The following is a 115,343-nucleotide window of genomic DNA, read 5'->3' as shown; positions in this document are numbered from 1 at the left end:
AACAGGCTGTAGTGACCAGCCATGAGCTGCCGGATGAAACCGGCGCGGAGCAACAGCCGGTGACTCACCGCGTCAGCGTCCGCGGGATCCTGCCGCAAAGTAGGGACAAACATCTGTGACCAGCGCATAGCGGCCCAGCCTACCGGCCACGCCCACCCCGGTCGCGCGAGTTATCCGTCCTTCGGGCCGACGTCGCGATCCAGCCGCTCGACCGCGCCACGCCGCGCGACGCTCAACGAATCCGGCCGCGCCATCCGCCACTCGACCCCGAGCCGGTTCAAGGCGACCTGGCACAGCCGCATGATGTCCGGCGACTTGTTGCTGAAGAAATACCTCGGGTACTCGTAGTCGCGGCCGCCCTTGTGGACACGGTTGACCACCCGGCAGCCGTCCGAATGGAACAGCCCTCGCAGAAAGCGGCCCGGATGCGCGGCCACGATCTCCTCCTGCCACGGCTCGAGGACGATCTGGCGGTCGTGCTTCTTGCCCGGGCCGGCCTGCGGAAGCAGACACGGCCAATGCTTGGCGTAAGACTGGATGCCGGTGCTCCCCACGGAGCGGACCCGCTGCACCTTGCGAGCGAGCGTCGCCAGCATCGCCGCCTCTGCCTCGGCCATGATGCCGGGGTACTTGTCGTCGCACGCGATCCGTAAGACCGGTGTCTTCGCGGTGATCGTCAGATGCCCGTCGCCGGGATAGAGGCCGAGCAGATAGGCGTAGGACTCGGGATCGGGCGGCGGCTGTGGCGGGCGTTGGCACCGTGGACAGGGGGTCGGCGCATCTGGCCCAAGATCGAATCGACCGTTGCCTACGCACCAGTACCAGACGGTGTGGCGGGGGAGCCCCATGATCCGAGCCACTGAGGCGATGCCGAGTCCGGTTGCGTAGAGCGCGCGGGCGTGATGTCGGCGCGCTATGGGGTGCCGATTGGCCATGCCCCGCATTGTCGTACGCACGTACGACAATGCGTCTGACCTGCGAATGGTGCCCCCGGTGGGATTCGAACCCACACTGTCGGAGGTTTGAGCTCCGCTTCTCTGCCAGTTGGAATACGGGGACGTTGGCCCGTCTAGAGTACCCACTAGGCTTATGGAGGTCGCACCCGGATATCGGGTGTTGGAGGATTTCGCTGTTGGGGGTTGGGTTCGTGACCGAGGGCGCGGCGCGCAAGCGGGTGCTGATCGCGGAGGACGAGGCGCTCATCCGGCTCGACCTCGCCGAGATGCTGGGCGAGGAGGGCTACGAGGTCGTCGGCGAGGCCGGGGACGGGGAGACCGCGGTACGCCTGGCCGAGGAGCTGAAGCCCGATCTGTGCATCTTCGACATCAAGATGCCGATCATGGACGGGTTGGCGGCGGCGGAGAAGGTCGCCGGCGCGCGGCTGGCCCCGGTGATCATTCTGACGGCGTTCAGTCAGCGGGATCTGGTCGAGCGGGCGCGGGCGGCTGGTGCGATGGCGTACCTGGTGAAGCCGTTCCAGAAGTCGGACCTGGTGCCGGCGATCGAGATCGCGTTGTCGCGGCATGCCGAGGTGGCGGCGCTGGAGGCCGAGGTGGCCGGGCTGACCGATCGGCTGGAGACCCGGAAGGCCGTCGAGCGGGCGAAGGGCGCGCTCATGACGCAGTACGGGATGACCGAGCCGCAGTCGTTCAAGTGGATTCAGCGGACGGCGATGGATCATCGGATGACGATGCGTGAAGTCGCTGAGCGGATCATTGAGGAGGCGGCGGCCGAAGCCGCCGAGTAGCCCTCGCAATATCTCACCCGCAGGTCTCTGACCTGCGGGTTTTTGCTGCCATCTATTAGGTCGATCATGTTTCGGTCATGTGATCGCATCGCGTTGGCCACCGTTGGGTCACGGGTTGGTCGCCAATGTCGGCGTGTGAGTGTCCCAAGCCTTGACATGGCCTCTCGCGAACACCTACGTTCGCGCCACCGGTGTCGCGCGTCACAGCCATGACCACGGAATTGGCTGTTGTGTGTGAGGCATCCGGCGTCTGCGGGTCGCCCGCGAGACGGACATGGGTTGAGGAGTCGAGAGGAATAGGATGAACAGGCGCATCAAGGCACTCACCGTGCTTGCCGCCGCAGCCGCCACCGCGGTCGCGGCGACGGCGTGCGACAGCTCCGGCGGTGAAAGCGGCTCGGGCACCACCGAGGTCGTCGTCGGCGTGGACCTTCCCTTCCAGGGTTCGTCGAAGGACGCCTCCGACTCGACCTGGAACGCGATGTCGCTCTACTTGGAGCAGGTCGGCAACAAGGCCGGCAAGTACAAGGTGACGCTCAAGAAGTACGACGACTCGACCGCGGCGGCCGGCAAGTGGGACGCGGCGCAGTGCACCAAGAACGCGAACGACCACGTGGCCAACACCTCCGAGGTCGCCGTCATGGGCACGTACAACTCCGGTTGTGCGCAGCTGCAGATCCCGGTGCTGAACCAGGACCCGAGCGGCCCGATGCTGATGGTCTCGCACGCGAACACCAACCCCGGTCTCACCAAGACCTGGGACACCGGTGAGCCGGGCAAGTGGTACCCGACCAACAAGCGCAACTACGCGCGTGTGGTCACCACCGACGACTACCAGGGCAAGGCCGCCGCGCAGATGGCGATCAAGGACCTGGGCGTGAAGAACTGCCTCGTCCTCGACGACACCGAGACCTACGGCAAGGGCGTCGCGAAGCAGTTCGCCGACGAGGCCACCAAGCAGGGCATCAAGATCAGCACTGCCGCGTGGGACGCGAAGGCGACCAACTACAACGCTCTGTTCAACAAGGCCAAGACCGACGGCGTCGACTGCGTCTTCACCGGTGGCGTGTTCGACAACAACGGCGGCCAGCTGGTCAAGGACAAGGTCCGCATCCTGGGCGACAACAAGACCGTCAAGCTGATCGGCCCGGACGGCATGGTCGGCTACCCGGAGTTCGACAAGATGCCCGAGGCTGAGGGCGCGTACCAGACCTTCCCGGGTCTGGGCCTGTCGGACCTGGCGAAGTCCTCGGTCACCGGCAAGTTCCTGGCCGACTACAAGACCAAGTACGGCGCCGACCCGGCCAGCCCCTACGCGCTCTACGGCGTGCAGGCGCTGCAGGTGATCCTCGCGGCGATCGAGAAGTCCGACGGCACCCGTAAGGGCGTCACCGAGCAGGTGCTGAGCGGCACTGGGGTTTCGGTCCCGGCCTCGACGGCGATCCTGGGCAAGGACATCAAGATCGACCCGGCCACCGGCGACGTCAACGCGATCGACATGACGATCCAGACCATCACCGGCGGCAAGGAGACCACCGTCAAGGCCTGGCCGGTCGCCTGACCAGGTAGGTGACGGCACCTGACGGATGAGCTGGGGAGGGAGCCGCTGCGGCCCGGCGTCGCACGGCTCCCTCCGCGCATCCAGGGGCACGTCCACGACGGACACACCGATCGCCCTTCCAAGGAGCACCATGGCACAGTCCACGACAGCTGCCGGGACCTTGCCCCGTACGCGGCTGAACCTCTCGGCGTACGGCGAGCGAATCGCCGGCTACACGATCCTCGCCGCCGTCGCGGCGTGGCTCGCGATCAACTTCATTGACAATCCGCAGCAGTTCATGACCGCTTCGGTCATCGGCATCAGCAACGGCGCGCTGTACGCGCTGATCGCGCTGGGCTACTCGCTCGTGTACGGCATCATCGAGCTGATCAACTTCGCCCACGGCGACTTGTTCATGTTGGGCACCTTGTTCAGCGCCATGATCGTCGGTGCGGCGTTCTCGCTGTTCAACGAGCCCGTCGCGATGGGGCCGCTCGGCTGGGCGATCTTCGCGGCGACGCTGCTGCTGGCGGCGGCCTTCTGCGCCTCGATCAATGTGACGATCGAGTTCCTCGCATACCGGCGGCTCCGGCACGCTCCGAAGCTCGCGCCGCTGATCACGGCGGTCGGCATGAGCTTCATCCTGCAGTTCATCGGTCTGAAGTGGAACGGCTCGGGCCAGAAGTCGAAGCCGAGCGTGTTGCCGCAGGGCTACATCGACCTCGGCGGCGTCCGGATCTACACCAGCTTCTTCGTGGTGCTGGCGGTCGTCGTCCCGGTCCTCATCCTGATGACCTGGATCGTGACCAAGACTCGGGCGGGCAAGGCCATGCGCGCGACCGCGCAGGACCCCGACGCCGCGCGGCTCATGGGCGTCAACGTCAACCGGATCATTTCCTTCACCTTCGCCATGGGCGGCGCACTGGCGGGCGTCGCCGGGCTCATGTACGAGCAGGTGGTCACCACGACCCGGTACGACCTGGGTCTGCAGCTCGGCCTGATCGCGTTCACGGCCGCGGTGCTCGGCGGCATCGGCAGCCTTCCCGGCGCGGTGCTCGGCGGTGTGCTGATCGGCCTGATCCAGGGTCTGAACGAGGGTGTCAAATACGGTGCCGGGCAGCGGTGGACGCAGAGCGTCGTCTTCTCGATCCTCATCCTGATGCTGGTCTTCCGGCCGGCCGGTCTGCTGGGCAAGGCCACGAGGGAGAAGGTGTGACATGAGCCAGCCGACTATCGCGGTTCCCACACCGAAGCGACCGCAGAGCATCGACCGGACCCGGCTCGGGTGGCCGCTCGGGTTCACCATCGCGGCCGTCGTCGTGGTCGTCTTCTACGGCTTCATCCTGCCGTTCCTGGTGCCCGGCGTACGGGAATGGGTCCAGGACTGGCTGCCGATCAGTGAGATCAACGTCGCGCTCATCTGGGCGATGAGCGCCCTGGGCTTGAACATCGTGGTCGGCTACGCCGGCCTGCTCGACCTGGGCTACGTGGCGTTCTGGGCGCTGGGCGGCTACACCACCGCCTGGTTGATGTCAGACTTCGGGTTCGGCGGCAAGGTCAACTTCAACATCTTCGGCAACGCCGGACCGGCCAGCACCACCGGCATCCATCTGAACGTCGTCCTGGTGTTCTTAGCCGCGGCGGCGGTCTGCGCCTTGTTCGGCGTGATCATCGGCGCGCCGACGCTGCGATTGCGCAGTGACTATCTCGCGCTGGTGACGCTCGGGTTCGGTGAGATCATCCCGCAGATCTTCCGTAACGGTGACGAGGACGGCCTCGGGTTCAACCTGAGCAACGCCACCTTGGGCATCGGCCCGGTCGACTCGATGACGTTCGTCCGGATCAACAAGGGCGAGGTCGCGGTCGGGTCGATGAACGTCTTCGACCACGTCGGCCGGTTCATCCTGTTCGCGCTGCTGACCGCTCTGATCATCTTCGTCTCGCTACGTCTGCGGCAGGGCCGGCTCGGCCGCGCCTGGCTGGCGATCCGCGAGGACGAGCTGGCGGCCAGCGCGATGGGTGTGCCGCTGATGCGGGCGAAGCTGGCCGCGTACGCCGTCGGCGCGATCGCCGGTGGCATCGGCGGTGTCGCGTACGCGTTGCACCTGGGCCGGATGCTGCCCGATCCGTTCACCTTCGCGGTCTCGATCACGCTGCTGGCGATGGTCGTGCTGGGCGGCATGGGCAACGTCTGGGGCGTGCTGCTCGGCGCGCTCGTCATCTCCTGGTTCAACTCGACGGGCCTGCCGCAGATCGGCGACTCGTTCAACTCCACCTTCGGCACGAACGTCGACTTCCCGTCGTTCAACTTCCTGATCTTCGGCGGCGTGCTCGTGTTGATGATGTTGTTCCGCCGCGAGGGCTTCCTGCCCGAGTCGCGTACGCGTCTGGTGCTGCATGAGGGCGAGACCGGCGACACCCAGGCGGAGGAGCCGGAGCAGGAGCTGGTCGACGAGACCACGGTCAAGTCGGGAGACGTGAAGTGAGCGAGAACCCGACGGCGACCACGCCGGCCCTGCAGGCCGACGACATCTCGGTGATCTTCGGCGGTCTGGTGGCCGTCAACAAGGTCAGCTTCACCGTGCCCGAGCAGAGCATCGTGAGCCTCATCGGCCCGAACGGGGCCGGGAAGACCACCTTCTTCAACGTGCTGACCGGACTGTATCCGGCCGAGCGCGGCGGGCAGGTGGCCCTGGGCGGCCGCGATGTCACCGGCCTCGCGCCGCACAAGATCGCGTCGCTCGGCCTGGCCCGGACGTTCCAGAACATCCGGCTGTTCAACCTGATGACGGCGGAGGAGAACGTCAAGGTCGCGATGCACTCGCATCTGCGGTCGGGCGTCTTCGGCACCGTCATCCGGGCGCCCTGGCAGCGCCGGGAGGAGCGGGAGGCGCACGAGTTCGCGCTGGATCTGCTCAAGTTCGTGGGCATCGGGAAGTCGGCGTACGAGTACGCCCGCAACCTGTCCTATGGAGACCAGCGGCGGCTGGAAGTGGCTCGGGCGTTGGCGCTCAAGCCGCGGGTGCTGCTGCTCGACGAGCCGACGGCGGGCATGAACCCCCGTGAGTCGGCCGAGTTCGTGGACTTCGTCCACCGCGTACGCGACGAGCGGAAGGTGTCGGTGCTGCTCATCGAGCACGACATGAGCGTCGTCATGCGGGTCTCCGAACGGATCACCGTGCTCGACCGGGGCGAGAAGATCGCCGAGGGCACCGCCGAGGAGGTCCGCACGAACCCGCGGGTCGTCGAGGCGTACCTGGGCAGCGCGGCGAACGACAACCACGTGACCATCGACGACGGTGAGGAGGCCGGGTCGTGACGATGCTGGACGTGAGCGGCATCTCCGTCTACTACGGCAACATCGCCGCCGTGAAGGACCTGTCGCTCCAGGTGGAGCAGGGCGAGATCGTGACCCTGATCGGCTCCAACGGCGCGGGGAAGTCCACCACGCTGCGGACGATCTCCGGGCTGCTGAAGCCGCGGTCGGGGCACATCGTGTTCGAAGGTCGCAAGATCGAGGGAATTCCGGCGCACGACATCGTGCGGCTGGGCCTCGCGCAGTCGCCCGAGGGACGGCGGATCTTCCCCCGGATGAGCGTCGCGGAGAACCTCGACCTGGGCGCGTACCTCCGCAACGACAAGGAGGGCATCGCCGAGGACCAGGAGCGGATGCTCGAACTGTTCCCGCGGCTGCGGGAGCGGATCGCGCAGAAGGCCGGCACCCTGTCCGGCGGCGAGCAGCAGATGCTCGCCGTCGCCCGGGCGCTGATGGCCCGGCCGAAGCTTCTGCTGCTCGACGAGCCGTCGATGGGCTTGGCGCCGGTGCTGGTGGACGTCATCTTCGCGACCATCAAGCGGATCCGCGAGGCGGGCACCACGGTGCTGGTGGTCGAGCAGAACGCGCGGGCCGCGTTGAGCGTCGCCGATCGGGCGTACGTCCTGGAGTCCGGGACGATCAAGCTCGCCGGTGAGGCTCGGGCGCTGCGCAACGACCCGGAGATCGCCAAGGCATACCTGGGCGGCTAGCCGCCCAGGTCCAGCGGCTCAGCTGGGCGGCTAGCCGCCCAGGTCCAGCGGCTCAGGTGGGCGGCTGGCCACCCAAGCGAACCAGATCAGGGATTTCCATACGATCTTGTCCCAAGATCACATGGAAATCCCTGATCTGCGTCTCTGAGGCGTACAGATGCCGTAACCTACCTTCGTGCGAATTGTCCAGATTGTGACCACTGCGTTGCTGGTCGCCGCCGGAGCCACAGCCTGCAGCGGAGACGACAACGGCGGCGGCGAGGCGGCCAAGCCGTTGCCGAGCGTGACCGCCGACGCGTCGCTGGCGGCGAAGGTGCCCGCGGCGATCAAGTCCGACGGGAAGATCATCGTCGGCACGGAGGCGACCTACGCCCCGGCCGAGTTCCTCGACGCCGACGGCAAGACGGTCATCGGCTTCGACATCGACCTGTTCAAGGCGGTCGCGGCGCGACTGGGCCTGACGGCCGAGTTCCAGCAGAGCACCTTCGGCGCGATCATTCCCGGTGTCGGCACGGGCAAGTACGAGGCCGGCGTCTCGGCGTTCACCATCAACAAGGAACGCCTGCAGCAGGCCAACATGACCAGCTACTTCAGCGCCGGTACACAGTGGGCGGTGAAGAAGGGCAACCCGCAGGGCGTCTCGATCGACGAGCCGTGCGGCAAGCGGATCGCCGTGCAGAAGGACACCGTGCAGGTCGACGACATCACGGTCCGGTCGACCGCCTGCACGTCGGCCGGGAAGGCCGCGGTCACCATCAACCCGTACCCGGGTCAGGACGCGGTGGCCAACTCCGTGGCGTCCGGCAAGGACGACGCGATGCTGGCCGACTCCCCGGTCACGGCGTACGCCGTCAAGCAGTCCAACGGCCAGCTGGAGACGCTGGGCGACATCTACGACTCCGCGCCGTACGGATACGTGACCGCCAAGGCGCAGACCGACTTCGCCGAGGCGCTGCGCGCGGCCGTCCAGTCGCTGATCGACGACGGTAGCTACCTGCAGATCCTTCAGGTGTGGGGCGTCGAGAGCGGCGCGATCAAAACCTCTGAGGTCAATCCCTCGTGACCAGCCAGCCGGAACCGCTGAAGGCGGTGCCGGTCCGGCATCCGGGCCGGTGGGTGGCGGTCGCGGTGATCGTCGTGCTCGCCGCCATGCTCGCCCACCTGCTCCTGACGAACGACGCGTTCCACTGGTCGTTCATGTTCCGCAACATGTTCACCCCGGCCGTGCTGCGCGGCGTGCAGGGCACCCTGCTGATGACGGTGCTCGCCATGATCTTCGGCATTCTGCTGGGCATCCTCGTGGCGGTCGCCCGGCTGTCACCCAATCCCGTGCTGCGCGGCGTGGCCTGGGTGTACACCTGGGTCTTCCGCGCGGTGCCGCGACTGGTGCTGCTGGCGCTGCTCGGCAACTTGAACATCCTGTGGCCGGAACTCTCGTTCGGCGTCCCGTTCGACACCTACATCGGCAAGATCTTCGGCATCACCGACCTGCATCTGCGGGTGTTCGAGGGGCAGACGCGCGATCTGCTGAGCGGGTTCGTGGCGGGGCTCATCGGCCTCGCGCTGTCGGAGGCGGCGTACATGGCCGAGATCGTGCGGGCCGGCATGCAGTCGATCGACCCCGGTCAGGAGGAGGCCGCGACCGCGCTCGGCATGCGGCGCTCGCAGACGTTACGCCGCATCGTGCTCCCGCAGGCGATGCGCGTCATCATCCCGCCGACCGGCAACGAGACCATCGCCATGCTCAAGGACACCTCGCTGCTGATCTACGTCCCGGTCACCGCGGAACTGTTCTTCCAGCTCTCCGCGGTCGGCAGCCGCACCTTCCTGCCGTTCCCGATGTATGTCGCGGCGAGCCTCTGGTACCTGGCCATGGTCAGCGTCCTGCTCGTCGGCCAGCACTTCCTGGAGCGGTACTTCGCCCGCGGCCACCGCACCGAGCAGGCCCGGATCCGGCTGGCCGGGATCGCCGGAGAACAGGGCGGCACGCTGTGACCCTGCCCGACGCCCCGCCGCCGCACGTCATGGTCCAGGCCGAGCAGGTCCACAAGTACTTCGGGCGGCTCGAAGTGCTGCGGGGCATCGACCTCACCGTGCCCGCCGGGCAGGTGTGCGTCCTGCTCGGGCCGTCGGGCTCCGGCAAGTCCACGTTCCTGCGGTGCATCAACCACCTGGAGAAACTCACCAGCGGCCGGATCTGGGTCGGCGGCGAGCTGATCGGCTACCGCCAGCGCGGCGACAAGCTCTACGAACTGCACGACAAGCAGATCGCCGAGCAGCGCCGCGACATCGGCATGGTGTTCCAGCGGTTCAACCTGTTCCCGCACATGACGGCGCTGCAGAACGTCATGGAGGCGCCGCAGCGGGTCAAGGGCGAGGCCAAGGACGAGGTCCGCGAGCGCGCCAAGGCGCTCATGGACCGCGTCGGGCTGGCCGACAAGCACGACAGCTACCCGGCTCAGCTGTCCGGCGGCCAGCAGCAACGCGTCGCGATCGCCCGCGCGCTCGCGATGCGGCCCAAGCTCATGCTCTTCGACGAGCCGACCAGCGCGCTCGACCCGGAACTGGTCGGCGAGGTGCTGGACGTCATGCAGGGCCTGGCTCGCGAGGGGATGACGATGATCGTGGTCACGCACGAGATCGGGTTCGCCCGCGAGGTCGGCCACCAGGTCGTCTTCATGGACGCCGGGGTCGTGGTCGAAGCCGGCCGCCCGCGGGACGTGCTCGAGAACCCCCAGCACGAACGCACCCGCGCCTTCCTCGCCAAAGTCCTCTAACGCGCCGCGCAGGGCAACGCCGCGAGGCCCGCGAGGAACTCCAAGCGCTCCGCCGGGCTCAAGGCCCGCCACGGGGCGGCGGCTCCGCGATTCGTGTCCTCCTCGACACTGATACGCACAGCGGAGTGCCCTGGCAGGGTGACGATGCCGGCGGCGGTCAGCCCGGCGGCCTGCCAGGCGGCGGCGTGCGCGTCGGCCCGGTGGTAGCGCAGCGTGCCGAGCCGATTGACCAAGGTCGCGCCGTTGTGCGTATCGAACGGCTCGAAGGGCGGAGCCATCGCGGCCAGCGCGTGACCGTCCTCGGTCTGGGCCCAAGTGGCCGGGTCCTGGGCGACGGCGAGCGCCCGTCCGGCGAGGTCGGCCAGCCGGGCGACCGGGAATCCCGCCCACAGCTCGGCGGTGACCTTCGCGTGCAGCTCGTAGACGGCCTGGACGAAGGCGCGACCACGGTCGGTGGCCTGGAACGTGCCGTCTTCGGCGATCGTGAGCATCCCGCGTTCGGCCTGGCCGGCGAGGATGTCGCGAGCGTGGGCGAGATCGCCGTAGCGGCGGACCGCGGCGAACTGACCGGCGGTGACCACGCCGTCCGGCCGGCCGAGGCGCGTCCGCAGGTCCACGAGGTAGCCGGTGGCGGGCGGGCCGCCGTACGCCTCGCTCAGCTCCCGGCCGCCCATCGACCGTCCGGCCAGCATCGTCTCGGCGAAGACCCGGTCGATCGCGGGCGCGACCAACGCCGCGAATGCCTCAGGTGCGAGTTCGTCCACCGCAGGAGCGTAGCGGTGCGTGGGATTGTCGGACCGCTGCAATAGGCTTCCGGGGTGACTGACGCTCGACTGTTGCTGCTGGACGGACATTCGCTCGCATACCGGGCCTTTTTCGCGCTGCCCGCCGAGAACTTCTCGACGACCACCGGGCAGACGACCAACGCCGTCTACGGCTTCACCTCGATGCTCATCAACGTGATCAAGGACGAGCGGCCGACGCACATCGCCGTGGCGTTCGACGTCTCCCGGCAGTCCTTCCGCACCGAGCAGTACGCGGAGTACAAGGCGGGCCGGTCGGAGACACCGGAGCAGTTCAAAGGCCAGGTCAGCCTGGTGCACGAGGTGCTCGACGCGCTCAAGATCAGCCACGTGCAGCTGGAGGGCTACGAGGCCGACGACGTCATCGCGACCATGGCCCGCCAGGGTCGCGAGGCCGGCATGCAGGTGCTCATCTGCACCGGCGACCGGGACGCGTTCCAGCTGATCACCGACGACGTCACAGTGCTCTATCCGCGCAAGGGCGTCTCCGACCTCGCCCGGATGGACCCCACCGCGGTGCGCGAGCGTTACGGCGTCGGCCCGGACCGCTACCGCGACCTGGCCGCGCTGGTCGGCGAGTCCAGCGACAACCTGCCCGGCGTGCCCGGGGTCGGGCCGAAGACCGCCGCCAAGTGGATCGACCTCTACGGCGGCATCGACGGCGTCGTGGAGCACGCCGACCAGATCAAGGGCAAGGCCGGCGACAGCCTGCGCGAGCACCTGGCCGGGGTGATGCGCAACCACCAGCTCAACCAGCTCCTCGACGACCTCACCCTGCCGCTCGCGGTCGACCAGACCGGCTGGACCGGCTGGGACCGGGAGGCGGTCCACCGGGTCTTCGACGCGCTGGAGTTCCGCGTCCTGCGGGAGCGGCTCTACCAATACCTCGAGATCACCGACGAGCCGGAGGCGCAGGCCGGCTTCGACGTCACCGGCGAGGTCATGCGGGCCTCGGGCGCGCTCACCGACTGGCTGATCGCGCAGGCGGGCAAGCCGACCGGCGTCGCCGTCAGCGGCGTGTTCGGCCGGGGCACCGGCAACCTGACCGGCATCGCGCTGGCCACCGACGAGTCCGCGGCCTGGTTCGACCCGTCGGAGGTCGACGCGGCCGACGACGAGTCGTTCGCCCGCTGGCTCGGCGACCCCGACCAGCCCAAGGTGCTGCACGACGAGAAGCCCGCGCTGCTCGCGTTCGCCGCCCGGGGCTGGCAGTTGGCCGGGGTCACCCGTGACACCGCGCTGGCGGCGTATCTGGCCCGGCCCGATCAGCGCAGCTACGACCTGGCCGACCTGTCGGTCCGCTATCTGCACCGGGAGCTGCGGGCCGAGGCGCCCGACGACGGCGGCCAGCTCGCCCTCGACTTCGGCGACACGTCGGCCGCCGACAGCGCCGCCGAGGCGTTGATGCTGCGGGCGCGGGCAACCCTCGATCTGGTCGACGCCCTGGGTGCCGAGCTCGACAAGGGCGACCCCGAGGCGCACGGCTCCCGGCTGCTCGCCGAGGTGGAGCTGCCCCTGGTCAAGGTGCTCGCCCGGATGGAGCAGACCGGCATCGCGGCCGACACCGACTACCTCAGCGAGCTGGAGGCGTTCTTCGCCGGCGAGGTCAAGTCGTCCGCTCAGTCCGCATACGGGGTGATCGGGCGCGAGTTCAACCTCGGCTCGCCCAAGCAGCTGCAGGAGATCCTGTTCACCGAGCTCAACCTGCCGAAGACCAAGAAGATCAAGACGGGCTACACCACCGACGCCGACTCGCTGCAATGGCTGTACGCCGAGACCGGTCACCCGGTGCTCGAACACCTGCTGCGGCACCGCGACGTCGCCAAGCTGAAGTCGACTGTGGACGGCCTGCTCAAGTCGGTCAGCGAGGACGGCCGCATCCACACGACGTTCTACCAGACCGTCGCGGCCACCGGCCGGCTGTCGAGCACCGACCCCAACCTGCAGAACGTGCCGATCCGCACCGAGGAAGGCCGGCGCATTCGCCGTGCCTTCATCGTCGGGCCGGACTACGAGTCGCTGATGACCGCCGACTACTCGCAGATCGAGATGCGGATCATGGCCGACCTGTCCGGCGACGAAGGCCTCATCCAGGCCTTCACCTCCGGCGAGGACCTGCACACCTGGGTCGCCTCGCAGGTCTTCGAGACCGACCAGATCACGGCCGACCACCGCCGCAAGATCAAGGCGATGTCCTACGGGCTGGCCTACGGGCTGTCCGCCTTCGGGCTGGCGCAGCAGCTCGGGATCTCCACCCAAGAGGCCAGCGGCCTGATGGAGGACTACTTCGCCCGGTTCGGCGGCGTACGCGACTATCTGCGGCGCGTCGTCGAGCAGGCGCGCCGGGACGGCTACACCGAGACGATCCTCGGCCGGCGGCGGTACCTGCCCGACCTGACCAGCGACAACCGGCAGCGCCGGGAGATGGCCGAGCGGATGGCGCTCAACGCCCCGATCCAGGGATCAGCAGCCGACATCATCAAGATCGCCATGCTGCGCGTCGACGCCGCCCTCCGGGACGAGCAGCTCGCCTCCCGCCTGCTGCTCCAGGTGCACGACGAACTCGTCCTCGAGATCGCGCCAGGGGAGCGGGAGCAGGTGGAAGCGTTGCTGCGCCGCGAGATGGGCGGAGCGCACCAGTTGTCGGTGCCGCTGGAGGTGTCGGTCGGCGTCGGCCGCGACTGGAACGCCGCCGACCACTGACCCCCGCCGCGCTCGCGCCGCCGCGCTCGCGCCGCCGCGCTCGCGCCGCCGCGCTCGCGCCGCCGCGCTCGCGCCCGGCTGGCGGCCTTCCGCGCGATCATGAACTATCGGTCGGAGATCAAGTACCAGTGATCAGCGCCCCCGGGCGACATTCTGCTGACCACCGGAACATGATCTGCAAACCGTCCGCCGATCGCTGACCACGGCACGTGATCGTGGGCTGCTTCAGCTCGGCAGCGTCGCGGTGAAGATCGCCGTACCGGGGATGATGTCGCCGCGATGTGGGCTCCAGCCACCCCAGACCTGCTCGTTGCCGACCGTCCATTCCGGCTCGACCAGGTCGGTCAGGTGGAATCCGGCCCCGGTGATCAGGCGTACCCAGTCGCCGAGGGTCCGGTGGTGCTCGACGTAGACCGCCCGGCCCTGCGCGTCCTCCTCGACGTAGGGGCGGCGGTCGAAGTACGAGCTGACCGCGTACAGGCCCTCTTCGCCGGGCTCGTCGAGGAAGCACCACCGGATCGGATGGGAGACCGAGAAGACGAAGCGGCCGCCGGGGCGCAGCACCCGGGCCACCTCGGCGAGCACCGCGCCGGCGTCGGCGACGAAAGGCATCGCCCCGTACGCCGAACACACGAGGCCGAAGGAGTCCCCGGCGAACGGCAGGTGCGTGGCGTCGGCCTGCACCACCGGCAGGCGTACGCCGGATTGTGCGTCCAGCTCCCGGGCGTGCGCCAGCTGGCGGCCGGACAGTTCGAGCCCGATCGCCGAAGCGCCCTGGGTCAGCAGCCAGCGACCGCACTGTCCCGCGCCGCAGCCGATCTCCAGCACCCGTACGCCGTCCACGTCGCCGAGCAGCCCGGCCCACGCCTCGTCCAGCCCTTCCGGGCCCCAGATGAAGCGGGCGTCGCCGAGGAACTCCCCATGCTCGGCCTGGTACGCGTCGGCGGCCCCGTCCCACCAATGGCGGCTCGCCCGTGTGGTCTCGTCAGCGGAGGTCGCTCGGCGGTTGGGGCGGGCGCCCTCGTCGGGGTAAGCAGCGGTCACCTGATCATTGTCGAGGGCACGTGGAACGGCCTGCGCCCAGGTCCTGCCCGGTTCACCGGACGGCGGTCGCGCCCACTGTCGGCGGGGCTGTGGACAGCGGTCGCCGGTCGGGGAGACCGACGCACGGACGCGTATTCCGCTCTCGGCGTACCACTGAAAGAAGAACGGCCGGGACCGACGGGTCCGGGCGCGGCCCCGGCACCGGACTCCACAGAGGACGCACGGCGTCATGACGCCCGACGTGGCCCGTCGGGGCGAATGGTGACCTGGGCCACATGATCGACTCCGGCTCGGCCGATCAGTGTGATCAGACACACGTTCGGCTGGTAAGCGTGCCCCACCCGGGGCTTGCGAGCGGAAGTCTTCTTCTCAAAGCTGATGGGGTTGCGACGTGTGCTAGTGGGCACGGTAAGCTGTTCAATGCACTTACGCCGCCGCGTGCCTCGGTAGGGAGAAGGTTCGCAGCCGTCGATGCGACCTCGGGAGAGGGAGTGTCCCCGGCGGGCGTCGAGGGGTGCACCTGTCTTACCTGACACCATCCGACCGGAGCAACAGTCCACATGACGAGCAGCATCGAGGCCACCTCGAGCGTCACCAAGGTCACTCACGACGATCTCGGTTCTGAGGAAGCATTCCTCGCCGCCATCGACGAGACCATCAAGTACTTCAACGACGGCGACATTGTCGAAGGCACCGTCGTCAAGGTCGATCGGGACGAGGTCCTGCTCGACATCGGCTACAAGACCGAGGGCGTCATCCCCTCGCGCGAGTTGTCGATCAAGCACGACGTGGACCCCTCCGAGGTCGTCACGGTTGGTGACCACATCGAGGCCCTTGTTCTCCAGAAGGAGGACAAGGAGGGTCGTCTGATCCTCTCGAAGAAGCGCGCGCAGTACGAGCGGGCGTGGGGCACCATCGAGAAGATCAAGGACGAGGACGGCGTCGTCCGCGGCTCCGTCATCGAGGTCGTCAAGGGTGGTCTCATCCTGGACATCGGCCTGCGGGGCTTCCTGCCCGCGTCTCTCGTCGAGATGCGCCGGGTGCGCGACCTGCAGCCGTATGTCGGCCGCGAGCTCGAGGCGAAGATCATCGAGCTGGACAAGAACCGCAACAACGTGGTCCTGTCCCGCCGCGCCTACCTCGAGCAGACGCAGTCCGAGGTCCGGACCGAGTTCCTCAACAAGCTCGGCAAGGGTCAGGTCCGCAAGGGTGTCGTGTCCTCGATCGTGAACTTCGGCGCGTTCGTCGACCTCGGTGGGGTCGACGGCCTGGTGCACGTCTCCGAGCTGTCCTGGAAGCACATCGACCACCCGTCCGAGGTCGTCGAGGTCGGCCAGGAGGTCGAGGTCGAGGTGCTCGACGTCGACCTGGACCGCGAGCGGGTCTCGCTGTCGCTCAAGGCGACGCAGGAGGACCCGTGGCGGCAGTTCGCCCGGACCCACGCGATCAACAACATCGTGCCGGGCAAGGTCACCAAGCTGGTTCCGTTCGGCGCGTTCGTCCGCGTCGAGGACGGCATCGAGGGTCTGGTCCACATCTCCGAGCTGGCCGAGCGCCACGTCGAGATCCCGGAGCAGGTCGTCCAGGTCGGCAGCGAGGTCATGGTCAAGGTCATCGACATCGACCTGGAGCGCCGCCGCATCTCGCTGTCGCTGAAGCAGGCCAACGAGGGCTTCGTCGAGGGCGAGGAGCACTTCGACCCGACGCTCTACGGCATGTCGGCGTCCTACGACGCCGAGGGCAACTACATCTACCCCGAGGGCTTCGACCCGGACACCGGCGAGTGGCTCGAGGGTTACGACAAGCAGCGCGAGACGTGGGAGACGCAGTACGCGGAGGCCCGTCAGCGCTGGGAGGCCCACACCAAGCAGGTCCAGACCTCGCGGGCGGCCGACGCGGCCGCCTCCACCGAGGCTCCGTCCGGCAACGTCTCGACGTCGACCCCGGCGAAGGCCACCGAGGAGCCCACGGGCACCCTGGCCACCGACGAGGCGCTCGCGGCGCTGAAGGAGAAGCTGGCCGGCGGCAAGTGAGTCGCTAGTTCCACCAGAAAGCCCCGCTCGGCGTCGCCGGGCGGGGCTTTCTGCAGGGAATGGGAAGGGCTCAGGGGGCGAAGATCGCCGCTATCGCGACGGCGCCCGCCGCCGTGGCGTACCCGCTGATCATGAGCAGGGCCACGCTGAGCGCGAGCGTGACGCCGAGCGCGCGGGGTGCGGCGATCCGGCCGGTGCGGCGGAGATGGCGTGGTTTAGCGGCCCGGACGGTGCGGGGACGGCGAGTGCCGCTGCGGTGCCGTCCTGTCATGGAACCGCACCTTATGTCGGGTAAGTGCGGTAAGCCGGTCGCCACGCCGCGTCGTACGCTGTGCGCATGCTTTTCGTAGGGCTGACCGGCGGGATCGGGTCGGGGAAGAGTTCGGTCGCGGCTCGACTGCGTGAACTGGGCGCGGTCGTCATCGACTCCGACCGGCTCGCCCGCGAGGTCGTCGAACCCGGCACCGACGGGCACGCCGAGGTCGTGGCCCGGTTCGGGACAGGCGTCCTCGCCCCGGACGGGTCGATCGACCGCGCGGCGCTGGCCGCCAAGATCTTCGGCGACGCCGACGCGCGCAAGGCGCTCGAAGGCATCATCCACCCGCGAGTCCGGGCGCGCACCGCCGAACTCGCGATGGCGGCGTCGCCGGACGCGGTCGTGGTCAACGACGTCCCGCTGCTCGTCGAGGCCGGCCTGGCCGACACGTACCAGCTGGTCATCGTGGTCCTGGCGAGCGAGGAGATCCGCGTCGCCCGGCTGGTGGCCGCGCGCGGCATGACCGAGGCCGAGGCGCACGCCCGGATCGCCGCGCAGGCCACCGACGAGCAGCGCCGAGCCGTCGCCGACGTACTGATCGTCAACGAGGGCACGCTCGACGACCTCCGCGCACAGGTGGATCAGGCGTGGCCTGATCTCGCCGCGGTGGCCGCATCGAACACGTGACGGCAGAGCGGGCAGGCGCTCGGGTTCAGACGTGTGACGGCAGGGTGGGTGGACGCTCGGTCAAACGCGTGAGGGCAGGGCGGGCAGGCGCTCGGGTTCAGACGCGTGACGGCAGGGCGGGCAGGCGCTTGCTGAAGTCGATGTCGAGCTGCGCGAATCCCAGCCGCGTCCGGATCTCCAGCCGCCGGACCACGCCGGTCGGGTCGACCCAGTAGCGCATCAGCGCCGTCCCCGGCGGGCTCGCGGCGTCCGCCGCCGTGTGGATTTCGAAGACCGCGACCGGTCGCCCGTTCAGCTCGTCGAGGCGTAGCCGGTAGGCGCTCTTGGCCAGCGTCTTCGGGTCGTCGCGCCCCGGCAGGCCGACCGACAGCGCCTCGTGCAGCAGCACGTCGAGCTCGGTCGCGGGCACCCGCACGCCCAGGTCGTTCCAGGACCGCCGCTCCCACTTGCCGCGCGGCGCGGGCAGCGGCGGCTGCTTGTCGGTGCTCGCTCTCATCGACACACTCGTACGCCCGGCGTGCACGAGCACGTTCCGGTCCGCGTCGTCGAGATCGTGGGCGAGGGCGTACGCGACGCCGCCGCGCCAGTCGAGCCAGCCGTCGACGAAGATCATCCGGGCCGGTGGGAGTGGCAGGTTGACGGTGAAGTGCCCGCCCCGGGCGGCTTCGGTGCGCGTACGCATGACGGACAGCGCCTTGGCCTCAGCCGCGGTCACCTTGCGGGGGTTGATGACGTCCCCGCCGAAGGCGGCGATCGCGGTCAGCTCCGGCCGCCGCGTCCGGTCGAAGTCGACGCGCGCCCGGACGTCGTCGGCCAGCAGCGCCTCCATCCGGCGTACGCGGGCTGTTCCGTCGACCCAGTAGCTCACCGGACCGCCATGGGCCACCAGCGAACGGGGATCCGGCGTCGGGCTGCCGCTCGGCGTGGGAGTACCGGACGCCGCCTTCGCCGGGGACTTCACCGCGGCCGGGTTCAGCCCCGGCTTCTTCGTCGCGCCGACCCCGCCGATTCCGATGCTGGAACTGACGCTGGGACTGGCGCTCGGACTGGCGTTGACGGTCGGGCTCGGCGCGATCGGCTGGGTCGGGACGATGGCCGGGCCGAGGAGCACATCGACCCGCGTACCGTCGACGGAGTCGCCGCGGAGCCACTGCGTCTGCAGGTCGCGCAGCAGTTCCGGGTTGTCCGCCTTGGGCGCGGCGAGCTGCAGCAGCACTGCGACGAGTCCGTCCAGCGGATCGGGCTTCTCGGGGACCGGCAGACCCAGCGGGCGTACGCGCCAGTTCCCGGCGGGCGGTTCGGCAGGCGGCTCGGCGGTGGCCGACGGCTTGTCCTCGGCCCGGATCGCGATGATCCCCGGCATCGCCTGGATCAGCAGTCCCGGCATGCCTTTCCGCTCCGCCGTACGCACATACAGCAGCGACCGCCGCCAGTCGATCCAGCCCGCGAACCGGACGTCCTTCGGCCGGCCGTCGGAATCCTTCCCGGCCACGACACCGGAGAGCGTCGCTCGCTGATCCTCGTAATTGTGCAGCCGGACGGCGGCGAGCCTGCCCGCCTCGACCGCGGTCAACGGCCGGGCCTTCGGGGCGTCCGCTTCCTTGTCCGGGCCGGCGCAGGACGTCATGCCCTGGCTGAGCCCGGCGACCGCGCCCAGGGCGAGGCATCCGACGAGGAGAACGGTGGCGATCTTGCGGCGGCGATTCGGGCGGGCAGACTCCACGGCATGCTGAACGCGAGAGGGGCGCGCGGGTAACGGCCGTCACCCGCGACGCCTCTTTTGTCCCGTCTAGCGGGCTGCCTCGCATCGCCTGCGTTCGCAGCAGATCACGGTTACGCATGCTTCCCCGGCCGCATTTGCATGCGTAACCGTGATCTGTCGGTAACGGCGGCGCGTGCCCGCGGCCGGGGGACGGGTGTTGTGTGCCGCGGAGCAGCGGATGCGGCGCGGCCCGGGGGCGGGTGCGGTGCGACGGGGGAGCGGCGCGGCGAGGGCAAGCGGGGCGCGGGGGAGCGGGCGATGCGGGAAGAGAACGCGGGAGTGCCGCGTTGGCATTATTTTGCGGGGATCGCCGCAAACGTAAGGACGCCCGCGGCGGCCGGTCAGCGCGCTGGGCGCGCGACCGCAGAGGTGCGCTCACCGGGCCCGCGACGCCCTCGCCGTTTGGGTCGGCGGTGGCGTCGCCGCGGGAGCAGCGACCCAGCGCCGGGGGGATCGGCCGGTGTGGAGGTCCGATCACAACCCCGGTCGGCCGCCGCGAGCGGCCTACGGCTATTGACGGTACTCGGATGGTGCACGTCACACAATCGCAATATCGAGCCGGATGGGCGCTTCGGACGAGGTCGATCAAGGGTCGTTGTCATACGCAGGCGTTAGGTTGGAAGGCATGGGTTTGGAGATTCCCCGCATCGACGGCAGGTTCGCCGTCGTCAGTGATTACGTCCCCTCGGGCGACCAGCCGACGGCGATCGCCGATCTGGAGCGACGGGTCAGGGCGGGGGAGAAGCACGTCGTCCTGATGGGTGCGACCGGCACCGGCAAAAGCGCGACGACCGCGTGGCTGATCGAGAAGCTGCAGCGGCCGACGCTGGTGCTCGCCCCCAACAAAACGTTGTGCGCCCAGCTCGCCAAGGAGTTCCGCGAGCTGATGCCCAACAACGCCGTCGAATACTTCGTGAGCTACTACGACTACTACCAGCCCGAGGCATACATCCCGCAGACGGACACCTACATCGAGAAGGACTCCTCGATCAACGAGGAGGTCGAGCGGCTGCGCCACTCGGCGACGATGTCGCTCCTGACCCGGCGCGACGTCGTGGTGGTGGCCACCGTCAGCGCCATCTACGGCCTCGGCACGCCGCAGGAGTACCTCGACCGTACGGTGAAGATCGTCAAGGGCGAGGAGCTGGACCGCGACCAGCTGCTGCGCCGGCTCGTCGACATTCAATACGCGCGCAACGACATCGCCTTCAACCGCGGCACTTTCCGCGTACGCGGCGACACGCTGGAGATCATCCCGGCCTATGAGGAGCTGGCGATCCGCATCGAGATGTTCGGTGACGAGGTCGAGCGACTGTCCTATCTGCACCCGTTGACCGGCGACGTCGTCCGGGAGGTCGACCAGCTGCTGGTCTTCCCGGCGACGCACTACACCGCCGGTCCGGAGCGGATGGAGCGCGCGCTGACGGGGATCGAGAAGGAGCTGGAGGAACGGCTGGCCGAGCTGGAACGGCAGGGCAAGCTCCTGGAGGCCCAGCGGTTGCGGATGCGGACGAGCTACGACATCGAGATGATGCGTCAGGTCGGGTTCTGCTCCGGCATCGAGAACTACTCCCGGCACATCGACGACCGTGAGGCGGGCAGCCCGCCGCACTGTCTGCTCGACTACTTCCCCGACGACTTCCTCACCGTCATCGACGAGTCGCACGTGACCGTGCCGCAGATCGGCGGCATGTACGAGGGCGACGCCTCCCGGAAGCGGATCCTGGTCGAGCACGGCTTCCGGCTGCCGTCCGCGATGGACAACCGCCCGCTGCGGTTCGACGAGTTCCTGGAGCGGGTGGGGCAGCAGGTCTTCCTGTCCGCGACGCCCGGACCGTGGGAGCTGCGGCAGAGCGGCGGCGAGTTCGTCGAGCAGGTCATCCGCCCGACCGGTCTGGTCGACCCGCAGGTGGTCGTCAAGAAGACCAAGGGCCAGATCGACGACCTCATGCACGAGATCAACCTGCGGACGGCGAAGGACGAGCGCGTCCTGGTCACGACGCTGACCAAGAAGATGGCCGAGGACCTCACCGACTATCTGCTTGAGCACGGGATCCGGGTGCGCTACCTGCACTCCGAGGTGGACACCCTGCGCCGGGTCGAGCTGCTCAAGGAGCTGCGCAAGGGCGACTACGACGTCCTCGTCGGCATCAACCTGCTCCGCGAGGGTCTCGACCTGCCCGAGGTGTCGCTGGTCGCGATCCTCGACGCCGACAAGGAGGGCTTCCTGCGCTCCGGCACCTCGCTGATCCAGACCATCGGCCGCGCCGCGCGAAACGTCTCCGGTGAAGTCCACATGTACGCGGACAAGATCACCCCGTCGATGGCGAACGCGATCGAAGAGACGAATCGACGCCGGGCGAAGCAGATCGCGTACAACGAGGCCCATGGCGTCGACCCGCAGCCGTTGCGGAAGAAGATCCACGACATCCTCGACGACATCTACCGTGAAGCCGAGGACACCGACAGCGCCCTCGCCGGGCACGGGCCGGGCGGTGCGGTCATCAGCACGTCGGCGATGGGCAGCGGCCGGGCACAGAGCCGGGGCAAGACGCCGACGCCGACGGCGTCCAGCCGTAGCAAGGGCCGGATCGAGGCGAAGACGCAGGGCATGGCGCGCGAAGAGCTGGCCCGGCTCATCTCCGACCTCAACGAGCAGATGCTCGCGGCCGCCGGCGAGCTGCAGTTCGAGCTGGCCGCCCGGATCCGCGACGAGATGCAGGAACTCAAGAAGGAGTTGCGGACCATGGAGGTCGCGCTCTGAGCTGCGCCTCGTTTGGCCGTCGGGCCTGGGTGGGAACTGGCACGGCGTGTTCGACGGATTCGAGCTGCGACAGGTGGACGTCGGCGGCGGCGTGACGCTGCGAGTGCGGACCGGTGGTTCCGGTCCGCCGGTCCTGCTGCTGCACGGCCACCCGCGTACGCAGGCGACGTGGCACAAGGTGGCACCGCTGCTGGCGATCGGCTTCACCGTCGTCTGCCTGGATCTGCGGGGCTACGGGGAGTCGAGCAAGCCACCGGCGGGGGAGGATCACGCCGGCTACAGCAAACGTGCGATGGCCCGGGATTGCGTCGAGGCGATGGCGCAGCTCGGCCATCGGAACTTCGCCGTCGTCGGGCACGACCGGGGCGCGTACGTGGCGCACCGGCTCGCCGCCGATCACCCGGAACTGGTGAGCCACCTCGTGGTCATGGACGCCGTGCCGATCGGCGCGGCACTCGCCCGCAGCGACGCGCGGTTCGCCGCCAAGTGGTGGCACTGGTTCTTCCTCGGCCAGACCGCCAAACCCGCCGAACGCGTGATCAACGCCGACCCCGACGCCTGGTACCAGGTCGACGCGGCGACGATGGGCGAGGAGGCGTACGCCGATCTGCGGCGGGCGCTGCACGATCCGGCGACGGTGCACGCGATGTGCGAGGACTATCGGGCCGGCCTGACCGTGGATCGGGCGGCCGATGACGCGGATCGGCGCGCGGGGCGCCGGATCACCTGCCCGACGCTGGTCGTGTGGGCGACGGGAGACGATCTCGGCGAACTCTACGGCGATCCGGTCGAGGTCTGGCGCGAGTGGGCCGACGCCGTCCGCGGAGTGGCCCTCGATTCGGGGCACCACCTCGCCGAAGAGGTGCCTGATCAGCTCGCCGCGGTGCTCCGGGAGTTCCTCGGCGGGCCGGCCGGCCCGATGCCGTCCGGCCCGATGCCGTCCGACGCTGTGCCGTCGGAGCAGGCGGAATCCGAGACGGGCCGGCGCGAAGATCCGGTCACGAGCGGATGACCCACTGGGCGATGCGTTCCAGCAACTCGGGCGGGGCGGCGTTCTCGGCGTGGCCGAAGCCGTGCTCGATCCAGAGTTCCTTGGGTTCGGCGGCGGCGTCGAAGAGCTGGTGGGCGTGCTCCAACGGAAAGTACGCGTCCTGGTCGCCGTGCACGACCAGGAGCGGCGTCGGGGTGATCTTCCCGGCCACCTCGAAGGGCGCGGGCGGCACCGGATTCCAGCCTTCCTTGGCGATCCGCGTACGCAGCACGACGCGGCTGACGAGCCGTCCGGTCGGCTTCTCGATCACCCAGTGCACCCGGCGCATCGGCACTGTGCCGCGGTAGTACCACCGCGCCGGTCCGCTGACGGCGACGACGGCGTCGACTCCGCGGACGAGGGCGGCGTGCCGGATCGCGACGGACGCGCCCATGGAGAACCCGATGGTGGCGATCCGCTCGTATCCGAGGTCCCGCGCCCACGCCACGGCGGCTTCGAGATCATCGATCTCCCGATCGCCGACGGTCGACCGGCCCCCGGATCGGCCGTGTCCCCGGAAATCGAAGGACACCACACCCCCGTGCCGGGCGAAGACCGCCCCCGCCCGGCGTACCGCCGGCCTTTGCCAAGCCCCCGTGAAACCGTGAGCGAGCACGAAGGCCAGGTCGCGCGGACCTGGGTCGTGGTGGGCGTCGATCCGGACGCCGTCGGTGGTGACCAGCTTCACGGCAGGTACGCGTAGTGCTCGACCACCGGTGGCGCGGCGAAGTGCGGGCCGATCAGCGCACGCCAGGCCGGGAAGCGCTCGGAGCCGCGGAAGCCGACCTCGTGCGCCTCCACGGTGTCCCACTCGACAAGCAGCACGAAACGGGACGGCGATTCAACGCCACGCGTCATCCGGGCGTCGCGGAAACCGGGCGTCTGCGCCAAAAGCGCCCGCCCCTCCGTGTACGCGGCCTCGAAAGCGTCCTCCGCACCGGGCGTGATCTCGAATTGTGCGATCTCCAACACCATGACGGCATCCTGCCACGGCGTGCCGCGGACCCCTGTTGGGCCTCAAGGGACCTCGTGAGCAACAATGGAGGCCGACTGGGAGGGGAGTATCCCCCGCGGCGGCTTCGTCAGCACGGTTCGCACATCGGAACCCGGGGCCGCCGGTCACGAGCGTCAGCGCGTGGCGGGAGAGACCTCCGGGGCATCACGCTGCCGACCGGAGGATCACTGCATGAACGTGTCCACGCTCGAATGGACCATCACCCTGGTAGCCCTGGTGGCTCTTCTGCTCGTCGATCTGATCATCGTGGGCCGGAGACCGCACGAGCCGTCGTTCAAGGAATCGACGCTCTGGGTCACCTTCTACGTCGGCCTGGCCGTCCTCTTCGGGATCTGGGTCTACATCTCGCACGGCGCACAGTACGGCGGCGAATTCTTCGCCGGCTGGCTGACGGAGTACAGCCTCTCCGTCGACAACCTCTTCGTCTTCGTGATCATCATGGCCCGCTTCGCGGTGCCCCGGATGTACCAGCAGAAGGTGCTGCTGGTCGGCATCGTGATAGCGCTGGTCATGCGTGGTGCGTTCATCGCCGCCGGCGCGGCCGTGGTGAGCCGGTTCTCCTGGGTCTTCTACCTCTTCGGGGCCTTCCTGATCTACACCGCCTGGGGCCTGGTCAAGCACGGTGAAGACGACGAGGGCGACTACAAGGAGAACGTCATGATCCGGACCGCGCGCCGGATCCTGCCGATGAGCCCGCAGCCCGACGGCGCCAAGCTCACCACCCGGATCAACGGCAAGCTCCTGTTCACGCCGATGCTCATCGTGATGATCGCGATCGGCACGACCGACCTGATCTTCGCGTTGGACTCCATCCCGGCGATCTTCGGCCTGACCAAGGAGCCGTACCTGGTCTTCACCGCGAACGTGTTCGCGCTGATGGGTCTGCGGCAGCTGTACTTCCTCCTCGGGGGCCTGCTGGACCGCCTGGTCTACCTGTCGATCGGGCTCGCGGTCGTCCTCGCCTTCATCGGCGTGAAGCTGTTCCTGGAGGCGCTCGCCTCGAACAACGTGCCGTTCATCAACGGCGGAGAGCCGGTGAGCTGGGCGCCGCACGTGCCGATCTACGTCTCGCTGTCCGTGATCATCGGGACACTGGTCATCGCGACGATAGCCAGCCTCATCAAATCCAACCGGGACGCACGGGCGGAAGCCGCGCTGGCCGCGGCCGCTCAGTCGTCCGCGACCAAGCCCTCAGCCGACCAGCCCTCGGCGGAGCAGCCACATCGCGTACGCGGGCAGGGCTGACGCCGCGCGCGGTACGCGGCCTGGGCTGACGCCGCGCGCGGTATGCGGCCTGGGCTGACACCGCGCGGTACGCGGCCCCGGCTGAGGCTCTCGTGATCTCCGGACGCTCAGGCACCTGATCTTGACCTCGTAGGGTGCGTGAGCCTCCGGAGATCGCTTCGGAGCCAGGCGATCAGGGCGTCAATATCAGGGCGTCAGGCGATCAGGGCGCCAGGGAGTCGATCAGGGTCCTCTGGACACGACACGCCGGTCGATCATGGCCGATAGTTCATGATCGCGCGGAAAGCGCGGCGCGCGGAAGCGAGGATCGCGCGGAAGCGAGGATCGCGCGGAAGCACAGCGCGCGGAAAGGCGCGGAAAGGCGCGGAAGCGAGGCGGCGGGCCGAGCGTCAGAGCGGTACGCGATGAGCACGGACCAAGGTCCCGGCCCGGTCGCCCTGGATCTCTTCGATCACGACTTCTCGTCGTTCGGAGCAGGCGTGCAGCATGATCCGGGTGTCACCGCGCGGGGCGGAGGCGACGAATCCGACGTGGTGCACTCGCTGTCCTGTACGCGCGAAGAAGTAGAGGTCGCCGGGCCGTTCACTGCCGAACGGGATCGGCGTCGTGGCGGCCGCCTGGTTGTACGCGTCCCGCGGAAGTGTCACTCCGTGGCGTCGCCAGGAGAGGTGGACGAGGCCGGAGCAGTCGATGCCGAACGGGGTCAGCCCGCCCCACACGTACGGCGTCTCCCGGAGCATCGTCGCGGTCTTCAACACCTCACGAGAAGTCGCAGCCACAGTGGTGGGCGCGGGTGCCAGGTCGAGGCTGCGCGCCCACAACGGTTCCGGGTGGCCGGGCACGTCGACGGCGCACCAGCCGTCGGCGGAGGTGCGTCGCGATCCGGTGTGCGGCGAACGGCGGAGGCGCGTACCGAGGACGACGGAGGGCAGCACGAGGTCGCCGTTGGGCGCGTCTCGCAGCGTCGTCGCGATCACGGCCACCACGAGGTCCGAAGAAGCCGAGGCCGGGTCGGGGTCCGAGGAAGCCGGGTCGGGGCCGGAGGCCGGGGCCAGCTGGCAGGAGGGCAGCCACCCCGGATATCCCCGGGGATCGAGGTCGGTCGCGGGCTGCCCGGTCAGCACCACGCGGGACCAGCCATCCACAGTGGAGTCCACGATCACCGGCTCGCCCAGCAGCGACTGGCTGACCACGGCGGCCCGCATGCGCTCGGCCGGGGTCAGCGAGGCGACCCATTTGCGCACGTCGGTGACGGGGGCCAGGGCCGGGGCGTCCAGCGGCCGGTCGGTCGTCGGCGCGCTGAAGAGAGTCGCCGTCGCGACGCCGATCCGGGCTGAATGCAGTCCTGGCGGCTCGCCCGAGAGGCTCCCCGGCTTCACAGGGCGACGCCCAGACCGGGCGCGTCGGGCAGGACGACCGCCGAACCCTCGTACCGGATACCGCCGGTGACGGGGGAGGATGCCAGCCACCACGCTGCGTCCAGATCGCTGACCGCGGTGGTCGGGTAGGCCGCGACCAGCGAGGCGGCCGCGCCGATGCCGATCGGGCCTTCCATCATCGAGCCGACGACCGTGCCCAGGCCGTGCGCGCGGGCCAGTTCGAGCAGCGTCCGGGCGTTGGTCAGGCCGCCGCACTTGGCCAGTTTGACGTTCACGAGATCGGCGGCGCGCCTCCGGATCACCTCGACCAGGTCACGCACGCCGAAGACCGACTCGTCGGCCATGATCGGGGTGTCGACCCGGTCGCTCACCCAGGCCAGCCCGTCGAGGTCCCAGCGCGGCACCGGCTGCTCGACGAACTCGATGCCCAGCCCGGCGTCCTCCAGCCCATGGATGATCTTCACCGCGTCCCGCGCGGTCCACCCCTGGTTGGCGTCCAGGCGGATCGTCACGTCCGGTCCGGCGGCCTCGCGTACCGCCTGGATCCGGGCCAGGTCGCCGGCGGCGTCCGTGCCGACCTTCAGCTTCAGGGTGGTGAAACCCTCCTTGACCCGCGCGGTGGCGGCTTCGCGCAGGCCGTCGGCCTCCCCGGCCGACAGGGTCACATCAGTCTGTACGCGGAGAGCAGCGCCGCCCAGCGTGCGTACGAGGGGAAGTCCGGCGCGGCGGGCGACCAGGTCGTGCAGTGCGCAGTCGACGGCGGTCTTGGCGGCCTCGTTCCCCACGACGGCGCGCTCGATCGCGCGGCTGAGCCCGACGACCTCGGCCGGATCGGCGCCCGTCACCAGCGGCCCGAGGATCTGTTCGACGCAGGCCTGCGAACCGTCGATGCTGTCGCCGGTGACCTGCCAGACCTGCGGCGCCTCGCCGAAGCCCGACCGGCCGTCCTCGTCGACGAGTTCGACGATCAGGCTCGCGACGTGCGTCGTACGCCGCAGGGCGGTGACGAACGGGGTGTGCAGGGGGGCGGTGAGGCGGTGCGTGCGCACTTCGACGATCGGCACCAGGCCACCTTATGTGAAGGCTTTTCGGTCCCGCCAGGCCGCCGCCGCGATCCGGGCCACCAAGGCGGCTCCTTCGGCCTCGCCGAGCAGCGTCGTCGTGCAGACGACGAGGGTGAACGGCGGCTCGCCGACCGGCAGGACGACCGCGGCCCCGTGGCGTACGCCGGTCACCCAGCCGTTCTTGACGGCGACCGGGGTGCCCGGCGGCAGCCCGGCGGGCAGATCCTCCCGGTACTCCTGGGCCTGCAGGATTCGCAGCATCGCCGCGCAGCTGTCGGCCGAGGCGGCGGTGCCGTTCGCGATCGCGGAGAACAAGGCGGCCAGGTCGGCCGCGGTGACCAGGTTGGTCACGCCCTCGGCCCGGGCGGCCGCGTCCTCGATGCCCCGGCCGGTGACCGAGTGCCGTGCCCCCACCGATCGCCACACCTCGTTCACGGGGTCGACACCGACGCGGGAGATCACCAGGTTGGTGGCCAGATTGCTGGACCGCACGATCATCCGCTCGGCCAGCCAGCCGAGCGCGACCCGCTGCCCGAGCCGGTCGGTGACCTCGTCGTCGTTGTCGTCGGTGGCGTCGATCGAGAAGTCGCCCGCGCCCGGCCAGACCGACGGGAACTCGTTACGGATCTCGATCTCCTCGTCGAGGCTCAGCACGCCCGCCTCCGCCTGGCGGTACAGCGCCACCAGGACGGCGGCCTTCATCGTGCTGGCCGCGTAGTGCGTGGCATCCGCGTCGCGGGCGTACGCGGCCGGCCCGCCGGCTGCGCCGGCCTGCACTGATCCGGCCCAGACGGAGATCGTGCCGGTGCCGTCGGCGACCAGGGCGTCCAGTTCCGGGGTGAGGGCGTCGAGTTCGGGCGTCATGGTCGGCACGCTATCGCGCCCACGCGGAAACAGGCGCACCCGGCCCGGACGTCCGGCGTCGGTGGGTTGGTCCGCCGTGGACGGGTCACGTATGGTGCGGGAGGTTCGCATCGGAATACGGGGAGGTAGTACCGATATGCGCCGCAGCTGGATGATCGTCTCCCTCGTCGCGCTCTTCGCCGGCGTCGGCCTGGTGGGCCTGGCCGCCTGGGGCTTCGCCGACGTGTCGCGGCAGAGCACCGGTTACGAGACCGCGCCGTCACCGGAGGTGGCCGTACCGGACGACCTCGCCTCGGCTTCGGCGTCGCCGAGCCCGTCGGCGTCCGCTTCGCCCACTCGGTCGCCGACTCGCAAGCCCAGTCCCAAGGCGTCGCCGAGCCGCAAAAAGGTCACCGTGGTGGCGCCGCCGCCCGCGCCGAAGCCGTCCCCGTTGCCGACCGGCGTGAAGTGCCCGTACCACGAGGGGACCGACGCGGCGAAGAGCGCGGTCGGCGCAGCGCTCGAAACCGCTGCGGCCAAACCCTTCTGGTCGACCTCCGCGGTCACCCTGCCGCCGAAGCTCATCAAGGCGGTGGCCTGGCAGGAGAGCGGATGGCAGTCGACGATCATCGCCTGCGACGGCGGCATCGGCACCATGCAGGTCATGCCGAACACCGCCACCTGGATGAACCAGCGCTTCGGGACCAGCTACGACGTGCACACGCTGGGCGGCAACACGATGATCGGGTCGGCGTACCTGCAATGGCTCGTGAAGTACTTCGGCGACGTCTACTTCGACGGGGCGTACTCGCTGAGCGCCGACGACTGCGTCAGCGGTGACCCCGACGTGCCGAACTACAAGACGCCGTGCCTGCTCAATGCCGTCATCGCGGCGTACAACTACGGCTACGGCGCGGTGGACACCGACACGGGGATCGTCATCCCGAACCCGCAGTACGTGAGCAACGTCCGCGCGTTGATGGTGAATTGCACCTGCTTCGGTTACTGATACCGTTCCGAGAGTTCGCGTCGGGACACGGGGAGGAATCCGATATGCGAAAGAGTTGGGTGTTGGCCGCGGTCACCGCGGTGCTCGCCGGAGCGACCGTTGCCGGGCTCGGGGCGTACGCCTTCTCCGGCGACTCGCCACAGTCCGAGGTCACCGTCGCCTCGGCGACCACATCGGCCGGTGAGCCCGACGGAGCCGCGGCGGCCGCCGCCGGCGTACCGAGCGGCGCCGCTCCGACGTCGCCCGCGCCGAACCTGGTCGCCCCGTCGTCGGCCGGTGCGAACCAGCTCCGCAAGCCGCCGACGTTGTCGGGCGCGCCGACCCGCGAGCCTCATCCGGAGCTCAGCCCGCCCCCCGTACGCCGTCCGCATCCGATGTACAGCAGCAACTTCTGCCCGTTCCACCAGGGCGTCGACGCCCCCAAGGCCGACGTACGCGTGGCGCTGGAGACGGCGGCGGCCACGAAGTTCTGGACGACGTCGCAGGTGGACCTGCCCCCGATGCTGATGAAGGCGACCGCCTGGCAGGAGAGCGGCTGGCAGTCGACGATCATCGCCTGCGACGGCGGCATCGGCACGATGCAGATCATGCCGGACACCGAGGAGTGGATGAACCAGCGCTTCGGCACCGACTACAGCGCCCGCACCCTGACCGGCAACACGATGATCGCGTCGGCGTACTTCCAGTGGCTCATCAAGTGGTTCGGCGACAACTACTTCGACGGCAGTTACGTGCTGAACACCGCGGACTGCGCGAAGGATCCGAACGTGCCCGACTACAAGGAGCCCTGTCTGCTGAACGCGGTCATCGCGTCCTACAACTGGGGCTACGGCGGGGTGGGGACCGCGACCGGCATCGTGATCCCGAACCCCCAGTACGTCAGCAACGTCCGGGCGCTGATGGTCAGCTGCCCCTGCTCGGTCTACTGATCCTCGGCCGATCCGGTCTGGAAGGGCCCAGCCCGGAAACGGGGCGGCGCGGCATGCGCCGCCCCGCTCGACACTCTCGCCGGAGACAGCGAACGGGGCGGTCCGAACCAGACCGCCCCGTTGTGCGTATCGCTTAGCTCTGGTGCTTGCGTCGCGCGGTCTCGCGCGCCCGCTGGGTCTGGTCCAGCGTGACCTTGCGGATGCGCACGGCGACCGGCGTGACCTCGACGCACTCGTCCTCGCGGCAGAACTCGAGCGCCTGCTCGAGCGAGAGCTTGCGCGGCGGGATGAGCTTCTCGGTCTCGTCCGCCGTGGAGGAGCGCATGTTGGTGAGCTTCTTCTCCTTGGTGATGTTGACGTCCATGTCGTCGGAGCGCGAGTTCTCGCCGACGATCATGCCCTCGTACACCTCGGTGCCCGGCTCGACGAACAGCGTGCCGCGCTCCTGGAGGTTGGTCATCGCGAACGCCGTCACCGGACCGGACCGGTCGGCCACCAGCGACCCGTTGTTGCGGGTACGCAGCTCGCCGAACCACGGCTCGTACTTCTCGAAGACGTGGTGCAGGATGCCGGTGCCCCGGGTGTCGGTGAGGAACTCGGTCCGGAAGCCGATCAGGCCGCGCGCCGGGACCAGCCACTCCATCCGGATCCAGCCGGTGCCGTGGTTGACCATCTGCTCCATGCGGCCCTTGCGGGTGGCCAGCAGCTGGGTGATCGCGCCGAGGTGCTCCTCGGGGGCGTCGATGGTCAGCCGCTCGACCGGCTCGCAGACCTTGCCGTCGATCTCCCGGGTGACGACCTGCGGCTTGCCGACGGTCAGCTCGTAGGACTCGCGCCGCATCTGCTCGACGAGGATGGCCAGGGCCAGCTCACCACGGCCCTGCACCTCCCACGCGTCGGGCCGGTCGGTCGGCAGTACGCGCAGCGACACGTTGCCGACCAGCTCCTTGTCGAGCCGGTCCTTGACCATGCGGGCGGTGACCTTGGCCCCCTTGACCCGGCCGACGAGCGGCGAGGTGTTGGTGCCGATGGTCATCGAGATGGCCGGCTCGTCCACGGTGATCAGCGGCAGCGGGATCGGGTTCTCGGCGTCGGCCAGCGTCTCGCCGATCATGATCTCCGGGATGCCGGCGACCGCGATGATGTCGCCCGGACCGGCCTGCTCGGCCGGCTTGCGCTCCAGGCCCTCCGTCATCAGCAGCTCGGAGATGCGGACGCGCTCGGTCGTGCCGTCGGTCTTGCACCACGCGACGGACTGCCCCTTGCGGATGACGCCCTCCCGTACGCGGCACAGCGCGAGCCGGCCCAGGAACGGCGAGGCGTCGAGGTTGGTGACGTGCGCCTGGAGCGGCGCGTCCTCGGTGTACGTCGGCGCCGGGATGGTGTCGAGCAGCGTCTGGAACAACGGCTGCAGCGTGTCCGAGTCGGTCGGGACCTTGCCGTCCTCCGGCTGGCTCAGCGAGGCGATGCCGTCGCGGGCGCAGGCGTACACGATCGGGAAGTCGATCTGCGACTCGTCCGCGTCGAGGTCGAGGAACAGCTCATAGGTGTCGTCCACGACCTCCTTGATCCGGGCGTCGGGACGGTCGACCTTGTTGATCACGAGGATGATCGGCAGCTTGGCCTTGAGCGCCTTGCGCAGCACGAACCGGGTCTGCGGCAGCGGCCCCTCCGACGCGTCGACGAGCAGCACGACGCCGTCGACCATGGTCAGGCCGCGCTCGACCTCACCGCCGAAGTCGGCGTGGCCGGGGGTGTCGATGATGTTGATCGTGACGGATTCGCCGTCCGCGCCCTGGTAGTGGACCGCGGTGTTCTTCGCGAGAATGGTGATGCCCTTCTCGCGTTCGAGGTCCATCGAGTCCATCACCCGGTCGGCCATCTCGCCGCGGGTGTGGATCGCCCCGCCCTGCTTGAGCATGGCGTCGACGAGCGTGGTCTTGCCGTGGTCGACGTGCGCGACGATCGCGACGTTACGGAGATCCGGGCGGGTCAGCATACCGACCATTGTTCCGGGTGGACCACCATGATCTGGCATCGGGGGCGGGGTTAGCGGCGAACATCACGCCGTTCTCGCACTTTATGGGCATTACCCGGTTATCGTCGATTTATGACAGGTCTGCGAAGGTTTGTCGCGATTGCTCTCTTTGTCGTACTCCTGCCATCGCCCGCCATGGCGGCGACGGCAGGCCCCGGCCGCGCGGTGGTCCATTCCAAGGTCGGGCTCAACGTCCGCTCCGGGCCGCATCTCCGGGACCGCGTGCTGTCCCGGCTCGCGCACCATCAGGCCGTCTCGATCGCCTGCCGCGTACGCGGACAGCAGATCGTCGGCTCGGTCCGCACGACCACGACGTGGGTACGCCTGACGAACGGCGGGTACGCCTCCGACGCCTTCCTCGCGTGGGCCACTCGGCGGGCGTCGACACCGACGTGTTCGGCGCTTTCGGGTGCCTTCGTAAACCTCTCTTTCCCGCTGAACGTGCGGTCGGGGCCGGCCACCTCGCACGCCATCGTCGGTTCGGTCGGCCCGGGTGCTGCCGTACGCCCGATCTGCCGGGTCTGGTCACAGAGCATCAGCGGCAATCCGGTGTGGTACCAGCTCGGCGTACGCCGGTTCGTGACGGCGGCCTTCGTCCGCTGGCCCAACGGCGAACCGCGGCTGCCGTGGTGCGGTGCGGCACCGCCGTCGGCACCGTCGTCGAACAAGGCGTTCCTGGCTTCCGTCATCGGACCGGCGCAGGCGAGCGCCCGCACGTGGAAGGTGCCCGCCTCGGTGACCATCGCGCAGGCGATCCTCGAATCCGGGTGGGGCCGCAGCCCGCTGGCGGTCACCGAACACAACCTGTTCGGCATGAAATGCTTCGGCGACCCCGGCCCGATCGCGATCGGCTGCTCGACCTACGCCACCCGCGAATGCTCCGCTTCCCGGTGTTACTCCACTCGGGACGCCTTCCGTTCCTATCGGCGCGTGAGCGACGCGTTCGCCGACCACGGGCGGGCGCTGGCCCGGCTGTCGCACTACAAGACAGCCATGAAGTACGCGGCCTCACCCGACCGGTTCGCCCTGGAACTCCAGCGCGCCGGTTACGCGACCTCTCCGGCGTACGCCGCGCACCTTGTCCGCGTCATGCGGGACAACAACCTCTACCGCTACGACGTCGCCCTCCGCGCCTGACCGGTCGGCGTTAAGCTGCCGCGGTGTCGTTCGTCGCCAGCCTTTTCGTCCTGCCGGTCGATCAGCTTCCCGCGTTGGCGGATCGCGCCGAGCGGGCCTACGACTTCTTGATCGCGACGGCGGACGAGGTCGACACCGACAGCTTCCCGTGGTCCGGCTACGGCCTGGTATTGACCGTGACATACCTGGATGAGCAGGGCGTCGACCTGATGGCCACCCCCCATCGGGAGGTGGCGTACCGCCTCTCCGACGGCTGGGGTTTCACTCTGCTACTGACCAGCGAGCACCAGAAACATCTCCCGGCCCTCGACCCCGCGCGTTACCCCGCCGACGAGCTGCGGGAGTACTTCGCCGGGATGGGCACGGAGATGGACCCGGCAGCCGCCGGCGAGCTGGCCCGCGATGCGTTCTCGTTGCTGCAGACGCCGCTCGCCGCTCTGGCCGACGATCAGGTGTTGATCGTTCACGTGGGGTGACCTTGACTGGTTTCTGCTGCCAGGGCGACGTTTGCCGTTCAAGGTCAACCGCCTGAAAGTGATCTAGGCGCGAAATGGTTGGCCAGGCGACCGCTTTCGCCTAGATCGGCTTGTTGCGCGCGGGCGGCACGGGGTCAGCGGACGTAGGACGGGTTGGCGAGCGCCCACGTCGGCACGGTGTCGCTTTCGACCGACTCCCACAGCTCGGTCGCCTTGACGGTGTCGGACTTGACCACGCTCTGGCCGTCGATGGTCGGCGTGCTGCCGGTCGGGTTTGTGACGAAGGTGACGTCCGAGCTGCCGATCGTGCGCAGCGCCCAGGCCAGGTTCAGCGGCGACAACGTGTCGTCGACGGTGACCGCGCTCGCGGTGGCGTTGAGGAACGCCGTCAGCTTGCCGAGGTCGGTGACCGTTCCGGTGCTGGTCGCCTTGTCCATGACCGCCTTGATGATCTGGTGCTGGTGGGCGATCCGGGCGAAGTCCCCGTCGGGGAACTGCTTCCGCTGGCGCGCGTAGTCGAGTGCGGTCGCGCCGTCCATGTGGGTGGTGGTGCCCGCGGCGTTCTTCGTGAACTTCCGGTACGGCGCGTGGATCGAGGTGAACGTCTTGTCGACCTTGATGTCGATGCCGCCGACGGCGTCGATGATCTCCTTGAAGCCCGCGAAGTCGATCATCATCACGTGGTCGAGCTGCAGACCGGTGAACTTCTCGACGGTCTGCACCATCAGATCCGCGCCGCCCCAGGCGTACGCACTGTTGATCTTGGCGAATTCGCCGCCTTCGCCGTCAGTGGACTCGGGGACGTAGACCCAGGTGTCGCGGGGGATCGAGACGAGTTGGACGTTCTTGTGGTCCGCGCTGATGTGCGCCACCATGATCGTGTCCGTACGCGAGCCGCTGGTCTGGTCGGGGTCGCGCGAGTCGCTGCCGAGCAGCAGGATGTTCATCGCGCCCTCGGCGATGCCTTCGGGGGTGGACTGCTTGGCGTCGCTCAGTGCGGCGACGGAGATGCGGTCCACCTTCTTGTCGACGTTGCGGAGGTAGAGCCAGCCGCCGGCGCCGGCCGCACCCGCCAGCACCACGACGGCGAGGCCGCCGGCGATGACGAATCGCCGTACCCGCCGCCGGGTCCGTGATCTGGACGTATAGACCGATCCATCTGCCATGGGGCGCAACGCTAGCCGGGTTGCCTCGGGGCGACCATGAATGTTTGCTGAGACCAACGCCACTGTCCGGACTTATCGTGCAGTGACGGCAACGTCGGATTTGCGTTGAATAGGGCATGAAGTTCGTCGGCCTCGCCGGTCTCGGCCTGCTCCTCGGAACGTTCGCCCTGGCCAGCCCGGCTACCGCCGCCCGCGCCCCAGAAGTAGTCGGGGTGAAACCGGAAGCCGTCGAAATGAAAGCGGAGGCGATCGTGCGGGCCCCCGGCGGCCTCAACGTACGCTCCGGCGCCGCGACCGACCGGCCGATCCTCGGCACCGTGGACAACGGTTCCAAGGTCCGAGTCGTCTGCCAGGTCTGGGGCCAGCAGGTGAAGGGGAGCCGGCGGACGGCGGCGTTGTGGGATCGGCTGGACTGGGGCCACGGCCACGTCGCCGACGGTTTCCTGGAGTGGCCGACCGGCCGCCCGGCCCTGCCCTGGTGCGGTGACCCGCCGGTGGACGCGACGTCGTCCGCCGTCGACATCACCTCAGGCCGCCTCAACGTCCGGTCCGGACCGGGCACCAAGCACTCCACTGTCGGCTCGCTCGGCGACGCGGCCGGGGTGCGGGTCGAGTGCCGCCGTTGGGGCAGCACAGTCGACGGCAACGCGGTATGGGACCAGATCGGCCCCGGCCGCTTCGTCGCCGACAAGTACGTCCGCTGGTCCCCGGCGAAGCCGCGGTATCCCTGGTGCGGGCAGGCCCCGGCGACGGTCCCGGCGGCGACGAAGGACGCCTTCTTCGCCCGGGTCGCCGGACCGGCCCAGGCGAGCGCCCGGAAGTGGAAGGTGCCCGCCTCGGTCACCATCGCCCAGGCCGTCCTGGAATCCGGCTGGGGCCGCAGCACGCTCACCCGCGTCGACCACAGCTACTTCGGGATGAAGTGCTTCGGCGGACCCGGCCCCATCGCGGTGGGCTGCTCGACCTACGTCACGCAAGAATGCGCGAACGGCAAGTGCGGCTCAACCCGGGCATCGTTCCGGGCGTACCGGGCGATGGGCGACTCCTTCGACGACCACGGACGGCAGCTGGCCACGCTGGCGCGCTACGAGACCGCGATGAAGTACGCCGCCGACCCGGAGCGGTTCGCCCGCGAGATCCACAAAGCCGGGTACGCAACCTCACCCACGTACGCGAACAACCTCATCGACCTGATCCGCCGCTACGACCTGACCAAGTACGACCGCCTCTCCTGACGTAGGCTGTCCGCCACACACTGGGAGGCGCGATGCTTCGCGAATGGTGGACGGCGGCCGTCGCCTGGCTGGCGGAAGGCGGCCGGCGATGGTGGGTGACGACAGTGGCCGGTGTGGTCGTCGTCCTCGTCGCTTGGTGGATCTCGCCGTCCGGCGCGCCCGAGTCGCCCCGCGCCCGCCAGTATGCCGAGTTCACCGTCTGCCTGCTTACCGACGACAAGGGAATCGACGGACCTGATGCCGCACCCGTGTGGGCGTCCATATCGAAGGCCGCCCAAGAGCGTCACGTAATGGCGCAGTACGTCCGTGTGGTAGGAGAGCCGACCGCGGAAAACGCGTCGACGTTTCTCGGTGGGCTCGCGAGCGGTCAATGCGATCTCCTCTTCGCCGTCGGGCCGGCGCAGGTGGCTGCCGTCGATCAGGGCGCGTCCCGCTTCCCCGACGTTCGGTTCATTACCGTGAACTCCGGACGCCCCACGACCAATGTGTCGCGTGTGGACGGTGGTGATTGGGGTGCGATCGTGCAGATCGTGACATCAGCCGCGCCGACCGCGCAGCCGACGGCCGGATGGTAACCGCTCGCTAGCAGGGCGTTTTCGGCAGAGTATTGCGCAGCCTGTGATCTTGCTGGAAACTCCTCCTCACTTTGCTTCGCAACGGGGAGGGCCGCATGACAGGGCTCGGCGAGGGTCACTTTGCCGTACCGTCTTCCATGTCCGCCGGTCGGCGTACCGGTGGTCGCTTCCGCCGACGGACCTGCCTGTTGGTGGCAGTCGTCTTTCTCGCCTCGGTCGGCGTTCCAGCGGATGTCATTCCTGCTGGCGGCTCGTTCCCCCTGGACGGCCTGTGGTCCTGGCTCCGGCAGGCGCGTGCCGCCGCGGCTCAGGCCATTCCGGGCCTGCCCCAGCTCACCAGCGGGAGTGTGGCCGCGCCGGCGCTATCGACGGCGTGGCGCGATCCCAAGCACCCTGCCGGGCACAAGAGCGTCCCGGCCAAGGGCGTGATCGGCACCGTCGACCCTGCGCCCGAGCGTGAGACTGGTCGGACACGGGCCATCCAGCGCAATAGCTTCGACCCGAAGACGAGCAAGCGGATCGCGGGCGACGCCACCGCCACGTCCGACATCTACCAGAACGCGGACGGTTCCTATGTTCGGATCGTCGCGCAGGATCCGGTGAACTACCGCAAGAACGGCGTCTGGACCCCGATCGACCGATCGCTCACCAACGGCCCTGGCGGTCGGTATGTCCAGAAGGCGAACTCGACCGACATCAGTTTCGCGCCGACCTCGACGGACCCGGCTCTGGCGCGTCTCACCCTCGACCGTGACACTGCGGTGGCGTACGGGTTGGACGGCGCAGCCGACGTCACGCCGCTCGCCGAGTCCGGCGGCATTACCTACCGGGACGTGCTGCCCGGCGTCGACATGAAGCTCGAGGTACTGGCCAACGGCGTCAAGGAGTCCCTCATCCTGGACTCCGCCGCGGTAGGCAACAAGTTCGTCTTCCCGTTGGAGCTCAAGGGGCTTACCGCCGAGCTCGACGCCGACGGCGAGGTCATCCTCCGTGATGCGAAAGGCGTCGAACGCGCCCGGATCCCTCAAGGCTTCATGGTCGATTCCAAGTTCGACGATCAGAGCGGCGACTTCACCCGATCCGACGGCGTCGCGTACGAGCTGTTGAACGTCGATGGCGGCAAGCAGGTGCTGAAGGTCACGCTCGACCGGGCGTGGCTCGACGACCCGAACCGCCGGTGGCCGGTGACGGTGGACCCGCAGCTGACCGGGACCTTCGGCTCCACTGGTGACACCTACGTCTCATACACGGACAACAATGACCACTCGGCGGAGAACAACCTCGCCGTCGGCACGTACGACTCGGGCACGCACCGCTACCGGGCGCTGATCCATTTCGACGGATTCGGGACCACATACAAGGGCAACACGATCTCGAAGAGCTGGTTCAAGGGTTACATGACGTGGGCCGCGAGTTGCACCCCTACGTCCTTCAAGGTCATGAACACGACGACCGCCTGGGCGGCGGCGAGTATCGACTGGCCCGGTCCCTCGACGAACCTGCTGGGCTCCAAGACCCCGGACTCGTCACAGATGACCATTCCCTGCAATAACAAGGCGGGTGACCGGTCCAAGGGCGAATGGATCTACGCGGAAATTCCGATTGCAACGGTGCAGGGCTGGGCCAACGGTGGCACGAACTTCGGCCTGGAACTGATGGCCGGCTCCGAGACGACCACCAGCAACTTCAAACGGTTTACATCGCGGAACTACGGCAACGGATCGCTGCAGCCGAAGCTGTACATCTACTACGCGGGCAATGTTGTCCCGCAGGTGGACGCCATGTACCCGCCGCACGGGTACCAGTCCCAGACCCTCACGCCGACGCTGATCGCGAAGGCCCATGACCCTGACCAGACGGCCGGACCGTTCACCTACCAGTTCGTGGTCAAGGAGAAGATCAAGGACGGCGAGGGCGCCGACGCCTCGATCCAGGTCTACGACTCCGGCAAGGTCGCCGCGAGCAAGTTGACGCTCCCCAAGGCCGTGCTCACCTGGGGCAAGAACTACACCTGGTCCGTCGTGGTCAACGACTCGATCGCCTCCAGCAAGCCCATCGAGTACGCCCTCGGTACGCCCGTTCCACAGCAGGCGGTCACCTCATCGCTGGCGACGAACGATGGCAAGGGGTTCAACCCGAGCATCGGGAACTACACCACTGACGTCACGGATGTGACGATCCCGACGGTGGGGCCACCGCTCGCGATCCAACGGATCTACAACAGCCTCGACACGCGTACGACGTCGGCGTTCGGGACTGGGTGGTCGTCGGTGCTGGACATGAAGCTGACCGAGTCTTTCAAGACCGGCGCGAGTGCACAGGTGGCCACCATCACCTATCCCGGTGGTCAGACCGTCTCCTTCGGCCTGAATAGCAAGTTCTCGCCACCGTCCGGACGGTATTCGTCGCTGGTGCGCATCTGTTACATCGGCCCGACTAACATCGTTGTGGACTGCGCGCCCAGCATTGTCACTGGCGTGCGCTACAAACTGGTCGACAAGGACGGCACGGAGTACGTCTTCAACAGCATTTTATCGGGCACGAACGGCCTTGATGCCGTGTGGGGTCTCTACAGCATCACCGATGTACACGGCCGTAGCCTGATACTTACCCGCTCCTCGGGCCAGGTTGTCAAGATGACCTCGTCCTCCGGCCGCGCGCTGACGATCGGATGGTCGGGGGGACACGTGTCCAGCGTCTCGACTGATCCGGCCGTGACGGGCGATTCCTCCTCGATCTCCACTTGGAACTACGGCTACACTGGCGACAATCTGACCTCGGTGTGCCCGCCCACCAGCGCCACGAGCTGCACGAGCTACAGCTACGAGACGTACAACCATTCGCCGTACCGCAACGCCGTCGTGAATCTCGGAGCCAGCACCTATCTGCGGCCCGGCACAACCGGTGTCGACGCGAACGACACCACCACGGTGAACGACCAGATCGGCAACGCCGACGGACGATACGTCAATGTGACATTGGGTCAGACTGGACCGTTGGCCGGGTCGGCGGCGAAGGGTGCTTCCTTCAACGGGACCTCTTCGTATGTCGAGCTGCCCGCCCCGCCCGAAATGGAGGCGTCGCAGCGAACAGTGAGCGTCTGGTTCAAGACGAGCGGGTCTGGAACCCTGCTGGGGCAGTCCACAGACGACTTCCTCTCATGGTCTTCGGTCGGTACCTGGGCGAACTACACCCCAGTCTTGTACGTCGACAATGGTGGCTATCTGCGCGGTCAGTACCCGACAGTCCCAACCGTTGGCGCGGCGACGCAGGCACTGGGGACGCTGTTCGGCGCCGAGTCCGGCAAATGTCTCAACGTACCGAACAACAACACCGCCAACGGCACTCAGCTGGTCATCTACACCTGCGGCGGCGGCGCGAACGAGAAGTGGAGCTACACCGCTGCCAGCCAGCTCACCGTCACGATCGGCAGCGTGACCAAGTGTCTCGACGTCACGGGCGCGAACACCGCGAACGGTACGACGGTCCAGCTGTGGGACTGCGGTACGGGTAACAATCAGAAGTGGATCTTCACGCCGGACGGCAACGTCATCAGCCTGCATTCGGGCCGGTGCTTGGACGTCGTGCAGCACGGCACTGACAACTTAAGCAAGCTCAACATCTGGGACTGTTATCCGGACCTCGACGGCCACCGGAATCAGGTCTGGACGACGTCGGCCCACGCCCCGATTCTCGCCAGCGACGGTTCCGGTGCGGCCATCCGGGTCAACAACGGTGCTTGGCACCACGCGGCCTTGACGTCGCGCTGGGCGGACAGCAGCGAGACGCTTCTCCAGGAGCTCTACCTGGACGGCGTCAAGGTCGGCGAGACGGCCGGTATGCCGGCCTCTCGGCAGTCCGAACTCCAGCTCGGGACGGGCTTCCGTGGTGCGACCTGGCCCAACTACAACGGTACGGCTGATACGACCGCCGGATATCCCAACACGGGTACGCCGAACTACTTCAACGGCCAGCTCGCGGAGTTCGCGATGTTCAACAGGCCGCTGTCCGCCGACGAGGTCGGAGTGCTCCAATCGGCCGCGGCGGCAGTAACGCACCCGATGACGGGCATCAAGCGCCCGTCGGGCCGGACCAGCGCGGCCATTGCGTACAGCCAGCAGACCGGTCTCGTGACGTCTGTGACCGACGAAAACGGTGGCGTCTGGCAGATCGACCCGGCGAAGGTGACCGGCTCGTACCTTGTGCACCGCGCCGCGGTTCTCGGCGCCAAGCCGTCCGATTATTGGCGTTTCGCTGAGGGCGCGGGCGTCACCGACGCGGTCAACGAGGTGACCGGTGGCGTCGCGACCTACAACGAAGTCGACCTGGGCATCGCGGCCGGGCCCCTGGAAGGGAACACCTCGATCTTCAGGCGCACGTTGACGGGAGCCATCGTCAGATATACGACGACGTCAGCCTCTTACAACGGCACTTCCTCCTTCGTGAAGTTGCCGGCGACGGAGATTCCAACGAATGAGCCGATGTCGATCAGCATGTGGTTCAAGACCGTCAACGGCGATGCAGGTGGCGGAACGCTCTTCAGTTACCAGACCATGATGGTGGGCGACACGCCGACCGGGAACTGGGTGCCCGCACTCTACGTCGGCCGCGACGGTTATCTCTACGGGAAGGCCTGGGGACTGAACGGCCAACTCAAGTCGGCCGCGCTCGTCAATGACGGCGCGTGGCACCACGTGACGCTTGCCGCCGGTGCGACCAGCCAGACCTTGTTCGTCGACGATGCCACGCCGATCACGCTCTCCGGTACGCTCACCACGACGACGGCCGCATACGCGTTCATCGGTGCGGGTGCCGCGCACAACTGGCCGCAGGGCAAGACCGACCCGGGTGGCTATTTCCTCGGCAACATCGCCGAGGTGTCCATGTACAAGTCAGTCCTGACTCAGGCGCAGGTCGCCGCGCAGTACGACGCCCGGAACGCCGAGTTCGGGAACCTTGCGCGCACCTACACGATCACCGACCCGGGCGGTGGCCGGGGCACAACCGAGGCGTACGAGGTCGGGACGGGCCGCAAAATCGCGGAGACCAATGGACTCGGCAAGCGCACGTCCTACGGCTACGACGCCGAGGGCTACATGTCGCTCATCGCCGATCCTGTGGGCAACGTGACGCTTCGCGGCCACGACGTCCGTGGCAACGTTATCCAGGAGACAACCTGTCAGGATTATGAGAACGAGGTCTGCTCGACAACGTATTCGCAGTATTGGCCCGACAAGGTCACCCGGGTTCTCCAGCCGGACAGTGCGGGCAAGTACGACCTGCGCAACGACAAGATCATGTGGCAGCGCGGGCCGGGGTCAACCAGTGACACCGATAACCAGTTCCTGACGACGTTCCAGTACGACGCAACCACCGGGGATCGGCTGTCGACGACGGACCCGCTGGGCCGCGTCGCCGGCACGACCTACACGACGTCGACAACTCCGGCGGAGGGCGGTGGCTATACCCCGGCTGGGCTCGCCCTCGTCACCACGACCGCCGAAGGCGCGTCCAAGACGGCCAAGTACTACGCGAACGGCGACGTCGCGGAGCTTGTGGAGTCGACCGGCAAGTCTACGAAGTACGTGTATGACAACGTCGGTAACGTCATCACCAAGGTCGAGAACAGCGGTGGCGCCACACTGACGACGACATCGACTTACGACAAGGGCATGCGGCTGGTCACCCAGACCGACCCGGCCGTCCGCAACCGCGTCACCAACGCGCTCCATACCGCCAAGACGACCTACGAGTACGACGTGGACGGGCTGGTCCTGTCGACCAGGGTCGAGGACACCACTGGTGGGGACGCCCCTCGCTGGGTACGCACGGATTACGACCAGTACGGCCTGGCCACCAGGGTCTACGACAGCCGGAACGTCGTCAACGAGATCCTCTACGACAAGCTCGGCCACCCGATCACCAAGCAGCGGCTGCCGGACGGCGTCAAGCACCGCTACGTCTACGACGCCGCCGGCCAGCTCACCGAGTCGATCGTCGAGGGATACGTCGGCGATCCCAACGACCCCGCCTACCCGAAGCCCGCCGCGGACCTCACCATCGAGAAGCGCGTCTACTACGACAACGGCTTGTTGCTGTCGGTGACCGACGCCAACTTGGCCAAGACGGTGTACACATACACCGACAATGGTCTGACCGAGACGATCAAGCGGGTCGGTGCAGGCGGCGAGGAAAACCTGATCGAAGAGGACTACTACGACGCTTCGGGCTTCCTGGTCAAGCAGTTCACCAACAACCACGCGACACGGTCCGATTATGTTGTGGACGCGGTCGGCCGGGCGTACGAGTCGACGCTCGACGTCGACGGCCTCAACCGAGTCACGAAGAACGTTCTGTCTGATGACGACCAGATCATCTCCTCTTCGGCGTACGACGGCACAACCCTCCTCGCGCACTCCGACAGCCTGTACAACGCCGCCGGTCAGCTCATCGCGATCAACCGGTACAACGGTGACCCGGCCACCACGCCGGTGGCCCGCTGGCAGCTGAACCAGACCAGCGGCACCATCGCGGCCGACACGGCCGGCAACAGCAAGGGCGTCGCGTCGAACGTCACCTGGTCGACGAGCAAGCCGTCGACCCGATCGGATCTGACCGGGTCGGCCATCTTCAACGGCGACAGCAGCAAAGTCGCGGTCGCCGGCTCGGTCTTCGATCCGTCGCGCTCGTTCACCGTGTCTGCCTGGGCCAACATCAGTTCGTTGAGCGCGTATGACGAATGGGTCGTGATGCGTATGTCGCCCGACGGCACGGCTGCCTTCAAGCTCGGCTTCAGTGCCTCGGCTCAGAAGTGGTACGCGACCTTGCGTGACGGGAAGACGGGCACGGCGCCTTCGGTCTGGTCGAGCAGCACCGTGACCGCCGGCCAGTGGACACACCTGGCGGTGGCCTACGATGCCGACGCGAAGACCCTGAAGCTCTATGTGAACGGAAGTCCGAACAATACGACTTCCGCGGTCAATGCCACGAACACCGCTCAGGGAACTGTGCTCGTCGGATCGGCCGGCACCGCTGGGACCGGTTTCCCGGGGTCGCTCGCGGATGTCCAGATCCACCAGGCAGTCCTCTCCGACGCCCAGATCGTCAAGGTGTTCGACGGATCCGCGGTGACTGCCAAGGTCGCGCGGTACTCCTACACCGTCGACAACCGTGGCCTGATCACCTCGGAGACTGATCCGCTGGGCCGGACGACGCTGAAGGAGTACGACGAGGCCGGTCGGCTCGCGCAGGTCACGAGCCCCAGCGTGGCCGTCGAGGAGAACGGGTCGTCCCTCGGCACGGCGAACCGGATCGCCTTCACCGGCTACAACACCTTCGGCGAGGCGACGGAGAGCAAGGACCCCAAGGGGCGCGTGATCGTCTACGGGTACGACGCCGAAGGCCGTCAGACGTCGGCCACCTATCCCTCTTACACGCCGCCTGAATCGTCGACGCCGGTCACTCCGGTCAGCACGACCGAGTACGATGACGACGGCCGTATAACGAAGACTGTCGACGCCACGGGCATCGCGACGCAATACTTCTACGACCAGCTGGATCGGGTGTGGAAGATCCGCACACCTGCACCCACCGGCTCCGGGTACGCAGACAGCCTCGTCAGCTACGACCTCAATGGCAACCTGCTCCGAAGCGTCTCGCCCACCGGTGCGATCAGCGAGTCGAGCTACGACTTCATGGATCGCAAGCTGACTGACCGGACGTGGGTCCGGCAAGACGGCTCCGGAACCTGGTACACCATGCAGTACGCGTACGGAATTGGTGGTTGGCTCACGCAGACCACCAGCCCCGCCGGCGTCGTGTCGACCACGGGCTACAACGCGGCGGGCCAGCCCACCAGCGTCACTGCCAAGAACGTGCCGGTATTCGACAGCGCCACCGGCACGACTACGGCTACGGATCTGACCACGACGATCGAATACGACCGCCTGGGTCGACAGACGAAGACCATCAACTCGGACCTCACGTACTCGACGGTTGGCTACGACCTACTTAGCCGACCGGTGATCAAGGCGAAGTATTCGGCCACGTACCAGGAGTTGGCCAAGGTCGAGACGAGTTACGACTCGGCGGGCCAGGTCGTCGCCATGAAGGATCCGCAGAACCACAGTACGACGTACGCGTATGACGCGACCGGCCTGCTGACATCGCAGACCGAGCCGGTCAGCGACAACAGCGCGGACTCGATCACGACGACGTTCGGCTACGACATCGCGGGCAACCAAACCCGGATGACGAACGGCCTCGGCAACGTGTTCGTGACGACGTACAACAGCCTCGGTCTCGAAGAGTCGACTATCGAGCCCGCCACCGACGCCTATCCCGCTGCGGCGGATCGCACCTATACCAAGGCGTACGACAAGGGCGGCCGCCTAGTGCGGCTGATCGAGCCGGGCGGCGTATCGGTCGACTACTCGTACGACAATGCCGGGAATCTGATCGGCCAGAGTGGATCGGGAGCCGAAGCGACGACCGCGTCGCGCACCTTCGGGTATGACTTGGACGGCCGGGTGACATCGTTCTCCGGCACCGGTTCGACTACCAATACGCTCACCTATGACGACCGGGGCTTACTTCGGTCGATCACAGGCAACGCCTCAGGCGACGCGACGTTCACGTACGCCCCGGATGGGCAGCTCGCCTCACGTGCGGACGCCGCGGGTTCGACGGCGTACACCTATGACGCCGCTGGCCGGCTGGCGACGCTGACCAACGGCGCGATCAAGACGACCTACAGCTACGACCAGATGTCGCAGGTCAGCCGCGTCGTGTACGGAAACAGCAACAACCGCCGGGATTTCAGCTATTACCCGACCCATCTGTTGCAGTCCGACACGCTCAAGACGTCAGGCGGTGCCATCGTCGGCTCGCTGACGTATGAGTGGGACGCCAACGGCAATCCGACGAAGAAGACCACGACTGGTTTCTCCGGCGCGGCAACCAACGTCTACACCTACGACTACGCGAACCGGCTGACGTCCTGGACGGAGACGCCCCAGGGCGGCGCGCAGAAACCCGCGGTCACCTACGAGTACGACAAGGCCGGCAACCGGACGAAGGCTGGGGACAAGACCTTCTCGTATGACCAGCGCAACCGGCTGACCTACGTCAACGCGTCAACGCAGTACACGTACACCGCGCGTGGCTCGCTGCGTTCGGTCTACGACACGCAGACCACGCAGTACACCAGTGCCGATGCGTACGGTCAGATCATTTCGCAGGGCTCCCAAGCCGGGACCCAGACCTACGAGTACGACGCGATCGGCCGGGCGATCCAGCCGGGCAAGAAGTTCTCGGGGCTGGAGAACGACCTCGCCGCGGACTTGACCGCAAAGTACGTCCGGGATCCGGCAGGCAAGGTCGTCGGCGAGCGTGACACCAGCGGCGCCAATGAGGTATACGCCTGGACCGACCTCCACGACGACATCTTCGCCCAGACAGGCGCCGCCGACTCGGCTATCAACCGCTGGACCAAGTACGACCCGCTGGGCGACGTGAAGGCGGGCGACCGCTCGAACATGCTCGGCTCGCTCGGCTACCAGTCCGAGTGGACCGACACCTCGACCGGCCGAGTCAACATGGCGGCCCGCTGGTACAACCCGGCGACCGGCCAGTTCGACTCGCGCGATTCCTACAGCAACAACCCGAGCCCGTCGGTCAGCGCCAACCGGTACGCGTACGCCAACGCCAACCCGCTGCTGCACACGGACCCGAGCGGACACAAGGTCGTTGACCACGACTACGGAGCGGGGCCCGACCTCACGCAGTTCTGCAAGGACCACCCGCAAGGCAGCGGCTGTGTGCCGAACCCGCCGCCTCCTGGCAAAACCACGACCAACACCAAGACCGACAACGGCAACACCACGACCGAACTCGGCGAGGCGTACAACCCGGATGACGGCCCGCCCGTCTCCAAGGAAGCCATCGAGAAGCTGAAGTCGCAGCTGGAGGCCGCCCAGAAGGTCGCCAACAAATCGTTCCTCGACGTGCTCTTAGAGTGCGGCGCGGGAATGATCCTGGACTTCCTCGGCATCACCGACATGATCAACTGCTTCACCAAGGGTGACCTGATGGCCTGCGGTGAAATGATCCTCGGCCTGCTGCCGATCGGAAAGCTTTTATCGATGGGCAAGAAGATCTTCAAGCTCGTCGACGCTGCGTTCTCGGCGTACAAGGCATGGAAGCGGGCCGTCAAGATCGCCGAGGAGATCATCGAGAAGGGCAAGAAGGCCCTTGAGATGCTCGACAAGCTGAACAACGCGGCAGACAAGATCAACAATGCTGCCGGTCTGCTCGGCTACGACACCGGCCTCCCGACGATCCCGTTCGTGCCCACCTTCGGTGGCGGCAAACCGAAAAAACCGAAGCACAACTCCAGCCCCGGCAAACCTTCCAAGCCGAAGAAAGCAGACCCCGAGCGGCCCGCCGACGATCACCCGGAAAACAGGGACCCGCACGCTCCCGACAACAGCCGTGGCAACGAAAGCCAGGGCAAGAACAACGAGAACGACTCGCCGACGAAAAAGGACGACGGCGACGACAACCCCGGAGGCGGTGGCAGCTGCTCGCTCAAGCGTCACAGTTTCGACCCTCGTACGCCGGTCTTGATGGCCGATGGTTCTACCCGGGCCATCGAAGATATCGAGCTGGGGGATGAGGTCGTTGCGACCGATCCTGGGACGGGCAAGGACTCCGCGCAAAAGGTCACCGCTCTTCACCAGAACCTCGACTTGGACCTGACTGACGTCATGATCACCTCGGTCGCGCCAGAGGGCCAGTCGTCACCGGAGACCTCCGGTGACGATGTCAGCGCGGGTACAGTCCGCGGACCGACCGTCACGACGCTCCACACTACGCAGCACCACCCGTTCTGGGACGCGACCGACGGGCAGTGGGTCGACGCGGCCGACCTGAAGGTCGGGCACGAGCTTGTCGGCCCGAACGGGGAGAAGCAGTACGTCGCGGCGGTCCAGAGCTACGCCGGCGCCAAGACGATGCGCGACCTCACGGTCGACAACCTCCACACCTACTACGTAATCGCTGGCGGCACGCCCGTCCTCGTCCACAACAACAACGATCAGTGTCGTCTTACGGAAGCGGCGCATGCTGAAGCGGATATGGCGACGAGCCTGCCTGCCCACGGGCGTCCCCAGGTTGCTGAAGCGATTCAGATCGCTGGGAATGGACCGATTATTTCGGCCACGAGTGTGACGGACGGGAGCCCGGTACTTCATCCCCGCGTAGCAAGTATCTTGGCGAGTGTTCCATTGGTTGATCAGGGTCGAGGCCACGGTAAGTGTGGCTTGCCAGTGTGTATATCGATAGCATTGTTCGCCGATATGGATCCGCAAGGCGCAGCGGCCGCTGCGGTCACCATTCGAACACATGGAAATCCGAAGCATGGAAGAGAAATCGGCCCGTGCAAGAGTTGTCGACACCTGGTTGCAGCGTTCGATTTAGACTTCATTACGGATGATGGCAAATGACTGATTTGATGCCAGACACACAGGTCGCCTTGCGGGCTGCGGGGTGGTTTCGAGGACGCGTCGTCGAAACGGCAGAGTGGAATCGAGCGTTGCTGGAGGATGGATTCGGCGAGATGCATCCAGCGGCCCGGAGCTTTCTGACTGAGTTTGGAGCGATATGCGTTGATCATGCTGGACCGGGCGTTACGTCGGCTCGGGAACCGTTTGATTTAGATCCGCTATTATGTCTTGGCGAAGCCGATCGGTTCCTCGCATGGAGTGAAGTGGTTGGGCGCTCGATATACCCGGTCGGCGATCTTGATGATCGCTACCTCCTAGGGCTCGATGAAGATTCGACGCTTTATCTGGTTGCGACGTGGCTGGCTACTTTTGGGCGTCTTCCTCAGGCTCTGGATGCGCTGGTTCTCGGTTATGCTCCGAAAGACGTGGCGTGAAGCAACTTGAGCCGTCGGCATTTTGATGGCGGTGTCTGAACCCCAATAACCGATTGTTGTTCGGAAATCGGCTCGTCAGATTCTCCGCGATGCGTGAGATTCTGACGAGCCCGCCGGTATCAGGGGACGCGCTGGGGCGGCGGCCCTACGTACCGCGAGTCCGGCCGGATGATCTTCGAATCTTCGGCCTGTTCCAGGACGTTGGCACACCACCCGATGACCCGGCTCGTCGCGAAGGTCGGCGTGAACATCTCCCGCGGCAGTCCGCACAGTTCCATGACGACTCCGGCGTAGTACTCCACGTTGGTGTGCAGCTCGCGGCCGGGCTTGAGCTCGGCCAGCAACGACAGCACACGCGCCTCGACGGCGACCGCGAAGTCGACGAGCGGGCCGCCGAGCGACTGGGCGACCCCCTTCAGCATCCGTGAGCGGGGGTCTTCGGTGCGGTAGATCGGGTGGCCGAACCCCATGATCCGGTCACCGGACAGAATCCGTGAGCGGAGCCAGTCGTCGGCCCGGTCGACGGAGCCGATGGCGTCCAATGTGTCCAATGCGCGGCTCGGGGCGCCGCCGTGGAGCGGGCCGGACAGGGCGCCGAGCGCGCCGCCGATGCAGGCGTACAGGTCGGCGCCGGTGGAGGCGATGACGCGGGCGGTGAAGGTCGACGCGTTGAAGCCGTGGTCGACCGTCGAGATCAGGTACTTCTCGACGGCGGCCACCTGCGACGGCGACGGGACAGTCCCGGTGATCATGTACAGGTAGTTGGCCGCGTGCGGCAGATCGTCCCGAGGTTCGACGACGTCCAGGCCGAGGCGTAGCCGATACAGCGCGGCCAGCAGGGAAGGCGTCAGGGCGCACAAGCGCATCGCCTGCGCGCGCCGCTCCACCGGAGAGGTGTCGTAGAGCGGCCGGGCGCCCGAGGCCAGGCCGGCGACGGCAAGCGCGGCGCGCAGTCCGCCCATCGGGTCCACTGATGAGGAGGCCGCCGCGATCGACGGGAGGGCGGCGGCGACCGCCGGCGGAATGTGGCGCAGCGGCGCGATCTCGGCCGCGAACGCGTCGGCGGAAGCGGTGGGCAGGGCGCCATCGATCAACAGCGCCCAGACGTCTTCGAGCGTACGGCGCTCGGCGAGGTCGATCGCCGAGTACTGCCGGTAGTGGTAGAAGCCTTCGAGGCCGCGTACGTGACCGATCGTGGTGTCGGTGACCACGACTCCGGCGAGCCCGCGCGGGACGGTGACGGTTTCTGGCATGCGGTGAGCGTCGCTCCGCCGACGACGGCCAGTCAATGTTGATTCAGTCAACGTGAGACCATGGCCACATGACCGAGGATCACCTGCTGACCACCGCTGAAGTCGCTCAACGGCTGCGGATCAAGCCCGAGACGATCTACGCGTACGTGAGCCGGGGACTGTTGACTCGGGTCAAGGTTCCGGGTGAGCGGATCAGCCGTTTCCGGCTTTCGGACGTCGAGCGGCTGGCCTCGCGTACGCAGGGCACCCGGCCGGAGCGCGATGCCGCGCCGGCCATGCGGACCGCGATCACGCTCATCGCGTACAACCGGCTCTTTTATCGAGGCCGGGATGCCGTGAGCCTGGTGGACACCCCCTTCGAGCAGGTGGCGACGTGGCTGTGGGGTGGGGGCCGGCCGGAGTTCGCGGCGCCGGTCGAGGTGCTGGCGCGGGCGCGGGACGCGAGCGGCCACCTGCCGCCGCACGCGCGGCTGGTGGACCGGCTGCCGGTGATCGTGGCGGTGGCCGCGGCGAGCGACCCGCTGCGATTCGACCTGTCTCCGTCTACTGTGGTCGATCGTGCGCCGCAGCTGCTGGCGACGATGGTCGACGCGTTGCCCGCGCGGAGCGAGCCCGCGGACCGCGGCGTGGCGGCTCGCCTCTGGTCGCGGCTGACCGACCGCGCGCCGTCCGCGCGGGACCTGCGGGCGCTCAACGCAGCGCTCGTGTTGCTCGCCGATCACGACCTGGCCGCGTCGACCATTGCGGTACGCGTCGCCGCATCGACCCGAGCCCACCCGTACGCCGTGGTGTCGGCCGGGTTGGGAGCGCTGGACGGGCCGATGCACGGCGCGGTGGGAGCCGGTGTCTTCCGGTTGATCGAGACGGCCGCCCGGGATGGCGCCGCCGCCGCGATCGCCGAGCAGCTGCGGAGCGGAGGGCTGCCGGGATTCGGGCATTCGCTGTACCCCGAAGGCGATCCCCGGGCACGGGCGCTGCTCGACGTCGTGCCGATCCCCGGCGACCTGCAGGCGACACTCGACGACCTGGTCGAAACGGCGAACGCCAAACCGAACATCGACTTCGCGGTGGCGTCGCTCGCGCATTCGGCCGGAATGGGGCCCGGAGCCGCCGAGGTGATCTTCGCCGTCGCGCGAACTGCGGGGTGGATCGCGCACGCGATCGAGGAGTACGCCCAACCGCCCCACCGGTTCCGGTGGAGCAGCGGCTACGTCGGCCCGACGCCGGCCGCCTGAAGCGCCGGCAAGCATCGAGGCAAGAGGCTCTCCATCAAACGATTGACGGAGGGGCGATAGGGCGGTTACGGTGCAGCGATGGAGGAGAAGGCCAGCCGGGATCGCGTACTCGAGGCCGCGACGCGACTGTTCGCCGAGCGCGGCTACGACGGCACCAGCACGCGGGAGATCGGCCGGGCGAGTGGGCTGAACATCGCCACCGTGGCGTACCACGTGGGGCCGAAGGCGGATTTGTATCGCGAGGTGATGCGGCACGCGTACGAGCTGGAACGCGAGGCGCTCGACAGCGCGATCCGGGACATGCGCGCGGAGCCTGACCCGGTGCTGGGCGTGCAGGTGCTCGTGCGGCGCTACCTGGACTTCTGTCTCGCGAATCCGCACGTGCCCGCGTTGTGGATGCGGCGCTGGCTCGCGGACGCCGCCGACGTGACCGGCCTGGAGCAGGAGTACGCCTGGCCGCTGATCGACCTGGTCCGGGAGGCGATCGGAATTCACGACGACATGACACTCTGGACCGTCATGTGGAGCATCCACGGCTTCGTGCAGGCCGGCGTGCTGGACGCCGACGGCAAACGGCACGTGCACGACCTCGCCACGGTGGACCGCTACCGGGCGCATCTGGACACCCTCGTAGCGAAGTGGATGGCGGCGTGAACAAGGGCCGGCTCGCCGGGTACGGCGTGGGATCGATCGGCACCGGGGTCTTCTCGACCGTCCCGGGGCTGCTGCTGTTGTTCTTCCTGACCGACGTCCTCGCCGTTCCGGCCGCGCTGGCCGGGGTCGTGGTGGTCGCGCCGAAGGCGCTCGACGTGTTCTTCAACCCGATCATCGGCGCGGCCAGCGACCGCGAGGCGGTTCGCACCGCCCGCCGCACAAAACTGCTGCTGACCGGGGCGCTCCTCATGCCGGTGGCGTTCGCGACGATGTTCTTGAGCCCGTCGAGCGGGTACGCGGGCGCGATCTGGGTCGCGCTGGCGTTCGTCGGCGCGTCGGTGGCGTTCGCCGCCTTCCAGGTGCCTTATGTCGCCTTGCCCGCCGAGATGTCCGACGAACCCGATACGCGGCTGCGCGTGATGACTTGGCGCATCGTGTTCCTGACTTTGGGCATTCTGATCGCGGGCGGGCTCGCGCCCGCTGTCGTGGACGCCGGTGGCGGCGGCCGTCCCGGGTACGCCCTGATGGGTGCGGTCGTCGGCGCGGTAGTCCTCGCGGCCTGCCTGATCGCGACGCTGTCAACGCGCTGGGTGCGATCGCGGCCGGGCGGGGACGTCCTCGGACTGGTCGCCGCCTTCCGCCTCGCCCGGGGGAACCGGCCGTTCTTCCTGCTCATGACGGCCTTCGTGACCCAAGCCGTGGGCATCGCGATCATGCTTGCCGCGGTGCCGTACGTGGCCACCTATTGGCTCGGCGACTATAGCCTCACCTCGATCCTGTTCGTCTGCGTCGTCGGGCCGAGCGCGCTCGCCGTACCGGTGTGGTCGGCGCTGGCCCGGCGCTTCGGCCGGCTGCGATGTTTCACCGTCGCGACGGTGGTCTTCGCTGTGGCGGCGTTGGTCAACTACCCGCTGGGCGCTGCCGGTTCCAAGACGGTTCTGGGCGCCGCCGCCGTGCTCGGCCTTTGCTATGCGGCGTTGCAGGTCCTGCCGCTGGCGTTGATGCCGGACGCCATCGTCGCCGACGCGGCGCGTACCGGGCAGGTCCAGGCCGGGGCGTTCACCGGGGCGTGGACCGCGGGGGAGACCGCCGGGCTCGCCGTCGGCCCCGGCCTCTACGCCTTGATGCTCGCGGCGGGCGGCTTCCTCTCGTCCACCTTCGACGCGCCGGTCACCCAGCCCGGCTCGGCGAAAACCGCTCTGCTGCTGGGGTTCACCGTTGTACCGGCGCTGCTCATGCTGGCGTCGTTGCCCATCCTGCGCGCTTACGGGCGCGCCCGCACCACCACGGGGAATTGAGATGTTGCCTGACCACGGCCGATCTTCGGCGGAACTGCTCGACGAACTGAGCGCCCTGCGCGCCGCCGACCTGCCGACCCAAGGCGGTCGCACCACGGCGTACGTGTACGACAGCGGCCGCCCCGAGGTCCGCGAAGCCGCGCAGGCGGCGTACCTAGCGATGCTGGAGGTCAACGGGCTCGACCCGACCGCCTTCCCCAGCATCGTGCGGCTCGAGCGCGAGGTGGTCGCGGCGGTCGCGAGCCGGCTCGGCGGCGACGCCGCCACCCCCGGGATCTTCACCAGCGGCGGCACAGAATCGATCATCCTGGCGGTCAAGGCCGCGCGCGACTCGCGGCCCGACGTGGCGAACCCGGAGATCGTGGTCCCGACCACGGTGCACGCGGCCTTCCACAAGGCCGGTCACTACCTAGGGGTACGCGTAAAGCAGGTCCCGGTCTCCCTTGGTTCCTTCCGGGCGCTTCCGGATGCGATGGCTGACGCGATCACGGACGACACCGTCCTCGTGGTCGCGTCCGCACCGTCCTACGCGCACGGCGTCATCGATCCCGTGGCCGAGATCGCTTCTCTTTCCCACGAGCGCGGCGTCGCCTGCCACGTCGACGCCTGTGTCGGCGGCTGGCTGCTGCCCTGGCTGGCCGACGCGGGAGCCGTCGTTCCGCCCTTCGACCTCAGCGTCCGCGGCGTGACCTCGTTGTCGGTCGACCTCCACAAGTTCGGGTACGCCCCCAAGGGCGCCTCGGTCCTGCTGTTCAGCGATCCGGAACTGCGGCTGCGGGCGTACTTCGCGTGTGCGGAGTGGCCCGGCTACACCGTGATCAACTCGACCATCCAGAGCAGCAAGGGCGCCGGTCCGCTGGCCGGAGCCTGGGCGACGCTCCAAGCGCTGGGCACCTCCGGCTATCAGGCGCTCGGTGCCGCCGCGCTGGAGGCGACCCGGGCGGTCGTGCAGGGCATTTCCGAGATTCCCGGCTTGCGAGTGCTCGGCACACCCGACGCGACCCTCATCGCCTTCACTGTGGACGACGACCCCGGCTTGGACGTCTTCACCATCGCCGACGAGGCCCGTGCCCGGGGCTTCTTCCTCCAGCCCCAGCTGAGCTACGCCGGGATGCCCGCCAGTCTGCACCTGACCCTGACCGGCGTCAGCGCGTCCGGCGTCGACGCACTCCTGTCGACCTTGTCCGTCGCGGTGGAGGCCGCCCGGGCGGTGGGTCCGGTGCCGGCGGCCGGGCTCGCCGAGATGATCGGCGGACTCGACTTCGCCACCCTCGACGACGCCACGTTCGCGTCGTTGCTGCCGGCCGTCGGGGTCTCCTTCGCCGAAGGCACCCCTCGGATGGCTGCGGTCAACGCGGTGCTCGACGGGCTGCCGCCCGCCTCGCGCGAAGCCCTGCTGACCCGGTTCCTGTCGGCGCTCTACAGCCCCGCCCTCTCCTGACCGTTGGCTGCGGCTTTGTTCGGTGCGGTGGTGGAAGAGCGCACTGAAGAGGGTGGGGCTGGGCTTCGCCGCTTGCGTTTTGTCCGATTTCCATGATCATGGTCATTTCCGTGTCGCTATGGCAACGCAGAATTGACCCTGATCATGGAAACTCGCGAAGCCCGGCGCCCACACCGAAGTCGCAGCCAGAAGTAGCGAAGGCGTCACCAGGGGTGGGGGACGTAGGTGTACTCCATGCCGTAGAGGCACAGCGCCGCCGTCGCCAGGTACGCCGCCCCGATGGCCCAGCGCGTACTGGTGGGGACGTCGAAGAAGGCGCTGGTGCGCCCGGCTTTGCGATCCTTCCAGCGGCGGTAGGTCTCGATGCCGCCCATGATGAGGACGAAGATCAGGATCGGGTTGGGCCGAACGATGAGGAAGACGGCCGCTCCCACCAGCCCGGCGATCCAGATCGCGGGGTGCAGTGCGCCGGCGACCCGGCCGCCGTCCAGGGGCAGCACCGGGAACAGGTTGAACAGGTTGATGAGGAAGCCGGCGTACGCCAACGCCGTCAGCAGTGGCGATCCGCTGGACTGCGCGGCTGCGAGCACCGCGATGGTGCCGACGGTTCCGGCGATCGGGCCGGCGAGGGCGGAGGCCGCCTCCTGGGCGACCGAGCGCTGTTCGCCTTCGATCTTCACGAAGGCGCCGAGGAACGGGACGAACATCGGCGCGCTGGCCTTCACGCCTTGGATCCGCAGCACGATGACGTGCCCGATCTCGTGGACGAAGATCAGCAGGACGAACCCGATCGCGAACCACCAGCCGTAGAACAGGGCGTACCCGACGACCGACAGCAGCATCGTGAACGCCGTCTTGAAGTGCGCGAACAGCCAGACGCCTTTGAGCAGGCCGACGAGTTTGCCCGCGCCGGCGACCTTGGCCGCGCCGGCCGCCACGGCGACGCCCGCGCCCGCCTTGCCCGCCCGATCGCGCCAGGTCTTCTTCTTCTGCATGACCTGGGACTCGACCTGCGACACCGTCGGTGGCGGCTGCGTGACAGTCTGCGGAGGAGGGGAGGGTTCCACGACCGCCAAAGTAGCGCAAGACTGCACCATGGCATACAACTGCTTGATCATCGGCGGTGGGCACAACGGCCTGGTGGCCGCCGCTTACCTGGCGCGAGCCGGGCAGCGGGTCCTGGTGCTCGAGCGGCGCGAGGTGGTGGGCGGCGCGGCCGTGACCGAGCGGCCGTTCGGCCCGGACTTCGCGGTGACCGCGCTGTCCTATGTGGTCAGCCTGCTGGATCCCCGGATGGTACGCGACCTGCGGCTGGCCGAGCACGGATACCACGTGTACCCGCAGGGGCCGTATTTCGCGCCGCGTCGTGACGGCCGGGCGCTGCGGCTGGCCGACGACCCGGCCGACCGGTACGCCGAGATCGCGAAGTTCTCGCCGCGTGACGCCGACGCCTACGAGCACTGGGATGCCTGGATGGGCCGGCTCGGCGGCCTGGTCGGGCCGCTGCTCAAGGAGATCCCGCCGAAGGTCGGCTCGAAGCGGCCGGGTGACCTGCTGGGACTGGCCCGGATCGGGGCGAGGCTCCGTCAGGTCGACGTACGCGCGGCGTTCGACCTCACCCGGCTTTTCACGGCCAGCGTCGCCGACCTGGTCGAGGAGCGGTTCGAGTCGGACGCGATGCGGGGACTGCTGAGCGTCTCCGGGGTGATCGGGGGCTGGGCCGGGCCGCGGAGTCCGGGGACGGCGTATGTGCTGCTCCACCATCATGTCGGGGAGGCCGTCGACGGGCAGACCGGCGCGTGGGGCTTCCCGCGCGGCGGCATGGGCGCGGTGACTCAGGCGCTCGCGGCCGCCGCCCGCGGCTTCGGAGCCGAGATCCGCACATCGTCCGCGGTCGCCCGGATTCTGACGAAGAACGGCCGGGTCACCGGGGTCGTGCTGGCGGACGGCGAGGAGATCGCCGCGCCGGTCGTCGTCACGACGGCCCACCCGCAGATCTCGTTCCTGCGGCTGCTGGACCGGGCGGAGCTGCCGCCGGACTTCGTCGCCGACATCGAGTCGTTTCAGACGAGGTCGGGCACGGTGAAGGTGAACTTCGCGGTCGACCGGCTGCCGACGTTCACCGCCCAGCCGTCGTTCGATCCGTCGGTCTACGGCGGCACGATCGTGCTGTCCGAGTCGCTCGACGACGTGGAGACCGCGTTCCAGGAGGCCGTCGGGGGCCGGCCGGCCACCCTGCCGTTCGCCGACATCTGCATACCGAGCGTCTTCGACCCGACCCTCGCGCCGGAGGGCAAGCACGTCGTCTCGATGTTCACCCAGTGGGTGCCCCGGTCCTACGTGTCCGCTCCCCACGACCACGAGCTGGCCGCGTACGCCGACCGGCTGACCGCGCGGATGGAGCAGGTCGCGCCCGGCTTCACGGCGTCGATCCTCGGCCGGCAGGTCATCGGCCCGCACCGCATGCAGGAGGAGTACGGATTGATCGGCGGCAACATCTTCCACGGCGAGCTCACCGCCGGCCAGATGTTCCACTGCCGCCCGGCCGCCGGGTACGCCGATCTGCGTACGCCGATCCGGGGGCTGTACCAGGCCGGTTCGGCGACCCACGGCGGAGGAGGCGTGACGGGGGTGCCGGGACGCAACGTCGTCCGGCAGATCCGTCACGATCTGCGCTTCCGCCGCCGGTGAAGACGCTGGTCAGGACGCTGGTCCGCCGGAGTCGAGTGTGAGCCACGTCACGAAGATCTCTGATTTGGCCGCCGCGTAATGCTGGGACGGACGATCATCGGCGACTACGGTTGTCGGTCTGCCCCCCGATCTACGCCGCATTCGAGGAGCTGCTGTGCAACCCCTCCTGCATGATCTCGTGAGCGTTGTTCACGCCCCCGCCTCAGCGCTCGGCGGTGCCGACGGCCAGCTCCGGCCGACCGGTGCGCAGGGTCTCTTCCACGCCGACTATCGGGTGCTGTCCGAGGCGGTGCTCCGCGTCGACGGCCGGGAACCCGTGGCGGTCGCGCACAGCCTCACCGGGCCGGGCGCCGCCGTCTTCGTGGGACTGCTGCCCTGGCTGGGCGACCTGTCGCCGGATCCGACCGTACGCGTGGAGCGCCGCCGCCGCGTGTGCGCCGACGGGATGACGGAGACCATCCGGTTCGCCAACGCGTCCCACGAGCCCGTGACCCTCGGCCTCACTCTCGACCTGGCCTGCGACCTCGCCGCCATCGAGACGGTGAAGTCCGGCGGCTTGACCGCGCCGGTCGCGCCGCAGCTCGACGGCGATCGGCTGGGCTGGCGGCAGGGCGGGCTGGCCGTGACGGTCGTCGCCCCGGCCGCCCGGATCGACGCCGGCGACCTCACCGTTCAGCTCAGCTGGACGATCACGGTCGAGCCGGCTTCGGCGACCGAGGTGAGCTGGGCGGTGACGGTCAGCGACCCCCGCGCCGTCCTGGTCGCGCCGGCCGGACCGGTCGAATGGGAGCGGCCCGAGCTGGTCGCCGACGACCGTCGCCTGCCGCGCCTGCTCGAACAGTCGCTCGACGACCTGGAGTCGTTGCGGATGGCCGAGGCCGGTACGCCGGGCGACGTCTTCCTCGGCGCGGGAGTCCCCTGGTACCTCACCCTGTTCGGGCGCGACAGCCTCTGGGCCGCCCGCATGCTGCTGCCGCTCGGCACCGACCTGGCCGCCGGGACGCTGCGTACGCTGGCCCGCCGGCAGGGCCGGGTGCTCGACCCGAGGTCGGGGGAGGCGCCGGGGAAGATCCTGCACGAGTTGCGGCGCCACGAGTTCCACGTCGCGTTGGACGGCGAGGAGTTGTCGCTGCCCCCGGCGTACTACGGGACGGTCGACGCGACGCCGCTGTGGATCAGCCTCCTCCACGACGCCTGGCGCTGGGGGCTCGCCGAAGACGTCGTCGAGGAGCTGCTGCCCACGCTGGAAGCCGCGCTCACCTGGCTCGACGAGTACGCCGACCCCGACCGGGACGGCTTCCTCGAATACCTCGACACGAGTGGGCTCGGCCTGGCCAACCAGGGCTGGAAGGACTCCGGCGACGCCGTGCGCTTCGCCGACGGCCGGCTCGCCGAGGCGCCGATCGCGCTGGCCGAGGTTCAGGCGTACGCCTGCCAGGCGGCGACGAACGCGGCCGCGATGCTCGACGCGTTCGGCCGGCCCGCGGCCGACAAATGGCGCACGTACGCCGCCGAACTGGCCAAGCGCTTCCGGTCGGCGTTCTGGGTGGACGGGCCGCGTGGGGCGTACCCGGCGATGGCGCTGGACCGCGCCAAGCGTCCGGTCGATGCCCTGACGAGCAACATCGGTCACCTGCTCGGCACCGGGATGCTGACCGCCGAGGAGTCGGTGCGGGTCGCCGAGCTGCTGGCGTCGCCGGAGCTGGCCGGCGGCTACGGGCTCCGGACGATGTCCGACCGTGACGGCGGCTACAACCCGCTGTCCTACCACTGTGGATCTGTCTGGGCGCACGACACCGCGATCGCCGTGTCGGGACTGGCCGCGGAGGGCCACGCGGACGCGGCCGCAGTGCTCACGGAGGGCCTGCTCGCGGCCTCGGAGGCCGTCGGCTATCGGCTCGCCGAACTGCACGGCGGCGACGCCCGCGACGACCTGCGCCGCCCGACGCCCTATCCGGCCGCCTGCCAGCCCCAGGCCTGGTCGGCGGCGAGCGCGGTCGCGATCCTGCACGCGGCATCGGGCCTGCGCCCGGACGTGCCGGCCGGTGAGGTCGCGCTGCGTCCGCTCGCGGGCGCGCCGCTCGGCGGCTTCACGGTCCGCGGCCTGCGTGTGGCCGGGCGCCGCGTCTCGGTCACGGTCGATCGCGACGGATCGGCTTCCCTCAGCGGTACGCCCAGCGCCCTGACCATCCTCCCCTGACCATCCTTCCCCGTGCCCTGTTTGCGCCCCGTATTTTGGCGCTGGATCAGGGTTCTCGGTCGAATCATGGGTCAAGATTCGACCGAGAACCCTGATCCAGCGGGGAACGATGGTCAGGCGATCTCGTTGACGACGCCGGTCATCACGTCGCCCAACGGCAGCCCGAGCCGGGCACTCGCGAGGTCGGCCAGGTCGGCGCCCCGGGTCGGGTCGTCCCGGAAGCACGGCGTGATGGCTCGCCAGACGCGTACGCGGGTCTCCGGTTCCCCGAGGTCGAGCGCGCCCGGGGCGAGCCGGTCGAGGATGCGGTCGAGCCGGGCCAGCTGAGCTGGGCGGAGCGCGTTGAGGACGATCCGCAGCGCTTCCTCGGGGCTGTGCCGGACCAGGAGTTCGGCCGGGTCGGTGCCGTCGGGCAGGGTGGCGATGTCGACCGGCCCCGCCCACGTACGCAGCAGCGGCAGCCAGCGCTCGAAGGCGTCCCGCCCGGCGTCGTCGCCGTCGAGCAGGAGGCTGAGCGACGCGGTCGGGCCGATCGTCTTCCGCAGCAGACGCAGGTGATGCTCGGTGAGGACGATCCCGCACAGCGCCACCGGCAGGAGTTGCTCCGACACGTGCTGGTGCACCATGCGGTGGACCGCGATGGCGTCGGCCGCGCCCTCCACCACGAAGACGCGGATCGGTCGCCGATCGCGCCGCCGCCGGTGCGCCAGCTGGAGACTGAGGCCGAACAGCGCCTCACCCTTGTGGTAGATCGTGGTCGTCGGCGTGTTGAGGTACTTGGGGGCGTCCGCGCGGCCGGACAGATCGCGTCCGGTGAAGCCGATGATGTTGCCGCGCGGGTCGTGGATGGGGAAGACGACCCGTTGTCGCAGGTAGTCGATGAGCCGCCCGGTCCGCGACCGCCGGACCAGCCCCGCGGCGAGCAGTTCGGCTGAGGTGAAGCCGAGCCCGGTCAGCCGGTCGAGGAGCGCGGTCCAGCCGCCGGGGGCGACGCCCGGCTGCCACCACGATCCGGCAGCTGCCTCGATGCCGCGTTCGCGCAGGTATCGGCGGGCGGCCGGCACGTGCCGGAGCTGGGCGGCATAGAACGCCGCGGCGGCCCGATTGGCCGCCAGCAGGCGAGACGTCGCGGGTACGAACTCCATGGCACTTTCCATGTTCGCACAGGTGTACGAACACGGAAAGTGCTTAGCCGTCTACTGAGCGACGCATCGAGTAGGTCACGGCGTACAGGCGGTGCGGCTCGCCGTGGTGATAGACCGGACTCCGGTCGTACGCCTGCCAGCCCTCGGCGCCGGCCCGGTTGAGGTGACGCAGGTCGTCGAAGCGTTCGTCGGTGCCCCAGCGCTGGACCCCGCCCGGGTGGTAGAACACGGCGTCCCAGTCCAGGAACCGGTCGTTGCCGAGCGTTCCCGCCGAGCGGTACTCCAGCCGCGCGTACTCCCAGAGCCTCATGGCGTCCATTGTGCCCACTGGTGTGCCGCCCCGCATTCCCGGGCAAGCGTCAGGCGCTGAAGGTGTCGCAGGACTTCGGGTCGCCCGACTCGTAGCCTGTGCTGAACCAGTGCTGCCGTTGCGCCGCCGAGCCGTGGGTGAACTTCGACTCATCGACGTGCCCGGTCGTCTTCTTCTGGATGGTGTCGTCGCCGACGGCCGCCGCCGCGTCGAGGGCGGACTGGATGTCGGCCTGGGACAGGCTCTTGATCAGGGGACGGCCACTGGCGTCCGTGGTCTGGGTGGCGTGCTTGGCCCAGACCCCCGAGTAGCAGTCGGCCTGCAGCTCGACGGGGACCGAGTCGCCCTGGCCGCCGACTCCGACGCCGAGGAGGTTCTGCACGTGGTGCCCGTACTCATGGGCCAGCACGTACGCCTGCGCGAACACGCCCTTGGCGCCGAACCGGCTCTCCAGCTCGTCGTAGAACGACAGGTCGATGTAGACCTTGCCGTCCGGCGGGCAGTAGAACGGGCCGACCGACGAGTCGGCCTGGCCGCAGCCGGTGCTCACGGCCTGGCTGAAGAAGACCGTCTTGGCCGTCTGATAGGGCTTGCCGAGGGTGGCGGGCAGGGCGTCCTGCCAATAGTCCTGAATGGAGGTTATGAACAGGGCGCTGCGGCAGTCGGGCTCGTCGAGCCGGTTCGGGTTCGACGCCGCGCACTTCTCGGCGAGGTCACCCGAGCCGCCGTCGTCGCTGAGCATGTTGCCGCCCAGCACGCCGCCGCCGGCGAGGGCGACGATGAGGAAGATGATGGTCATGATCCAGCCGCCACGGCCGCTCGGCATCGGGATCGGCATACCGCTCAACCCGCCGCCGCCCGCGCCGCGCCGATCCTCGATCTGACCGGTGTCGATCTGAGCGTCTTTGTTGAGGTCCACGCCGGACCTCTACCCAGGACGCGCGATCGTCTACCGTGCCAAGCTCAGCAGCTCGGTCGCGGTCGTCGCGTCGGCCAACGCGTCCGGGTCCGGGTCGACGCCGATACCCGGTCCGGCCGGCACCGCGAGATGCCCCTCTGCCAGGACGAACGGCCGCGTGATGTCGCGGGCGTAGTAGCGGCTCGACGCCGAGGTGTCGCCCGGCAGGGTGAAGTCGGGCAACGCGGCCAGTGCGACGTTCGCGGCTCGGCCCAGGCCCGTCTCCAGCATGCCACCGGCCCACACCGGCACGCCGTGGGCCGCGCACACGTCGTGGATGCGGCGCGCCTCCAGGTAACCGCCGACCCGGCCCGGCTTGATGTTCACGATCGAGCACGCGCCCAGCGCGATGGCGTCGGCCGCGGCGCGCGCCGAGGTGATCGATTCGTCCAGGCAGATAGGGGTACGCACAACGCGCGCCAGTTCGGCGTGGCCGCGTACGTCGTCCTCCGGGAGCGGTTGCTCGATGAGCAGCAGGCCGAACGGGTCGAGCCGAGCCAGGTGCCTTGCGTCGGCCAGGGTGTACGCAGTGTTGGCGTCGACCTGCAGCAGGATGTCGTCGCCGAACCGTTCGCGGACCGCCCGGACCGCCTCGACGTCCCAGCCCGGTTCGATCTTCAGCTTGATCCGGAGGTAGCCCTCGGCGAGGTAGCCGGCGACCGCGTCCAGCAGTTCCGGGATCGAGTCCATGATGCCGACCGAGACGCCGGAGGGGACGGCGGGGCGTACGGCGCCGAGGTAGGAGCTCAGCGAGGTGCCGGACGCCCGCAGCTGCGCGTCGAGGACGGCGGTCAGCACCGCGGCCTTCGCCATCGGGTGCCCCTTGATCGGGGCGAACGCCCGCTCGACGAGGTGCGCCTCGGGATTGTCGATAGTGGACAGGATGGGGACGAGGAACCGGCGGATCACGTCGGCCGCGCCCTCGACGTACTCCGAGGAGTAGAGCGGCTCGTCCATGGCGACGCACTCGCCCCAGCCCTCGGCGTCCGCCCCGTACGCCCGGACGAGCAGGACGTCGCGGGCGTGCTCGACGCCGAACGACGTGCGGAACGGCGCGACCAGGGGCATCGCCACCCGGCGCAGTTCGATCCCGGTCAGCTTCATGCGGGCTCCTTCAACGCGTACGCCCCGTCGTCGGTGAATCCGGCGATCGTCCAGCCGTCGGCCATCGGGCCGTGGAGTCCTTCGCGGACGGCGTACCGCCAGTGCTCCGCTGCGGCCGGGTCGGCCGAGCGCAGGCCCTCGATGTCCGCCGGCGTCGGCACGAACCGGGTCGCCGCCGACAGATCGGGTTCGGCGGCGGGCCGCTCCAGCTCCCAGCAGACGTAGAGCCGATCGCTCGGGTCGCCGACGTTGATGCCGTCGGTCAGCGCGCCGTAGAAGTCTTCGAGGTAATCGGTCGCGTCGGCGCCTAGTTTCCGCAGATTGAAGTACGCGTTCCGGCGTACCAGGGGATCGAACGTCCAGCGGATGCGGGAGATGCCGTGGCGCAGGGACCACTCCCGTTGATGGAGCTTGAGCGCGCGGCCGACGCCCGCGCCGTGACCACCGGGGATCACGCCGGTGACGTGTGAATGGAGGTGGTCGTCACCGCGGAAGGCGACGCTGGCCCCGATCAGCCGCCCGTCCCGGTACGCCCCCACGACATAGTTCCCGGCGTGGGCGAGGGCGCGCAGCATGGACAGGTTGAGGATCTGGTCGGCGGAGTCTGCGCCCCAGACCTCGCGGAGCAGCTCGGCGACGTCGGTCAGCCGGGCGACGTCGTCCAGCTCGATGATCTCCAGCTCCGCCATGCGGGAAGTCTAGGCCGTGAGCCAGTCGCGGCACTCCGCCAATCCGTCGATCTTGATGGCCAGCCCGCCGTGCTGCGCGCGCCAGGCCTCGACGGGCAGACGCATCCGGATCATGTCGTCGGCTCCGTCCCCGCTGGCGTGGCGGTAGACGCCGTTGGGCAGGTAGCCGAGGCTCCGCGAGACGCCGACCGAGGCGGTGTTGTGGTGCCAGGCCTCGGTCTCGGCCACCAGGGCACCGAGGTGCTCGAAGGCGAGCGCCAGCACGGCCAGCCGCATGCGTTTGCCGATGCCCTGTCCGCGTGCCCCACTGACCAGCCAGGAAGCCGTCTCGACGGTACGCAGCCTGCCGAACTCCCGGGCCTCCAGCGTCTGCGTGCCGAGGATGCGGCCGTCGCGGAGCACCACGAATGGCAGCGTCCACGTACCGGGTCTGGAGTCGGCCCGGTCTCGCCAATACCCCTGGTAGACCCGCGCCGTGCGGTCGAGCCGGGCGTCGCCGTCGGCACCCGGCAGGGCCGGATTGAGCTCTACGTCGTCGGGGAGCGTCGCGGCCAGCGCCGGGAGGTCGGCCTCGGTGGTCGCCCGCAGGGTGAGGTCGTCGGTGGTCAGCTGGAGGTGAAGGAGCGCCTGCATGACCGTCATTGTGCGGCCCGCCCTGGCTCGCCGCGCAGCCTTTTCCGGCAGTGCCGGATCAGCGCGGGTTGCCGCCGGGCGGCCGGTGTTCGGCGGTCAGCCCGAACTGCCGCCGAGTGGGCGCCACCTCGGGCGCGGACGACGTCTCGCTGGTCACCCGGATCACCGGCTGATCGGCCGCCTCCAGCCGGGCCAGGTCCTCGGCCGAGACGAGGGCGACGATCGGTTTGCCGTGCCGGGTCACCACGACCCGCTCTCCGCCGTAGACGACGCGGTTGACGAGGTCGGCGAACTCGGCGCGGGCCTGCGTCACCGGGACTTCATGGGTCACCCCTCAGATGGTACGCTCTGTACAGAATCTACGTCCTGTACAAATCTGGAGTTCTCATGAGCCACCTCCCGATGATCAATGAACGGACCGCCCGCTCCGAGTACCAGCTCGACCCGTACTCCAAGGCCTTCGGCGACCGGGTGGTCTTCCTTGGCACCGCGCTGGACGACCAGACCGCCAACGACGTCCTCGTCCAGCTGCTCTACCTCGACGCCGACAACCCGGGCCGGGACATCGCGGTGTACCTCAACTCGCCCGGCGGTTCACTGACCGCGATGCTCGCCGTCTACGACACGATCCGCAGCCTGGCCAGCGACGTGCAGACGGTGTGCGTCGGCCAGTGCGGCCCGGAGGCCGCGATGCTGCTGGCCGCGGGAGCGAAGGGCAAGCGCATGATGCTGCCCAACGCGCGGGTCGTCCTGCACCAGCCGGAGATGGGCGTCAGTCAAGGCGCTACCCAGGATCTCCAGGTGCAGGCCCAGGAACTGCTGCGGCAGCGGGCGGCGCTGGAGTCCATCCTCGCCGAGCACACCGGCCGGACCGCCGAGCAGATCCGCGCCGACCTGTCCCGGCCGCACGTCCTGGACGGCCCGGCCGCGATCGCATACGGGCTCGTCGACGTGGTGCTGGGCGATCGCAAGAACCTCGCGACGGCGGCCTGACGATGGAGGAGATGGTGCGCATGCCCGCCCTGACCCGGGCGGAGGCCGACCTCGTCGACAGCTACACCGCGATCTTGGAGTACCTCGCCCGGGTCAATCCGGCCCGCCAGGACGAGACCTACGGCGCGCTGCGCGCTGCGCAAGCCCTAGTCAGCCAGGCCACCGCGCTCCGTGACGCGCTCGCGCTGATGTTCCAGCGAGGAGAGACCACCATCCATTCCTCCACATTGGTACGCGCACTGCTGATCCTCGACGCCGACAAGTCGGTCGACCGGCTGACCCTTGCGGGCCGCTGATCTGGAGGCGTATGAACGGCTGCACGACTCCCGTCATCAAAGGAGATGCGTGTGACCCCCGCCCGGACAGCGCGCGTCGTGCTGGCGATCGTGGCGGTGACCGGCCTCGTCCTGGCCGGCCCCGCCGCTGCCGCACAACCGCCCCAACCGCCCGCCGGCTGCGACCCGTTCGACGAGACCGCCTGCCTGCTGCCCTTCCCCAACGACCAGTTCACCGTCAGCGACCCGAGTAGCGCCACCGGCCGGCGAGTCAACCTCACCGCCGAGCAGCTGCCGGCCTCCGTCGCCGGTACGCACATCGACCCGGCCGAGTGGAACCGGCAGGACGGCTTCAGCCCCGGTACGCCGATCCTCGTTCGCGTACCGGGGGTGGACGTCGTGCGGAGCGGCATCCCGCCGGTGACCGACGTCGGCCGCTCGCTGGACCGCGACGCCCCGATCGTGCTGCTCAACAGCCGGACCGGCGAGCGTACGCCGTTCTGGGCCGAGCTGGACGCGCACGCGGCCGCCCAGCCGGACCGGCAGGTGCTGATCATCCGGCCCGCGGTCGCGCTCGCCGAAGGCACGCGCTACCTCGTGGCGCTGCGGAATCTGCGCGACAGCGCCGGAGACCGGATTCCGGCCCCCGAGGTCTTCGCGTCCTATGTCACCGGCAACGGTCCGGAATCCCGCGATCCGCGGAAGCAGGACGTCAAGCGCGTCCTCGCCGAGCTGACCGTGGCCGGGGTGAACCGGCACGAGCTGTACCTCGCGTGGGACTTCACCGTGGCGAGCGGGCAGAACCTGACGGGACGGCTGGTCGCCATGCGCGACAGCGCGTTCGCCGCGCTCGGTTCCGCCGCGCCGGCGTACCGGGTCACCGGGGTCACCGAGTACACCCCGGCGCAGGACGCCCGGATCGCCCGGCAGATTCGCGGCACGGTCAGCGTGCCCAGCTACCTGACCGGCACCGGCGGCCCCGGATCGCGGCTGCACTACGACTCGGCCGAGCCGGACGCCGTGCCGACGCCGTCGGGCGGCACCATCGCCGCCGACTTCGTCTGCAACCTGCCCCGCAGCGCGACCGCCGCCAGCCCGGCCCACCTGTCGCTCTACGGCCACGGCCTGCTCGGCGCGCCGACCGAGATCAACGCGGGCAACGTCAAGGACATGGCGTACGGGCAGGACTTCCTGTTCTGCGCCACCAGCTGGATCGGGATGGCCGCCGCCGACGTGCCCTTCGTGGCGAGCGTCTTCTCCGACCTCACCAAGTTCGCCGCCGTCGCCGACCGGCTCCAGCAGAGCTATTTGGACTTCCTGTTCCTCGGCCGGCTCATGGGTCACCCGGCCGGCTTCGCGGCCGATCCGGCGTTCCAGGACGCGGCCGGGAACACCCTGCTGGATCTCGCCGGCGGGATGCACTACGACGGCAACAGCCAGGGCGGCATCAACGGCGGCGCGCTGACCGCCGTCGCCCAGGACTGGACGCGCTCGGTGCTCGGCGTACCGGCGATGAACTACAGCACGCTGCTCCAGCGCAGCGTCGACTTCGCGCCGTTCCAGCAGATCATGGACTCGGCGTACCCGGACCGGGCCGACCAGCAGCTCATCTTCGCGCTGCTCCAGATGCTCTGGGACCGAGCCGAGGCCAACGGATACGCCCAGCACCTGACCCGGAATCCGCTCCCGGGCACACCCGTCCACCAGGTGCTGATGCACGTGGCGTTCGGCGACCATCAGGTCTCCCCGGCGGCGGCCGAGGTGGAGGCGCGGACGATCGGCGCCCGGCTGCACGTCCCCGCGCTGGCCGACGGCTGGTCGGACGAGGTCCAGCCGTTCTGGGGCATCCAGCCGATCGAGACCTACCCGTACGTGGGCTCCGCGATCGTCGTGTGGAACAGCGGTCTGGCCGCCGCACTCCCGCCGACGAACCTGGCACCTTCCGGCCCGGAGTACGGCCAGGACCCGCACTCCTTCCCACGGGCGCAGCCGGAGGCGCAGCTGCAGAAGGCGACCTTCCTGCTGACCGGACAGATCGTCGACGTCTGCGGAGGTACGCCGTGTAGCTGACGGTGTCGGCAACCAGGCAGCGATCTAGGGGTCGACGGCGGCCAATGGACGCATGACCGACTCCGACCTTCCCGTCTGGAAGCTTCGCTGGACCGACCTCTGGTGGCTGCTGGCCTACCCGGCGTACCAGAGCTTCGGCACGATTCGCCACGAGGGCAGCCACGCCCTCGTGGCGAAACTCGAAGGCGCCGACGTCACGAACTTCGTGTTCTGGCCGCAGACCGACCTCGGCCGGTTCACCTGGGGCTACACCGAGTGGACCGGCAGCACCGGCTGGGCCACCGACGCCGCGCCCTACCTGTGCGACCTGCTCTGGTTCGTCGGCTTCTTCTTCCTGCTGACCCGGGCGCCGATCCGCAATCACCTCGTCTGGCTGAACCTCGCGATCGTCGGCCTGCTGTCGCCGCTGGTGAACTCTTTCGTCCAGTGGATGGCCGGGATCTTCGGCAGTCCGGAGACCGACGTCGCGAAATGGCTCGGCGCCTGGCCCGACTTCGTCGTGCATCTCTACTTCTTCGTCACGGTGACGGCGTACGTGGTCGGGATCCTCGCGGTGACGCTCCGGGTGCCCAAGCAGCTGCTCCCCGAAGCGGTCCCGGCATGATGCGAGGGTGAGGATTCTGCCGGTCGGGCTGACCGGGTGGCTGGTCGAGACGGAGACCGGCGACGCTGCCGAGGCGCTGTACGCCTACCTCCGGGACCGGGCGCTGCCGGAGGTCGCCGACCTCGTTCCCGGCGCGCGAACCGTGCTGGTCGACTGCGCCGGGTTGTCGGAGGCCGCCCTCCGGGCGGTGCTCGACGGCTTCTCCCCGGCCCGGCCGCCCGCGACCGTCGGCGAGATCGTGGAGATCCCCGTCCGGTACGACGGGCCGGACCTCGACGAGGTCGCCCGATGGGCGGGCGGCTCGCCGGCCGAGATCGTCGCCCTGCATACCGGGGCGGACCTGCGGGTCGCCTTCTGCGGCTTCGCGCCCGGGTTCGCGTACCTGACAGGGGTGCCGGAGCGGCTGCACGTGCCGCGGCTGAGTAGTCCGCGTACGGCGGTGGAGGCCGGGAGCGTGGCGCTGGCGGGCGGCTACACGGCCGTCTACCCGCGCCGCTCACCCGGCGGCTGGCGGATCGTCGGCCACACCCCGGTACGCCTCTGGGACGAGCGGCGTACGCCTCCCGCTCTGCTCACCCCGGGTACGCGCGTCCGCTTCGTGGCGGCGCCATGACCTTCGTGGAAGTGCTGCGACCGGGTCTGCTGAGCACGATCCAGGACCTGGGTCGGGCCGGGCTGGCGAGTCTGGCCGTGCCCCGCTCGGGGGCGGCCGACCGGGCGAGCCTGACGTTCGCGAACCGCCTCGTCGGCAACCCCGACGGGCTGGCCGGGATCGAGACCACGCTGCTCGGCGTCGACCTGCGATTCGAGTCCGCCTGCTGGGTCGCGGTCACCGGCGCGTTGTGCCCCGTACGCGTCGACGGCCGTCCGTCGTCTGTGGACCGGCCGGTGCAGGTTCCAGCCGGCGGGGTGCTCTCCCTGGGCACGGCAGCCGACGGCGTGCGGACCTACCTGGCCGTCGCCGGCGGGATCGCGGTCGACCCCGTGCTCGGCAGCCGATCCACCGACACGATGTCCGGCCTCGGCCCGCCCCGGCTGGCCGTCGGCGACCTGCTGCCCCTGGGCGCTGCTCTCGGCGTACCAGCTGACGTCGATTGGGCGCCGCGGAGCGCGAGGCCCGCCACAGCCCTGGTACGCCTCCTGCCGGGGCCGCGCGACGACTGGGTCGACCTGACCGCGCTGGGCGACTACCGGGTGGACGCGGCGAGCGACCGGGTGGGCGTGCGCCTGCGCGGTCCGCAGCTCACGCGGACCCGGGACGGCGAACTCCCGAGCGAGGGCATGCTGCCGGGCGCGGTCCAGGTGCCGCCGGACGGCCAGCCGGTGATCATGCTCGCGGACCACCCGACGACGGGCGGCTACCCCGTCGTGGGCGTGGTCCACCCGGACGACCTGGGCCTTGTCGCGCAGGCACGGCCGGGTACGGCGATCCGCTTCGTGGTCAGCCGGCGATCGCGCTCTTGACCAGCTGGCGGTGATCTTCGGCACCGAGAGCCGGAACCTCTGCCCGGCCACCATGATCAGCGGAGGTTTTGCGGCGCCATGACCCCACATCCGCTCCGTTGATCATGGCGGCGCAGCGCCGGCAGGGCGGCGCTAGTCGGTGAGGGCGCGGAGCAGGACGCGCCGGGTCGGCTCGCCGTCGGTCTCCAGCCAGACGGCGGGATCGGCCAGCGTCGCCTGGATCTCCGCCTCGGTCATGGGCGACGCGTCGTCCCAGCCGCCGTCGCCGGCGTCGCGGATCTCGATCATCTCGCGCTCGATCATGTCTGCGACGATGGTGGCGAAATGCGGCACCAGCACACGGAGCGCGTCGGTGTCCGCCTCCCGGAGGAAGTCGGGGACGACCTCGTTGAGATAGCTTTCCTCCAGCGCGTTCGTCATGACGCAGCGCTCCTCCGGCGTCAGGAAGTCCCAGAAGCTATGGGATTCCAGCTGACCCTCGACCGGCTCGCCCCGGAACTCCGTCACGACGTACGCCCCGCGATGCTCGCGCAGGAACGCCGTGAGCTGCTCGGGGTCGCCGGATTCCAGGGTGGCCAGGTCGCCGCGGTGGGGCTGGAACGCCGCCAGGATCGCGGCCGCCAGGTCGTCGTCGAGCAGCGACGGCTCCGAAGACACCAGTTCGGCCACGCGTCGGGCCGGGCTGCCCGGCTCGGCGTCGGCGGTGGCCTTCGCGACCTGCCCGAGGCGTACGGCGGGAGAATCGGGCTCATGGATCGCGACCAGCCAGGACTCGTGAATCCAGGAGGTCGTTCGAGTGGGCATCAAGTCACCATCCGCATACTTGCGCCGGGTGTCCGAGCACATTGGACGCCATATCAGACCATGAGCGGAAATCACCGAGTTAGCGGGGGCCCCAGGCTCGGGCCAAGCTTATGATCATGCCCGTGACGACGCACGCCCCCGCCCGGCCGAAGACCCGGCTCGACTTCGTCCGGGAGCACGCCGAGCAGCTGCTGGGACCGAGGGCGGCCAAGCGGCTCGCGATGTTCGGCGACGGCACCCTCTACATCCGGGCCGGCGAAGGCATGCGGTTCCTCGCCTGGCTCATCGACCTCATCATGTACGCCGTCATCGCCGTCCTCGGCCTGGTTGCCGTGTCCGTCGCGTACTCGACGGGGAAGATCTCCGCCGGGCTGCTCGCGGGGCTGATGGCGGCGGTCGTCGTGGGCGCGCCTGTGCTCTACGGGCTGTTCTTCGGCGGCGGCCGGGCCCTCGGCGGCGTACTGACCGGCACGCACCTGATGCGGAACGCCGACGGCGGCCGTGTCGGTTACCGGGCCTGCTGGGCCATGACGGTCCGGCTCCTGCTGGTGCCGTTGCTGTTCGTCGCGGTGGTGACCGCGGCCTCCACCGGCGTCGGCGGCTCCGGGTCGGCGGTCCGAGTGTGCGTGGATCGCGAGGCCACCCGGCGACTGCACGCGGCGGGCATCCTCCGGTAGCCGCTGCTACCAGCCACGGGCACGCCATTCGGGGAGGGACGGGCGTTCGGCGCCCAGCGTCGTCGGTTTGCCGTGGCCCGGCCAGACGACGGTCTCGTCGGGCAGCCGGTCGAAGATCTTCGTCGTGACGTCGTCGATGAGGGTCGCGAAGGCGGCCGAGTCGCCCCAGGTGTTGCCGACGCCACCGGGGAACCTTGGGGCATCGGTCAGCAGGCAACAGCCTTGGGCGCTCACCGTGCGGTCATCATCGAAGCGAGCATTGCCGCTCCGCCTTGGTGCGGCCCGGCAGACAAACTGTTGCTCATGCTGCCACGCGCCAGAGGGCGTCGAGCGGTAGCGCCCGGATCTTCCCGCCGAACGGCAGCGTTTGCTGGCCGGTGTAGAGGACGTACCCGGCGATGAAACGCGTACTTCAAGATCAGTGGTCATCTGGACGGCATCTTGGCGGTCATCTGGACGGCATCTTGGCGGTCAACTGGACAACACCTTCGTGGTTACCTGGACGGAAGGCTGCCGAGATTTGCCGAAGATCATCTTTAGATTTGCCGTCCGGGTCAGTCGTGAGGTTCACCATCCGCGTGCTCGCCACCCGGGGATCGACGGCCACTCCCTGCCGAGGGTCGAACGGCCGCCGTGCATTTATGAACATAACTCCGAACTTGAGATCTGCCGACTGCTCGTCTTGGATCTGCCACACGGCGTTGGCGTCTGTCTGTCTCGTTCGACCGGCCCGAAGTCATGCATCGATGGCCCGTCCGAGCAGGCGGTCGGCGTGGTCGGTGGTCATCAGCATGACCGTGCGGGCGGCCTCACCCTCGGTCCACAGCCAGGTGTCCGGGTCGGCCAATGTCGCGCGTATCTCAGCGTCGGTCATAGGTGGCGCGTTGTCCCAGACTCCGTCGTCCGGTTCGCGGATCTCGATCAGATCGCGCTCGATCATGCTCGCGACCGTTGCGGCGAAGCGCGGGATCAGGGCGCGGATGGCGTCGGCGTCGGTTGAGGAGATCCAGACAGCGCCGTCGGCCTCGGCATGCCCGAGAAAGTCGCCTATGACGCAATTGAGGTAGCCCTCTTCGAGCGTGTTGATCATAATGCAACGTTCTTCCGGTGTCAGCTCATCCCAAAGCGTCACGGACGCATCCTCGCAGCGCTAGCGGGTTGCCGCGGCTCGTATTTTCGCGCTCGCCCGACAGCCGGGGAATCAGCGAGACAGCCCGTCGAATGCGGGGCCAACTTCCAACTCGGTCTCGATGGGATCGCCCCGTGGGGTGGTCAGAAGGCGAGATCCCTTGTATTCCCGAAGAAAGGCGGCGACCTTCTCGCGGTCGTTCGCAGCCAACGAGGGAACATCTTCGCCACGAGGCCGGAACGCTTCGAGGATGGCCCTCTCCAGTTCGTCGTCGAGGAGTGGCAGGACGTACTGGTCGGTCTCCTCGTCAGTGAAGTCCTCTGGCAGCGTCCCGCGGAGGAAGAGCAGGTCAGAGACGCGTCGTGCCGGACTTGCCGGTTCGGGATCCTGGAAAGCCGTGGCGGTCAGGCCAAGGCGAACAGCAGGAGTCCGATCCACGATTTCGTCGAGCATGTCAGTGTCCTTGAGGTTCCACCAGCGCCGGACCTCGTCCGCGGGGACGGGCTGCCGAATTGCGACTAGCCAGTCCTCCTGCAGCCAGCATTTGGTCATGCTCGGACCCGACATTGTCTACCAGCCCCTCGCGCGCCATTCGGGAATCGACGGCCGTTCCATGCCAAGCGTCGTCGGCTTACCGTGACCGGGCCATACCACCGTTTCGTCGGGCAGGCCGTCGAAGACCTTGGCCTCAAGATTGTCCATGAGTGACGTGAATTCGGTGGGGTTTGTTGTCCGCCCAGGACCCCCGGGGAAGAGGCTGTCGCCGGTGAAGATCTGCGGCGGATCGGCCGCGTACAGCAAGGCGATCGAGCCGGGCGTGTGCCCGGCGAGGTGGATCACCTCGAGATCCACGTCACCGACCTGGATCAGGTCGCCGTCGTGGACGGGGGAAGTGGGAACCGGCAGCGCGTCGGCGTCCAGCGGGTGGGCGAGCACGCGCGCCCCGGTCTTCGCCGCGACCTCTGCCAGCGCCTGCCAGTGGTCGGCGTGCTGGTGGGTGGTGATTATCGTGGCCAGGCCGCCGTCGCCGATCAGCTCGAACAGCCGGCCCGGCTCGTTCGCCGCGTCGATCAGCAGCTGCTCGCCGGTCGACTCGCAAGTCAGCAGGTACGCGATGTTGTCGCCGGGGCCGACGGAGCGGCTCTGGACGCGCAGCGATGCCATTCGCCGAGCGTACGCGGCCGGGCGGGGAAATTGGGGTGCGCCGAAGCCGGGCGCACTTGACCATGGTGGTAATGGCTGAAAAGGAAAAGAGGCAGATGAGAGCGCTGGGGTGGGACGACCACTTCGCGGCGGCGTACGCGCCGTTCGACCGGATCGACGCGCGCCCGGGCCGGGTGCTGCGGGTGGATCGCGGCGTGTGCACGGTGCTGACCGCGCAAGGCGCCGACCGCGCCAGTCTCGGCGGGGGCGTCATGTCCCAGGCCGCGGCGGACGCGGTGCATCTGCCGTGCACCGGCGACTGGGTGGTGGTGCGGGACTGGCCCGATCGGCGCACCACGATCGAGGCGGTGCTGCCGCGGCGTACCCAGATCATGCGAAGGACCGCGGACAAGGACTCGACCGCGCAGGTGCTGGCGGCGAACATGGACACGGCGGCGGTGATCGAGCCGCTGGACAGCGGCCCGGACCTGAGCCGGATCGAGCGTCTGCTGGCGCTGGCCTGGGATTCGGGGGCCGAGCCGCTGGTGGTGCTGACCAAGGCGGACGTCACGCGCTACCCCGACGCGATCGTCGAGCAGGTGCGGGAGATCGCACCGGGCGCGCCGGTGCTGGCGGTCAGCGCGGACACCGGGGCGGGGCTGGACGAGTTGCGGCCGCACGTGGCCGAAGGCCGGACCACGGCGCTGCTCGGGCGGTCTGGCGCGGGCAAGTCGACGCTGGTGAACGCGCTGGCCGGGACGACCGTCATGACCACTCAGGCGGTACGCCGAGTGGACGGAAAGGGCCGGCACACCACGACCCATCGGGCGCTGGTGCCGATCCCGGGCGGCGGCGCGGTGATCGACACTCCGGGGCTGCGTGGCGTCGGTCTGCTCGACGGCTCGGAGGGCCTGGTGGCGGCGTTCGCGGACGTCGACGCGCTGGCGTTGCGATGCAAGTTCGCGGACTGTTCGCACACGACGGAGCCGGGCTGTGCCGTGCAGGCGGCATTGGACGACGGCGAGCTGACCGGACGCCGCTGGGCCAGCTGGTTGCGGCTGCAACGGGAGCTGGCGCACGAGAGCAAGCGGAAGGCGGTACGCCTCCGCGAGGAGCAGCGGGCCGCCCGGCAGCGGGCGCGGGAACGACACGCCTGAGGACAGGCGGCGGCGGGTGGCTTCGGACAGGTGTCCGAAGCCACCCGCTATTGTTTTAGCCTGGTAGCGCGGGTCGGACTAATCTTTGGCTCGTTCTTGTCATACCTCCCGGATACAGTCCGCTCGCGGCGGGACCCTGCCTGCCTTCACCTGTCCGATCTAGGAGCTTTTGCGGTGACTGACCGTTTGATCATCCGTGGTGCGCGTGAGCACAACCTGCGTGACGTCAGCCTGGATCTGCCCCGCGACGCGATGATCGTCTTCACCGGGCTGTCCGGTTCGGGCAAGTCGAGCCTCGCCTTCGACACGATCTTCGCCGAGGGCCAGCGGCGCTACGTCGAGTCCCTGTCGAGCTACGCCCGGCAGTTCCTCGGGCAGATGGACAAGCCGGACGTCGACTTCATCGAGGGGCTGTCCCCGGCGGTCTCCATCGATCAGAAGTCGACCTCCCGCAATCCGCGGTCGACGGTCGGCACGATCACCGAGGTCTACGACTACCTCCGCCTGCTCTACGCACGCGTCGGCGAGCCCCACTGCCCGGTCTGCGGCGAGGCGATCACCAAGCAGTCGCCGCAGCAGATCGTGGACCGGGTGCTGGCCATGCCGGAGGGGACGCGGTTCCAGGTGCTCGCCCCGGTCGTCCGCGGCCGGAAGGGGGAGTACCTCGACCTGTTCGCCGAGCTGCAGGCCAAGGGCTTCGCCCGGGCGCGCGTCGACGGCGTGGTCCACCCGCTGGTCGAGGCGCCCAAGCTGAAGAAGCAGGAGAAGCACACCATCGAGGTGGTGGTCGACCGGCTGTCCGTCAAGGCCAGTGCCAAGCAGCGGCTGACCGACTCGATCGAGACCGCGCTCGGTCTGGCCGCCGGCATCGTCGTGCTGGACTTCGTCGACCTCCCCGAGGACGACGAGCATCGCGAGCGGAAGTTCTCCGAGCACCTCGCCTGCCCCAACGAGCACCCCCTGGCGATCGAGGACCTGGAGCCGCGGGTCTTCTCGTTCAACGCGCCCTACGGCGCCTGCCCCGAGTGCACCGGCCTGGGCCAGAAGAAGGAGGTCGACCCGGAGCTGCTCGTCCCCGACGACGAGAAGTCCATCCGGGAAGGCGCGATCGCCCCGTGGGCGAGCGGGCACACCTTCGACTACTTCATCCAGGTGTTGGGCTCCCTCGGCGAGGAGCAGGGATTCGACCTGGACACGCCCTGGCGGGCGCTGTCGGCCAAGGCGCAGAAGCTGATCCTGCACGGCGTCGAGAACCAGGTCCACGTCCGCTACCGGAACAAGTACGGGCGCGAGCGCTCCTACTACGCGGGCTATGAGGGCGTCGTCCCGTGGCTGGAGCGGCGGCACGCCGACACCGAGAGCGAGTGGAGCCGCGAGAAGTACGAGGGCTACATGCGGGAGGTCCCGTGTGCGGCCTGTGGCGGCACCCGGCTCAAGCCCGAGGTGCTCGCGGTGACGATCGCCGGGCACAGCATCGCCGAGGTCTGCAACCTGTCGGTGGGCGAGGCCGCGCAGCTGCTCGTCGAGCTGGAGCTGACCGACCGGCAGAAGATGATCGCCGAGCGCGTCCTCAAGGAGATCAACGCCCGGCTGCAGTTCCTGCTCGACGTCGGCCTCGACTACCTGTCGCTCGACCGGCCGGCCGGCTCGCTGTCCGGCGGTGAGGCCCAGCGCATCCGGCTCGCCACTCAGATCGGGTCGGGCCTGGTCGGTGTGCTGTACGTGCTGGACGAGCCGTCGATCGGCCTGCACCAGCGGGACAACCACCGGCTCATCGAGACCCTGGTACGGCTCCGTGGCCTGGGCAACACGCTGATCGTGGTCGAGCACGACGAGGACACCATCAAGACCGCCGACTGGGTCGTGGACATCGGCCCGGGCGCGGGCGAGCACGGCGGCTACATCGTGCACTCGGGCACCTACGACGACCTGTTGAAGAACGAGAAGTCGATCACCGGCGACTTCCTGTCCGGGCGGCGGTCCATCCCGGTGCCGACGCGGCGGCGGCCGCAGACCAAGGGCCGCGAGCTGACCGTCGTCGGGGCGCGCGAGCACAACCTGCACAACGTCACCGTCGCGTTCCCGCTCGGCCAGCTGATCTCGGTGACCGGCGTCTCCGGCTCGGGCAAGTCCACGCTGGTCAACGACATCCTGCACGCGGTGCTCGCCAACCAGATCAACGGCGCGCGGCTCGTGCCCGGCCGGCATACCCGGGTCACCGGGCTCGAGCACGTGGACAAGGTCGTCGGCGTCGATCAGTCGCCGATCGGGCGTACGCCCCGGTCGAACCCCGCGACCTACACGGGGGTGTTCGACAACATCCGGAAACTGTTCGCCGAGACGACCGAGGCGAAGGTGCGCGGCTACGGGCCGGGCCGGTTCTCCTTCAACGTGAAGGGCGGCCGCTGCGAGAACTGCGCGGGCGACGGCACGATCAAGATCGAGATGAACTTCCTTCCGGACGTCTACGTCCCGTGCGAGGTCTGCAAGGGCGATCGGTACAACCGGGAGACCCTGGAGGTTCACTACAAGGGCCGGACCATCGCCGAAGTCCTGCAGATGCCGATCGAGGAGGCGTCCGGGTTCTTCGAGGCGATCCCGGCGATCCATCGGCATCTGAAGACGCTGGTCGACGTCGGTCTCGGCTACGTACGACTCGGTCAGCCCGCGCCGACCCTGTCCGGTGGTGAGGCGCAGCGCGTCAAGCTCGCCGCCGAACTGCAGAAGCGGTCGACCGGCCGGACGGTCTACGTCCTGGACGAGCCGACCACCGGCCTGCACTTCGAGGACATCCGCAAGCTCCTGCTGGTGCTCCAGGGTCTGGTCGACAAGGGCAACACGGTGATCGTGATCGAGCACAACCTCGACGTGATCAAGAGCTCCGACTGGATCATCGACATGGGCCCCGAGGGCGGGCACCGCGGTGGCACCGTGGTCGGCGAGGGTACGCCGGAGCAGATCGCCGCGATGCCCGAGTCGCATACCGGCGCCTTCCTGCGGCACCTCGTCGCCGAGGTGCCGGCGCAGGCGACGCCGAAGAAGCGGGCGGCGAGCCGGGCGAAGGCGAAGGTCTAGCCAGCGCCACCGTGCCCCGCCGGGCCGTCGCGACCCACGGGGTGGGGCGCGCTGGGAGGGGGCGGTCGCGACCTCCGGGCTTGGATCGTCGCGATATCCGGGATAACGCGGTCATTCGCGACGACGAGGCCGCGTTATCCCGGATATCGCGCCGGACACCGGGGCGCGGTGACGTGTGGGGTGCGCCGGACACCGGGGCGCGGCGACGTGTGGGGCGCGCCGGACACGGGCGCGGTGACGTGTGGGCGCGCCGGACACGGGGCGCGGCGCGCGGGTGGGGCGCCGCGAGGCGTACGGGCTAAGCGCCCGCGCTGAAGCGCTCGCGAGCCCGATCCCGGGCGGCCTTCCGGAGCCGGGTGAGTTCGTCGGGCTCGTCGGCGAGCCGCCGGAGCGCCGAGGCGAGGGCGGCCGGGTCGCCTGCGGGCACGAGCACGGCGGCGTCACCGAAGGCCGCCCGTTGTGGGGCGGTGTCGGAGGTGACGACCGCGCAGCCCGCCGCGGCGGCCTGGTAGACCTCGGTCGGCACGACCGACAGGGCTCGCCGTGACGTGCCGAAGATGCCCAGGCAGACGTCGTGCCCGGCGATCAGGCCGGGCAGCTCGTGCGCGGCGACCCACTCCCGCCAGGTGACCCAGGCGTTCGGGGCGGCCGCCGTACGCGTGGCGGGCAGGTCGGGGCCGGAGCCGATGACGGTGAAGACGAAGCGCGGGTCGCCGGAGAGCGCCGCGATCGCCGTGCCGACGACCGGCGCGCCCTGGACGGGCGTGAACTGGCCGAAGAAGGCGACGTGGACCAGCTCGGTGTCGCGGGCCGGCCGGGCCGAGAACCAGGACGCGGTCGCCTGCCGCAGCGCCTGGTCGTGCGTGGTGATCAGTTTCATCACGTGCTCCAACGAGCCCGCCGGGGTGACGTGATCGTGCCGTCCGGGGAGCGAGATGTGCCACAGGAAATTGTGATGGTTCAACTACTTACACCGCGATTTTCGGCCACTAGCCTGGCTGAAATGACCGAGCGGACCGAGAACACCCCATCCACCTCCCGCCGTACGCTGTTCGCCTCCGCGGGCGCGGTCGGCGCGGCGGCCCTGCTCACCGCCTGTTCGGCCGAGGAGACCCCCAGCACCGCCACCACCACTGCAGCCGGCGGCGGCACCACGGGCGCGACCGCCGGAGCCACCAGCGGCAGCACCGGCAGCACCGGAGGTGGCAGCGGCGGCACCGCGATCGCGCAGACCGGTGACATCCCGGTCGGCGGTGGCAAGATCATCGCCGCTGCCGGCGTGGTCGTCACCCAGCCGACGGCCGGCACCTTCAAAGCCTTCGACAGCATGTGCACCCACCAGCAGTGCCCGCTGTCCGGGGTGGCGAACGGCACCATCAACTGCGACTGCCACTTCAGCAAGTTCTCCATCACGGACGGCTCAGTGGTGAGCCCGCCCGCGACCAAGGCGCTGGCCGAGAAGACGATCGTCGTCGAGGGCGCCGACATCAAGCTCAAGTGATCCCCGCCGGTGGCGGGGCAGCGAAGCGATCTTGTCGGCCGTCCTGAGTAGGCTTGCGGCGTGGCCGATCCTTCGACGTACCGCCCTGCCACCGGCACCATTCCGGAGTCGCCGGGCGTCTACCGGTTCCGCGACCCGAGCGGCCGGGTGATCTACGTCGGCAAGGCCAAGAGCCTGCGCCAACGGCTCAACTCCTACTTCGCCGACCTGTGGTCGCTGCACCCCCGGACGCAGCAGATGGTCACCACCGCATCCTCAGTGGACTGGGTGACGGTCGGCACCGAGGTGGAGGCGCTCCAGCTCGAATACGCCTGGATCAAGGAGTTCGACCCGCGGTTCAACGTCAAATACCGCGACGACAAGTCGTACCCGTTCCTGGCGGTCACCCTCGACGAGGAATACCCGCGCCTGCAGGTGATGCGAGGCGCGAAGCGTAAGGGCGTGCGCTATTTCGGCCCTTACTCGCACGCGTGGGCCATCCGCGAGACGCTCGACCTCCTGCTGCGGGTCTTCCCAGCCCGCACATGCAGTGCCGGGGTGTTCAAGCGGGCGCATCAGATCGACCGGCCCTGTCTGCTCGGCTACATCGGCAAGTGCTCCGCGCCGTGCGTCGGCCGGGTGAGCGCCGCGGAACACCGGGCGATCGTCGACGAGTTCTGCGACTTCATGGCGGGCGGCACCGACAAGCTGCTCAAGCGGCTGGAGCGGGAGATGTTCGCCGCTTCGTCCGAGATGGACTACGAGCGGGCCGCCCGGCTCCGTGACGACCTCGGCGCCGCCCGCAAGGCGCTGGAGAAGCAGGCGGTCGTCCTCGGTGACGGCACCGACGCCGATGTGGTGGCGTTCGCGGAGGATCAGCTCGAAGCGGCGGTCCAGGTCTTCCACGTGCGCGGCGGCCGGGTGCGCGGCCAGCGCGGCTGGGTGGTCGAGAAGACCGAGCAGCTCACCACAGGCGACCTCGTGCACCACTTCTGCTCGCAGATCTACGGCGACACCGCCGAGGGCGCCGACGTCCCGCGCGAAGTGCTCGTCCCGGAACTGCCCGCCGACGCCGACGCGTTGGAAGCCTGGCTGGCCGATCGGCGCGGATCACGGGTGTCGCTGCGCGTACCGCAGCGGGGAGACAAGAAGACGCTGATGGAGACGGTCGCGCGCAACGCGGCGGAGGCGCTGACCCGGCACAAGCTGCGGCGTGCCACCGACCTCACGGCGCGCAGCGCCGCGTTGGAGGAGATCGCCGAGGCACTGGCCCTGCCGACCGCGCCACTGCGCGTCGAGTGCTTCGACATCTCCCAGATCCAGGGCACCGACGTCGTCGCCAGCATGGTCGTCTTCGAAGACGGGCTCGCCCGGAAGAGCGAATACCGCCGCTTCATCATCAAGGGCGCGACCGACGACGTCTCCGCGATCTCCGAGGTCATCCGGCGGCGCTTCGCGGCGTACCTGGCCGAGCGGGACGCCGAACCGTCGCTGGACGACGACGGGCGGGCGAAGAAGTTCGCGTACCCGCCGCAGTTGGTCGTCGTCGACGGTGGGCAGCCCCAGGTCAACGCAGCCGCCTCGGTGCTCGCCGAGCTGGGCGTCGTCGACGTCGCCGTCTGCGGGCTGGCCAAGCGGCTGGAGGAGGTGTGGCTCCCCGACGACGATCTGCCGGTCATCCTGTCGCGCAGTTCGGAGGGGCTCTACCTGCTTCAACGCGTACGCGACGAGGCCCACCGGTTCGCCATCACGTTCCACCGCCAGCGGCGGTCGAAGCGCATGACGACCTCGGCGCTCGACGAGGTCCCCGGCCTCGGCGAGGTACGCCGTAAGGCCCTCCTCCGCCATTTCGGCTCGGTCAAAAAGCTGGGGGCGGCGTCGCTGGAGGAGATCGCGTCGGTGCCCGGCATGGGGCCGCGGACGGCGGCGGCCGTGCTCGCGGCCCTGCACGGCGAGGCCAAACCCGACAGCGACCCCAAAGCCACCGATCAGACCCCCGAACCACCTCGGTAGACTCTCCGGCGGGGCGCCGCGGCCTGCCGGGTCGTGCGCGGGGATCCGGGCAGGGGAGTGGCAAGCGGTGACGGAAGCCGAGACCTCGGCCGCGGAGGCGGTCTCGCGGTCGCAGACCGACTTGGTGATCGTGACGGGGGTGTCCGGCGGTGGCCGGTCGACCGTCGCCCGGGCGCTGGAGAATGTCGGCTACTACGTCGTCGACAATCTTCCGCAGACGCTGATGGTGCAGATGGCCGAGCTGGCGCACGCGGCCGGCGGGGCGGCCCGTCAGACGGCGATGGTGCTCGACGTGCGTAGCCGCGCTTTCTCGACGGATCTCGCCGGGGCGGTCAAGGCGTTGCGCGAGCGGGGGTTCGCTCCCCGCGTGGTCTTCGTGGACGCCGACGACGACGTGCTGATCCGCCGGTTCGAGAACGTCCGCCGGTCGCACCCGTTGCAGGGCAACGGCCGGTTGTCCGACGGGATCGCGGCCGAGCGGGATCTGCTCGCCGAGGCCCGGGATCTCGCCGACGTCGTCATCGACACCAGTCACCTGAACGTGAACCAGCTGCGCAGCCGGGTCGAGGAGTTGTTCGCCGGCGAGGACGCGCTGAAGTTGCGCGTCACCGTGCTGTCCTTCGGGTTCAAGTACGGTCTGCCGCCGGACGCCGATTTCGTGCTGGACGCACGCTTCCTGCCGAACCCTTTCTGGGTGCCGGAGCTGCGCGACCACAGCGGCCGTGACGGTGACGTCAGTCGTTACGTGCTGGGCCAGCGGGGTGCGGCGACCTTCGTCGAGACGTACGCCCGCCTGATCAACGCGACCGCGCCGGGATTCGAACGGGAGGGCAAGCGCTACCTCACTGTCGCCGTCGGTTGCACCGGCGGTAAGCACCGCAGTGTCGCGATCGCCGAGGAGCTGGCGCGGCGTCTGCGGGAATTGCGGGTGGTCGCGAGCGCCCAGCACCGGGATCTGGGGCGCGAGTGAGGATCGTCGCCTTCGGAGGCGGGACCGGCCTGTCGGCGTCGTTGCGGGCGCTGCGGGCGATCCCCACGCCGCTCGACATCACCGCGATCGTCACGGTCGGGGACAACGGCGGGTCCAGTGGCCGGCTGCGCCTGGACCGCGGGGCGTTGCCACCGGGGGATCTGCGGCAGGCGTTGGCGGCGCTGGCCGCCGACGACCCGGTGAGCCGCCGGTCGGCGGACTTGTTCCAGCACCGTTTCGCCGGGACGGACGCCCTCGCCGGTCACCCCGTCGGCAACATCGTGCTGCTGGGCCTGATGGAGCAGTTCGGCGACCCGGTGACCGCGCTGGAGCACGGGGCCGCGATGGTCCGCGCGCAGGGGCGGGTGCTGCCGATGTGCCGGTTGCCCGTCACGCTGGAGGCCGACATCCGGGGCGGTGATCCTGCCCGGCCGCAGGAGTTGGTCACCATCCAGGGCCAGCATGAGATCGCGGTGTCGCCCGGCGACATCGAGGTGGTACGCCTCCTGCCCCCGGCGCCGCAGGCCTGTCCGGAGGCGGTGGCCGCGGTGCTGTCGGCTGATTGGCTGCTGTTCGGGCCGGGGAGCTGGTACACCAGCGTCATCCCGCATCTGCTGGTTCCGGAGCTGGCGGCGGCGGTCGTGAAGACTCGGGCAAAACGGTTGATCACCTTGAATCTGGCGGCTGAGGGCGAAACCGGTGGTTTGTCGCTCGCCGACCATCTCGGGGCGTTGACCCGTTACTTGCCTGATTTCCGGGCAGATATTGTTCTTGCTGACGGCGACGCCGTCGAGGATCCGGCGACGGTCGGGGCAGCGGCGCGGTCGTTGGGCGCGCGGCTCGCCCTCGGCCGGCTCGCCGTCGGCCGGAATGTGCCGAGGCACGATCCCCCCGCCCTGGCCAAGGCCCTGGAGCCACTGTTCGGAGCGGGGAACGCGTGAGGAACGCGGAGTGTTGGCGGAGAAAGGCAGTGCGGAGCCGCCGCACCGCTCGTTAAGCACTGACGACCGGCGCGCAGGAGCGCGGCGCCGGGCGTGGCCTGAGCGCCCGAGGCGACCCGAAGCACGAGGCATGAGGTGGAGTGACACGATGGCGATGACCGCGGCGGTCAAGGACGAGCTGAGCCGGGTGGACGTGCCCAAGCCGTGCTGCCGGCGGGCGGAGATGGCCGCGCTGCTGCGGTTCGCGGGCGGGTTGCACATCGTCTCGGGCCGGGTCGTCGTCGAGGCGGAACTCGACACCGGGGCGGTCGCCCGGCGACTGCGGGCCACCGTGGCCGACCTTTACGGGTACCCGAGCGAGATCCACATCCTCGCCTCCGGTGGACTGCGCAAGGGCAGTCATTACATCGTCCGCGTCGTCAAGGACGGCGAGGCGCTGGCCCGGCAGACCGGCCTGCTCGACGTGCGTGGCCGCCCGGTCCGGGGCCTGCCCCCGCACGTCGTCTCCGGCAACATGTGCTGCCAGGTCGCGGCGTGGCGGGGAGCGTTCCTCGCGCACGGCTCGCTGACCGAGCCCGGCCGGTCCTGCGCGCTGGAGATCACCTGCCCCGGTCCGGAGTCGGCGCTCGCGCTGGTCGGTTCGGCGCGGCGGCTGGGCATCACGACCGCCAAGGCCCGCGAGGTCCGCGGGGTGGACCGGGTCGTGGTCAAGGACGGCGACGCGATCGCCGCGCTGCTCGCCCGGGTCGGCGCGCACGCGAGTGTGCTCGCCTGGGAAGAGCGACGGGTACGCCGTGAGGTGCGGGCGACGGCCAACCGGCTGGCCAACTTCGACGACGCGAACCTGCGGCGCTCCGCGCGGGCGGCGGTCGCGGCTGCGGCCCGGGTGACTCGGGCGCTCGAGATCCTCGCCGACGACGCCCCCGGGCATCTGACGAGCGCCGGCCGCCTGCGGCTGGAGCACCGGCAGGCGTCGCTGGAGGAGCTGGGCGCGCTCGCCGACCCGCCGCTGACCAAGGACGCGATCGCGGGCCGGATCCGCCGTCTGCTGGCGCTGGCCGACAAGCGAGCCCGCGATCTCGGCATCCCGGACACCGAAGCCGCCGTCACCCCCGACATGCTCTCCGTCTAGCCCGCCCCTCGGCTTACCGTCGCCCCGCCGCGAGCCTCGCAGCGGGGCGCGGGGCGTGCTGCACGGCCCGCGAAGCCGGCAGGGAGGGCCGTCTACCGGCCCGACCGGTGCCCGACGGGAGCGACGGTCTGTCAGCCCCGCGGACCTGGGACACAGTCGTTGGGATAGGGTCGGAACGGAAGGCGACGCTGCCGGACAGAAATATCGGCCGCCGGCCGTCAGCGCCGGCGCTAGCGAGGAGATGGGACACGTGACCATCCGGGTTGGCATCAACGGGTTCGGCCGTATCGGCCGGAACTTCTACCGGGCGCTGCTGCAGTCGGGCGCGGACATCGAGCTGGTCGCCGCGAACGACCTGACCGACAACGCGACCCTGGCGCACCTGCTGAAGTACGACAGCATTCTGGGCCGGCTGCCGTACGAGGTGAAGGCGACCGACGAGGACATCACCGTCAACGGCAAGTCGTTCAAGGTGTTCTCCGAGCGCGACCCCGCCAAGCTCCCCTGGGGCGACCTGGGCGCCGACGTCGTCATCGAGTCGACCGGTCTGTTCACCGACGCCGCCAAGGCCAAGGTGCACGCCGACAACGGCGCGAAGAAGGTCATCATCTCGGCTCCGGCCAAGGGCGAGGACATCACCCTCGTCATGGGCGTGAACCAGGACAAGTACGACCCGGCCGCGCACACGATCATCTCGAACGCCTCGTGCACGACGAACTGCCTGGCCCCGATGGCCAAGGCGCTCAACGACGCGATCGGCATCGAGAAGGGTCTGATGACCACGATCCACGCGTACACGCAGGACCAGAACCTGCAGGACGGCCCGCACAAGGACCTGCGCCGCGCCCGCGCCGCCGCCGTCAACGTCGTCCCGACGTCGACCGGTGCCGCGAAGGCGATCGGCCTGGTGCTGCCGGAGCTGAAGGGCAAGCTCGACGGCTTCGCGATGCGCGTGCCGATCCCGACCGGCTCGGCGACCGACCTGACCTTCACCGCGGCCCGTGACACCACGGTCGAGGAGGTCAACGCCGCGGTGAAGGCCGCGTCGGAGGGTGCGCTTCAGGGCTACCTGACCTACACCGAGGACGACATCGTCTCCTCGGACATCGTCACCGACCCGGCGTCCTGCATCTTCGACGCCGGCCTGACCAAGGTCACCGGGGGCAACCTGGTGAAGGTCGTCGGCTGGTACGACAACGAGTGGGGCTACTCGAACCGCCTGGTCGACCTCGTGAAGTTCGTGGGCGCCTCGCTGTGACGATCAAATCCCTCGACACTCTGCTGGACGAGGGAGTCTCGGGTCGGCGCGTGCTCGTGCGCGCCGACCTGAACGTCCCCTTCGTCAAGGGATCGGACCCGGCGGAAATCGCTGACGACGGCCGCATCCGGGCCGTCCTGCCGACCATCGTGGCCCTGCGGGACGCGGGCGCGAAGGTCGTCGTCATGTCGCACCTCGGTCGCCCGAAGGGTGCTCCGGACCCCGCGTACACGTTGAAGCCGGTCGCGGAGCGGCTGGGTGAGCTGCTCGGCTCGCCGATCTCGTTCGCCACCGACACGGTCGGGGAGTCCGCTCAGGCGGCCGTCGCCGGCTTGGCCGACGGACAGGTCGCGCTCCTGGAGAACCTGCGCTTCAACGCCGGTGAGACCAGCAAGGACGCCGGCGAGCGGGGCGCGTTCGCCGACCAGCTCGCCGCGTTCGGGGACGCGTACGTGGACGACGCGTTCGGCGCGGTGCACCGCAAGCACGCCAGCGTCTACGACGTTCCGGCGCGCCTGCCGCACTACGCCGGCGGCCTCGTGCTCCGCGAGGTCGAGGTGCTACGGACGCTCACCGGCGACCCGGCCCGGCCGTACGTCGTGGTGCTCGGCGGCTCGAAGGTCTCCGACAAGCTGGCCGTCATCGAGGCGCTGCTGCCGAAGGTGGACCGGCTGCTCATCGGCGGCGGCATGTGCTTCACCTTCCTCAAGGCCCAGGGCCACGAGGTCGGCGCCTCGCTGCTGCAGGACGAGATGGTCGACACCTGCCGCGGGCTGCTGGAGCGGGCAGACGGCAAGATCCTGTTGCCGTCCGACGTCGTCGTGGCGGACAAGTTCGCCGCTGACGCCGCCACGCAGACCGTGTCCGCGACCGAGATCCCGGCCGGCCGGCTCGGCCTCGACATCGGCCCCGCCTCGGTCGCCGAGTTCGCCGACGCCCTGTCCGGCGCGAAGACGGTCTTCTGGAACGGCCCGATGGGCGTGTTCGAGCTGGCCCCGTTCGCGGCCGGGACGCGGGGCGTCGCGGAGGCGATCACCAAGGTCGACGGGCTCACCGTCGTCGGCGGTGGCGACTCGGCGGCGGCGGTGCGCGCGCTGGGCATCGACGAGAGCGGCTTCGGCCACATCTCGACCGGCGGTGGCGCGTCCCTGGAGTTCCTGGAGGGCAAGGACCTCCCGGGCATCGAAGCACTGGAGCAGTGAATGGCTGAGGCGAAGCGCCGGCCCCTGATGGCCGGCAACTGGAAGATGAACCTCAACCACCTCGAGGCCATCGCGCTGGTCCAGAAGCTGGCCCACACGCTGACCGAGAAGGAGCTGACCGACGTCGAGGTCGTCGTGCTGCCGCCGTTCACGGACATCCGCAGCGTGCAGACGGCGATCGACGGCGACAAGTGGCTCATCGGCTACGGCGCGCAGGACCTGTCGGCGCACGTGTCCGGGGCGTACACCGGGGAGATCTCCGGGGCGATGCTGGCCAAGCTCGGCTGCCAGTACGTCGCCGTCGGCCACTCCGAGCGGCGCGAATACCACAACGAGGACGACGCGCTGGTCAACGCCAAGGTCAAGGCGGCGCTGGCCAACGAGATCGCGCCGATCCTCTGCGTCGGCGAGGGCCTGGAGATCCGGGAGCGGGGCGAGCACGTGGCGCACACCCTGGCCCAGCTCGACGGGGGTCTGGACGGACTCAAGGCCGAGCAGGTCGAGAAGGTCGTCGTCGCGTACGAGCCGGTCTGGGCGATCGGCACCGGCAAGACCTGCGGCGCGGAGGACGCGCAGGAGGTCATCGGCGCGATCCGGGGCCGGATCGCCGAGACCTTCGGCGCCGACGTCGCGCAGAAGGTGCGCATCCTCTACGGCGGCTCGGTGAAGGCGGCGAACGCGGCCGGCATCATGGAGCAGCCCGATGTGGACGGCACCCTGGTCGGTGGGGCCAGCCTGGTCCCGGAGGAGTTCGCCGGGATCGTCCGGTACGCCAAGGCGGCCTGATCCGCCCGGCTTGCAGCGGAGTTCGGCGCGATGTCCCGGTGGGGCGTCGCGCCGAACTGCTTCATGGAAAACTCTCGTTGTCGCGATCCGACGATCGCGAGGTCAAGGTCCACTTCGGACCGAATTCACGGGAGGAACCATGAAACGAGTCATCGCGGTGGCGGCCGCGCTCGTCGTGTGCGCGACGGTACTGGTGCCGGCGTCACCGGCCGCGGCGGCGACGCCGGTCTGCACGAGCTCGGTTTTGAAGGCGACGACGGGCATCGACCCCTACACCGGCGAGCGGCTGTCCGCCAGCGTCCCGTCCTACGGCAGCAGTGTCGACTGCCACCTGCAGTCCGGCATCGCCAACGCGGCGGTGAAGGTGCTCCAGCGGGAGCTCAACGACTGCTACCAGACCGGCCTGACCGTGGACGGGGTCTACGGCCCGGCCACCAAGGCGAAGGTCGCGTCCATCCAGTCGGCGTACGGCATCAGCGCGGACGGGGTCTACGGGCCGAACACCCGGTCGGTCATGTACTGGGCGACCCGGAACGACTTCAACCAGCTGCGCTGCTTCCGGCTGCTGTGATCCGGCGCTGACGCGCTGAGTCATCGACTCCTGACCTTGCGTCAGGTCAAGGTCAGGAGTTGGTTGCGAAAGGCCGCCCGGGTTCCCGCGCGCGAGGCGTAAACCATAGAGTGTCTGGCGTCCCATCCCCACCCCCCATGAGGACGCGCATGCACCGCCATGTCACCGCCCCCTCCTGGCGACGCCGGGCCGCATACGGGGTCACCGCCGCGCTGGTCCTGAGCGGCGTCGCCGCCTGCGACTCGGCCGCCAGCACGGAGGCCGACGCCCCCGCGAAGGGCGGCACCCTCACCGTCTTCGTCGGGGCCCTGCCCGATCACCTGGATCCGCAGATCATCAACGCGGCGCTCGAGGTGAACATCAGCCGGCTGATCACCCGGACGCTGACGACCACCAAGGCCGAGCCGGGCGACGCCGCGAGCGAGATCGTCCCCGACCTGGCCACCGACACCGGGCGGCCGTCGGACGGGAACAAGACCTGGGAGTTCAAGCTCCGCGACGGGGTGAAGTGGGAGGACGGGACCCCGGTCACCTGCAAGGACCTCAAGTACGGCGCCGAGCGCAACTTCTCCGAGCTGATGCAGGACGGGTTGCCCTACGTCCGCAGCTACCTGGACGCGCCCAAGGACTACAAGGGCCCGTTCCTCAACGGCAACAACGGCGGCCAGGGCATCAAGGCCGTCGAGTGCGTCGACGAGAAGACGGTGCAGTACCACCTCAAGCAGGCGGTGGGCGACTTCGGCTACGTCGCTGCGCTCACCGGGCTCGCCCCGGTGCGTCAGGAGATCGAGGGCAAGGACCGGCCGGCCTATGACGAGAAGCCGTTCTCGTCCGGGCCCTACAAGATCTCCGACCGGAGCGACACCACGCTGACCCTGGTCCGCAACGACAACTGGGACGCGGGCACAGACTCGGTGCGCAAGGCGTACCCGGACAAGATCATCGTCCAGGCGGCGAACGACTCCGCCGAGGAGACCAACAAGCTGATCGCCGATCAAGGCCCGGAGCACTCCGGGATCATGATCGACCAGGATGTGGCCCCGAACTTCCTCCAGCAGGTCGTCAACGACCCCGAGCTGGCCGCCCGGACTGCCACCGGCACCACCGGCGCGGTGCGCTTCTTCGCGATCAACACTCGCAAGATCAAAGACGTCAAGTGCCGCCAGGCCCTCTCGTACGCCTTCGACAAGCGCAAGCTCCGCACGGCGCTTGGCGGCTCGATCTCCGGCGAGCTCGCCACCTCGTTCATCCCGCCGTCGCTGGCGGCGCACAAGGACTTCGACGTCTACGGCACCAACACCCGCCCGGACGGCGACATCGACCGGGCCGCCGAGCTGCTGAAGCAGGCGAAGGACTGCCCGAAGAAGCTGCGCGTGGCGTACCGGGACAGCCCGGCGATCAAGCGGCTGATGAAGCCGGTCGTCGAGATGTACCTCCGGATCGGCATCCAGGTCGAGGCGGTGCCGGTGACCTACAAGACGTATTACCACGACGTCTCCGACTCCAGCCTCAACTTCGACCTGATCTTCGCGGGCTGGGTGCCGGACTACCCGAACGGCTCGGCCGTGCTGCCGGCCCTGTTCGACGGCCGCAACCTGCCGGCGCCGGGGGAGACGGGCACGAACAACTACTCGTTCTTCAACGACGACGAGATCAACCGGCTGATCGACGAGGCGGTCGCCGAGCCCGACCTGGAGCGGCAGTACAAGCTCTGGGGTGAGCTGGACCAGAAGATCATGGAGAAGGCCGCCGCCATCCCGGTCGTCTACGCCGTGGCTCAGAGGATCTACGGCTCGAACGTGACGAACGTCTTCATCTCGCCCATGTTCGCCCAGCCCGACCTGAGCGCCATCGGCCTGAAGAACCCGGGCCAGTCCGGCTCGGCCTGATCGCCGGCTGAGCCGAGTCTTCGCGGGAGCATGCCCACCGGGGTGTGCTCCCGCGCCTCGCTCCGGCTATTCTGATCCCCGACAACGCCCTCCGAGAGGACCTCCCGTGCCCAATTGGTTCGCCTACACGCTGATCGTGATCCTGCTCATCACGAGCGGCCTGTTGACCCTGCTGGTCCTGCTCCACCGGGGCAAGGGCGGCGGCCTGTCGAGCATGTTCGGCGGCGGCGTCTCCTCCAACCTGGCCGGGTCGTCCGTGGCCGAGAAGAACCTGGACCGCTACACCGTTCTGGTCGGTGTCATCTGGTTCGCGTGCATCGTCGGTCTGGGCCTCTGGCTCAAGCTGGAAGTCAAGTAATCATCCACCCGTTCGGCGTGTTCCGGCCCACCGTGCACCCATAGGCCGCAGGGATGCGCTAGGCTGATGGCATCTTTTTGCGTACGTGGTTCACTCGCGCCGCCTGACCAGCACTTTTGGGAAGGTTTCGCGTGCTCCGCAGCTTAAAGGTCACGATGCAGACGCACGTGGAAGTAACCCACCAAGGGAGTTAGGCGCAACATGGCACAGGGAACCGTCAAGTGGTTCAACGCGGACAAGGGCTTCGGCTTCATCTCGGTCGACAACGGCGGCCCGGATGTGTTCGTTCACTTCTCGGCCATCCAGAGCAGCGGGTACCGCAGCCTGGAGGAGAACCAGCGGGTTGAGTTCGAGATCGCTCAGGGAGCCAAGGGCCCCCAGGCCGAGCAGGTCCGCCCGCTCTGATCAGACTCACGCAAAGGCCCCCACACCGTTTGGTGCGGGGGCCTTTCGCGGTTCTGGGTCCCGATCAGGACCGCAGGCTCAGCGCCTTCGCCGGCAGCTGAGCCGCGGCGGCCCGGTCGAGCAGCCACAACGTACGCCCGACGCCCTCGACGCCACCGGCCGGCACCTGCACCGCTCCGGCGCCGGACACCGCCATCCCGATGGCGGCCGCCTTGCCCGCCCCGGCGGCGATCAGCCAGACCTCGTCGGCCGTGTTGATCGCCGGGAGCGTGAGGGTGACCCGCACCGGCGGCGGCTTCGGCGCTCCGCGTACGGCGGCGACCGGGCGGGACTCGTAGGCGGCCGGCTGCTCCGGGAAGACCGAGGCGACATGCCCGTCCTCGCCCACACCGAGCAGCAGCAGGTCGAAGTAGGGCAGCTCGGCCGAGCCCTCCGCCGCCCTGGCCAGCTGGGCGGCGTACCGAGCGGCGGCGGCCTCCGGATCGTCCCCGTCCGGCCCGTCCGACGGCGCCATAGGGCGTACCCTCGCGGGATCGAGCGGAACCTGGTCGAGCAGTGCCTGGCGCGCCTGCGTCTCGTTGCGATCAGGGTGGCCGGCCGGCAGGAAGCGTTCGTCGCCCCACCAGACGTCCACCCGCGACCAGTCGACCGCCCCGAGGGCCGGGCTGGCCGCCACGGCCCGGTAGACCGCGGCGGCGACGCGCCCGCCCGTCAGCACGATGCTCGCGCTGCCGCGGGCCGACTGGGCGTCGATCAGCTTGACCATCAGCCGCGCCGCGACCGCCTCAGCCAGGAGGTCGGCGTCGGCGTGGACGATGACGGCGTGCTCCGCGCTCACGCGTTCACCAGGTCCTTCACCCCGACGCGCTGACCCAGGCGCTCGTTGAGCCCGTTGGTGCCGGTGGCGGCCTCGAGCGCGGCGGCGTAGATCTGGTCGGCGTCGAGCCGGCGCAGCTCCTCGGCCAGTTCCTCGCCGAGTCGCCGGTGCACCAGCGGCAGCACCCGATCGTGCGAACCGGTCCGGGAGAGCACCGCGGTGCCCTCGTTACGGGTCAGCGACAGCTCGGAACCGTCGCCGAGGGACACCGCGACCTGATCCAGCCGCGCTCCGGGCTTCAGGGTCGGGCTGACGCCGAGCCGGGCGCAGAGCCAACCCGACAGCAACGCGGCCACCGGGTCGTCCTCGGGCGCCGTCACGGTGACCGCCGTGGCGGATTCGGCCACGGTGTCGAACGCGCCCGCCAGAAGGGTCCGCCACGGCGTCGTACGCGTCCAGGCCAGGTCAGTGTCCCCCGGGGCGTAGTCGACCGCTCGCTGGCGCAATGCGGCCATCGGATCGGCCGCCTGGGCGACGTCGGTGATCCGCCGCTCGGCGACGACGCCCAGCGGGTCCTCGGCGATGCGGTCCGGGGGAGCGCCGTGCCACCAGGTCACCACCGGGACGTCCGGGGCGAGCAGCGGGATGACGACGCTCTCGGCGTGCTGGGCGACGCCGCCGTGCATGCGCAGCACCACGGCCTCGGCCGGGCCGAGCCGCCCACCCACGATGATCTCGGCGTCCAGCCGGTCCTTGGCCGGGTCGACACCGGGCCGGGACTTCCCGGCGGTCGGCGAGATCCGGCTGACCACGATGAGACGGCAGGGGTGCGACGCGGCGGCGATCGTCGCGGCGTCCTCGACCGCGCGGACGCGAGCCTCCTCGACCACGACGACCAGCGTCAACGCCAGTCCACTCGCGACACCGCCGGCCGAGTGCCGTTCGGCGGCGAGCTTGCGGACGACCTCGGCCCCGGTCGTGTCCCAGAGAGCCAACATGTTCCAGTCCTCCTAAGCCCGGCGCCAGGTGCGGCCCTCGCGGGCCAGCATCTCGTCCGCCTCGATCGGCCCCCAGGTGCCGGCCCGATAGGGGTCGGGTTTCGTGCCGGCCCACGCCTCTTCGAGCGGGTCGACCACGCGCCAGCTCTCCTCGACCTCGTCGGCGGTCGGGAACAGCGTCCGGTCGCCGATGAGCACGTCCAGGACGAGCCGCTCGTACGCCTCCGGGCTGGCCTCGGTGAACGCCTCGCCGTAGGAGAAGTCCATCGCGATGTCCCGCAGCTCCATCGCGGTGCCCGGGACCTTCGAGCCGAACTTGAGCACGACGCCCTCGTCCGGCTGCACCCGGATGACCAGCTGATTGTTGCCGAGCAGTTCCACGTCGTCGGGGTTGAACGGCAGGTGCGGCGCCTTCTTGAACAGGATCGCCACCTCGGTCACCCGGCGGGGCATGCGCTTGCCGCACCGGATGTAGAACGGCACCCCGGCCCAGCGGCGGTTCTGGATGCCCAGCTCGACGGCGACATACGTCTCGGTCGTCGAGGTCGGGGGGACGTCGGACTCCTCCAGATAGCCGGCCACCGGCTCGCCGGCCACCCAGCCCGCGGTGTACTGACCGCGTACGGTGCCGGTGGCGATGTCGCCGGGCAGCTTGATGGCGCGGAGCACCTTCAGCTTCTCCGCCCGGATCTCGCTGGCGTCGAAGCTGGTCGGCTCCTCCATCGCCACCAGCGCGAGCAACTGCAACAGGTGGTTCTGCAGCACGTCCCGGGCGGTGCCGACGGAGTCGTAGAACGCGGCCCGGGTGCCGATGCCGACGTCCTCGGCCATGGTGATCTGCACCGAGTCGACGTACTTCGTGTTCCAGACCGGCTCGAACAACGCGTTGGCGAACCGCAGCGCCAAGATGTTCTGGACGGTCTCCTTGCCGAGGTAGTGGTCGATCCGGAAGACGTCCGGCGCGGTGAACACGTCGTCGACGAGGTCGTTGAGCTTCTTCGCCGACTCCAGGTCGTTGCCGAACGGCTTCTCCACGACGACCCGGCGCCAGCCGCCGGACTGCTCGTTGCTCGCCATGCCGGTCCGCTCGAGCTGCTTGAGCACGGTCGGGAAGGCGGCGGGCGGGATGGAGAAGTAGAACGCGGCGTTGCCCTTGATGCCGTGCGTCTCGCGCAGCTCGTCCAGGGTGGCCGCCAGGTGGTCGAAGCCGGCGTCGTCGTCGAACGACCCGGCCACGAACTTGATGTTGCCGACCAGGCGCTGCCAGACCTCTTCCCGCCACGGCGTACGCGCGTGTTCCTGCGCGTGCTGGCGGGCGAAGTCCTCGAACTCGCCGTCACCCCAGTCCCGCCGGGCGTACCCGAGAACGACGAAGCCGGGCGGCAACAGCCCCCGGTTCGCCAGGTCGTAGATCGCGGGAAGGAGCTTCTTGCGGGACAGGTCACCGGTCACGCCGAAGATGACCAGGGCGCAGGGTTCGGGGATGCGAGGCAGCCGCCGGTCCTGCGGATCGCGCAACGGATTGCGCGGCCCCGACTCTTCCTTTCTCCGGGTGAGAGACACGTCAGGCTCCCAAGGTACGGGCGGCGTCGAGCAGACGGGCCAGCCCGGCCCGCCGGTCGGTCAGGTGCAGGTGCAGCAGGGGACGGCCCCGGCCGGCCAGCGCCTGGCGGTCCCCGGCGGCCTGCGCCGCCTGCAGTTCGCCGAAGGTGTAGGGGCGCCCCGGCACCGGCAGGTCGTCGGTGACCGCCCCGGTGATCTGAAGGAACGCGCCGACCTGCGGGCCGCCCTTGTGGAACTGGCCGGTCGAGTGCAGGAAGCGCGGACCCCAGCCGAAGGTGACCGGCCGCCCGGTCGCGGTCGCCAGCAGCGGGCGCACCTCGGCGCCCTGGGCGTCGGCGACCCGGTCCAGGTACGCCATGACGGCCAGGTAGCCGTCCGGGCCGACCTGCTCGGTCAGCCACCGCAGCGCTGACTCCACATCGGACACGTCAGCCGAGCAGTAGCCGGCGACGGGGCCGTCGGTGAAGGTGGCCGCCACCATCGGCGTACCGGACCCCAGGATCTTCTTGGTGTTCTCCTTGGACTCCGTCACATTCGGCTGGTCGAACGGGTCGATCCCGATGATCCGGCCGGCGATCGCGGTGGCGTACTCCCAGGCCAGGAACTGGGCGCCGAGCGGGCCGTTGACCGCCACGGTGCCGGGCGCGGCCGGAGCGGTCACGTCCTGCGCTCCACCGACGAGCACGCTGAGCACGTCGTCGCCGGTGGCGCCGGGCGCGGTCGGCGACTCCACCACGACGGGCAGGATGCCGAGGCCCTGCTTGCCGGTGGACTCGGCGATCAACTGCTCGGCCCAGTCGCCGAGACCGACGATGCCGCTGCCATCCTCGGCCAGGCTGACCTTGTCCCGGCCGGCCTGCGCGGCCGCGCCGAGCAGGGCGCCGAGCGCCAGCGCGGGGTTGCCGTCCGACTCGGCCAGGCTCGGCGTCAACGCCAGGGCCTGGTCGAGCAGCTCGGCCACGTCCACCCCGGCGAGCGCGGTGGGGACCAGGCCGAACGCGGTCAGCGCCGAGTAGCGGCCGCCGACGTTCGGATCGGCGAGCACCACGTACGCGCCCATCTCGCGGGCGGTCTCCGCCAGCGGAGAGCCCGGATCGGTCACGATGACGAACCGGCGGCCCGCCTCGGCCTCGCTGAGCCCGGCGTCCAGGAACGCCTGCCAGTACGCCCGCCGGTGGCTGTCGGTCTCGACGGTCGACCCCGACTTGCTCGCGACGACGACGACCGTCCGGTCCAGCCGGTCGGCGATCGCCGCGCGTACCTGGTGGGGGTCGGTCGTGTCGAGCACCGTGAGCGGGCGGCCGAGCGTACGCGAGATGACCTCGGGGGCCAGCGACGAGCCGCCCATGCCGGCGAGCACGACGTGATCAAGGTCGGCCAGCTCGGCGGCCAGCTCGGCGAGTTGCGGAAGCAGCGCCCGGCTGACCTCGGCGGCGTTGAGCCAGCCCAGCCGGATCGACGCCTCGGCCTCGGCGGCCGGACCCCACAGCGAGGGATCCTGGGCCGCCAGTTTCGCCGGTACGCCCGCCGCGACCAGCTCGTCCCGGACCTGCGTCGCGGCCGGGGCGTCCACGCTGTCCGCCCGAACCGCCAACCCGGCAGCGAACTCAACCTCACTCATGCGATCACCGACCTGCGGCCGGCGCTCGCCTGAGCAGCACTGTGCCTGATGATGAACTCGCTCCGCGATTTCATGCGATCACCGACCTGCGGCCGGCGCTCGCCTGAGCAGCACTGTGCCTGATGATGAACTCGCTCCGCGATTTCATGCGATCACCGTCCGGCGGGAGTTGTCGATGATTCCGGATGTCATGCCTGCTCCAGCTTCGCCGCGATTCCGTCGAGCAGCTCGGTCCAGCTGGCCTCGAACTTGTCCACGCCTTCGGACTCCAGCACCTCGACGACGTCGTCCATGTCGACGCCGACCGCGCGCAGGTCGTCCAGCACCTGCTGGGCGTCGGCGAAGTGGGACGTGATGGTGTCGGCCGAGACGGTCGCGTGATCGTCGGCGGCCCGCATCGTCTTCTCGGGCATCGTGTTCACGGTCCCCGGCGCGATCAGGTCGTCGACGTAGAGCACGTCGGAGTAGTCGGGGTTCTTCGTGCCCGTCGACGCCCAGAGCGGCCGCTGCGGTCGCGCTCCGGCCGCCTTCAGCGCCGCCCAGCGCTCACCGCCGGCCACCTCCAGGTACGCCTGGTACGCCAACCGGGCGTTCGCCACGGCGGCCTTGCCCCGCAGCGCCAGGGCCTCGGGCGTACCGATCTTCTCCAGGCGCTTGTCGACCTCGGTGTCCACCCGGGACACGAAGAACGAGGCGACCGACTCCAGCTTGGTCAGGTCGTGCCCGTTGGCCTTGGCCTGCTCCAGCCCGGTCAGCCAGGCGTCCATGACGGCCCGGTAGCGCTCCAGCGAGAAGATCAGCGTCACGTTCACGCTGATCCCGTGCGCGAGGGTCTGCGTGATGGCGGGGATACCCGGCACGGTCGCCGGGATCTTGATGAAGAGGTTCTCCCGGTCCACCAGCCACCACAGCTGCTTCGCCTCGGCGACGGTCGCGTCGGTCTCCATCGCCAGCCGCGGGTCCACCTCGATGGAGACCCGGCCGTCGGTGCCCTCGGACGCGTCGTACGCGGGGCGCATCACGTCACAGGCCCAGCGCACGTCGTACGTCGTGATCATCCGGGCGGCCTCGTCCACCGTGACCTTGCGGACGGCGAGGTCGTGCAGCTGCTCGGCGTACAGTTCCGAGCCTGCCAGCGCGGCGGCGAAGATGGTCGGGTTGCTCGTCACGCCGACGACGTGCTGCTCGGTACGCAGCTTGTCCAATCCGCCCCCGTGCAGCCGTTCCCGGGAGATGTCGTCCAGCCAGACCGCCACTCCGGCGGCGGACAGCTTCGCAAGGTTGCCTGCCATCACCAGTCTCCTCAGTTCCCGGTCGTCTCGCCCTTGATGGCCCCGGTACGCGAGAGGCTCGCGCGGGCGGCCGCCACCACGTTGTCCGGGGTGAACCCGAACTTCTCGAACAGCACCTGGTAGGGCGCGGACGCGCCGTAGTGCTCGATGCTCACCGACTCGCCGTCGGGGCCGACCAGGTCGCGCCACGACATCTCGACGGCCGCCTCGACGCTGACCCGCGCCTTGACGTTCGGCGGCAGGATCTGGTCACGGTATTCGCGGTCCTGCGCCCGGAACCATTCCTGGCACGGCACCGAGACGACGCGAGTGGCGAGGCCCTCGGCCTCCAGGCGCTCCCGCGCGGTGAGCGCGATCGACACCTCGGACCCGGTCGCCATGATGATCACCTGCGGCTTGCCGTTGCCGGCCTCGGCCAGGACGTAGGCGCCCTTGATGAAGTCCTCGTAGGACACGTCGGCCGGGTCGAGCACCGGCAGCGCCTGCCGGGTCAGCACCAGCCCGGTCGGCCGGTCGACGTGCTCCAGTGCGGCCCGCCAGGCGAACGCGGTCTCGTTGGCGTCGGCCGGGCGGACCACGTCGAGCCCCGGGATCGCCCGCAGCGCCGAGAGGTGCTCGATCGGCTGGTGGGTCGGGCCGTCCTCGCCGAGCCCGATGGAGTCGTGCGTCCACACGTAGGTCACCGGCAGGCCCATCAGCGCCGCGAGGCGGACCGAGGGCCGCATGTAGTCGCTGAAGACCAGGAAGGTGCCGCCGTAGGGCCGGGTCTTGCCGTGCAGCGCGATGCCGTTCAGGATGCCGCCCATGGCGTGCTCGCGGATGCCGAAGTGCAGCGTCCGGCCGTACTCGTCGCCCGGGAACTCCTTGGTCGCGAACTCTGCGGGGATGAACGACGGCTCGCCCTTCATCGTGGTGTTGTTGCTCTCCGCGAGGTCCGCCGAACCGCCCCACAGTTCCGGCAGGACCGGCGCCAGCTTGGTCAGCACCTCGCCCGAGGCGGCCCGGGTCGCGATCGCCTTGCTGCCCACGGCCCACTCCGGCAGCGACTTGGTCCAGCCTTCCGGGAGGGTACGCGCGAGGAGGCGCTTGAGCAGGGTGGTCCGCTCGGGGTTGGCCGCGCTCCACTCGTCGAACTTCTTCTGCCAGGCGGCGTGGAGTTCGCCACCCCGGTCGCCGACCTCACGGGCGTGCGCGAGCACCTCGTCGGCGACGTCGAAGCTGGCCTCCGGGTTGAACCCGAGGATCTTCTTCGTCGCGGCGACCTCGTCGGCGCCCAGTGCCGAACCGTGGATCTTGCCGGTGTTCTGCTTGTTCGGCGCCGGCCAGCCGATGATGGTCCGCAGTGCGATGAAGCTCGGGCGGTCGGTCTCCGCCTTGGCGTCCTGGAGCGCCTGCCAGAGCGCCTCGACGTCCTCCTCGTACTTGCCGGTCCGGGTCCAGTCGACGCGGGCGGTGTGCCACCCGTACGCGGCGTACCGCGCGACGACGTCCTCGGACTTGGCGATGCGGGTGTCGTCCTCGATCGAGATCTCGTTGTCGTCGTAGATCATGATGAGGTTGCCGAGCTTCTGGTGGCCGGCGATGGCGCTGGCCTCGTGGCTGATGCCCTCTTCGATGTCGCCGTCGGAGGCGAAGACGAAGATGTGGTGGTCGAAGATGCTCTGGCCGACGGCCGGCTCCGGGTCGAGCAGGCCGCGCTCGCGGCGGGCCGCCATCGCCATGCCGACCGCGTTGGCGATGCCCTGACCGAGCGGGCCGGTGGTGGTCTCGACGCCTCGGGTGTGCTTGTACTCGGGGTGGCCGGGGGTCAGCGAGCCCCACTGCCGCAACTGCTGCAGATCCGACAGCTGCAGGCCGTAGCCGCTCAGGTAGAGCTGAATGTAGAGGGTCAGGCTGCTGTGCCCGCAGGACAGGACGAACCGGTCCCGGCCCAGCCAGTGCGGATCGGCAGGATCGTGGCGCATCACCTTCTGGAAGAGGAGGTACGCCGCGGGCGCCAGGCTCATCGCCGTGCCGGGATGCCCGTTGCCGGACTTCTCGACCGCGTCCATGGCCAGCACCCGGATCGTGTCGACGGCGCGCTTATCAAGATCAGACCAACTCAACTCGGCCACGGTGCTTCCTGCTCCCTGCATATGTGTTGGTCCGGCCAGCGCTCGCGGCTGTTCGCCAGATGTGCAGGAACAGCGTGAGCTTCCGGCCGGAGTGTGTCTCGGGCGGCCACGGTGTCGCCTTTCCCCTCAGACCCTACAGATCGTGTGCACGGTGCGTACGCGATCTCCCTCACTTCCCCCGGGCGCGGCGTGCTATGCGGAATCGGGCGCTGTAACGGTGCTGTCCCCGGTCGAGCCCGGTCCTCGCGGCTGACCACGCCGCATCGAGCCGGACCGACCGGTAGGTGTGATCGGTCGCACCTCGGCGGGGCTGAAAAGGTCTGCGCAGGTGCTTGGCTTACCCTCTAGCGGTGAGCACGCTCGCCGCTGAGCCGGCCTCTCCTGTTGATCTCCCCCCGCGCGACGCCGCCACCACCGACGAACCCGCAGTCATCGAGGGTTCGCAGGCGCGGCGTTCCGTGCGTGGCGTCGTATCGGCGTACGTGGCGCTGACCAAGCCGCGCATCGTCGAGCTGCTGCTCGTCACGACCGTCCCGGCGATGATGCTCGCCGCCGGTGGCGTCCCCTCGATCGGGCTGATGCTGGTCGTGCTCGTGGGCGGATCGCTGGCGGCCGGTGCGGCCAACGCACTCAACTGCTACATCGACCGCGACATCGACCAGCTGATGCGGCGTACGTCGCGGCGGCCGCTGCCGCGGCACACTGTGTCGCCGCGGTCGGCGCTCGTCTTCGGGCTCGCCCTGGCGACGGTGTCCACCGTGCTGATGGCGGTCTTCACGAACTGGCTGGCGACCGCGCTGACGGTCGCGGCGGTCGTCTACTACGACGTCGTCTACACCCTGTGGCTGAAGCGGACCACCTGGCAGAACACGGTCTGGGGCGGCGCCTGCGGAGCGGCTCCCGTGCTGATCGGCTGGGCGGCGGTGACCGGCTCGCTGTCGTGGGCGGCCTGGCTGATGTTCGCCATCGTGTTCCTCTGGCAGCCGCCGCACTTCTACGCGCTGGCCATCAAGTTCCGTGACGACTACGCCCGCGCCGGCATCCCGATGCTGCCGGTCGTACGCTCGCTGAAGCGGGTCGGCCTGGAGAGCGTGATCTACGCGGCGTTGACGCTGGTGGCGTCGGTGGCGTTGTGGCCGTTCGGGATGAGCTTCATCTACGGCGTTCCGGCGATCGTGCTCGGCGTCCTCTTCCTCAAGCAGGCCTGGGACCTCTACGCTCAGGCCCGCCGCGGGGAGAAGGTGCGGCCGATGAAGATGTTCCACTGGTCCACCACGTACCTGACGTTGCTCTTTGTCGCGATCGCCATCGATGCCGTGATCTAACCCGCCTGTCCGGACACGCCCGATTTGGCGAGCGGCGATTGCACGTGCCACTTTGATGGTCTGCTATGTCCGGTATTGGCCCGGATGAAATTGGACATTCCCCGTTAACCACTCTGGTGTCGCGTCGTAACACGTGTCACAGAAGGCCCGCGAACGCGCCGCGGGGCGTGACGTTCTGCTTATGGTGCTTGGCATGGCAGATGGTTCCGATACGACCCTCACCCTCGAATCTCCGGCCCAGGAGAAGAACCTCGTCTCCGGGATCAAGGGATTCGCCGGTGAGCACGGCGGGGCGAAGGCGGTCATCGAATACCTCGGGCGGCGCGGGGCGCGCGTCGTACTCGTCGGCAACGACGGCGGCTGGGGAGACCTGGTCGCGCCGAGCACCGATGTCGCACGAGCCGCGTGCGAGGAGGCCGGGGTGCCGGTGGAAAACGGCTGGGAGCGCGAGCTCGTGGAGCTGATGCGGCCGAGCAACGACCTGTGGCGTTCGATGGGCCGGCGGCAGCTCGCCCGCTGATCGTTCAGCACAGCCCCTCTTGTAATCTTTGCAGCGTGAATAACCCCTTACTCGTAGGCGACGCGACCCGGGCCCCGGCCCGGGTCGCTCTCGTTACCTGCCGCGACCTTCCGGAGCTGGAGGAGGACGACCGCCTCCTCCTGGCGCCGCTGGCCGAGCGCCGTGTGACGGCCGAACCGGTGATCTGGGACGACACCGAGGCCGACTGGGCCGCCTACGACCTGATCGTGCTCCGCTCACCGTGGGACTACTTCTACCGTTACGACGAGTTCCTGACCTGGATCGGGCGGCTGCCCGCCGGCCGGGTGCTGAACCCCGCCGACGTCGTGCGCTGGAACACCGACAAGCGGTATCTGCGGGAGCTGGCCGACGCCGGCGTGCCGGTCGTGCCGACGCAGTGGATCGGCGCGGACGACACGTTCACCCCGCCCGCCGGTGAGTACGTCGTCAAGCCCGCCGTCAGCGCGGGGAGCAAGGACACCGGCCGTTACGGCCCGGCCGACGCCGACCTCGCCCTGGCCCACGTCCAGCGGCTTCAGCAGGCCGGCCGGCTGGTCATGGTGCAGCCCTACCTGCCCGCCGTCGACACGTACGGCGAAACGGCGCTGCTGCACTTCGCGTCGCCGGTGGACGGGCGGCTGGCATACAGCCACGCCATTCGCAAGGGACCGATGCTGGCCGGGCCGGACACCGGGACCGAAAGCCTCTACGTGCCCGAGGCGATCACCCCGCGCGTCCCGACCGAGGCGGAGTTCGAGCTGGCCCGGCAGGTGCTGGCGGCCGCGCCGGTCAACCTGCTCTACGCCCGGGTGGACGTCATCCCCGGCCCCGACGGCTCGCCCGTCCTGGTGGAACTGGAGCTGACCGAGCCCAGCGTCTTCCTCGCGTACGCGGACGGGGCCGCGGAGCGGTTCGCCGACGCCATCGTCGCCCGCCTCCGCCGAGACTGACGCGTGACGCGTGACGCGTGACGCGTGACGCGTGACGCGTGACGCGTGATCATTGCGTCAGGCATGCTGTTTCAACGGACGAATCGCCGCTTGAAACGACGTGGCTGGCGCAATGATCACGCAAGTAAGGCGCGCAAGTAGGGCACGCAAGTAGGGCACGCAAGTAGGGCACGCAAGTAAGGCGCGCAAGTACGGCACGCAGGCAGGGAGTCAGGCGGGGGAGTCGCCGAAGGCGCGCGCCTCGTCGAGGCCGTCGCGCAGGCGCCGCTGCAGATCCTCCAGGCAGCCGGCCGTGTCGTCGGCCTTCTCCTGGGCGATCGCGAGCAACTCGGCCGCGCGCTCGAACAGGGGCGCGGCCTGGGCCGCTTCGCCCTGCCGGACGAGGGCGGCGATCGCCTCGACGACCCGCCCGGCGGCCTCGGCGTACCGGATGGCGCCCCAGTAGTCGAGCTCCGCGTCGGCGCTGAACGCCGTTTCGACCGCGCCAGCCAGCGCCGCGGGGTCGATCACCGCACGCCGGCGCAGAGAGGGGGACACGCCGCACATCATGCACCGCCCGGTGCTCGCGGTCACGACCTTTCTCGCGCACCGGCCGGGTTTGCAACCGTCAAGTTATCTTCCAGTGACCGACCGGCTGACTGACGGACCAGCGGCACGGGCCGGGCCGGGCGGACCGCCCACCACACACGCAGCGCGGCGATCCAGACCAGACTCGCGCCGAACATGTGCACGCCGACGAGCACCGGCTGCAGGTGGGTGAAGTACTGGACGAAGCCGATGACGCCCTGCCCGGCCAGCACGGCCAGCAGCACCAGGGTCGCGGCCGCGGCGTCGGTCGCGCGTACTGCCCGCAGGGCCAGCCAGGCCGCGGCGCTCAGGCCGAACAGCAGGAACACCAGGTCCGCGTGGACCTGCGAGATCTGGGCGGGGTCGAGGCCGTTGCGGGCCGCGCCCTGATCGCCCGCGTGCGGTCCGCTGCCGGTCACCATCGTGCCGATCACGAGTACGCCCACCGCAGCGGCCTGGATGAGGCCGACCAGCCACCGCAGTTCCCGGGCGACCGTCTCGCGCCGGGGAGCGAGGTCAGGGTCGGCGTCCAGTGTGCTGCGCCAGAACCCGAAGGCGGCGAAGATGATGCCGATGCTGACCATGAAGTGCAGCCCCACGATCCAGGGGTTCAGGTTGGTCAGCACGGTCAGGCCACCCCAGGCGGCCTGGGCCGGGATGCTCAGCGCGGTCCAGAACGACCAGCGCACCATCGACCGGGCCTGTCCGGCGTCGCCGCCGGCCGCGCGAATTCGCTTGGCCGCCTGCCGGGCCAGGAGGAAGCCGAGGACGGCGAGGACGGCGACCACGAAGGTCAGCAGCCGGTTGCCGAACTCGATCGCGCCGTTGACGCCCATCTCGCGGGTGGCGACCAGGGACTCGCCGGTGCACTTGGGCCAGGTCGGGCAGCCGAGCCCGGATCCGGTCAGGCGGACGGCGCCGCCGGTGACGACGATGCCGACGTTCGCCGCGAGGCTGGCCAGGGCGGTGCCCCGCAGCAGCTTCGGCGCCGCCCAAACCTCACGCAGCTCACCCACGTCGCCGAGCATAGCCAGCGCGCCGGTGTGGGCTGCCTCACCGTGCCGTGTCCGGCTGCCGGAACGGTCACACCCTGTTCACCGGCGATCTTCGGCGGGTTCTCTATGCTGCGATCCATGTTCCGCCGACTCCCTCCGGCCGTGCTGGCCGTCACCCTTCTGTCTGCCGCCGCGCTCACCGCGTGCGCCCCCGCCGACGAGACGCCGTCGTCGTCGGCTTCCGCCTCCGCCTCCGGCGCGGCCTGCACCAAGGACTCCCTCAAGACGCTCACCGCCGGGAAGCTGACCATCGGCACCGACGAGCCGGTCTACGAGCCGTGGTTCGTGGACAACAAGCCGGACAACCAGAAGGGCTTCGAGGGCGCCGTGGCGTACGCCGTGGCCGGGAAGCTCGGCTATGCCGCCGGCGACGTCGTCTGGACTCGGGTGACCTTCAACAACGCCATCGCGCCCGGCGCCAAGCCTTACGACTTCGACATCAACGAGTTCTCGATCACCGAGGACCGGAAGAAGGCGGTGGACTTCTCCTCGCCCTACTACGACGTCCGCCAGACCGTCATCGCGCTGAAGTCGTCGAAGATCGCCGGCGCGAAGTCGATCGCCGACCTCAAGTCCGCCAAGCTGGGCGCGCAGGTCGGCACGAGCAGCTACACCGCGATCACCGGCGTGATCAAGCCGAGCGCTCAGCCGTCGGTGTTCAACAACAACGACGACGCGAAGAAGGCGTTGCAGAACGGCCAGATCGACGGCCTGGTCGTGGACCTGCCGACGGCGTTCTACATGACCGGCGCGGAGATCGAGAACTCGCTCATCGTCGGCCAGCTGCCCGCGACGACCGGGCAGGTCGAGCAGTTCGGCCTGGTGCTGGACAAGGGTTCCGCGCTGACCTCCTGCGTCAGCCAGGCCGTCGACGCCCTGCGTACCGACGGCACCCTGACCAAACTGCAGCAGACCTGGCTCGCACAGTCCGCGGGCGCGCCCGAACTGTCGTGACCGAGCGCCTGACACCCCCGGCTGCCACGGCCCGAGCGCTGTGGCAGCCGAGCGCGGTCGAACGCGAGCGGATGGCGTACCGGCGCCGCCGGGCGGTCCTGTCCGTCCTGATCGCCGCCGTCTCGACGGCCGTCGTCGGGATGCTTCTGACCGTCGCGGTCACCGGCGCCCCCGGATGGGACCGGGTCAAGACGTCCTTTCTGGACTGGCACACCGCGAAGGAGTCGCTGCCGGCGATCCTGCACGGGCTGGTGCTGAACATTCAGCTGCTGGTCTTCTGCGCCGTCGGGGCGCTGCTCCTCGGGCTGGTCATCGCCGTCCTGCGTACGCTGCGGGGCCCGGTCGCCTTCCCGGTCCGTGCGCTGGCCACCGGCTACACGTACACCTTCCGGGGTGTGCCGCTGATCATCGTGCTGTACGTGATGACGCTCGGCGTACCCGGCCTGCGGTTGCAGGGCATGCCGTCGACGCTGGTGCTGGGCGGTGTCGCCCTGGTCATCACCTACGGGGCGTACCTGGCCGAGGTGTTCCGGGCCGGGATCGAGTCGATCCATCCCAGCCAGATCGCGGCCGCCCGCTCGCTGGGGCTGACCTACCGGCAGGCGATGCGGCACGTGGTGCTGCCGCAGGCCGTCCGCCGGGTCGCCCCGCCGCTGCTCAACGACACCGTCGCGCTGCAGAAGGACGTCGGACTCGTTTCGCTGGCCGGCCCCATCGACGCCGTACGCGCGGCGCAGATCCAGGTCGCCGAGACCTACAACTTCACCCCCTACATCGTGGCCGGAGTGTTGTTCGTGCTGCTCGCCCTGCCGTTGATCGGCGTGACCGACTGGGTGACCCTGCGGGCCGCCCGCCGCCAGGGAGCACGCGGATGACGCCGGTGCTGCGCTGCGAGAACCTCCGCAAGGCCTTCCGGGGCAATCTGGTGCTCGACGACCTCACCCTGGACGTCGCCGAGCACGAGGTCGTCGCCCTCATCGGCGCCTCCGGCTCGGGCAAGTCGACCCTGCTGCGCTGTGTGAACCTGCTGGAACAAATCGACGACGGCCTGATCCACCTCGACGGCGAGCACATCACCGATCCCCGGGTGGACCCCGACCGCGTACGCCGCAAGATCGGGATCGTCTTCCAGGCGTACAACTTGTTTCCGCACATGACGGTGCTGGACAACATCACGCTGGCGCCGACCCGCGTGCATCGCCGCGCCCGGGCCGAGGCCCGCGAGCAGGCGATGGCCTGGCTGGCCCGGGTCGGTCTCGCGGACAAGGCGGGGGAGTACCCCGATCGGCTGTCCGGCGGGCAGCAGCAGCGCGTCGCGATCGTGCGCGCGCTGGTGAACTCGCCACGCCTGCTGTTGCTCGACGAGGTGACCTCAGCGCTGGACCCGGAGCTGGTCGGGGAGGTGCTGACCATGATCCGCGAGCTCAAGGGCGAGGGGATGACCATGGTGCTGGCCACCCATGAGATGGGTTTCGCCCGGCAGGTCGCCGATCGGGTGGTGTTCCTCGACGGTGGCCGGGTGCTGGAGCAGGGTCCACCCGAGCAGGTCTTCGGCGCCCCCGAGCAACCCCGTACGCAGCAGTTCCTCCGCCGCATCGTGGAAGCGGGCCGGCTGTAACGGACAATCGGGGACCAAGGGTAGGCTAACTTTCGGTGCTGTGGATCACCGGAAGCGCGGTTTGCGCACCCCAGCGTAAATAAGTCACACTGGTGTAGTGGAAATCGCCGCGGCCCGATCTTCTGGGCTCCAGTACGCCCCGGCGGAGGGCGCCGATCGGCGTACCCGCGACCGGGTGCTGGAGTTGCTGGGGCTCGGCGGCGCCACGGCGGCCCAGCTCGGCGACGCGCTCGGGCTGAAGCCGGCGGCGATCCGCCGGCACCTGGACGCGCTGGTCTGCGACGGTCTGGTGACCGGGCGGGACCAGCCGGCGAAGGGCCGGGGTCGGCCCGCGAAGATCTTCTCGCTGACCCGCGAGGGCCGGGAAGGCCTCGGCGGGCACACCTATGACGACCTCGCCGCGGCGGCGCTGCGCTGGATCGCGGCGCAGAACGGCGAGAAGGGTGTCGCCGAGTTCGCCCGTGCACAGGTCGCGCAGTTGGAGGCCCGCTGCCGCGAGGCCATGACGTCGGCGGGCGACGACCCGCTGGCCCGGGCGGAGGCGCTGGCTCAGGCGCTGACCGCCGAGGGATACGCTGCCAGCGCCTCCGTGATCGCCAGCGGTGGCCAACTGTGCCAGCACCACTGCCCGGTGGCGCACGTCGCCGCCGAGTTCCCGCAGCTCTGCGAGGCCGAGACCCAGGTGATCGCCCGTCTGGTCGGCTCGCACGTGCAGCGTCTGGCGACGATCGCCCACGGGGACGGGGTGTGCACCACCCACATCCCCGGTCAACTACACCAAGTCACGGTGAGGGATAACTGATGACCGAGATCACGCAGGAAGAGCATCTTGCTGCCCTGGGGAAGTACGAGTACGGCTGGGCCGACTCCGACATCGCGGGCGCGTCGGCGCAGCGCGGCCTGAACGAGGCCGTCGTACGCGACATCTCGGCGAAGAAGAACGAACCCGAGTGGATGCTCGACCTCCGGCTGAAGGGCCTGCGCCTGTTCGGCCGCAAGCCGATGCCGGCCTGGGGCGCGGATCTGTCCACCATCGACTTCGACAACATCAAGTACTTCGTCCGCTCGACCGAGAAGCAGGCGGCGAGCTGGGACGAGCTGCCCGAGGACATCAAGAACACCTACGACAAGCTGGGCATCCCCGAGGCGGAGAAGCAGCGCCTCGTCGCCGGTGTCGCGGCGCAGTACGAGTCCGAGGTGGTCTACCACAAGATCCGTGAGGACCTCGAGGAGCAGGGTGTCATCTTCCTCGACACCGACACCGGCCTCAAGGAGCACCCGGAGCTGTTCCAGGAGTACTTCGGCACGGTGATCCCGGTCGGCGACAACAAGTTCGCCGCGCTCAACACCTCGGTCTGGTCCGGCGGCTCGTTCATCTACGTGCCGAAGGGCGTGCACGTCGAGATCCCGCTGCAGGCGTACTTCCGGATCAACACCGAGAACATGGGCCAGTTCGAGCGGACCCTGATCATCGTGGACGAGGACGCGTACGTCCACTACGTCGAGGGCTGCACCGCGCCGATCTACTCGTCCGACTCGCTGCACAGCGCGGTCGTCGAGATCATCGTGAAGAAGGGCGGCCGCTGCCGCTACACCACGATCCAGAACTGGTCGAACAACGTCTACAACCTGGTGACCAAGCGCGCCGTGGCGCACGAGGGCGCGACCATGGAGTGGATCGACGGCAACATCGGTTCCAAGGTCACGATGAAGTACCCGGCCGTCTACATGGTCGGCGAGCACGCCAAGGGCGAGGTGCTCAGCGTTGCGATGGCCGGCGAGGGCCAGCACCAGGACGCGGGCGCGAAGATGGTGCACGCCGCGCCGCACACCAGCTCGACCATCGTCTCCAAGTCGATCGCCCGGGGCGGCGGCCGCACCTCCTACCGCGGTCTCGTCCAGGTGCTCGAGGGCTCCAGCCACAGCAAGTCCACGGTCAAGTGCGACGCGCTGCTGGTCGACACGATCTCCCGGTCGGACACCTACCCCTACGTCGACATCCGTGAGGACGACGTGGCGATGGGGCACGAGGCCACCGTCTCCAAGGTCAGCGAGGACCAGCTCTTCTACCTGATGAGCCGTGGGCTGTCCGAGGACGAGGCCATGGCGATGATCGTGCGCGGCTTCATCGAGCCGATCGCCAAGGAGCTCCCCATGGAGTACGCCCTGGAACTGAACCGCCTGATCGAACTGCAGATGGAAGGTGCCGTCGGCTGATGACGACCCTCGAGACCAGCGCACCGCCGAAGACGAAGTCTCAGGCCCTGCGCTCCTACGACGTCGCGGACTTCCCGGCCCTGACGGGGCTGGAGGAGGAGTGGCGGTTCACCCCGCTGAAGCGGCTGCGCGGCCTGGCCACCACCGGGTCCGGCGCAGTCGCCACGGGGGCGGCGCCGAAGTACGAGATCCCCACACTGCCGGCCGGGGTCACTGTGACCTCCGTCGGCCGCGACGACGCCCGGATCGGCAGCGTGCTCACGCCGTTCGACCGGATCAGCGCGCTCGCGTACGGGGGCTTCGAGAACGCGACACTGATCAGTGTCGCCCGCGAGGCCACGCCTGCCGAGCCCATCCAGGTACGCCTGGTCGGCGGCGGCGCCGAGGGGATCGCGTACGGGCACACCTTCGTCGAGGTCGGCGCGCTCGCCGAGGTGACGCTGGTCGTGGAGCACACCGGCAGCGCCACGCTGGCCGACAACGTGGAGATCTCGGTGGGCGCCGGTGCGCACCTGACCCTCGTCACCGTGGCCGACTGGGCCCGCGACGCGGTGCAGGCGCAGCACCTCAAGTTCCGGCTCGGCCGCGACGCCAAGGTTCTGCACGTGCAGGTGTCGCTCGGCGGCGACCTGGTCCGGCAGTACACCTCGGTCGAGTACGCCGATCGCGGTGGGGACATGAGCGCTTACGGTCTGTACTTCGCGACCGAAGGCCAGCACCTCGAGCACCGTCTGCTCGTTGACCACGCCGTGCCGGACTGCCGCTCGTACGTGGGTTACCGGGGCGCTCTGCAGGGCGAGCAGGCGCACACCGTGTGGGTCGGCGACGTGCTGATCCGGGCCGAGGCGACCGGCACCGACACCTACGAGATCAACCGGAACCTGCTGCTGTCCGACGGCGCACGGGCCGACTCGGTGCCGAACCTGGAGATCGAGACCGGCGAGGTGGCCGGGGCCGGGCACGCCAGCGCCACCGGCCGGTTCGACGACGAGCACCTGTTCTACCTGATGGCCCGGGGCATCCCCGAGGGCGAGGCCCGCAAGCTGGTCGTCCGGGGCTTCTTCGCCGAGCTGCTCGCCAAGATCCCGGTCCCGGAGCTGCACGACCGGCTCGGGGACGTGATCGAGGCGCGCCTACAGGGGGCCTCGGCATGAGTTTCGTTCCGGCCTGTTCCACCGACGACGTCGCCAAGGGCTCGGCCCTGCACGTCGAGGTGGAGGGCGTCGAGATCGCGATCGTGCACGCGGAGGACGACCAGTTCTACGCGATCCACGACGAGTGCTCGCACGCCTCGATCCCGCTGTCCGACGGCGAGGTCGACGGCTGCACCCTGGAATGCTGGCTGCACGGCTCGCGTTTCGACCTTCGGACCGGAGAGCCGACCGGGCTGCCCGCGACCGAACCCGTTCCCGTCTACCCCGTCGAAGTCCGCGACGGTTCTGTCTACGTCAGCCTGGCGTCGAGTAATGGAGTTACCCCATGAGCGTTCTGGAGATCCGTGACCTGCAGGTGTCGGTCAAGCTGCCCGAGGGCGAGCTGAAGCCGATCCTCGCGGGCGTCACCCTGACCGTGCGGTCGGGCGAGACCCACGCGATCATGGGCCCCAACGGCTCGGGCAAGTCGACGCTGGCGTACTCGATCGCCGGGCACCCGAAGTACGAGATCACCGGCGGCACGGTCACCCTCGACGGGCAGGACGTGCTGGCCATGTCGGTCGACGAGCGCGCCCGCGCCGGGCTCTTCCTCGCGATGCAGTACCCCGTCGAGGTCCCCGGCGTCTCGGTCGCCAACTTCCTGCGTACCGCCAAGACCGCCATCGACGGTGAGGCCCCGAAGCTGCGCACGTGGGGCGCGGACCTGAAGGGCGCGATGGAGCGCCTGGGCATGGACCCGGCGTTCGCGCAGCGCAACGTGAACGAGGGCTTCTCCGGCGGCGAGAAGAAGCGGCACGAGATCGTGCAGCTGGAGCTGCTCAAGCCGAAGATCGCGATCCTCGACGAGACCGACTCCGGCCTCGACGTCGACGCGCTGCGGGTGGTCAGCGAGGGCGTCAACCGGGTCAAGGAGACGACCGGCATCGGCACCCTGCTCATCACGCACTACACGCGGATCCTGCGCTACATCAAGCCGGACTTCGTGCACGTCTTCGTCGCGGGGAAGATCGTCGAGGAAGGCGGCCCGGAGCTGGCGGACAAGCTGGAAGCCGAAGGCTACGAGCGCTACGTCACGGGTGCGGCGGCCTGAGGAGGCGTCATGTCGGTGATCACCATCCCTGAGGGGATGCCCCAGTACGCGGAGAAGCCGCGCCTGGACGTCGAGGCGATCCGGGCGGACTTCCCGATCCTGTCCCGCACGATCAACGGGCACCCGATGGTGTACCTCGACTCCGGCAACACCTCGCAGAAGCCCCGTCAGGTGGTCGAGGCGATGGTGGATCACTACCTCCACCACAACGCCAACGTGTCGCGGGCGATCTACACGCTGGGTACCGAGGCGACGGAGGCGTACGAGGGCGCCCGGGCGACGGTCGCGGGATTCATCGGGGCTCCGCGCGCCGACGAGGTCGTCTTCACGAAGAACTCCACCGAGGCGATCAACCTCGTGGCACATGCCTTCTCCGGCACCGCGGCCGACCCGCGGTTCCGCCTCGGGCCGGGCGACGAGATCGTCATCAGCGAGATGGAGCACCACTCCAACCTCGTGCCGTGGCAGTTGCTCTGCGAGCGGACCGGCGCGACGCTGAAGTGGTTCGGCGTGACCGACCAGGGCCGGCTCGACGAGTCCAACCTGGACGAACTGGTCACCGAGCGGACCAAGATCGTCTCGTTGGTGCACTACTCCAACATCCTCGGCACGATCAACGCGACCTCCCGCATCACCAAGCGGGCCAAGGAGGTCGGCGCGCTGGTGCTCCTGGACTGCTCGCAGTCCGTGCCGCACCTGCCGTTCGACGTCGTCGACTACGGCGTGGACTTCATCGCCTTCACCGGGCACAAGATGCTCGGGCCGACCGGGATCGGCGTCCTGTGGGGCCGCTACGAGCTGCTGGAGGCCATGCCTCCGTTCCTCGGCGGTGGTTCCATGGTGGAGACGGTGACCATGCCGCGCACCACGTACGCGCCCCCGCCGGCCCGGTTCGAGGCGGGTACCCCGCCGATCGCCGAGGCCGTCGGGCTGGCCGCCGCCGTGCGCTACCTCCAAGGGGTGGGCATGGAGGCGATCCAGTGGCACGAGAAGGAGCTGACGGCGTACGCCCTGGACGCGCTGGCCACCGTGCCGGGGCTGCACGTCTTCGGCCCCACGGTGCCGGTCGGCCGGGGCGGGACGATCTCGTTCTCGCTGGCCGCCGACGACGGCGCCCCGATCCACCCGCACGACGTCGGCCAGGTGCTCGACAGCCTCGGCGTGCAGGTCCGGGTCGGTCACCACTGCGCCCGGCCGACCTGCGTACGCTTCGGCGTCGCGGCGATGACCCGCGCCTCCTTCTACCTCTACACGACGACCGACGAGGTCGACGCCCTCGTGCGCGGCCTGACTCAGGTCCGGAAGGTGTTCGCGTAGCCATGCAGCTCGATCAGCTCTACCAAGAGATCATCCTCGATCACTACAAGCGCCCGCTCGGCCGGGGGCTCCGGGAGCCCTTCGGTGCGGAGGCGCACCACGTGAACCCGACCTGCGGTGACGAGATCACCCTGCGGGTCAACGCCGACGACGGCAAGATCGTCGACGTCTCCTGGGAGGGGCAGGGCTGCTCGATCAGCCAGGCCTCGGCGAGCGTCCTGCACGAACTGCTCACAGGCTCGGCGGTGAGCGAGGCGCTGAAGGTGCACGAGACGTTCGTGGAGCTGATGCAGAGCAAGGGCCAGGTGGAGCCCGACGAGGAGGTCCTCGGCGACGCGGTGGCGTTCGCCGGGGTGGCGAAGTATCCGGCGCGGGTGAAGTGCGCGCTGCTTTCCTGGATGGCGTTCAAGGACGCGCTGGCGCGGGCCGGTGCGATGGAGGTTCCCTCATGAGCGAAGACACTGTTGCGGCCGCGCCTTCGGTTTCGAAGGCCACCGAGGCCGAGGTCGAGGAGGCGATGAAGGACGTCGTCGACCCCGAGCTGGGCATCAACGTCGTGGACCTCGGCCTGATCTACGGCGTCCACGTCGACGACGACAACGTCGTCACCCTCGACATGACGCTGACCTCGGCGGCCTGCCCATTGACCGACGTCATCGAGGACCAGGCCCGGTCGGCGCTGTGCGGCGGCCCGGGCGGCGGTCTCGCCGCGGACATCCGCATCAACTGGGTGTGGCTGCCGCCGTGGGGCCCGGACAAGATCACCGACGAGGGCCGGGATCAGCTCCGGGCGCTCGGCTTCAACGTCTGACCGCATGTGCTTGTCGATCTAGGCGAGAAATGGGTGCCCTGGCCGCCGTTTCTCGCCTAGATCATTTCTGATGCCCGCCAGGCTCGGTGATCTTGGATAGAAAACGTCGCCCTGGCAGCGCTTTCTATTCAAGATCACTCAGCGCAGCCCGAATGGCGGCACCGAGAGCGGCGATCTCGGCAGTCGACTGCGAGAGAACGCCGTTCTCGTGCATCAGAGCGTGATACTGCTGTCGCGAGTAGGGCACGCCCGGCGGCAGCGGCGCGACATGCCAGTGGATGTGCGAGTTGCCCTGCATGCTGCCGAGCGACAGCACGTAGGTCCGCTCGGTCGGGACGACGGCGTTGAGCGCCCGCGCCACCCGATGCACGACCGCCTGCAGGCCGAGATACTCCGAAGGGCTGAGGTCGCGGATCACGTCGGTCACGTGGCGGCGCGGCACGACGAGGGCGTACCCGGGCAGGGTGGGGTAGCGGCTGAGGAAGGCGACGTGATCTCCGTCGTCGTAGAGCAGTTCGTGCTCGTAGCCGGGTTCGCCGGTGAGGAAGGCGCAGACGAAGCAGCCGGCCCGCACCCGCTCTTCGTAGGCGGTGGCGTCGAAGGGTGTCATCCGAGCAGCGCGAGGTAGCGGTCGGGGGCCGTGTGAAACGGCTCGTCGAAGTTCGCGACAGCCGACAAAAGCCATGATGCCGACGAAAGTGCCGATTCCACGACGGCGGCCGGGTAGCCGAACAGCGACGTGTGGAGGGCGAACTCGTCCTCGTCGAGCAGCGACACCTCACCGGTGGTCCGCAGCCGGATCACGTCGAGGTCCAGGTCGACGATGGTCAGCTCGTCGGGGGCGGTCCACTCGGGGATCGCGGTGACGTCGCAGTAGATCGCCGTCCGGGAGTCGGGTTCGCTGTTGAAGCGGGCCGTCCACCAGCGATCGCGCGGCGCGACCATGAGCCGCGGCCCGTGCACGGTGATCCACGGGCCGCCGTCGCGTCGCCAAGCGCCGCCGGGCGGGGAGCCCAGCCAGACGCCGTGCTCGTCCTCGCCCAGGTGGCGGAGGGTCGTCTGCCAGTGCAGCCGGCCGTCGAATTTGCGATATAGCACCCGTACGTCACTCACGTAGGCCACCGTAGAGGGCAGCGCACCGCAAAAGGGTAAGGGACCGACATGTACCTGGACGATGAGACGCTGGACACCGTCGACGCCTGGTGGCGGGCGGCGAACTATTTGACCGTCGGGCAGATCTACCTGATGGACAATCCGCTGCTCCGGGAGCCGCTGGCGGCCGAGCAGATCAAACCTCGGCTGCTGGGGCACTGGGGCACGAGTCCGGGGCTGAATCTGATCTGGGCGCACATGAACCGGGCCATCATCGCGCGGGATCTGAACGCGCTGTTCATCGCCGGTCCGGGGCACGGCGGCCCGGCCATGGTCGCCAATACCTGGCTCGAAGGCACCTACAGCGAGCTGTATCCGGCGGTCGGGCCGGACGAGGCGGGGATGGCCCGGCTGTTCCGGCAGTTCTCCTTTCCTGGTGGCATCCCGAGCCATGCCGCGCCGGAGGTGCCCGGCTCCATCCATGAGGGCGGTGAGCTGGGCTATTCGCTGATGCACGCGTACGGGGCGGTGTTCGACAATCCCGACCTGGTGGTCGCCTGCGTCATCGGCGACGGTGAGGCGGAGACCGGCCCGCTGGCCGCCAGCTGGCTGGGAAACATGTTCTGCGACCCGGTCACCGACGGGGCGGTCCTGCCGATCCTGCACCTCAACGGCTACAAGATCGCCAACCCGACGCTGTTCGCCCGCATCCCCGAGGAAGACCTGCTCCAGGTCATGCAGGGCTACGGCTATCAGCCGATCCTCGTCGCTGGGGACGATCCGGTGAAGGTCCACCACGACCTGGCCCAGGCGTTGGACGGGGCGCTGGACGAGATCCGCGAGGTTCAGCGGCGCGCGCGCAGCGAGCACGACGGCAGCCGGCCGCGCTGGCCGATGATCGTGTTGCGTACGCCGAAGGGCTGGACCGGTCCGGTGGAGGTGGATGGGGTGCCGGTCGAGGGCACGTTCCGGGCGCATCAGGTGCCGCTGCCGGGCGTACGCGAGAACGCCGAGCATCGGGCGCAGTTGGAGCGGTGGCT

At 69.1% G+C, this 115,343-nt stretch carries 100 protein-coding genes, 1 tRNA gene and 4 pseudogenes (1 of these 105 running past the window's edge); 65 read left to right on the top strand and 40 right to left on the bottom strand.

Annotated features, from left to right (window positions below; translation table 11 throughout):
* The 3 genes from AB0H43_RS29325 to AB0H43_RS29315 form a co-directional block, all read right to left on the bottom strand.
* A protein-coding gene (locus tag AB0H43_RS29325; protein ID WP_360004539.1) for a proline--tRNA ligase crosses the window boundary here: on the bottom strand, positions 1–128 show its 5' portion. It extends 1,573 nt beyond the left edge of the window; only the first 128 of its 1,701 coding nucleotides appear in the window; its start codon is at positions 126–128; the stop codon falls past the left edge of the window.
* Positions 129–170: 42 nt separating this feature from the next.
* Positions 171–848 (bottom strand): LAGLIDADG family homing endonuclease, encoded by a 678-nt coding sequence (locus AB0H43_RS29320; protein WP_360004537.1) that lies wholly within the window; start codon positions 846–848, stop codon positions 171–173.
* 134 nt (positions 849–982) lie between these two features.
* Positions 983–1,059: transfer RNA gene (locus AB0H43_RS29315), tRNA-Leu, on the bottom strand.
* Between the two features lie 88 nt (positions 1,060–1,147).
* Between AB0H43_RS29315 and AB0H43_RS29310 the strand changes: the two genes are divergently transcribed.
* The 9 genes from AB0H43_RS29310 to AB0H43_RS29270 all read left to right on the top strand — a co-directional run bounded on the left by AB0H43_RS29310 (position 1,148) and on the right by AB0H43_RS29270 (position 10,090).
* Positions 1,148–1,747, top strand: a complete 600-nt coding sequence (locus tag AB0H43_RS29310) for a response regulator (RefSeq protein WP_360004535.1) — start codon at positions 1,148–1,150, stop codon at positions 1,745–1,747.
* 301 nt (positions 1,748–2,048) lie between these two features.
* Positions 2,049–3,308, top strand: a complete 1,260-nt coding sequence (locus AB0H43_RS29305; RefSeq protein ID WP_360004533.1) for a branched-chain amino acid ABC transporter substrate-binding protein — start codon at positions 2,049–2,051, stop codon at positions 3,306–3,308.
* Between the two features lie 130 nt (positions 3,309–3,438).
* A complete protein-coding gene (locus AB0H43_RS29300) occupies positions 3,439–4,503 on the top strand; it encodes a branched-chain amino acid ABC transporter permease (protein ID WP_360004531.1) in 1,065 nt (354 codons plus the stop codon).
* A gap of 1 nt (position 4,504) precedes the next feature.
* Positions 4,505–5,773: a branched-chain amino acid ABC transporter permease gene (locus tag AB0H43_RS29295; RefSeq protein ID WP_360004529.1), complete on the top strand. Its 1,269-nt coding sequence runs from the start codon at positions 4,505–4,507 to the stop codon at positions 5,771–5,773.
* Positions 5,770–6,606 carry an ABC transporter ATP-binding protein gene (locus AB0H43_RS29290; RefSeq protein WP_360004527.1) on the top strand — a complete coding sequence of 279 codons (837 nt, stop codon included), beginning with the start codon at positions 5,770–5,772 and terminating at the stop codon, positions 6,604–6,606. The genes AB0H43_RS29295 and AB0H43_RS29290 overlap by 4 nt, the downstream gene beginning before the upstream one ends.
* A gap of 2 nt (positions 6,607–6,608) precedes the next feature.
* On the top strand, positions 6,609–7,313 hold the full coding sequence (locus tag AB0H43_RS29285; protein ID WP_360004808.1) for an ABC transporter ATP-binding protein: 705 nt from the start codon (positions 6,609–6,611) through the stop codon (positions 7,311–7,313).
* Positions 7,314–7,488: 175 nt separating this feature from the next.
* The gene (locus tag AB0H43_RS29280; RefSeq protein ID WP_360004526.1) at positions 7,489–8,376 is read left to right on the top strand and encodes an ABC transporter substrate-binding protein; all 888 of its coding nucleotides are present in this window, start codon (positions 7,489–7,491) and stop codon (positions 8,374–8,376) included.
* A complete protein-coding gene (locus tag AB0H43_RS29275) occupies positions 8,373–9,308 on the top strand; it encodes an amino acid ABC transporter permease (RefSeq protein ID WP_360004524.1) in 936 nt (311 codons plus the stop codon). The genes AB0H43_RS29280 and AB0H43_RS29275 overlap by 4 nt, the downstream gene beginning before the upstream one ends.
* A 29-nt stretch (positions 9,309–9,337) precedes the next feature.
* Positions 9,338–10,090 carry an amino acid ABC transporter ATP-binding protein gene (locus AB0H43_RS29270; RefSeq protein ID WP_360004806.1) on the top strand — a complete coding sequence of 251 codons (753 nt, stop codon included), beginning with the start codon at positions 9,338–9,340 and terminating at the stop codon, positions 10,088–10,090.
* Here the strand turns inward: AB0H43_RS29270 and AB0H43_RS29265 are convergent.
* Complete coding sequence (locus AB0H43_RS29265; protein ID WP_360004522.1) at positions 10,087–10,854, bottom strand: hypothetical protein; 768 nt, start codon at positions 10,852–10,854, stop codon at positions 10,087–10,089. The genes AB0H43_RS29270 and AB0H43_RS29265 overlap by 4 nt on opposite strands.
* A gap of 54 nt (positions 10,855–10,908) precedes the next feature.
* Between AB0H43_RS29265 and polA the strand changes: the two genes are divergently transcribed.
* Entirely contained in the window at positions 10,909–13,596 is a 2,688-nt protein-coding gene (gene polA, locus AB0H43_RS29260) for a DNA polymerase I (RefSeq protein WP_360004520.1), read from the top strand.
* Positions 13,597–13,821: 225 nt separating this feature from the next.
* On the opposite strand, the gene AB0H43_RS29255 is transcribed toward polA, so the two are convergent.
* Complete coding sequence (locus tag AB0H43_RS29255; RefSeq protein ID WP_360004518.1) at positions 13,822–14,640, bottom strand: class I SAM-dependent methyltransferase; 819 nt, start codon at positions 14,638–14,640, stop codon at positions 13,822–13,824.
* A 560-nt stretch (positions 14,641–15,200) separates the two neighbouring features.
* Here AB0H43_RS29255 and rpsA point away from each other — a divergent pair.
* Positions 15,201–16,673: a 30S ribosomal protein S1 gene (gene rpsA, locus AB0H43_RS29250; protein ID WP_360004516.1), complete on the top strand. Its 1,473-nt coding sequence runs from the start codon at positions 15,201–15,203 to the stop codon at positions 16,671–16,673.
* A 70-nt stretch (positions 16,674–16,743) separates the two neighbouring features.
* On the opposite strand, the gene AB0H43_RS29245 is transcribed toward rpsA, so the two are convergent.
* A complete protein-coding gene (locus AB0H43_RS29245; protein WP_360004514.1) occupies positions 16,744–16,944 on the bottom strand; it encodes a hypothetical protein in 201 nt (66 codons plus the stop codon).
* Positions 16,945–17,010: 66 nt separating this feature from the next.
* Here AB0H43_RS29245 and coaE point away from each other — a divergent pair.
* Positions 17,011–17,580 (top strand): annotated as a pseudogene (gene coaE / locus AB0H43_RS29240) (dephospho-CoA kinase); the annotation flags it as partial.
* Between the two features lie 133 nt (positions 17,581–17,713).
* On the opposite strand, the gene AB0H43_RS29235 reads toward coaE, so the two are convergent.
* Complete coding sequence (locus tag AB0H43_RS29235; RefSeq protein ID WP_360004512.1) at positions 17,714–19,339, bottom strand: hypothetical protein; 1,626 nt, start codon at positions 19,337–19,339, stop codon at positions 17,714–17,716.
* Between the two features lie 664 nt (positions 19,340–20,003).
* On the opposite strand from AB0H43_RS29235, the gene uvrB reads away from it, so the two are divergent.
* Together uvrB and AB0H43_RS29225 are read left to right on the top strand one after the other, a co-directional pair.
* Positions 20,004–22,142: an excinuclease ABC subunit UvrB gene (uvrB, locus tag AB0H43_RS29230; protein WP_360004511.1), complete on the top strand. Its 2,139-nt coding sequence runs from the start codon at positions 20,004–20,006 to the stop codon at positions 22,140–22,142.
* A gap of 46 nt (positions 22,143–22,188) precedes the next feature.
* Positions 22,189–23,154: an alpha/beta hydrolase gene (locus AB0H43_RS29225; RefSeq protein WP_360004509.1), complete on the top strand. Its 966-nt coding sequence runs from the start codon at positions 22,189–22,191 to the stop codon at positions 23,152–23,154.
* On the opposite strand, the gene AB0H43_RS29220 is transcribed toward AB0H43_RS29225, so the two are convergent.
* A complete protein-coding gene (locus AB0H43_RS29220; protein ID WP_360004507.1) occupies positions 23,141–23,860 on the bottom strand; it encodes an alpha/beta fold hydrolase in 720 nt (239 codons plus the stop codon). The genes AB0H43_RS29225 and AB0H43_RS29220 overlap by 14 nt on opposite strands.
* Positions 23,857–24,147 (bottom strand): antibiotic biosynthesis monooxygenase, encoded by a 291-nt coding sequence (locus AB0H43_RS29215; protein ID WP_360004505.1) that lies wholly within the window; start codon positions 24,145–24,147, stop codon positions 23,857–23,859. Before AB0H43_RS29215 ends, AB0H43_RS29220 begins: the two co-directional genes overlap by 4 nt.
* A gap of 211 nt (positions 24,148–24,358) precedes the next feature.
* On the opposite strand from AB0H43_RS29215, the pseudogene AB0H43_RS29210 reads away from it, so the two are divergent.
* Positions 24,359–25,324 (top strand): annotated as a pseudogene (locus AB0H43_RS29210) (TerC family protein); the annotation flags it as partial.
* A 497-nt stretch (positions 25,325–25,821) separates the two neighbouring features.
* Here AB0H43_RS29210 and AB0H43_RS29205 read toward each other — a convergent pair.
* The 3 genes from AB0H43_RS29205 to AB0H43_RS29195 are packed head-to-tail and all read right to left on the bottom strand — an operon-like array spanning position 25,822 to position 28,739.
* Positions 25,822–26,811: a C40 family peptidase gene (locus tag AB0H43_RS29205; protein ID WP_360004503.1), complete on the bottom strand. Its 990-nt coding sequence runs from the start codon at positions 26,809–26,811 to the stop codon at positions 25,822–25,824.
* Positions 26,808–27,875, bottom strand: a complete 1,068-nt coding sequence (locus AB0H43_RS29200) for a dipeptide epimerase (RefSeq protein WP_360004501.1) — start codon at positions 27,873–27,875, stop codon at positions 26,808–26,810. The genes AB0H43_RS29205 and AB0H43_RS29200 overlap by 4 nt, the downstream gene beginning before the upstream one ends.
* A gap of 9 nt (positions 27,876–27,884) precedes the next feature.
* Positions 27,885–28,739 (bottom strand): serine hydrolase, encoded by an 855-nt coding sequence (locus AB0H43_RS29195; protein ID WP_360004499.1) that lies wholly within the window; start codon positions 28,737–28,739, stop codon positions 27,885–27,887.
* A 136-nt stretch (positions 28,740–28,875) separates the two neighbouring features.
* Here AB0H43_RS29195 and AB0H43_RS29190 point away from each other — a divergent pair, with 136 nt between their 5' ends.
* Positions 28,876–29,727, top strand: a complete 852-nt coding sequence (locus tag AB0H43_RS29190) for a lytic transglycosylase domain-containing protein (protein ID WP_360004497.1) — start codon at positions 28,876–28,878, stop codon at positions 29,725–29,727.
* Between the two features lie 44 nt (positions 29,728–29,771).
* Positions 29,772–30,656 carry a lytic transglycosylase domain-containing protein gene (locus AB0H43_RS29185; RefSeq protein ID WP_360004495.1) on the top strand — a complete coding sequence of 295 codons (885 nt, stop codon included), beginning with the start codon at positions 29,772–29,774 and terminating at the stop codon, positions 30,654–30,656.
* 133 nt (positions 30,657–30,789) lie between these two features.
* Here the strand turns inward: AB0H43_RS29185 and typA are convergent, their stop codons facing one another.
* Positions 30,790–32,655, bottom strand: a complete 1,866-nt coding sequence (gene typA, locus AB0H43_RS29180; protein WP_360004493.1) for a translational GTPase TypA — start codon at positions 32,653–32,655, stop codon at positions 30,790–30,792.
* Positions 32,656–32,829: 174 nt separating this feature from the next.
* Between typA and gsmA (AB0H43_RS29175) the strand changes: the two genes are divergently transcribed.
* Together gsmA (AB0H43_RS29175) and AB0H43_RS29170 are read left to right on the top strand one after the other, a co-directional pair.
* Positions 32,830–33,831 (top strand): sporangiospore maturation cell wall hydrolase GsmA, encoded by a 1,002-nt coding sequence (gsmA, locus tag AB0H43_RS29175; protein WP_360004491.1) that lies wholly within the window; start codon positions 32,830–32,832, stop codon positions 33,829–33,831.
* Between the two features lie 23 nt (positions 33,832–33,854).
* Positions 33,855–34,307 carry a hypothetical protein gene (locus tag AB0H43_RS29170; protein ID WP_360004489.1) on the top strand — a complete coding sequence of 151 codons (453 nt, stop codon included), beginning with the start codon at positions 33,855–33,857 and terminating at the stop codon, positions 34,305–34,307.
* A gap of 134 nt (positions 34,308–34,441) precedes the next feature.
* Here AB0H43_RS29170 and AB0H43_RS29165 read toward each other — a convergent pair whose 3' ends face one another.
* Complete coding sequence (locus tag AB0H43_RS29165; RefSeq protein WP_360004487.1) at positions 34,442–35,473, bottom strand: LCP family protein; 1,032 nt, start codon at positions 35,471–35,473, stop codon at positions 34,442–34,444.
* A 116-nt stretch (positions 35,474–35,589) separates the two neighbouring features.
* Between AB0H43_RS29165 and gsmA (AB0H43_RS29160) the strand changes: the two genes are divergently transcribed.
* Complete coding sequence (gsmA, locus tag AB0H43_RS29160) at positions 35,590–36,708, top strand: sporangiospore maturation cell wall hydrolase GsmA (RefSeq protein WP_360004485.1); 1,119 nt, start codon at positions 35,590–35,592, stop codon at positions 36,706–36,708.
* 113 nt (positions 36,709–36,821) lie between these two features.
* Positions 36,822–37,283: a BMP family ABC transporter substrate-binding protein gene (locus AB0H43_RS29155; protein WP_360004484.1), complete on the top strand. Its 462-nt coding sequence runs from the start codon at positions 36,822–36,824 to the stop codon at positions 37,281–37,283.
* 1,057 nt (positions 37,284–38,340) lie between these two features.
* Here the strand turns inward: AB0H43_RS29155 and AB0H43_RS29150 are convergent.
* Positions 38,341–38,508: a hypothetical protein gene (locus AB0H43_RS29150; protein WP_360004826.1), complete on the bottom strand. Its 168-nt coding sequence runs from the start codon at positions 38,506–38,508 to the stop codon at positions 38,341–38,343.
* Between the two features lie 880 nt (positions 38,509–39,388).
* Here AB0H43_RS29150 and AB0H43_RS29145 point away from each other — a divergent pair.
* Both AB0H43_RS29145 and AB0H43_RS29140 read left to right on the top strand, forming a co-directional pair.
* Positions 39,389–48,787, top strand: coding sequence for a LamG-like jellyroll fold domain-containing protein (locus AB0H43_RS29145; RefSeq protein WP_360004805.1), 9,399 nt, complete (start codon positions 39,389–39,391; stop codon positions 48,785–48,787).
* Positions 48,784–49,221 (top strand): SUKH-3 domain-containing protein, encoded by a 438-nt coding sequence (locus AB0H43_RS29140; RefSeq protein WP_360004482.1) that lies wholly within the window; start codon positions 48,784–48,786, stop codon positions 49,219–49,221. The genes AB0H43_RS29145 and AB0H43_RS29140 overlap by 4 nt, the downstream gene beginning before the upstream one ends.
* 119 nt (positions 49,222–49,340) lie before the next feature.
* On the opposite strand, the gene AB0H43_RS29135 is transcribed toward AB0H43_RS29140, so the two are convergent.
* On the bottom strand, positions 49,341–50,474 hold the full coding sequence (locus AB0H43_RS29135) for a citrate/2-methylcitrate synthase (RefSeq protein ID WP_360004480.1): 1,134 nt from the start codon (positions 50,472–50,474) through the stop codon (positions 49,341–49,343).
* 68 nt (positions 50,475–50,542) lie between these two features.
* Between AB0H43_RS29135 and AB0H43_RS29130 the strand changes: the two genes are divergently transcribed.
* The 4 genes from AB0H43_RS29130 to AB0H43_RS29115 all read left to right on the top strand — a co-directional run bounded on the left by AB0H43_RS29130 (position 50,543) and on the right by AB0H43_RS29115 (position 55,102).
* Positions 50,543–51,709 carry a citrate synthase gene (locus AB0H43_RS29130; protein ID WP_360004478.1) on the top strand — a complete coding sequence of 389 codons (1,167 nt, stop codon included), beginning with the start codon at positions 50,543–50,545 and terminating at the stop codon, positions 51,707–51,709.
* A 78-nt stretch (positions 51,710–51,787) separates the two neighbouring features.
* Entirely contained in the window at positions 51,788–52,363 is a 576-nt protein-coding gene (locus AB0H43_RS29125; protein ID WP_360004476.1) for a helix-turn-helix domain-containing protein, read from the top strand.
* Positions 52,360–53,661 carry an MFS transporter gene (locus tag AB0H43_RS29120; RefSeq protein WP_360004474.1) on the top strand — a complete coding sequence of 434 codons (1,302 nt, stop codon included), beginning with the start codon at positions 52,360–52,362 and terminating at the stop codon, positions 53,659–53,661. The genes AB0H43_RS29125 and AB0H43_RS29120 overlap by 4 nt, the downstream gene beginning before the upstream one ends.
* 1 nt (position 53,662) lies before the next feature.
* Complete coding sequence (locus tag AB0H43_RS29115) at positions 53,663–55,102, top strand: aspartate aminotransferase family protein (RefSeq protein ID WP_360004472.1); 1,440 nt, start codon at positions 53,663–53,665, stop codon at positions 55,100–55,102.
* A 203-nt stretch (positions 55,103–55,305) separates the two neighbouring features.
* Here the strand turns inward: AB0H43_RS29115 and AB0H43_RS29110 are convergent, their stop codons facing one another.
* Positions 55,306–56,169, bottom strand: coding sequence for a site-2 protease family protein (locus AB0H43_RS29110; protein ID WP_360004470.1), 864 nt, complete (start codon positions 56,167–56,169; stop codon positions 55,306–55,308).
* Between the two features lie 28 nt (positions 56,170–56,197).
* Between AB0H43_RS29110 and AB0H43_RS29105 the strand changes: the two genes are divergently transcribed.
* Together AB0H43_RS29105 and AB0H43_RS29100 are read left to right on the top strand one after the other, a co-directional pair.
* Positions 56,198–57,793, top strand: coding sequence for an NAD(P)/FAD-dependent oxidoreductase (locus tag AB0H43_RS29105; protein ID WP_360004468.1), 1,596 nt, complete (start codon positions 56,198–56,200; stop codon positions 57,791–57,793).
* 178 nt (positions 57,794–57,971) lie between these two features.
* A complete protein-coding gene (locus AB0H43_RS29100) occupies positions 57,972–59,993 on the top strand; it encodes a glycogen debranching N-terminal domain-containing protein (protein ID WP_360004466.1) in 2,022 nt (673 codons plus the stop codon).
* 113 nt (positions 59,994–60,106) lie between these two features.
* Here the strand turns inward: AB0H43_RS29100 and AB0H43_RS29095 are convergent, their stop codons facing one another.
* The 7 genes from AB0H43_RS29095 to AB0H43_RS29065 are packed head-to-tail and all read right to left on the bottom strand — an operon-like array spanning position 60,107 to position 65,163.
* Positions 60,107–61,138: a toprim domain-containing protein gene (locus AB0H43_RS29095; RefSeq protein ID WP_360004464.1), complete on the bottom strand. Its 1,032-nt coding sequence runs from the start codon at positions 61,136–61,138 to the stop codon at positions 60,107–60,109.
* 43 nt (positions 61,139–61,181) lie between these two features.
* Entirely contained in the window at positions 61,182–61,448 is a 267-nt protein-coding gene (locus AB0H43_RS29090; RefSeq protein ID WP_360004462.1) for a hypothetical protein, read from the bottom strand.
* Between the two features lie 49 nt (positions 61,449–61,497).
* A complete protein-coding gene (locus AB0H43_RS29085) occupies positions 61,498–62,367 on the bottom strand; it encodes a neutral zinc metallopeptidase (protein WP_360004460.1) in 870 nt (289 codons plus the stop codon).
* Between the two features lie 30 nt (positions 62,368–62,397).
* Positions 62,398–63,510 carry an o-succinylbenzoate synthase gene (menC, locus tag AB0H43_RS29080; RefSeq protein ID WP_360004458.1) on the bottom strand — a complete coding sequence of 371 codons (1,113 nt, stop codon included), beginning with the start codon at positions 63,508–63,510 and terminating at the stop codon, positions 62,398–62,400.
* Entirely contained in the window at positions 63,507–64,199 is a 693-nt protein-coding gene (locus tag AB0H43_RS29075; RefSeq protein WP_360004456.1) for a GNAT family N-acetyltransferase, read from the bottom strand. The genes menC and AB0H43_RS29075 overlap by 4 nt, the downstream gene beginning before the upstream one ends.
* A 9-nt stretch (positions 64,200–64,208) precedes the next feature.
* Positions 64,209–64,832 (bottom strand): GNAT family protein, encoded by a 624-nt coding sequence (locus tag AB0H43_RS29070; protein WP_360004454.1) that lies wholly within the window; start codon positions 64,830–64,832, stop codon positions 64,209–64,211.
* Positions 64,833–64,890: 58 nt separating this feature from the next.
* The gene (locus AB0H43_RS29065; RefSeq protein ID WP_360004452.1) at positions 64,891–65,163 is read right to left on the bottom strand and encodes a type II toxin-antitoxin system Phd/YefM family antitoxin; all 273 of its coding nucleotides are present in this window, start codon (positions 65,161–65,163) and stop codon (positions 64,891–64,893) included.
* A 56-nt stretch (positions 65,164–65,219) separates the two neighbouring features.
* Between AB0H43_RS29065 and AB0H43_RS29060 the strand changes: the two genes are divergently transcribed.
* From AB0H43_RS29060 to AB0H43_RS29035, 6 genes are read left to right on the top strand one after another with little or no spacing between them, the layout of a single operon-like run.
* Positions 65,220–65,825 (top strand): ATP-dependent Clp protease proteolytic subunit, encoded by a 606-nt coding sequence (locus tag AB0H43_RS29060; protein ID WP_360004450.1) that lies wholly within the window; start codon positions 65,220–65,222, stop codon positions 65,823–65,825.
* Positions 65,826–65,845: 20 nt separating this feature from the next.
* Positions 65,846–66,121: a hypothetical protein gene (locus tag AB0H43_RS29055; protein ID WP_360004449.1), complete on the top strand. Its 276-nt coding sequence runs from the start codon at positions 65,846–65,848 to the stop codon at positions 66,119–66,121.
* A 51-nt stretch (positions 66,122–66,172) separates the two neighbouring features.
* The gene (locus AB0H43_RS29050) at positions 66,173–68,170 is read left to right on the top strand and encodes a hypothetical protein (protein WP_360004448.1); all 1,998 of its coding nucleotides are present in this window, start codon (positions 66,173–66,175) and stop codon (positions 68,168–68,170) included.
* Positions 68,171–68,222: 52 nt separating this feature from the next.
* Positions 68,223–68,774: a M50 family metallopeptidase gene (locus tag AB0H43_RS29045; protein ID WP_360004446.1), complete on the top strand. Its 552-nt coding sequence runs from the start codon at positions 68,223–68,225 to the stop codon at positions 68,772–68,774.
* 7 nt (positions 68,775–68,781) lie between these two features.
* Complete coding sequence (locus AB0H43_RS29040; RefSeq protein WP_360004444.1) at positions 68,782–69,387, top strand: allophanate hydrolase subunit 1; 606 nt, start codon at positions 68,782–68,784, stop codon at positions 69,385–69,387.
* Positions 69,384–70,238, top strand: coding sequence for a biotin-dependent carboxyltransferase family protein (locus AB0H43_RS29035; RefSeq protein ID WP_360004442.1), 855 nt, complete (start codon positions 69,384–69,386; stop codon positions 70,236–70,238). Before AB0H43_RS29040 ends, AB0H43_RS29035 begins: the two co-directional genes overlap by 4 nt.
* A gap of 132 nt (positions 70,239–70,370) precedes the next feature.
* Here the strand turns inward: AB0H43_RS29035 and AB0H43_RS29030 are convergent, their stop codons facing one another.
* Positions 70,371–71,042: a hypothetical protein gene (locus AB0H43_RS29030; RefSeq protein WP_360004441.1), complete on the bottom strand. Its 672-nt coding sequence runs from the start codon at positions 71,040–71,042 to the stop codon at positions 70,371–70,373.
* Positions 71,043–71,164: 122 nt separating this feature from the next.
* On the opposite strand from AB0H43_RS29030, the gene AB0H43_RS29025 reads away from it, so the two are divergent.
* Complete coding sequence (locus AB0H43_RS29025; protein WP_360004439.1) at positions 71,165–71,719, top strand: hypothetical protein; 555 nt, start codon at positions 71,165–71,167, stop codon at positions 71,717–71,719.
* Between the two features lie 6 nt (positions 71,720–71,725).
* Here the strand turns inward: AB0H43_RS29025 and AB0H43_RS29020 are convergent.
* From AB0H43_RS29020 to AB0H43_RS29005, 4 genes and pseudogenes are all read right to left on the bottom strand, one after another.
* Positions 71,726–71,911: pseudogene (locus tag AB0H43_RS29020) on the bottom strand (MBL fold metallo-hydrolase); the annotation flags it as partial.
* Between the two features lie 544 nt (positions 71,912–72,455).
* Positions 72,456–72,851, bottom strand: a complete 396-nt coding sequence (locus tag AB0H43_RS29015; RefSeq protein ID WP_360004437.1) for a hypothetical protein — start codon at positions 72,849–72,851, stop codon at positions 72,456–72,458.
* Positions 72,852–72,920: 69 nt separating this feature from the next.
* On the bottom strand, positions 72,921–73,301 hold the full coding sequence (locus tag AB0H43_RS29010; protein WP_360004435.1) for a hypothetical protein: 381 nt from the start codon (positions 73,299–73,301) through the stop codon (positions 72,921–72,923).
* 117 nt (positions 73,302–73,418) lie between these two features.
* Positions 73,419–74,012, bottom strand: a complete 594-nt coding sequence (locus AB0H43_RS29005; protein WP_360004433.1) for an MBL fold metallo-hydrolase — start codon at positions 74,010–74,012, stop codon at positions 73,419–73,421.
* Between the two features lie 95 nt (positions 74,013–74,107).
* Between AB0H43_RS29005 and rsgA the strand changes: the two genes are divergently transcribed.
* Complete coding sequence (gene rsgA, locus AB0H43_RS29000) at positions 74,108–75,148, top strand: ribosome small subunit-dependent GTPase A (RefSeq protein WP_360004431.1); 1,041 nt, start codon at positions 74,108–74,110, stop codon at positions 75,146–75,148.
* Between the two features lie 174 nt (positions 75,149–75,322).
* On the top strand, positions 75,323–78,223 hold the full coding sequence (gene uvrA / locus AB0H43_RS28995; protein WP_360004430.1) for an excinuclease ABC subunit UvrA: 2,901 nt from the start codon (positions 75,323–75,325) through the stop codon (positions 78,221–78,223).
* A 298-nt stretch (positions 78,224–78,521) separates the two neighbouring features.
* Here uvrA and AB0H43_RS28990 read toward each other — a convergent pair whose 3' ends face one another.
* Positions 78,522–79,187: a glycosyltransferase family 4 protein gene (locus AB0H43_RS28990; RefSeq protein WP_360004428.1), complete on the bottom strand. Its 666-nt coding sequence runs from the start codon at positions 79,185–79,187 to the stop codon at positions 78,522–78,524.
* Between the two features lie 39 nt (positions 79,188–79,226).
* Between AB0H43_RS28990 and AB0H43_RS28985 the strand changes: the two genes are divergently transcribed.
* The 12 genes from AB0H43_RS28985 (at position 79,227) to AB0H43_RS28930 (ending at position 91,228) form a co-directional block, all read left to right on the top strand.
* The gene (locus AB0H43_RS28985) at positions 79,227–79,724 is read left to right on the top strand and encodes a Rieske (2Fe-2S) protein (RefSeq protein WP_360004426.1); all 498 of its coding nucleotides are present in this window, start codon (positions 79,227–79,229) and stop codon (positions 79,722–79,724) included.
* Between the two features lie 60 nt (positions 79,725–79,784).
* Positions 79,785–81,716 carry an excinuclease ABC subunit UvrC gene (uvrC, locus tag AB0H43_RS28980; RefSeq protein WP_360004425.1) on the top strand — a complete coding sequence of 644 codons (1,932 nt, stop codon included), beginning with the start codon at positions 79,785–79,787 and terminating at the stop codon, positions 81,714–81,716.
* Between the two features lie 67 nt (positions 81,717–81,783).
* Positions 81,784–82,686, top strand: a complete 903-nt coding sequence (rapZ, locus tag AB0H43_RS28975; protein WP_360004423.1) for an RNase adapter RapZ — start codon at positions 81,784–81,786, stop codon at positions 82,684–82,686.
* A complete protein-coding gene (gene yvcK / locus AB0H43_RS28970; RefSeq protein WP_360004421.1) occupies positions 82,683–83,627 on the top strand; it encodes a uridine diphosphate-N-acetylglucosamine-binding protein YvcK in 945 nt (314 codons plus the stop codon). Before rapZ ends, yvcK begins: the two co-directional genes overlap by 4 nt.
* A 148-nt stretch (positions 83,628–83,775) precedes the next feature.
* Complete coding sequence (gene whiA / locus AB0H43_RS28965; protein ID WP_290869451.1) at positions 83,776–84,759, top strand: DNA-binding protein WhiA; 984 nt, start codon at positions 83,776–83,778, stop codon at positions 84,757–84,759.
* A gap of 250 nt (positions 84,760–85,009) precedes the next feature.
* Positions 85,010–86,017, top strand: a complete 1,008-nt coding sequence (gene gap, locus AB0H43_RS28960; RefSeq protein WP_360004420.1) for a type I glyceraldehyde-3-phosphate dehydrogenase — start codon at positions 85,010–85,012, stop codon at positions 86,015–86,017.
* A complete protein-coding gene (locus tag AB0H43_RS28955) occupies positions 86,014–87,219 on the top strand; it encodes a phosphoglycerate kinase (protein WP_360004418.1) in 1,206 nt (401 codons plus the stop codon). Before gap ends, AB0H43_RS28955 begins: the two co-directional genes overlap by 4 nt.
* Positions 87,220–88,005 (top strand): triose-phosphate isomerase, encoded by a 786-nt coding sequence (gene tpiA, locus AB0H43_RS28950; RefSeq protein ID WP_360004416.1) that lies wholly within the window; start codon positions 87,220–87,222, stop codon positions 88,003–88,005.
* Between the two features lie 139 nt (positions 88,006–88,144).
* Complete coding sequence (locus tag AB0H43_RS28945; RefSeq protein ID WP_360004414.1) at positions 88,145–88,576, top strand: peptidoglycan-binding domain-containing protein; 432 nt, start codon at positions 88,145–88,147, stop codon at positions 88,574–88,576.
* Between the two features lie 149 nt (positions 88,577–88,725).
* A complete protein-coding gene (locus AB0H43_RS28940) occupies positions 88,726–90,465 on the top strand; it encodes an ABC transporter substrate-binding protein (protein ID WP_360004413.1) in 1,740 nt (579 codons plus the stop codon).
* 106 nt (positions 90,466–90,571) lie between these two features.
* Positions 90,572–90,823: a preprotein translocase subunit SecG gene (secG, locus tag AB0H43_RS28935; protein WP_360004411.1), complete on the top strand. Its 252-nt coding sequence runs from the start codon at positions 90,572–90,574 to the stop codon at positions 90,821–90,823.
* Positions 90,824–91,024: 201 nt separating this feature from the next.
* Complete coding sequence (locus AB0H43_RS28930) at positions 91,025–91,228, top strand: cold-shock protein (protein WP_027347011.1); 204 nt, start codon at positions 91,025–91,027, stop codon at positions 91,226–91,228.
* A gap of 64 nt (positions 91,229–91,292) precedes the next feature.
* Here AB0H43_RS28930 and pgl read toward each other — a convergent pair whose 3' ends face one another.
* From pgl to tkt, 6 genes are all read right to left on the bottom strand, one after another.
* Positions 91,293–92,066 (bottom strand): 6-phosphogluconolactonase, encoded by a 774-nt coding sequence (pgl, locus tag AB0H43_RS28925; protein ID WP_360004409.1) that lies wholly within the window; start codon positions 92,064–92,066, stop codon positions 91,293–91,295.
* Positions 92,063–93,043: a glucose-6-phosphate dehydrogenase assembly protein OpcA gene (locus tag AB0H43_RS28920; protein ID WP_360004407.1), complete on the bottom strand. Its 981-nt coding sequence runs from the start codon at positions 93,041–93,043 to the stop codon at positions 92,063–92,065. The genes pgl and AB0H43_RS28920 overlap by 4 nt, the downstream gene beginning before the upstream one ends.
* 12 nt (positions 93,044–93,055) lie before the next feature.
* Positions 93,056–94,606 (bottom strand): glucose-6-phosphate dehydrogenase, encoded by a 1,551-nt coding sequence (zwf, locus tag AB0H43_RS28915; protein ID WP_360004405.1) that lies wholly within the window; start codon positions 94,604–94,606, stop codon positions 93,056–93,058.
* A 1-nt stretch (position 94,607) separates the two neighbouring features.
* Positions 94,608–96,227, bottom strand: a complete 1,620-nt coding sequence (locus AB0H43_RS28910) for a glucose-6-phosphate isomerase (RefSeq protein WP_360004403.1) — start codon at positions 96,225–96,227, stop codon at positions 94,608–94,610.
* Positions 96,228–96,415: 188 nt separating this feature from the next.
* Positions 96,416–97,519, bottom strand: a complete 1,104-nt coding sequence (gene tal / locus AB0H43_RS28905) for a transaldolase (protein ID WP_360004401.1) — start codon at positions 97,517–97,519, stop codon at positions 96,416–96,418.
* Between the two features lie 11 nt (positions 97,520–97,530).
* Positions 97,531–99,654 carry a transketolase gene (tkt, locus tag AB0H43_RS28900; RefSeq protein ID WP_360004399.1) on the bottom strand — a complete coding sequence of 708 codons (2,124 nt, stop codon included), beginning with the start codon at positions 99,652–99,654 and terminating at the stop codon, positions 97,531–97,533.
* 410 nt (positions 99,655–100,064) lie between these two features.
* Here tkt and AB0H43_RS28895 point away from each other — a divergent pair, with 410 nt between their 5' ends.
* The 3 genes from AB0H43_RS28895 (at position 100,065) to AB0H43_RS28885 (ending at position 102,428) form a co-directional block, all read left to right on the top strand.
* On the top strand, positions 100,065–100,958 hold the full coding sequence (locus tag AB0H43_RS28895; protein WP_360004803.1) for a heme o synthase: 894 nt from the start codon (positions 100,065–100,067) through the stop codon (positions 100,956–100,958).
* 193 nt (positions 100,959–101,151) lie between these two features.
* Positions 101,152–101,478: a hypothetical protein gene (locus tag AB0H43_RS28890; RefSeq protein ID WP_360004397.1), complete on the top strand. Its 327-nt coding sequence runs from the start codon at positions 101,152–101,154 to the stop codon at positions 101,476–101,478.
* 35 nt (positions 101,479–101,513) lie between these two features.
* Entirely contained in the window at positions 101,514–102,428 is a 915-nt protein-coding gene (locus AB0H43_RS28885; RefSeq protein ID WP_360004395.1) for a hypothetical protein, read from the top strand.
* Between the two features lie 210 nt (positions 102,429–102,638).
* Here the strand turns inward: AB0H43_RS28885 and AB0H43_RS28880 are convergent, their stop codons facing one another.
* Both AB0H43_RS28880 and AB0H43_RS28875 read right to left on the bottom strand, forming a co-directional pair.
* Entirely contained in the window at positions 102,639–102,965 is a 327-nt protein-coding gene (locus AB0H43_RS28880; protein WP_360004393.1) for a hypothetical protein, read from the bottom strand.
* Positions 102,966–102,997: 32 nt separating this feature from the next.
* Positions 102,998–104,011: a COX15/CtaA family protein gene (locus AB0H43_RS28875; RefSeq protein WP_360004391.1), complete on the bottom strand. Its 1,014-nt coding sequence runs from the start codon at positions 104,009–104,011 to the stop codon at positions 102,998–103,000.
* A 117-nt stretch (positions 104,012–104,128) separates the two neighbouring features.
* Here AB0H43_RS28875 and AB0H43_RS28870 point away from each other — a divergent pair, with 117 nt between their 5' ends.
* From AB0H43_RS28870 to AB0H43_RS28820, 11 genes are all read left to right on the top strand, one after another.
* Positions 104,129–105,004, top strand: coding sequence for an ABC transporter substrate-binding protein (locus tag AB0H43_RS28870; RefSeq protein ID WP_360004389.1), 876 nt, complete (start codon positions 104,129–104,131; stop codon positions 105,002–105,004).
* A 71-nt stretch (positions 105,005–105,075) separates the two neighbouring features.
* Complete coding sequence (locus tag AB0H43_RS28865; RefSeq protein ID WP_360004801.1) at positions 105,076–105,879, top strand: amino acid ABC transporter permease; 804 nt, start codon at positions 105,076–105,078, stop codon at positions 105,877–105,879.
* Positions 105,876–106,622: an amino acid ABC transporter ATP-binding protein gene (locus AB0H43_RS28860; RefSeq protein ID WP_360004387.1), complete on the top strand. Its 747-nt coding sequence runs from the start codon at positions 105,876–105,878 to the stop codon at positions 106,620–106,622. Before AB0H43_RS28865 ends, AB0H43_RS28860 begins: the two co-directional genes overlap by 4 nt.
* A 103-nt stretch (positions 106,623–106,725) precedes the next feature.
* Complete coding sequence (locus AB0H43_RS28855) at positions 106,726–107,424, top strand: helix-turn-helix domain-containing protein (RefSeq protein WP_360004799.1); 699 nt, start codon at positions 106,726–106,728, stop codon at positions 107,422–107,424.
* The gene (gene sufB, locus AB0H43_RS28850) at positions 107,424–108,839 is read left to right on the top strand and encodes a Fe-S cluster assembly protein SufB (RefSeq protein ID WP_360004385.1); all 1,416 of its coding nucleotides are present in this window, start codon (positions 107,424–107,426) and stop codon (positions 108,837–108,839) included. The genes AB0H43_RS28855 and sufB overlap by 1 nt, the downstream gene beginning before the upstream one ends.
* Positions 108,839–109,993: a Fe-S cluster assembly protein SufD gene (gene sufD, locus AB0H43_RS28845; RefSeq protein ID WP_360004384.1), complete on the top strand. Its 1,155-nt coding sequence runs from the start codon at positions 108,839–108,841 to the stop codon at positions 109,991–109,993. Before sufB ends, sufD begins: the two co-directional genes overlap by 1 nt.
* On the top strand, positions 109,990–110,322 hold the full coding sequence (locus AB0H43_RS28840; RefSeq protein WP_360004382.1) for a non-heme iron oxygenase ferredoxin subunit: 333 nt from the start codon (positions 109,990–109,992) through the stop codon (positions 110,320–110,322). Before sufD ends, AB0H43_RS28840 begins: the two co-directional genes overlap by 4 nt.
* Complete coding sequence (gene sufC, locus AB0H43_RS28835; protein WP_360004380.1) at positions 110,319–111,083, top strand: Fe-S cluster assembly ATPase SufC; 765 nt, start codon at positions 110,319–110,321, stop codon at positions 111,081–111,083. Before AB0H43_RS28840 ends, sufC begins: the two co-directional genes overlap by 4 nt.
* A 9-nt stretch (positions 111,084–111,092) precedes the next feature.
* Positions 111,093–112,400 (top strand): cysteine desulfurase, encoded by a 1,308-nt coding sequence (locus AB0H43_RS28830; protein WP_360004378.1) that lies wholly within the window; start codon positions 111,093–111,095, stop codon positions 112,398–112,400.
* A gap of 2 nt (positions 112,401–112,402) precedes the next feature.
* Complete coding sequence (gene sufU / locus AB0H43_RS28825) at positions 112,403–112,852, top strand: Fe-S cluster assembly sulfur transfer protein SufU (RefSeq protein WP_360004376.1); 450 nt, start codon at positions 112,403–112,405, stop codon at positions 112,850–112,852.
* Positions 112,849–113,211, top strand: coding sequence for a metal-sulfur cluster assembly factor (locus AB0H43_RS28820; protein ID WP_360004374.1), 363 nt, complete (start codon positions 112,849–112,851; stop codon positions 113,209–113,211). The genes sufU and AB0H43_RS28820 overlap by 4 nt, the downstream gene beginning before the upstream one ends.
* 124 nt (positions 113,212–113,335) lie before the next feature.
* Here the strand turns inward: AB0H43_RS28820 and AB0H43_RS28815 are convergent, their stop codons facing one another.
* Entirely contained in the window at positions 113,336–113,821 is a 486-nt protein-coding gene (locus AB0H43_RS28815) for an HIT family protein (protein WP_360004372.1), read from the bottom strand.
* Positions 113,818–114,324 carry a DUF402 domain-containing protein gene (locus AB0H43_RS28810; protein WP_360004370.1) on the bottom strand — a complete coding sequence of 169 codons (507 nt, stop codon included), beginning with the start codon at positions 114,322–114,324 and terminating at the stop codon, positions 113,818–113,820. Before AB0H43_RS28810 ends, AB0H43_RS28815 begins: the two co-directional genes overlap by 4 nt.
* Before the next feature lie 48 nt (positions 114,325–114,372).
* On the opposite strand from AB0H43_RS28810, the pseudogene AB0H43_RS28805 reads away from it, so the two are divergent.
* Positions 114,373–115,343 (top strand): annotated as a pseudogene (locus AB0H43_RS28805) (phosphoketolase); the annotation flags it as partial.

Source organism: Hamadaea sp. NPDC050747, from assembly GCF_040654195.1.
Taxonomy (GTDB): domain Bacteria; phylum Actinomycetota; class Actinomycetes; order Mycobacteriales; family Micromonosporaceae; genus Hamadaea.
The sequence above is the reverse complement of the archived record's forward strand: the minus strand, read 5'-3'. Positions and strand labels throughout refer to the sequence as shown.

What these genes read in the sequence shown, in the direction of transcription:
- AB0H43_RS28820 (WP_360004374.1), top strand. Translation starts at nt 112,849, where the DNA reads ATGAGCGAAGACACTGTTGCGGCCGCGCCTTCGGTTTCGAAGGCCACC.
- rpsA (WP_360004516.1), top strand. Translation starts at nt 15,201, where the DNA reads ATGACGAGCAGCATCGAGGCCACCTCGAGCGTCACCAAGGTCACTCAC.
- AB0H43_RS29295 (WP_360004529.1), top strand. Translation starts at nt 4,505, where the DNA reads ATGAGCCAGCCGACTATCGCGGTTCCCACACCGAAGCGACCGCAGAGC.
- AB0H43_RS29305 (WP_360004533.1), top strand. Translation starts at nt 2,049, where the DNA reads ATGAACAGGCGCATCAAGGCACTCACCGTGCTTGCCGCCGCAGCCGCC.
- AB0H43_RS29010 (WP_360004435.1), bottom strand. Translation starts at nt 73,301, where the DNA reads ATGCTCGACGAAATCGTGGATCGGACTCCTGCTGTTCGCCTTGGCCTG.
- AB0H43_RS29190 (WP_360004497.1), top strand. Translation starts at nt 28,876, where the DNA reads ATGCGCCGCAGCTGGATGATCGTCTCCCTCGTCGCGCTCTTCGCCGGC.
- AB0H43_RS29095 (WP_360004464.1), bottom strand. Translation starts at nt 61,138, where the DNA reads ATGGAGTTCGTACCCGCGACGTCTCGCCTGCTGGCGGCCAATCGGGCC.
- AB0H43_RS29055 (WP_360004449.1), top strand. Translation starts at nt 65,846, where the DNA reads ATGCCCGCCCTGACCCGGGCGGAGGCCGACCTCGTCGACAGCTACACC.
- AB0H43_RS29045 (WP_360004446.1), top strand. Translation starts at nt 68,223, where the DNA reads ATGACCGACTCCGACCTTCCCGTCTGGAAGCTTCGCTGGACCGACCTC.
- AB0H43_RS29270 (WP_360004806.1), top strand. Translation starts at nt 9,338, where the DNA reads ATGGTCCAGGCCGAGCAGGTCCACAAGTACTTCGGGCGGCTCGAAGTG.
- AB0H43_RS28985 (WP_360004426.1), top strand. Translation starts at nt 79,227, where the DNA reads ATGACCGAGCGGACCGAGAACACCCCATCCACCTCCCGCCGTACGCTG.
- AB0H43_RS29185 (WP_360004495.1), top strand. Translation starts at nt 29,772, where the DNA reads ATGCGAAAGAGTTGGGTGTTGGCCGCGGTCACCGCGGTGCTCGCCGGA.
- rsgA (WP_360004431.1), top strand. Translation starts at nt 74,108, where the DNA reads ATGAGAGCGCTGGGGTGGGACGACCACTTCGCGGCGGCGTACGCGCCG.
- AB0H43_RS29245 (WP_360004514.1), bottom strand. Translation starts at nt 16,944, where the DNA reads ATGACAGGACGGCACCGCAGCGGCACTCGCCGTCCCCGCACCGTCCGG.
- menC (WP_360004458.1), bottom strand. Translation starts at nt 63,510, where the DNA reads ATGAAGCTGACCGGGATCGAACTGCGCCGGGTGGCGATGCCCCTGGTC.
- gsmA (WP_360004485.1), top strand. Translation starts at nt 35,590, where the DNA reads ATGAAGTTCGTCGGCCTCGCCGGTCTCGGCCTGCTCCTCGGAACGTTC.
- AB0H43_RS29215 (WP_360004505.1), bottom strand. Translation starts at nt 24,147, where the DNA reads ATGGTGTTGGAGATCGCACAATTCGAGATCACGCCCGGTGCGGAGGAC.
- AB0H43_RS28890 (WP_360004397.1), top strand. Translation starts at nt 101,152, where the DNA reads ATGGCAGATGGTTCCGATACGACCCTCACCCTCGAATCTCCGGCCCAG.
- tpiA (WP_360004416.1), top strand. Translation starts at nt 87,220, where the DNA reads ATGGCTGAGGCGAAGCGCCGGCCCCTGATGGCCGGCAACTGGAAGATG.
- gsmA (WP_360004491.1), top strand. Translation starts at nt 32,830, where the DNA reads ATGGCGGCGACGGCAGGCCCCGGCCGCGCGGTGGTCCATTCCAAGGTC.
- AB0H43_RS28945 (WP_360004414.1), top strand. Translation starts at nt 88,145, where the DNA reads ATGAAACGAGTCATCGCGGTGGCGGCCGCGCTCGTCGTGTGCGCGACG.
- typA (WP_360004493.1), bottom strand. Translation starts at nt 32,655, where the DNA reads ATGCTGACCCGCCCGGATCTCCGTAACGTCGCGATCGTCGCGCACGTC.
- AB0H43_RS28860 (WP_360004387.1), top strand. Translation starts at nt 105,876, where the DNA reads ATGACGCCGGTGCTGCGCTGCGAGAACCTCCGCAAGGCCTTCCGGGGC.
- AB0H43_RS29115 (WP_360004472.1), top strand. Translation starts at nt 53,663, where the DNA reads ATGTTGCCTGACCACGGCCGATCTTCGGCGGAACTGCTCGACGAACTG.
- AB0H43_RS29140 (WP_360004482.1), top strand. Translation starts at nt 48,784, where the DNA reads ATGACTGATTTGATGCCAGACACACAGGTCGCCTTGCGGGCTGCGGGG.
- AB0H43_RS29030 (WP_360004441.1), bottom strand. Translation starts at nt 71,042, where the DNA reads ATGCCCACTCGAACGACCTCCTGGATTCACGAGTCCTGGCTGGTCGCG.
- AB0H43_RS28870 (WP_360004389.1), top strand. Translation starts at nt 104,129, where the DNA reads ATGTTCCGCCGACTCCCTCCGGCCGTGCTGGCCGTCACCCTTCTGTCT.
- tkt (WP_360004399.1), bottom strand. Translation starts at nt 99,654, where the DNA reads ATGCAGGGAGCAGGAAGCACCGTGGCCGAGTTGAGTTGGTCTGATCTT.
- AB0H43_RS28865 (WP_360004801.1), top strand. Translation starts at nt 105,076, where the DNA reads ATGGCGTACCGGCGCCGCCGGGCGGTCCTGTCCGTCCTGATCGCCGCC.
- AB0H43_RS29320 (WP_360004537.1), bottom strand. Translation starts at nt 848, where the DNA reads ATGGGGCTCCCCCGCCACACCGTCTGGTACTGGTGCGTAGGCAACGGT.
- AB0H43_RS28910 (WP_360004403.1), bottom strand. Translation starts at nt 96,227, where the DNA reads ATGAGTGAGGTTGAGTTCGCTGCCGGGTTGGCGGTTCGGGCGGACAGC.
- AB0H43_RS29105 (WP_360004468.1), top strand. Translation starts at nt 56,198, where the DNA reads ATGGCATACAACTGCTTGATCATCGGCGGTGGGCACAACGGCCTGGTG.
- sufB (WP_360004385.1), top strand. Translation starts at nt 107,424, where the DNA reads ATGACCGAGATCACGCAGGAAGAGCATCTTGCTGCCCTGGGGAAGTAC.
- AB0H43_RS29125 (WP_360004476.1), top strand. Translation starts at nt 51,788, where the DNA reads ATGGAGGAGAAGGCCAGCCGGGATCGCGTACTCGAGGCCGCGACGCGA.
- tal (WP_360004401.1), bottom strand. Translation starts at nt 97,519, where the DNA reads ATGGCAGGCAACCTTGCGAAGCTGTCCGCCGCCGGAGTGGCGGTCTGG.
- AB0H43_RS29195 (WP_360004499.1), bottom strand. Translation starts at nt 28,739, where the DNA reads ATGACGCCCGAACTCGACGCCCTCACCCCGGAACTGGACGCCCTGGTC.
- AB0H43_RS28840 (WP_360004382.1), top strand. Translation starts at nt 109,990, where the DNA reads ATGAGTTTCGTTCCGGCCTGTTCCACCGACGACGTCGCCAAGGGCTCG.
- sufU (WP_360004376.1), top strand. Translation starts at nt 112,403, where the DNA reads ATGCAGCTCGATCAGCTCTACCAAGAGATCATCCTCGATCACTACAAG.
- sufC (WP_360004380.1), top strand. Translation starts at nt 110,319, where the DNA reads ATGAGCGTTCTGGAGATCCGTGACCTGCAGGTGTCGGTCAAGCTGCCC.
- AB0H43_RS29135 (WP_360004480.1), bottom strand. Translation starts at nt 50,474, where the DNA reads ATGCCAGAAACCGTCACCGTCCCGCGCGGGCTCGCCGGAGTCGTGGTC.
- AB0H43_RS29070 (WP_360004454.1), bottom strand. Translation starts at nt 64,832, where the DNA reads ATGCAGGCGCTCCTTCACCTCCAGCTGACCACCGACGACCTCACCCTG.
- whiA (WP_290869451.1), top strand. Translation starts at nt 83,776, where the DNA reads ATGGCGATGACCGCGGCGGTCAAGGACGAGCTGAGCCGGGTGGACGTG.
- AB0H43_RS29285 (WP_360004808.1), top strand. Translation starts at nt 6,609, where the DNA reads ATGCTGGACGTGAGCGGCATCTCCGTCTACTACGGCAACATCGCCGCC.
- AB0H43_RS28920 (WP_360004407.1), bottom strand. Translation starts at nt 93,043, where the DNA reads ATGTTGGCTCTCTGGGACACGACCGGGGCCGAGGTCGTCCGCAAGCTC.
- uvrB (WP_360004511.1), top strand. Translation starts at nt 20,004, where the DNA reads ATGGGTTTGGAGATTCCCCGCATCGACGGCAGGTTCGCCGTCGTCAGT.
- AB0H43_RS28815 (WP_360004372.1), bottom strand. Translation starts at nt 113,821, where the DNA reads ATGACACCCTTCGACGCCACCGCCTACGAAGAGCGGGTGCGGGCCGGC.
- AB0H43_RS28830 (WP_360004378.1), top strand. Translation starts at nt 111,093, where the DNA reads ATGTCGGTGATCACCATCCCTGAGGGGATGCCCCAGTACGCGGAGAAG.
- AB0H43_RS29005 (WP_360004433.1), bottom strand. Translation starts at nt 74,012, where the DNA reads ATGGCATCGCTGCGCGTCCAGAGCCGCTCCGTCGGCCCCGGCGACAAC.
- AB0H43_RS29130 (WP_360004478.1), top strand. Translation starts at nt 50,543, where the DNA reads ATGACCGAGGATCACCTGCTGACCACCGCTGAAGTCGCTCAACGGCTG.
- AB0H43_RS29090 (WP_360004462.1), bottom strand. Translation starts at nt 61,448, where the DNA reads ATGAGGCTCTGGGAGTACGCGCGGCTGGAGTACCGCTCGGCGGGAACG.
- AB0H43_RS29300 (WP_360004531.1), top strand. Translation starts at nt 3,439, where the DNA reads ATGGCACAGTCCACGACAGCTGCCGGGACCTTGCCCCGTACGCGGCTG.
- AB0H43_RS29035 (WP_360004442.1), top strand. Translation starts at nt 69,384, where the DNA reads ATGACCTTCGTGGAAGTGCTGCGACCGGGTCTGCTGAGCACGATCCAG.
- AB0H43_RS28930 (WP_027347011.1), top strand. Translation starts at nt 91,025, where the DNA reads ATGGCACAGGGAACCGTCAAGTGGTTCAACGCGGACAAGGGCTTCGGC.
- sufD (WP_360004384.1), top strand. Translation starts at nt 108,839, where the DNA reads ATGACGACCCTCGAGACCAGCGCACCGCCGAAGACGAAGTCTCAGGCC.
- AB0H43_RS29060 (WP_360004450.1), top strand. Translation starts at nt 65,220, where the DNA reads ATGAGCCACCTCCCGATGATCAATGAACGGACCGCCCGCTCCGAGTAC.
- AB0H43_RS28940 (WP_360004413.1), top strand. Translation starts at nt 88,726, where the DNA reads ATGCACCGCCATGTCACCGCCCCCTCCTGGCGACGCCGGGCCGCATAC.
- AB0H43_RS29165 (WP_360004487.1), bottom strand. Translation starts at nt 35,473, where the DNA reads ATGGCAGATGGATCGGTCTATACGTCCAGATCACGGACCCGGCGGCGG.
- AB0H43_RS29075 (WP_360004456.1), bottom strand. Translation starts at nt 64,199, where the DNA reads ATGGCGGAGCTGGAGATCATCGAGCTGGACGACGTCGCCCGGCTGACC.